Source organism: Streptomyces sp. NPDC002088 (assembly GCF_040296605.1).
GTDB lineage: Bacteria > Actinomycetota > Actinomycetes > Streptomycetales > Streptomycetaceae > Streptomyces.
On sequence record NZ_JBEOXO010000019.1, the window covers coordinates 1 to 113,164 of the forward strand.

Consider the following 113,164-nt stretch of genomic DNA (forward strand, 5'->3'; position numbering starts at 1 on the left):
TTTGCTACTCCATGCATATGCCCTTCGGTGGTTTGAGGCCATCGGAACGCCTCCGGTGGGCTGGCCGCCCGCTTCTCGTGGTCGGTCGGCCGGGGTCGGGCGCTCGGGCCGCCGGCACTGTGTCGGTGGCGTGGACCGTGGTGCGAGAACTTGCGCTGGTGGCAGGCCGGGCGCCGGGGCCGGGCGCCAGGTGTTTCGGGAGCGGCTCGCGGAGGGAGGGGGTGGGCGTCGGCGGGCGCAGGCGCCGGATGGCGGTGCCCCGTCGTGGCCGTCCGGCTTTGATCCGGGCGTACGTCTTGCGGCGAAAGCGTCTCGGACGGGTGCGAACGGGTTCATCATCGGGTCCGCTCGTCGAGGTTACAGGCGCTCGAATGGTCAACTTCTCCCTGACCCAGTGCGGTTGCGGCACGATGAGAGGCATGGGGCGAGCCTCTCGCTGACATGCAGAGCGACGCAACGCGCCGCGGAGCGAACGCGGCGCTGTGCCGCAGGAGCGGTACCTCATCCGCCCAGCCGCCCCGGACGATGGGACCGGGGTCCTGCACGCGCTCCTCGAACCGGTGGACTTCCTCGACCTGGCGATGCCGGCCGAGGTTGTCGACCGGCTGCGCACCGGCAGGTGGCTCCCGGCACAGTTCGGCATCGCGAGCCTGCTGGTCGCCGCCCAGGAGCCGCAGGGGCGGATCGTCGCGATCGCCCTGCGATCCCCCGGTGGAGTGGCTGCTGTCCATGGAGGGCTCCTGGGGCCACGGGCTGGGTCACCGACTCGCCGGCGACCTGGTCCGCTCCCACACCCGCCAGGGCTACCAAGCGGTGCTGGGCGGCATCCATGCCCGCAAGCCGTACCTGGCGCCCTGCTACGAGGCCGACGGCTTCAGGTTCTTGCCTCCCGGAGCCCCGCTTGACCCGCGCCTGCCCGTCGGCCGGCTGCGCTACCCGGCGGAGCCCTCGATGCGGCATCTGATGTGCCCGCTCAGCCCAGCGGTGTCGTACCGCGCCGGCGAGCTCCAGGGCCTGTCGGCCAGTCGGCTGTCCTGAGCCGGACCAGCGGCCTGCGCTGGGGAGTAGACGGATCCGGCCCCCTCCGACGTGATGTCGCGGGAGCCGGATGTTCGTAGCGGGGCGGAATTTGAACCACGCGACCTCTGGGTTACGAGCCCAGCGAGCTACCGAGCTGCTCCACCCCGCGTCGGTGTGCCCTGCCTACGTCATTCGCAAGGGCCGGCAGGGACTTATCGCAGCGGGCGCCGGAACTCCTTGTGCCGTACGACGTTGTCCCGCAACGCCAGCCGTCTCAACGGGTGCGCGCGGTGTGCGCGACGAGATCGGCGCGCAGTTACTGCCCCGGACCGTACGCGGACCGCTGCTGCAGTGCTTTGACCTCGTCGTCGGTTACGGCCTCGACTTCGCGGTGCGCTGCAGCTCCGGGACGTACCGCGGCGTCGGCTCGTCGTACTGACCGCAGATGCTGGTCCGGGTCGCGCCCGGGTGGATGAGTACGTACCTCAGCCCAGCACCGCCGCACCGCTCGGCGGAGACGACGCCCAGCAGGCCGTTGAGTTTCCCGTGCTGGCCGAGTGCCGCCCCGCCGCCGTAGCTCTCGCGGAACTCCAGGCCGGCACACACGAAGAACGCCCGCCCATGGGCGCCCGGTTGACGCGTCCGCCGCCGGAAGGCCTCGCCCTTGACGGCATCACGCCCGACGACGACCGCCGTGTCACCGAGCTCTGGATGCTCCGCGGCGAGCACCCGCCCGATGCCGTCCGTACCGCCGGTGACCACCACGGCCCTGCCGGGACCCGGCCCTGCCAGGGAGGCCCTCCACTTCGTGCTGCCGGGACGATGACGTCTCCCGCTCCAGGTGTCGTCGAACGCGGGGCGGCGTGCTCAGGCCCCGCCCCGCTCGCGAGGGATCTTCTGGCCGGCCTCGATCGCCACCGGGAGCCGGTTCTCCGCCGGCGGCAGCGGGCACGTGGCCAGGTCGGTGTAGGCGCACGGCAGGTTCGCCGCGCGGTTGAAGTCCAGGACGACCGTGCCGTCGGCGGCGGGCGCTTCCATGGTGAGGGCACGGTTGGCGGCGTAGGTGGTGATCCCCGAGGTCGCGTCGGTGAACAGCACCGTCAGCCGGCCCGGGCCGTGCCCGGGGAACGCGGTCAGGGACAAGGGGCGCCCGTCGAGTTCGAACTCGATCTGGCCCGGCGCGTCGTACACGTGCTCCAGGCCCTCGACCGCGGCACCGACGGTGGTCGGCCGCGGCTCAGCGAAGGCGCGGTACCGGCCCGTCACGACCCACCGCGGATGCGGTGCGTAGGCGGGCGTTCCGGTGAAGGCGGTACGCAGCGGCGCCTCCGGGTGCCGGGGACGCACGATGTCGTTGCCGCCACGCCTGGCCACCTCGATCACGGCGTCGCCCCAGACCGCGTTGACGCCACCGCGTTCGGGGAGCACGGCGAAGTGGTGCTCGCCCCGCACCGGCGTTCCCTCCACGACCAGTTCCTCGCCGTCGTCGAGGGCCACGGTGACCCCGTCGGCGCCGGTCCACCACGTGCCCGGGGCGTCCGGGAAGCGCTGCGGCCGGTCGTCGAGCCAGTGCAGGCCGGTGATCGCGAGGAACCCGTGCGGGTCGGCGAGCCGTTCCTCGTGCGCGCGGTACCAGTCCAGCCAGTCCTGGGTGAAGGCCTGGAGGTCCGCCGTCGTGACCTGAGTGGTCATGCGTACTCCTTCGTCTCGCGAGGTTCGCCTCGCGACGGTGTGCGGATCTTCTGTCGAGGGCGCCTGCTGCCGGTGTTCAATCACCCGGTCAGTTCGCCGAGGAGGGCCCAGGTGCGCCGCCGGTCCGCTTCTCCCGCGATCTCCGTGCCTGAGAAGACCACCTCCGTCGCCCCGGCGTCCCGGTAGCGCCGTACCTCGGCCGCGACCGTCTTCTCATCGCCGATCACGGCCACGTCGGACGCCCGTCGGCCGCCGGAGAGTTCGATGACCCGTGCGTAGGACGGTATCTGTTCGTAGAACGCGAGTTGTTCGGTGGCCTTCTCGCGTACGGAGTCGACGTCGTCCGTGACCACGCCGGACACCAGGGCCACGATCCGGGGCGCGGGACGCCCGGCAGCCTCCGCCGCAGCGGTGAGCGCCGGGACGATGTGTTCCTCCAGGGCGCGCGGGCCTGCCAGATAGGGCAGGATGCCGTCCGCCAGTTCACCGCTGGCGCGCAGGGCCTGCGGCCCCATCGCGGCGACCAGCAGGGGGACACCGCTTTCGGCGCCGGGTACGCGCGCGGAGATCGGCGTGACGGCGGTGAGCAGCTCGCCGTGGAAGTCGGCTGTACCGGTCTGCGTCAACTGCTGTAGCGCGGTGAGGAATTCACGCAGGCGGGCAATGGGCCGTTCGAAGGGCAGGCCGAAGCCGCTCTCGGTCAGGAGCCTGGTGCCCAGAGCCAGCCCGAGGTGGTAGCGGCCGTGCGTGGCAGCCTGGGCGGTCTGGGCCTGGCTGGAGACGAGCAGGGGGTGCCGGCCGAAGACGGGGATCGCGGAGGTGCCCACGTGGAGTCCGGGGACCTCGCGCCCGACGATTGCCGCGAGCTGGGGTGAATCCGCGCCGAAGGTCTGCCCGAACCAGGCCGAGCGCAGGCCGGCCGCCGCGGCCTCGCGGGCCAGCCGTACCGAGGCGTCGACCTGGTTCTCCGCCTCCGATGCGTTGAGCGCTACTCCTACAGTCATGACAGTCAGAACCGCCGACGTCCGATCCTGCATTCCGGTCCGTGTGTGACAGCTTCTTGTCAGTCGTGTGTACCGGGAGGGCTCTCACGCCGGGCCCCGCAGGGCGCCGGCGCGGGGTCGTTCCGCGCTGTCAGTGGCCCTCGTCGAGCTTGCCGGTGGCCACGTCGAGGACGAAGGCCCGGATACGGTCCTTGCGCACGATGAAGGAGTCCGCCTTGATCCACGCGAGCGACTGACGGACGTCCGCCTCGCCGTCGTCGCGGACGAGTGTCGCGTACACGTTCAGCTGAGCGTCCATGCAGGCCACCACGGCCAAATGCTGGGAAGGGGGTAGCGGGAACGGGTCTCCGCCGCCGCACGGCCGAGGGTGACCGACTCGACGTCCGGAGGAGCTACGAGACGGCGCTGAGCCGACCGTGCGAACGGCGGCGGAGACGGTCGACGGCCTCTACCGTCTCCTCGTCCGCAGGCAGATGCACGACCAACTGCTGTGCGTCCGAGGAGAGTTCCAACGTCTCACGCCGCAGGCGGAGCCGGAATCCGGCGGGATGATCGAGCCGGAGCACCCGATCGCGCGGCACGACGTGGCGGTTCACGCGCTCGGTGAAGTCGGGACCCACGGCGGCCGCGAGCTCCGCGGTGAACCAGGCGAAGTTCTCGACGGCCGGCCCGAGCCACAGGCCGAACGCCTGCTCGTCCGCGACGTCGTCCCAGTCGGTGAAGAACGCACGGGCGCGGGGGTCGGTGAAGACGTACCGGGTCAGGTTGGGACCGTCGACGTCGAGCAGACCGCTGTCGCCCAGCACCGCCTCGAACCCGCTGGTCCGGGCGAGGACGTCGCCCATCCGGTTGGTCACCATGGCGATGCCCGGTTCCAGCAGGCGCAGGGTCTGCAGGACGGACGGGCGAACGGCACGACTCGGTGGCGCGGGCCGGGTGTGGGCGGAACACTCGCCGCCGGTGATCTTCGCGAGGTGACGCAGATGGTCGCGCTCCGCGGCATCGAGGCCGAGTGCGTCGGCCAGCGCGTTCATCACCGCGATCGAGGGATTGCGGTCGCGGCCCTGCTCGATGCGGGTCAGGTACTCGACACTGATGCCGGCCCGCGTGGCGAGGTCCAGGCGCCGGAGCCCGGGCGACCGTCGACGGCCGCGCTCCGGCAGCCCGAGCGACTCGGGCTGGATGCTGTCGCGCTTGGCCCTGATGAAGTCTCCCAACGGCGTTCCCATACCCCGAGAGTAATGGGCGGGGCGCTCGATCGCGGAGCGCTCAGAGTGGCCCTGCGGGGGCCAGCCTGAGCGCGGTCTGGCTGCCGCCTGGGTGCTGCCCGATCGTGGTGGGCATGAAGAGCGAACACAATCTGGTGATCATCGTCGGCAGCGTCCGGGACGGGCGATTCGGACCGACCGTGGCCTCCTGGGTCGCCGAACAGGCAGACACGCACGGTGGATTCGACGTGCATGTCGTCGATCTGGCCGAGGTCGACATCCCTCTGGAGTTGCCCGCCGCGTCCCCGAAGTACGCGGGCGACGACTACCCCCGTCCGGCGGGAATGGCGCCGTTGACCTCGGCCCTGTCGGAAGCCGACGCGTTCATCGTCGTCACGCCTGAGTACAACCACAGCTACCCCGCCTCTCTGAAGGCGGCCATCGACTGGCACTTCACCCAGTGGACGGCCAAGCCCGTCGCCTTCGTCAGCTACGGTGGCGCGGCGGGCGGACGCCATGCCGTGCTCCATCTGGAGAACGTGCTGACCGAGCTGCACGCGGTGACGATCCGCGACGGTCTCGCCTTCCCGGACTACTTCACGGCCTGGCGGGACGGTCGCCCCCTCGCTCCGGAGGCGCCTGGGTACGCCAAGACGATGCTCGACCAGCTGGCCTGGTGGGCCGACGCACTTCGAACGGCCAGAGAGACCGCCCCCTACCCGGCATGACCCTCGATCCGACGGGCGCCACCGGCCCCGGCGCGGCCCCGTCGGCCGGGGCCGACCGCGTCCCGTCCGCCATGCGCACGCGGAGCATCCACCGCGGGCTCGCCGGCCAGGCCGGCCTTCAGGGCATCCCTCAGTAGGGTGAGCCGCGAAATCTCCGCTTCGAGCGCGGCGATGCGCTGCTCCACGACAGTCGACCCCACGATTCCAGGAGCCGGAGCGCCGAACTTCGTGGAACCGCAGTTCTGTGCAGGGCTCGCGGCCAGGCGGGGCAGCCGGTCCGCGATGCGGTGAAGGTCGTGGACGGTGAGCCCGAGAGCCAGGAGCTGCCTGATGACACGCAGCACGGCGAGTTCGTCGGAGCTGTAGTCCCGTTGCCCCGACACCGTACGGCGAGGCGGTGGCAGCAGCCCGCACTGTTCGTAGAAACGCAGCGCCCTGGGCGTCGCACCCACCGCCGCGGCGGCGTCTCCGATGCGCATGACACAAGCCTCCCGCTCTCCTCGGTAGCAATCGCTACCCACGGCCCGGCAGCTCCACGACGACAGTGCCGAAGTACCGGCCCTCGACCAGTCCCTGCAACGCCTGCGGGGCTCGATCGATGCCCGCGATCCGGGAGAGGGGAAACAGGATCTCGCCGGACCGCAGCCAGTGCGCGAACCTCGTCGTCCATTCCACCTCCACATCCGGATGGGCGAGGCCGAGATATCCCTTCAACGACACCCCCAGGAGAACGAGTCGGTAGGCGTCGATCTCCACGGGTGCCCGTTCCCCGGAACCTTCCGCGGCCAGTTGCCCGGACAGCGATCCGACCAGGGCGAAACGAGCGCCTCGCCGGGCGGCGTTCACCGCTGCGGTGAGCTGCGCGCCGCCCACGGTGTCGACCAGGACGTCGATCCCGTCCGGAGCAGCCTCGGCGAGCTGCCCGGCGAACTCCTCTCGCGCGGCCCTCGCATCGACCGAGCCCTCCACCCCGCGCCACGACGCCGCGGTGAGCACTGCGTCGTACCCCAACTCGGACACCAGACGCTCCGCCTTCCGCGGTGAGCCGGTGGTGCCGATCACCCGAGCCGCGCCCAGCAATCTGGCGATCTGCCCCGCCAGCGTCCCCAGCCCGCCGGCGGCACCGGTGATCAGGACGACATCGCCCTCGCGCACACCGGCAAGGCGGGTCAGGGCCCCGTAGGCGGCGGAACCGGACGAGAGATGGGCGACGGGGTCGGGCAGCGCCGGGTGGACGGCGGCGCACTCGGCCACCGGGACGAGGGCGTACTCGCGCCAACCGAGCATGTGCGTCACCAGGTCGCCGGAGCGCAGCGCACTGCCCGGCGGAGCGATGACGACCTCACCGACGGCCGGCCCGAACAGCGTGTCCCCGGGCCGCAGCCCAGGTACCGGAGTGTCCTTCGCGGCCCCGCCGGTCAGTGTGCGCAGGCCGGCGAAGACCAGGAACTGCCGGTTACGGATGAGGACTTGGTCGGACGCCGGTGCGGGCAGTGGGGACTCGACGACGGCGAGGTCCGCGGCCGAGGGCAGCCCTTCGGGCACGGTGGCAAGCCGAACTTCACGGTTGGTGAGGGGCGTCGATGTCGTCAAGATGGGCCTTCCTGGGCGAGGGGCGGACATCGCGGCTGTGCGGGCCGTGAGCACGGCGGCTCGCCACGTCATACGAAGTCCGTTCTGGGCGGAACCGGGCGCGCAGACGCTAACCCCTGACCCGTACGTCAAAAGCAAACGAGTCTCGATTGCCGCAGGGCACATGATGTGACTGAGCACCGTGATCGGCCGTGACCGCGTCTCCGTGAAGGATTCACTCCCAGACGTGAACGGAGCTCAGCAGACAGGGCCGCCTGGTCACTGCAGACGCCCTGTCGCCGCGCCGCGCCGTCGACGCGGTGGTGGAGCATCTGCGCCTGAAGGAGGGGGCCGGCGGTTACGAGACCCCGGCCCTGCGAGCCGACCGCCCCGGCCGCACCACCGTGCAGTACCCGGGCGGTCAGGTCCTCGAGCTCACGAAGGCACTGCGGGAGCGCCACGGCTCGGTGGACTGGCCCGAAAGCCGGGAGCCGGCCGTGTGACCGTACTGGGTCACCGGCTGCAACCTGCTCTTCCATCGTCAGGCCGCGCTGGACATCGGCCTGTTCCGTACCGATCTCGGTCGCCGTGGCCCCTGGAGTGGGATAGCTCCCAGGTCAGTGCCTGCTCTGACGGTGGTGCTTGAGCTGTCGCGGGCTGATGGTCGTTCCTCAGCGACAAACCTTTTCCAGAAGGAGTGGCTGACGATCAGGACGGCGGGCTCGACTTCGGGACCCGGTCGTCGAAGTGGTGGCTGGCTCCTTCGGGCCGCGACGGCGTGCCGCATGGCGGTCCGCCAAAGGGTCTCCTCTCTTCAGTGCTCTGTAATTTGTGTGGTGGAATCGGGCTGGCGTGACCCATGCCCTGCCTAATAGGACTCCGTTAAAGCGAACCTCAAATGGATCACCTGGGCTCGGCTGCGTGGCTGGGCCACTGCCCGCGGTCTTCCGGAGTGAGGAAGAAGAACCAGCCTGGGGTGACGTGGTAGGCACCTTCGCAGGTGGCGATGTTCGCGCCGTTGTGCACCGCCGTGCGGTAGGCGATGCCGCTTCCGAGGTAGTCCATGCTGTCCGCGCCCACAAGGAGAATGAGTGCCCCGGCCAGGTGAAGCATCGGACGCAGGGGACGGCGGGAGGGTGTTCTGATGGCCCAGACCGTTCCGGTGACGGACACGGCCGCGGCTGCGACGATGAGGAGGACCGATGCCAAGGAGAGCGCCTTCAGGGATCCTGGGCTTCGGCACAGGATGTAGAACTGGGGCGACGGAACCGCAGCGGGCGCGCGCTCATAGAGGGCGAGCCAGACGGCTGCCATCCCCGATGCGGGGATAAAGAGCCACAACCGACGGATCCTCGAGCGCCGTCCGACTATTGGTTCACGCTGCATGCATCTTCCTCATTCGGTACCAGGACCAGTCGGCGCCGACCTTCGTGCATGGTTCGGCGGCCATGTGATCGCGTCAACTTACGACCGGCCGGCAGACGTATCAATCGAGGCGCCGGGTAGTGGGCCGGTTGTCCCAGCGAAAGCGCTTGGTCGAGCACCGAATGAGCATGCGGAGCGTAACGAGCGTGGCGACGAGGTAGAGGTAGAAGTCCACGACCCTTCCGCTCCTCTGTGCAGCGTCGCAGCTGGCCGTAGTTGTTCATCCAGGAGTGTGTGCGCTCGACCAGCGAGCGCTTGCCAGCCTGGATCGGGGCTGGCACGCCCTTGCGTGCAATCTCGGCCGTGAACCCCAACTCGGCTATTACCGCACGTGACTTGGCATAGTCGGAACGCCGCAGGCATCTGAGGTGACCGAGCGTCTCAGTCCCCGCTTGCCCCGGCCTGGACGTGGAGTCCGTCGCCGGGCTGGTCCAGGAGCTGGTGGCCGGGCAGGCCGCCGTTGTGGGGAGCCTGCTGTGACAGCCGAGCTCGCCCTGGGCACCTACCGGTGCCGGTCCATCCCGGAGGCGGCCGCCAGCGCGGCCGCCTCCGGCGCTGGTATCAGAAGGTGTGCTCCGGCCCCCAGGAAGACGTCGCCTGCCACGTCGGCTGCGAGGTCTTCGGCAGCGCTGAGCAGCCCCCGCGCAGATCGGCGTACTGCTTCACGAAGCGCGGAAGGCGCTCCGAACGCAGGCCGGTCATGTCCTGCCACACCAGCACCTGCGCGTCGCAGCCAGCGCCGGCGCCGATGCCCACCGTGGGAATCGCCACGCTCTGCGTGATCTCGGCGGCAAGCTCGCCGGGCACCATCTCAAGGAGCAGAGCGAACGCCCCGGCCGCTTCGAGCGCCTTCGCCGAGGCGATCACGCGCTGGGCGTCCGTGCCGCGGCCTTGGACGCGGTAGCCACCGAGACCGTGCTCGTGCTGTGGGGTGAAGCCGATGTGCGCCGTTACCGGGATCCCTGACCGGGTCAGCAGCTCCACCTGCGGCACCATTTCCTCGCCGCCCTCCAGCTGCACCGCGTGCGCGCCCGCCTCCTTCATGAACCGCACCGCCGTGTGGAAGCACTGCTCGGGCGATGCCTGACGGGAACCGAACGGCACGTCCGCGATCACCAGCGCCCGGCGGGCGGAACGGGACACCGCCCGCACCAGCTGGATCATCTCGTCCAGGGTCACGGGCAATGACGTCGTGTTGCGGCACCACCGTCTGGAGCACCAACTGCGCCAAGGGCATCCCGGCCTTGTGGAGGTCAGGAACGTCGGCCCGGCCAGGCGCCCGGCCAGCCTGACGAAGCTTTTCCCGTCCTCGCGCACAGCAGCCCCTCATAGCCGCACGGACAGTCGGCTGACGACCTCTCGCCACATCGACCGCCCAGTCACGGCAGCACCGACACCGCCGATCCGCGCCTGACTCGCTCAGTCCCGTCCACGCAGGTCACGCGAGCAGCTCGACTGCGCGGTCCCGAGAGTGCCGTCGGAGCGCGGCGGGCGGTGCTGCCGCAGTGGGCGCCTGAGCTGGGCGGACCGTAGCGTGGAGGGACTGGGCGATGGAGGTACGGCCAAGGAGACGGTGACGATGCCGGGGATGGATTACGCGGGGCTGTTCGCTGCCACGCCGAGCCCGTATCTGGTACTGGATCCCGACCTGATGATCGTGGAGGTCAACCGGGCCTACCTGGAGGCGACCGGCCGGAGCAGGCAAGATCTGATCGGGCAGCACATCTTCGATGCCTTCCCGGACAATCCCGACGACCCCGAGGCCGACGGGGTGCGGAACCTGAACGCCTCGTTGCACCGGGTCCTGGCCTCTCGAGCGCCGGACACGATGGCGTTGCAGAAGTACGACATCCCTGTCATGGGGCGGTCCGGGGGGTTCGAGGAGCGGTGGTGGTCTCCGATCAACACGCCGATCCTCGGACCGGACGGGCGGGTGGTGTGGATCATCCACCGGGTGGAGGACGTGACCGCGTTCGTCCAAGCCCGTGCCGCCGGTGACCGGCCGCCGTCGAGGCAACTGACCGAGCGTGATGCCCTGGAGGCCGAGCTTTATGCGAGGGCGCGTGAGCTGCAGCGGCTCAACGAGGAGCTGCGGCAAGCCCACACACGCGAGCGGCAGGTGGCCGTCACACTGCAGGAGGCCATGCTCCAAGCGCCGGACCTGGCCCGGCACCCGAACATCGCGGTGCGCTACCTGCCCGCCACCGGATCGCTGAACGTGTGCGGCGACTGGTACGACATGGTCGACCTCTCGGACGGCCGTTACGCGGTGGCGGTCGGCGACGTCGTGGGTCACGGCCTGGAGGCCGCCGCCGTCATGGGGATGCTCCGTAGTGCGCTGAGCGCTGCCATCCGCGCACTGGAGCGGCCCGCCCAGGCGCTGGAGGTACTGGGTTTGTACGCCCGGTCGATCGAGGGGGCGCTGAACACCACCGCCGTCAAGGCGATGATCGACCCCCGCAGCCGCCTGATCATCTACAGCAACGCCGGCCACCCGCCACCGCTCCTGGTGCACCCGGACGGCACCTGCGAAAGGCTGGACCAGGCAACCGACCCACCGCTGGGCGCCCGGCCGCAGCACGTCCCCCGCCCCCAGGCGGGCCAGCCCTACCGCCCCGGGGACACGCTCGTGCTCTACACCGATGGACTCATCGAACGCCGCGGTGAAGACATCGAAGCCGGTCTGGACCGCCTGACCGATGTTCTCTGCCGCTACGGCACCGTCAGCCCGGAACGCCTGGCCGACGTCCTGCTGGCCCGTCTGGGCCTCACCGGCGGATCCCGCGACGACATCGCCCTGGTCATCGTCCGGCTATGACGCCGACACCCGCGGGCCACTCCTCGGGGGAGGCCCGCTGGGTCGAACGTCCCTCATCCGGCTCCCATGCGACCCAAGTTTGGCACCTTCCTCAGCCGACAGACTGGGAGCAGACCTCGGCCACCGCCGGGCATCGATCGGGAGGGCGACGGATGTTGGGCGTGGATTCGGACTCCAACGGCGACAGCGGCCCTTCGCGCCCGAGCGGGAGCGCGCCTGGTCGTCGAACGCGCGTCGTGGACAGCCTTCACGGCCACACCCACGCTCCGCCCAGCAACCGTGCACTGACTCTCAGGTCCCCACAGAGAACAGCCGGTGACCAGCGTCACCACTGCGCTGGTCGTCACCGCAGGCCTCGCCGGCTCGGGGGGTGGCGCCAAGCCGGCCGGGCGGGGAAAGCCGCGCCGGAGGTCGTGACCCCTCAGCTACCGTGCGGGACCGCTTCCTCGGCGCCATCCTCCTCGGAACCCCGCCGGACGGTCTCCTTGGCCCGCTCCGGCTCGGGGTGCACGTGGCGTTCCCGCAGGTCCGCGACCGCCAGCAGCAGTGCGATCATGCTGATCCCGACGGCGGTGAGCAGTCCGAGCTGAATGGCCGTGACGGGGCGCCCGTGGTTGGCCTGATGTGCGAAGTACACCGCGCCCACCACGGCGATCCCGGCCGCCGAGCCGATACGCTGCCCCGTCTGCAGGACCCCGCCGGCCGCACCGGCACGGTGCACGGGGACGCGGGTGAGAGTGAGCGTCGTGTTGGGAGAGACCGTGAGGCCGGAGCCGATCCCGCCGATGACCATGGGCACGGCCGTGGCCCACCCCACACTCTGCAGGGGCACCAGCTGCACCGCCACGACCACCCCGAGCAGCCCCACCACCACCCCGCTGAGGCCGATGACGACCAGCTTGCGCCCGTGGCGCATCACCAGCCGGCCCCCGATGGCGGCGCCGACCGCCGAGGCGGCCGCGAAGGGCAGCACCGAGACACCGGCCGCCAGCGCGCTGTATCCGACCGTGTTCTGCAGGAACAGGGAGTAGATGAAGAAGACCGTGGTGAAGCCCGCGAAGTAGGTCAGACTGATCAGGGAGCCGAGCGTGAAGGACCGCAGGGAGAACAGGTCCAGATCGACCAGGGGAGCCTGTCCGCGCCGTCCCTGGCGCCGCTCCCACGCCCAGAACGCGGCCAGCAGCAGCGCGGCCACCGGCAGCAGCGCCCACTTCAGCCGCCCGGTCCACTGCTGCTCCTGCACCAGCGGCAGCATGAGCGCGAGCACGGCGGCGCCGAGGAGCAGCACGCCGAACAGGTCGAACTCCTCCCGCTTGCCCGTCGACGCTGGGAAACGGGGCAGCAGCCGCAGTCCCGCGGCGAACGTGGCCACCCCGATGGGCAGGTTGACGAAGAACACCCAGCGCCAGCCGTCGTCGGTGCCGACGGCGTTGATCAGCAGACCGCCCGCCAGCGGGCCCACCGCCGTCGAGACCCCGATGACGCTGCCGAGCAGGCCGAAGGCCTTGGCCCGCTCGGCGCCCTGGAACATCTGCTGGATCAGCCCCGAGGTCTGCGGGGCGACCATGCCCGCCGCCGTGCCCTGGATCAGCCGGAACAGCACCAGCCAGGAGGCACTGGGGGCGAGGCCGCACGCCGCCGAGGCCAGCGTGAACACGGCGAGCCCCAACAGGAAGGCCTGGCGCCGCCCGCGCATGTCGCCCAGCCGGCCCGCCGGGACGAGCACCAGCCCGAAGGTCAGGGCATACCCGGAGACCACCCAGGACTGGGCGGCCTCCGAGGCGGCCAGCCCGTGCTCCATCGAGGGCAGCGCCACGTTCACGATCGAGGTGTCGAGCAGCGAGATGAAGCCCGCCGTCAGACAGACCGCGAGCGCCTTCCACCGCCGGTTGTCGGGGGTGGGCCGGGCCTGGACTGTGGTCATGGGGTCACGCTAAGCAGTCACCCGGCCCAACACGCGGAAGGAGCCCTTCCGCGCGCGTCGTAGCCGTCAGGCCCGATACGACGCCTTTGCGCCGTACGCAGCACCGCCGCACCGTCCTCCTGCCCGAGCGGTCCTTGCGCCACCCGCGCCGCCACGACGTCCCGGACGCGGGCGACCAGCGCGCCCTTGCTCCGGAGAGGCGGCCCCGCCCAGATCTCGTCGAGGAGCGTGGCCCCGTCCGGCCGAACGGGATTCGCGACGCCGGAGCCCAGGCCGCCGAACACCACCCGGGGCTCGGACCGGCGGACGTACGCGTGGGTCGGGTCCTCGGCGCCCTCGAAGAACGGGGCGAACTCGATGCCGTCCAAGGCGCAGCGCAGCGGGGCACCCGCGACCGGGCTCAGGGGAGGCAGCAGGTCGCCGGAGAGCGCCGCGTTCCGGTACAGGCCCAACTCCAGGTACTCCGTCGCGGGGGAGTCGACGGCGGACTTGCCGATCGAGGGAGAGACGCCAGGTGAGCGGGACGACGATCGGGTACGAGTCGGTGGAGGCGCATGGCGCGATGTCCCCGCGGAGGCCGTGGGCTGCTCCGGGGTGACGGCCTGGCGCCGGCTGCGGGACTGGACGGAGGCCGGCGTCTGGCCGCGTCTGCACGCCGCCGCGGTCCCGCCGACGCGGGGACTTCGAGGACGGCCCCGCTGCAAGCCCCGACGCGTGTATGCCGACCGGGGCCGGCAGAGGCAGAGGTGAACCGGCCTACGGCTCGGCGAGCACCGCCAGGGCGTCGGCCTAGACCCGGAACCTGGGTGCCGGCACGCTGCCCTGGGGCAGTGAACTGGCCTGGCCCGAGGCATCCGGGGGGACCTGGCCGGAGATCGCGATCACCGCACCCGAGCCACCATGGCGTGGCTGTGGCCGTTGGCCGAAGGCATGCCCTCGGGGCGGACAAGGTGGCGCACCGACACGTCCTACCGCTCCGGGTCCCAGGCCGTGAGCTGGTCGAAGAGACGTCGGTTGCCGTCGAGCTTCAGGGAGTCCAACGGAATACGGCCGTGGAGGGCGAGGACCAGCTCATTGGCCGTGCCTCGGGCGGAGGCGTCGGCCACGTCCAAGTCCTCGTCGGCGGCGGGCATTGTGCCGGCTGTGGGCAGGCGGGCGGCCCGGGCGCCGTCGTCGGAGACCCAGTTGCGCCAGGAGCGGCCCTCGGTGGCGTGGTAATCGACGGCAGCGGGCTCGTGCGGCCAGGCGACCGTCGTTGTGCAGATGGTGGACAGGAACTCCTCGACACCGTCGAGTGCCACCTCGTCCGGCAGTGGCTGCGAGGCGCCCAAGGTGAGCTGGGCGTCGTAGGTGTGCACCGCGATCTCGTGGAGCTGGCGCCGCGCGGCGGCACCGCAGGTCTGCGGCGACTGCGACTTACCCCACCACGTCCAGCAACCGCGATCCGGGCCGGCCTCCCGCAGTGCGTCCAGTAGCTCCTGCGTCGATGCGGTCGACCAGGCCAGCAGGACCTCGCGCTCCCGAGGCGCAGCCGGGGCCCCCTGTGGTGCGGACTTGGCCGTAGCGTCAGGCCCTGCGGCGATGGTGGCGGCCCAGGCGCGGCGCCCCTCGCCCAGGTGCTGCACCAGGTCGAACAGCGTCCAGTCGGGGCAGGTCGGCACCTGCACCTCGAGGCTGGGCGCGGCGGCGACCGCGGCGCGGAAGACGGTCGACCGTTCGTCGATCAGTCGCGGCATCAGCGAGCGGTTGTCGGGCACCGGAAAGGGGTCGGCGGTTCGCCGGGTCCGCGACGAGGGTGAAACGATGCGTTGGCTGGTCGTCGTCCTGCGGGCGGTGGGCGACGATCGCGTCGTGGAGGCGCCAGGCAGCCCGCCCTCGCCGGTCAGCTTGATCCCGACGGCCTGGGCCCGGTCGGCCGATTGACTGATCAGTTCATCGTCCAGAGCGTCCGGCTTCAGCCCTCTCAGGGCTGTACTTCCTCCACGGCCCCAGCCGATACGGTCACGTAGGGCATGTCGTTGTCGAACGGGTCAAGCCGGTCGGATCGCGACGGGTTGTGTGGGTGGGTGGCACAGTTGGCGACCAGCGCGGTCGCGGACATCCCTTTGGAGCCGTCCGAGTCACCACCCGGGCGACCCCGAAACACCAGGATCACCCAGGAAAACCAAGCCAATCTGAGACGCTGGTGCGTGGCTCGTGGACGGAGCCGAGCACATCAGACCGGGGGACAAGGACGCGGCATGGAGCACGGGGGGATCCGCCACCGGCGGCTGTGGCTGACCGTACTGACCCTTGGCTGGGTCTTCGTCCTCGGGGCGATCGTCTGGGCCGCGAGCGTCCTGGCCAAAGGCAGCCTCGAACCCCAGGACACCGCCGGGGTGATCGGGCTCGTCGTCGGAACGATGAGCCTGGTGGCGGCGGTCGCCGCACTGCGCCGTCGAGCGGGTCAGGAGGCTGACCCCGAGGCCGCCGCCGCGCGCCTGCGGCACCGTGTCCGCGTCGCCGAAGGCCGCCAGTGGCGCCAGCTCCTGGGCGGCGACAGGATCTTCATTGACCTGCGCTACGACGCCCGGCCGTCATCGGCACGCAGCGCCGGGCCGCCCGCCGGGTTCACGGGGCGGCTCTCCGAGGTCACCGCGGACTTCCTGGCCCTCGGCGACCGGAGGCTGGTCATCACGGGCGGCCCGGGAGCCGGCAAAACGGTCCTCGCGCTGGCGCTGATCCTGGGCCTGACTGAGGAGAACCGAACCGGTCTTCCCGTACCAGTACGGTTGTCGCTGTCCGGCTGGGACCCGCGGGTCGACTTCGAGGAGTGGCTGATCGAGCGGCTCGTCCAGGACTTTGACCGCGAACCGCAGGTCGCCCGCGACCTCGTCGAACAGCGGCGTGTGCTCCCCGTCCTTGATGGCCTGGACGAAATGGACGACATCGACGACCCCTGTGTCCAGGTGGAGACGTCGCGCGCCCGCGCCGCCGTCGAGCGGATCGACCAGTACCAGGACGGGGCGAAGGGTCTGCCGCTGGTAGTCACCTGCCGGACCGAGTGGTACGAACGGCTGGAGCGCATCGGCCAAGGGATACCCGATGCGCTGCGCGTCGAAATCCGGCCCGTTGCCGCCGACCAGGCACGCGCCTACCTTGCCGACCGGCTGCCCGAGGCCCAGGACCGCTGGAGCGGGGTCCTGCGCAGCCTCGGCGAAGCCACCGGATCAGGGCAGTTCCTCGCCCGTGCGATGTCCACCCCATGGCGGCTGACACTGGCGGTGACGGCCTTCGCGGAGCGGGGCGATCCCGGGGACCTCCTCCTCTACAACGACCCCGGAGCCCTGGACGAGGACCTGCTACGTCGCTACATCCCCGCCGCGACGCGCCTGCATCCCAGTCGGCGGTGCCGCTATCGAGCCGACGAGGTGCACCATTGGCTGCGCCAACTGGCCCTCTACGCCCACCGTCAGGAGTCTTCCGGCGCATCGCCTGGGCTGACTCCCCATCAGCTCTGGCCGCTCGCCGGGCGCCGTCGCGTGCGTGCCGTCGACGCCGGCCTGACCACCCTGGTCATCCTCGCCGGTGCCGCGGTGCTGCTCGTGAGGACCGGTGCCGGCCTGGACGAGAGGCATCTGCCGGCCGCCGCCGGGACCGCGGCGCTCGTGCTCGTGCTGCTGTTGCGGGCGAGCAACGACCGGGTGCCTGCCCCTCAGGGTGGCAAGCTTCGCCGTATCCGCACGCCCGATGGCAGAAGGCTGCTCGCGCACCGTCTGCGCGGCGCGGCGGTCCTCGTCCTTGCCATCATTGTGGTTCAGTGGGTCGCCTCGGGCTTGGTCGCCGTCATCATCGCGGTACTCGCCGCCGGCCTGGTGCTCAGCCTCGCCTCCGAGCTCGCCGCAGGTACGGGGGAGCGGCAGACGCACGGGTCGCACCCCCGCCAGCTGTTGCGCGACGACATCAACTCAGGGCTCAGCTTCTCGGCCCTGTTCAGTCTCTCCTTCGGTACCGTCGTCGGCTACAGCGGCGACTACATCGTAGGGGCGGGCGCCGGGGTGGTGGGCGGCCTGGCCTGCGGCATGGTGTGGTGGAGCGGCGCCGGGCGCCGGTACTTCGCGTTCCTGCTCTGCGCGTGGACGCGAAGGCTCGTACCGTGGCGGCTGGTGCGCTTCCTGGACTGGGCGTACGGGGCGGGACTGCTACGTGTGTCCGGCAGCGCCTACCAGTTCCGCCACCAGGAGCTCCATGCCTGGTTACTGCGGCATCCGGTGCCGCCCGGCGACTGAGGCAGTGCTCGCGTCACGGCGGCGGCCCGCAGCCGACGCTCCGCGGGGCTGTGCAGGTGGCGGGGCCGTTCGATGACGGATGTCTCCCGCCCGCTCTCCACGATCAGGGCAGGCGGCAGCTCCCAGCCTTGTTGGGCCTGGCCGGTGTCGATCTGCAGCCATGGCGTCACCTCCGGCAGGGCGGACAGCCCGTCACGCAGTTGAAAGCGGGCCCTCCAGACGTTCGACATCGCCTTCGAAGGACACTTCTCAGCAGCCCGCATCTGACCCACCAGCCAACCCAGTTACACCGTCGTCGCCCGGTTCCTTCTTGTGTGTGGTGCGGGTCAGGGTCAACAGGGGGGCTGCCGTGGGGTACACCCCTGACGTATGCGGGACGAGAGAACGGCACGGTCCTGAAACTCGCGGGCTGCTGGTTCGGTCGACGGCATCTGTCCATGGTCTTGTCAGTGGGTTGAGCAGGTCGAGTGGGTTTCACTGCCATGCCTGCTTGGCAGCTTCTCCCGGAAGCGCGCGTGCTGAGTCCGCGTAGCGGATGGCGGTCTTCTCGTCGATGCCGCAGACGAGGGCGAGGTGGAGCGGGTCGGCGCTGTGAGTGAGGGCCTCTTCGAGTCGGCGGTCGACGCGGAGCTGTTCGAGTGTGGCGGTGAGGTTGCGGGTGGCCCTGGTGGTTCAGTGGCGCGCGAACATCCCGGCGTCGAGACCGTATGCCGGGACGGATCGGCCACCTACGCCGAGGCGATCCGCCGGGCCCTGCCCAACGCGGTCCAGGTCAGCGACCGCTGGCACCTGTGGCGCAACCTGTGCGACAAGGTCCTGGCCGAGGCCCGCGCCCACGCGCGCTGCTGGGCCAGCGTCAACCCGCCCCGCCCCGGCGGAATCCGCGAGCAGACCACTTGCGAGCGATGGCACAAGGTCCACCAGCTCCTCGGCCAGGGCGTCGGCCTGCTCGACTGCTCCAGGCGACTCGGGCTGGCCCTGAACACCGTCGAACGTCACGCCCGCACCCCCGAGCCGACCGCCCAGCGCATCGCCCCGGCTTACCGGCCCACCCTGGTGGACTTCTACCGTGACCATCTGCGCCAGCGCCGGTCCGACACCCGGCCGTCCCCCTCACCCACCTCCTGCATGAGATCAGGGAACTGGGCTACACCGGCAGTGCGAACCTGCTGGTCCGCTACCTCAACCAGGGCCGCGCCGAGGGCGATCGCCCGGTGACCACTCCTCGCCGCGCCACCCGGCTCCTGCTCACCCGCCCCGGACACCTGCGCACCAAGGAGACCACTCTCCTCACCGCTCTCACCATCGCCTGCCGCGAGATGACCGAACTCGCAACTCGGGTCCACGAGTTCGCCGAACTACTGGCCCCGACCGAAGGCCCGAACAACGTGACCGCACCGCCGTGAACGCCGGCATCACCCTGCGCTACCACAACGGACGCGCCGAAGGCTTCAACACCCCTACCATTGTGTGGAATCTGTTTTGTCAAACGGGGCTCTGCGGGCCTGGCGTTAATGACTGGCTGTGTCCCTGGGGGTTCTGGAGAATCCGGTGTTGTGAGTATGGGCATCTCCTCGTGCAAGCAGGGCTCACGGGGAACGGGCCTTCGTGGTAGATCTGTGGCATGACCACCTGATCCCCGAAGCAGGGCGGCCGGCTCCAGTGCGCCATCCTGGCGCAGCCAGGCGCGCCCCTGGGCTACTTCAACAACAGAAGAACCGCAGATCGAAACCCCTCGAAAGAGGTCTTGACCTGCGGTTCTTCAAACTGTATATCAGTACTCTGAGTAGCCCCGACGGGGCACACGGCAGATGGATGCAGGATGCGCCCCTGGTCATCGAAGCCTTGTGTTCGCTGGACCGATCTGTCGTGTGAGAAGCGGTTCGCGGTTCGCTTCGGGCGAGGGTGAGTTTTGTCGACGAGGTCAGCGAGACAGTCCAGCTGGCCCGGACGTCGCGTCGCTTCTTCGATCCGCCCGACAGGGATCAGGCCGTCGAGGACGTCGACGACGAACTGGGACGCGGGGCATGGCTTCGAACTCGTCTCGTGAGTCGTCGTTCAGCACCGTGTGCGTATCAGGTGACGGATGCTCAGCGATGGCTGGGCCCGCCGGTCAGTCGATGCCTTCGATGATGCGAAAGTCGCGCTCGACGCCGTCGGGGAGGGCCACCAGCGCCTTCTGGTAGGCCTCGCTCTCGTATGCCGCGACGGCCTGTTCAAAGCTGTCGAACTCGATCAGAACGACGCGTTGCGTGATTCCGGCCTCGTGGGCGACGACTCGACCGCCACGGGACAGGAGGCGCCCGCCCCCAGCCTGGACAGCCGGACGGGCCAGCTTGTCGTAGGCAGTCAGCCTCTCAGGGTCGGAAATGGCGGGGTAGACACTGACCCAGTAGCCCTTAGCCATGGAAACCTCCTGTGTTGGGCCGGACACGTCCGACTTCGAATTGACACTCAGTTCGATCGATCCCGGCGACGGGTACTGCGGTCAGTTGAATCGCCATATGCGCAGGTTAGGGCTTGATGTGCGGTCGAGGGAAAGACTGGTACGGGATAGGCTCAGAACGGATCGTTATCAATCGGCAGGGAGGGCACGTGGCGCCGGATACGGTGAGCCTGCGGTACTTCCTGGTGCTGGCACAGGAGTTGAACTTCACCCGCGCGGCCGCACGGATCGGTATCGCACAGCCCGCACTCAGCGCCCGGATGCGCCGATTGGAGGCGGAACTCGGTACGGCGCTGCTGGTCCGCAATACGCGTAGCGTCGTATTGACCACGGCCGGTGCGGCTTTGGCGGAGTCCGCGCCGCCCGCGCTGGCGGCGCTGGACCGGGCATGGGACACCGCCCGGAGCGCGGCGGCCGGTGAACTGGGCACGCTGCGCATCGGATACAGCCTCAGCGCCGGGGCCGAGACGGCACCGGCCCTGGTGGACAGGCTGATTCGCGGCAACAGCGGACTCGAGGTCGACGCGGTCCCGATGGCGACACCGGAGATCTCCCCCGCGGTCGCCGACGGCCGCATCGATGCCGGGATCACCCGCGGTGAACAGCCGGGCCGTGGCGTGCGCCGGTTCCTGCTGCGGCGTGCGCGCATCGGGGTCCAGCTGGCGCAGCACCATCCGCTGGCCGAACACCCGGAGATCGAGATCGCCGACGCGGCCGCGTATCCGCTGCGACTCCCGGACCGTGCGGCCAACCCCGTGATCCACGATCAGCTGTCCGCACTGTTCCGAGACACCCGACCACACCCCCGATTCCACATGGCCGCAGTCTCTTTCGACATGTCTCAGCGCGACCTGCGCGACGGGGTCACCCTCGCCCCGGCCGGAGAAGCCGCGGCCACGGCACAACCGGCCGGTCTCACCTGGCGACCGCTGCGAGGCGCGCCCAGCCTGACGATCCACCTGGTCCTCCCACGCGAGCAGTCGCCGCTACACCGCCGCATCCGTGCCGTCGCCAAAACCCTGGCGCACGAGCTGCACTGGCTGCCGGACTGACGCGCAAGAGGTCAAGCGAGACGGACGCCTGCGGTGGCGAGGCCGAAGACCTTGCGCCCGGCGGACTTCGCTGGGCGGCGGAGGATCACAGAAGCCGAGCTCGGCAACCGCCCGCTGAGTGGCGTGCAGGGTGTAGCGCTGTGAGCTGGCCAGCATCTCCTCGCGGCGAACCCGGTCGAACAGCGTGCTGTCGAGATCCTCAAGATACGGGCTGCGGTTGAGGAGAAGCAGTTGGCAGACGACCATCGGCAGCAGAGTGTCGTCATCTCGGCCCAGTTGGTATCCCCAGGAGGCGAGAACCGCGCGGATGCGGGCGATCTCGCTGTTCACCCGGTCGCGTCCGAAGATCCGCCAGGACAGGGTGAGTCGTTGGATGCTGCCGAGTCGGTGGAACTCGTTGAAGGAACCCAACAGGTAGGCGTGCGCGGCGAGATAGGGCCGGACCTCGTCGCTGGCCCAACCCGGGACGTGCCGATGGAACTCGGCCTGGTTGCGGCCGAGCAGATGGATCCACTCCTGCGGAGTCCATCCCCAAAAGGTCCGGCCGGTCTCCACGCAACGTGTCAGCAGCACGGCGACCACGTCGAGCATGGCACGTCGCCGGTGTGGGGTGGGCGGCGAGTCCAGGGCGGCGTTGACTGCCTCCAGCGGACCCAGCAGGCGGCGGATCAGCCGCCACCCGGCGGCGGACCGATCGTGGTCCTTGAGCCGGCGCAGATTCTGCACCCCGAGTTCGCTCACGGCCACGGCCTCAGCGGGCCGGACCTCAACAGCGGTGTCGTATTGGTCCGGGATGATCGGCCAGGACCAGCGTTCGGACCCGTCCTCCGCGGGCAGGGCCAGCCGAGATGCAGTCACTGCGCCACCTCCGGCGACGTGACGTGTGGGGAGGTAAGTGCCTGTATGCGCCACGCGTGGATGTGTTCCATGCCGCGGGCGAGCTTGTCGGCCAGGTCCGGCCGGACAGATGGATGTACTGAAGCGTGGAGTCGGTGTGACGGTGGCCGGCGAAGGATGCGATCGCATGCAACTCCCAGCCCATCCGGGCCAGATCGGTCAGACACAGGTGCCGGGTGGTGTGCGTGGAGAACTGCGGCACGTCGGCCGCAACAGCGATCCGGCGTACCACCTTCGACCACGTCCACAGGCTCAGCGGCTGGCCGTAGTTGCGCCGTGATTCGGACAGGAACAGCGGACCTCTCGCCCGGCTGACCGTGGCCCGGTGGGTGAGGTAGGCCGACATCAGCACGCCGGTCGACGCCGAGTACGGCACCACCCGTTCCAGCCGGTTCTTCGTCGTCTCCGCGCGCACCCGCAACGTACGGTGAGCCGGATCCAGGTCGTCGGTCCGCAGCGAGCACAGCTCTTCGCGACGCAGCGCGGAATCGTAGGCCAAGGCCAGCATCACCCGGTTGCGGATCGGCTCCTCGCGCGCGACGTCCAAGATCGCCAACCACTGCTGTCCGCTCGGAATCCACGGCAGCTTCGTCAGCTGCGGCACCAGGCCGCGCTGGTGCCCGCCCCACCGGCGCCCCGGCGTATAGCGGCCCCGGCCCACCGGATTGGAATCCCGCAGTCCTTCTTCCATCAGGAAGTCGTAGAACAACCGCACCGGCACCAGCCGCTGCTGGATCGTGGCGTTCGCCAGCCCCGACCCCGAATCGATCGAGAGCACGTTCGCACCCCGACGGCTGGGCCGCTCAGTCAGCTCCCTTACGTAGACGGCAATATGAGCGCGACCGGCGACCAGCGGGTCGACACCCTCCCGTTCGCACACCGCCAGGTACTCGGCCAGCCCGCGGGCGTAGGCGTCGATCGTCCGAGGCGCACGACCAAGATCGCACCACACCTGCAGCCAGCCAGCCAGCTGCCTGCTCGTGGCGGCCCAGCACCGGCCACTTCTCCGTCACTCCCACAGCGGCGCTCAAGCCGTCTCCCAAGTTCGTGGCTACACCAGGGAGACATGATCACCCCGGCAGATTCCACGTAACTTTTAAGAGGATCATGCGACAGATGTACGGCCGAGCCGGATTCGACCTCCTCCGCCACCGCATCCTCCTCGCATGACAACGGAACGTCACCACCGACTACGGCACGGAGCCGTTCATTTGGCAGACCCACTCATCCGGCTGACGGTAAAGGACGACGCTGCTACCGGAGCGGAGCGGAGCAGAGCAGAGCACGAGTGCGGGCCATCGTTCGTCGGACTGCCCAGGTTAATTTCACGTACCAAATACTTGGCAGGGGCTGTCACATCTCTGTCGCCGCCCATACGGTCTGCAAGATCGTGTCGATCTTGCAGGAGGTGCGGGACTGGTGGGCATCACACGCCGGACGTTCGTCAAGCGAAGTGGGCACGCCGCGGCCGGGGCCGTATGGCTGGCTGGTGGTGCAGCAGGGCCGGCACGGGCGCAGACCGCCCAGCGAAGCAGCGTTGCTGCGGCGGAACAGGTCGCCATCACGGAAGCGACCAACGCATCGGCCGCTCTGTCTCCGGACGGGAAGACCATCGCCTTCGACCTGGTCAATCTCCTGTGGACCGTGCCCGCGTCCGGTGGCGACGCCACCCGCCTCACCGGAGTCGAACAGGAAGCGACCGAGCCGGACTTCTCGCCAGACGGCAGACGGATCGTCTTCGTCTCCTACGCCGACGGCAACTTCCACCTGTGGCTCATGAACACGGATGGGAGCGGGCTGCGCCAGCTCACGACCGGCTCGTCCGACCACCGCGAACCGAGGTTCTCCCCCGACGGAACCCGGATCGCCTGTGCTGTCGAGACCGGCAGCCGCTACGCCATCCACGTAGTGTCCCTGGACAGCAGCAAGAGCGAGGCCTGGACTCAGGGCACGGCTCAGGAGGCCCAGCCGGTCTGGACGCCGGACGGCTCGGCGATCGCCTTCACCACAGGTACGGGCAGCGCCCCCAGGGCCATCGACCTGGTCAGCGCCTCCGGCGAGCGACGCACCCTGGCCACCGTCTCCGACGGCTTCGTCGCCGGCCCGTCCTTCTCGCCCGACGGCAGCCGGCTTGCCTACGTCCACCTCACCAAAGAGGGCACCTCGCTCGTCGTGGACGGAAAGGTCGTCAGCGACGAGGGGGAGGACGTCTTCCCCTTCCCGGCCCGCTGGATCTCCGACGACGAGCTGCTGCACACGGCCGACGGAAAGCTGCGCCGCCGGATGATCGGCGGCAAGGCGGACGACATCGAGTTCACCGCCCGCGTGACCGTGCCCCGGATCGAAGAGCGGCCCAGCGCACGGGACTTCGACAGCACCGCGGCCCGGCAGGTCAAGGGCATCGTCAGCCCGGCGCTCTCGCCGGACGGCAGCCGGGTCGCCTTCGCCGCACTCGGTGACATCTGGGTCATGCGCCGAGGTGCGACACCCAAGGCCGTGGTCTCGGACGGCAACTACAACACGTCCCCCGCCTGGTCGCCGGACGGCCGCACTCTCGTGTACGTCAGCGACCGGACGGGGGCCGCCGAACTGTGGCTGTACGACCTCGCCCGCGGCGAGCAGCGTCAGCTCACCGCCCTCGGTGGCGGTGTGGACGGCCCCGCCTACAGTCCCGACGGTTCGACGATTGCGTTCATCGCCGACCAGGGCACCCTGTACACCGTCGACGTGGCCACCGGGGGCGTACGCAAGGTCGTCGGCCCGCTCAACTCCCCGGGCCGGCCGAGTTTCTCCGCCGACGGCAAGCGCCTCTCCAGCGCCGTCCTGGTGCCGGTCACGCCGCGCTTCCGCGAGGGCCACAACCAGATCCTCACGATCGAGCTGGCCACCGGTGCGACCGACTACAGCGAGCCGGTCGCCGGAGCGTCGCTCGGCAACCGGGTGGACAGCGGGCCTGTTTACTCGCCCGACGGCAAGCAGATCGCGTACGTCGTCGGCGGCACCCTGCGGATCAGTGCGGTGGACTCGGCCGGCCTGCCGACCGGCGCCGCCCGCAAGCTCAACGACGAGACCGCCGACGCCCCCAGCTGGAGCGGGGACTCGCGCTCGCTGCTCTATCTGTCCGACGGCCGGCTGCGCATCGCCGACGCCGCCGGCGGCCGGTCCCGTGCCGTCCCCGTCAAGCTGACGTGGCGCCAGGCCAAGCCGGCCGGCCGGACCGTGATCCAGGCCGGTGCCCTGTGGGACGGTATGGACTCCCGGCTGCGCCACGACGTCGACATACTCGTCGGGGGCAACCGGATCGTCGACATATCCCCGCGCGGCACCGGCCCCACCCGCAGCGGCGACCGGATCGTCGACGCCCGCCACCTGACCGCCATGCCCGGCCTGATCGCCGTGCACGAGCACGGGCCCTGGGAGCGCAACGACACCGGGCGGCTGTGGCTGTCCTTCGGCGTCACCGCCGTACGCTCCCCGGGCACCGCGAACTACTACGCGGTCGAGGCCAAGGAGGCCATCGACTCCGGACGCCGCACCGGACCCCGGGTGTTCGCAGCCGGAGACCTGATCGACGGATCGCGTGTCTACTATTCCTCCGGCCGCCCGGTGACCAGTGAAGACGAGCTGCAACGCGAACTCGACAAGACCCAGGCGCTCGGCCACGACCTGGTCAAGACGTACGTCCGGCTTCCCTACGCGCTCCAGCGCAAGGCCATCCAGGCGGGGCACCGCCTCGGCCTGCGCGCCACCTCGCACTACCTGTTCGGTCCGCTCGGCCTCGGTGGGGACGGCGCGGAGCACATCGGCGGCACCAGCCGCTACGGGCGCCGCCAGAAGGAAACCCACCTGGGCCACACCTACCAGGACGTGACCGGGCCGCTGGCCCGCTCCGGCATGTCCCTCACCCCGACGCTCGGCCTGTCCGGCCTCGGTCTGTCCACCGTACGGGCCGGGCTGTACCGCTACGGGTGGGTGATCCTCGCCTGACCGAGCTGATGTCCGCAGCCGAGTACGAGGAGTTCCGGGACGGTGTCGAAGCCGCACAGGCCGAGGAGCCCGCAGCGGAGATCGCCTTCGTGAAACGACACGGCGAAACCGTCCGCCGTCTGATCGACGACGGGGCGCATGTGATCGTCGGAACGGACAGTCCGTTGGTCCCCCCGGCCATCTACTACCACCTCAACCTGCAGGCCATGGTGCGATACGGCGTCAGCCCGTACGAGGCGCTGCGCTCCGCCACCGCCGAGGGCGCGCGTACCCTCGGGCTGAGCGGCGACCTCGGCTCAGTGGAGCCGGGCAAGCTCGCCGACCTGGTGCTGGTGGAGGGCAACCCGCTGGAGGACGTTGCTGCAGCCGCGGCGGTACGCCAGGTCGTCGTCGGCGGCGCCGTGCGCAGCGTGGACGACCTCGTCGCCGGGACGGAGGCGACTGCCGGCACCCCGGCGGCTGCCGCACGAGCGCGTACGGCCTCAACCGTCCGCAACACCGTGCTCCCCGACGTGCCCCAGGCCCCGGCCACCGAGCGCTACTGGTGGCACCGAGAGGAGCACGCGAACCACTCCTGCTGCTGAGCGCAAGCTCATATCCATGCGTGCGACTGATGCCCTGAATATGACATATGTGGCATGTGTGGCAGCATGGTATGCGTGGCATTTGGTGAGTGGCGAGAATTTCTTTGCCGAACCTCCGGCTGGGAGGGCTCACACAGGCGAGAGGAGTGCATCATGATCGCCAAGCTGCTCGGCAAGCTGTCCTTCACCCGCCACTACGGTGCGTACGGGGAAAAGGAATGGGATGCGTACGCCGGGGACGACGGGGTCTGACCGCACTATCGGCGGGCGCCCCGGGGCGCCCGTCGGCTCCCTGCCACGATGCCGACGATATCGGCCTGGACAGGTGCGAGCGTCGGGGACGATCTCATGGGCCGAATGAATGAGCCGCCGCGGTTGCCCGAAGCCGACTTCGCGGCCTGGAGCCGTGACCGGCTGGCGCTGGCGCGCCGTGGCGCTGACGAGTGCGGGGACGTCTGGCAGCTGGAGCCGGGTGTCTACGTGGCCGCTACGGCCGGGCCGTGTGAAGCAGTCCTGCACCGCGCGCAGGACTTCCCCAAGGCACCCTCGCCTCTCTTCCCGCCGTTGAAGCGGTCGAGCGGAGCACCGACGCCTGAGGAGCGTGCCCACGCGCACGCCGCCCGCATGCGCGGACTACGCGCGCAGGCGGTCGCAGCCCGGATCGGTGAGATTGCGCCCAGGACCGCTAGATTTGCTGACCAGTGGCCCACGGGCCAGGACGTCGAGATTCTGCCCCCGGTCCGGCACGCCCTGGCAGAGATCGGCGTGCGCTACCTCTTCTCCGAGGACGCTCCCACCCTGCTGCCCTTTGCCGCACAGCTCTTCCTGGCCCGGGAGGTGCTCGTACGCCCCTCGCGCTGGGTATGGCCGCGCTGGATCCCCACACCGGCACGGCGGTTCCGCACACGGCAGCAAGTCGCCTTCATCAACGCTTTGCGGCCCATCGTCCGTCGGCGCATTTCATCGGGCCGGCTCGGTGACGACGTGCTGGGACAGATGCTCCGGCCCTCCTCCCGTTATGGCCTACTGCCGGAAGAGGCCATCCTCGACACTCTCCCCGGAATCACCGTCGCCACCTTCGAGACACCTTCCCGGGCCGCCGGATGGATCCTGCTTTACCTGGCCCTGCACCCCCAGGCAGCGGGCCGCGTCGCGGCCGAAGCCGCCTTGCTGCCCGCGGACCCGGCCGCGACGACCAGCACCCACCTCGACAGCCTGCAATACACCCAGGCACTGGTACGCGAGGTCCTCCGACTGCACCCCCCGAGCTGGCTACTGACCCGGCGCGCCCCGCGACAGACTCAGCTCGCCGACTACACCATCGACGCCGGGTCCACCGTTCTCGTCTGCCCCTACACCGCCCACCGCGACGCACGGGAACACTCCGAGCCGGACCAGTTCCAGCCCGAGCGCTGGCTCGATGATTCGGGCTCGCCGGCGAAACCCGGGGTCTTCCTCTCCTTCGGTACCGGGCCGCACGGCTGCGAGGGAACCGCTCTGGCCATGGCGATGCTGACGCTCCTGACCGCGCAGACCGCCCGCCGCTACCACTTGAGCGAGCCGCCCGGACCGGAACCCAGCTACCAGGTCACCACCTTCGAAGGTCTCACAACTGTCGGCTTGCGCCTGCGTGCCACCGTGCGCAGCTGAGAGCAGTCCTGCTGTCAGTGACAGGCCGCCTCCACCCGCGAACAGCGAACGTTGATCAAGTTCGAGTGCCGTTCCGCACACGCATGGATGACCAGTTCATGGTTCGCTCATCGTGTGTCGCTGGTCGAACTCGTTGGCGAGCATGCCCATCATGACGAGGTCGTGGTGCCGGCCGGCGAAGAAAACGTGTTCCCGCAAGCGCCCCTCCTCGGTGAAGCCGAGCCGCCGCATAAGTGCCAGCGATGCCTCGTTGTGGGCGAAGATCGCTGCTAGGCATTTGTGATAGCGCCGCTCGGCAAACATGAAGCGCATCAGCAGCACCACGGCTTCTACGGCGTAGCCCTTGCGCCGGTGGTCAGCGCCGATCGTGACATCAAACTCGAACCAGCCTGAACGAGGGCCGGTGCGATGTGAGCCGATTGTGCCAACTAGCTCTCCCCTGGCCCTCGTTTCGACTGCCAACCAGAAGCGGTCGTCATCGCACTGGGCAACGGCTTGCTCCTTCGCCCAGGCACGGTAGCTCTCGGCGGACCGCGGTAGATCCAGCCGGCTCCCTCGCCGCCCGTCATCGTCGGCGAAGCGCGTGAACGCTGTCCAGTCGTCGGGCTCGATAGCGCGCAGGCGTACCCGTCTACCAGTCCAGGACGATGCCATGCCCTATGTGATCACACTGCAGTGCGCGCGAGGCTGAGAGGCACGCCGAGGCGGGTGTTGCCCGCCGTGCTCTGTCTCACCGCTGATCGTTGTCCTCTGTCGGCGGTCTCTGAACCTGGGTTCAAGGAACGGCGACATCCTCGTCCGGGGCAGCGGGGTCGCGCAGCGGGCGCAAATCCCCGTCAGCCGGGACGGTGACGCGGAGGCTTTGACTTGCTCTCCCTCCTGAAGGGAGGGAGATTCTGGCCTGCTCGCTCGGTGCGGTGCCGCTACGCGGCACGGGCATCGGGCGGGCTTCCGTGGCTTCCTGTTTCTTCACGCTGCGCCAGAACGGGTTCTGGTCTTACCGGCGCTCCGCAGGCTGTCACCGCCAGTCCGGCGGCCTTGATGTTCTTCGCGGCGTTGTGATCCCGGTCGTGGAAGGTGCCGCAGGCAACGCAGGTCCATTCCCGCACGTGCAGGGGTTTGGGTCCGTCGCGGTGGCCGCAGGTGGAACACACCTGGCTGGTGGGCTCGAACCGGCCGATCCTGACAAAGGTCCGGCCGTACCGCTTCGCCTTGTCCAGGGCGTCCCCCTGGCGGCGGACGCTCGCGTCCCAGTCCGCGTAGATCAACGCCTTATTCTTGAGCAGACCTGCACGACCTCCGGGTGCCGTGGAACTCCGGCGCAGCCGTAGCCGTAGCGACACGCGAAGGTCCCACCCGCGATCACGCGGAACAAACAGGGTGAATCGGCAGCCCGCTCATGCACTCACGGCGCTGAAGAATCGAGGCTGAAGAAGCCGTGGATGACGTCGGCGACGCTCGAGTCCGACACGGAGTTCAGCGCCGAGGACAGCGAGCCCATCGCCGCACCGAGGACGCCGGCCACGAGCAGACCGGAAAACACCACGAGCAGCCCGTGCGACCAGATCCTTGACCTCGGGCTGTCACGAGGGACGCCGTTCGGTAGGCGATCGAGAACGTAGAAAGTGCCTCTGAGCTGCAACGCTAGGACGTTCTGAGGGTCCTGTACGTGGTAGCGGAAGAGGCACTTCCCAGGTGGTCATCAACTGCTTGGCGTTGCTTAAGCGCTGTCCCGTAAGTGATCTTGATGTGCGATGGTCTTGGACTGTGGCTGGTGTAATCACGGCGTCAGAGCCGTCTTGGATAGCCCCGTTCACCGGGCTGAGCCCACGCACCTTCGGCAAGTTGGTGACTCAACTGCGCCGCGAGGGCGCCGGCGCGCCGGGCCGTGACCGGCCTTGGAAGCTCCCGCTTCAGGACCGGGTGCTGCTGGTGGCCGCGTACTGGCGCACCAACCTGACGCTGAGGCAACTGGCGCCCCTGTTCGGGGTGTCGAAGTCGGCGGCGGACCGGGTCATCGACCACCTCGGACCGAAGCTCGCGCTCCCGCCGCGGCGCCGCTTCCGCAAGGACGCCGTGCTCATCGTGGACGGCACTGTGCGCCACGAGGCGCTTGATGACCGGGCGGGGGTGAAAGGACTCCGCCATCGGACTGTCGCAGCAGTCCGGTTGACGCTGAGGGCAGCCTGATCTGGGGGACGCCAGTGAGGGTGGGAAGCGGCCCTGACAACGCCGGGACGTGCTGGCACTGCCAGACGGTGCGGGTCCGGCAAGCGAGACGAGAAGGTGTACGCGAGGAACCAGTGGCAAAGCTCCGTAAGCGACGAACCGGCTCCAATCTGGTGGATATGGGCCGGGATGCAGTGCGTGACCACTCTGGTGGTCAACTCCGAAGCCGCGTAGTGCCGTCGGTGGGGAGGCCACGATGAAGGACTGCGGCGTAGTCGTGGCGATGCTGCCGGAGCAAGAGCTGGGCACCTCCCTCGTCGACCGGTCATCGAGTGAACGTGGGAACCATCCCCGGTCGCCCTCCGGGCCAGGCAGCCGGCCTGGTCCAGGGCAGGCCCGTCGTCGGCCGAGGGCCGCGGGATGGGGCGGAGGTCCCGTAGTAGTCCGAGCGTGCGAGAGGCGCGCACATGGCGAAGGGGGCCAGCAAGTCAGCAGGGAGGAGAATGAAATGCCAGGAGGATTTCGCCGGTGAATACCGACGAACTGGAATCGGCCCTTTACTGGGGCGAACGCCGGGTACCGGGGATTCAGACCAAGCTGCACCAGTGGGCCAGCGGTGATCCTCACCGCCGGTTCGACGACCTGTTCAACCTCGTGACCGATCCCGCCTTCCTTCTGGTCGCGTGGGCTCGGGTGCGGGGTAACAAGGGTGCTCGCACCGCCGGAGTGGACGGACGAACTGCCCACTACGTTGAGGCTGTGCGAGGAGTCGAGGTCTTCCTCGACGAACTGCGGTCTGAGTTGAAGGACCGTAGTTTCCGCCCGTTGCCGGTGCGTGAGCGGCTCATTCCCAAGGCGAACGGCAAGCTCCGTCGCCTCGGGATCGCGACCGTCACCGACCGGGTGGTCCAGGCATCCTTGAAGCTGGTGTTGGAGCCGATCTTCGAGACGGATTTTCACCCACAGAGTTACGGGTTCCGTCCGAAGCGCCGAGCCCATGACGCGGTGGCGGAAGTACGTCACCTGACCTCCCGCTCGTATGAGTGGATCGTGGAAGGTGACATTGCTGCCTGTTTCGATGAAATTTCGCACCCTGCCTTGATGGAAAGGGTGCGAAGACGCGTCGGAGACAAACGCGTTCTGGCCCTGGTGAAGGCGTTCCTCAAGGCGGGCATCCTCGGCGAGGACAAGGTCTTGAGGTCGACCGATGCCGGTACCCCGCAAGGATCGATCCTCTCGCCGTTGCTGAGCAACGTGGCCCTGTCCGTGCTGGACGAGTACATCGCCCAGGCGCCGGGCGGACCTCGTGCCAAGCAATATCAGCAGGCCAAGCGTCGCCGGAATGGTCTGCCCAACTACCGGTTGATCCGGTACGCGGACGACTGGTGCCTGGCGGTATCGGGCACCCGAGCTGACGCAGAGGGCCTGCGTGAGGAGATCGCGATCGTGCTTTCTGCGATGGGCTTGCGTCTGTCGCGAGAGAAGACACTGATCACCCATATCGAGGATGGTCTCGACTTTCTAGGCTGGCGCATCCAACGTCACCGGAAGCGAGGCACCAGCAAACACTTCGTCTACCTCTATCCGGCCAAGAAGGCGCTCCGCTCCATCATGGCCAAGGTGAAGACGTTGTGCTGGCAGGATGTGAACCTGCCGCTCGATGCCCTGCTGCACCGGCTCAATCAGGTGCTGCGGGGCTGGACCGCCTACTTCAAGCACGGTTCGTCGAAGGCGACCTTCAACTACCTGCGGGCCTACACCTGGAAGCAGGTATTTGGATGGCTTCGTCGCAAGCACCGGCGAACCAACTGGAAGGAAATCCGGTGCAAGAACACCAGCGACGGATGGTGGCCCGCCACTAGCGAGGTGACTCTCTTTAACCCCGGGGCAGTAAAGATCGTCTATTACTCCTACCGGGGAAAGAAGATCCCCTCTCCTTGGCCGAGCACAGCATGAGGAAAACCATTTGAACCACCGGGACTTGTGGAGCGCCCGTTGCGTGGAGACGCGCACGGCGGGTGCGGGAGGCGGCCCGGGGAAACCCACCGACGGAAACGTCGGCAGGGCGCCCCGGGCCGACCTCACCTGGTGCCGACCCGCGATCACACCGTGGCTGAGCAGTCGAAGAACTATCGGTACTCGACGAACCATCAGGTGGTCGTCGACGCCGACACCCGGCTGGTGGTCGTGCTCGGCCGGCCACTGCCGGGCAACCGCAATGACTGCCGGGCCTGGGCCGAGTCCGGCGCGAAGGACGCCGTCGGGAAGACCGTAACGATCGCCGACGGCGGCTACCGCGGAACGGGACTGGTCATCCCTCACCGCCGTCGCAGCGCGGACGAAGAACTCCCCGACTGGAAGCAGGCGCACAACAAGAGCCACAGGCAGGTCCGGGCCCGCGTCGAGCACGTCTTTGCCCGCATGAAGACCTGGAAGATCTTGCGCGACTGCCGCCTCCGCGGCGACGGTGTGCACCACGCGATGCGCGGCATAGCCCGCCTGCACAACCTCAACCTCGCCGGATAGGCGCCGGCCACCTGGCGGCCGCTGACATGAGCTGCTGGTGAACGAGCCGACCCACGCCAGTCCCGAGGTCATTTCGTCTGCGGGCGGGCCTGCTTCACCTCGCGGTCGATAGCCCAGGCGTCAGCGACCGGCCCGAGGTGGCCGAGCTTGTCGGGGTTGATCACCGAGCGGATGGTCTGGATCTGCCCATCGAGCACCTCGAGGGCCAAGGTGTGGAGCACCTTGCCGTCCCGGTCGCGGAAGATCGCTCCGGGCTGGCCGTTGACCTCGTGCGGCTCGAAGGTCACGTCGATCCGGGCCATCCGGGGGAAGACGGAGGCGAGCAGCCGGGCCACGTTCTCGGCGCCGATGACGGCCCTGGCCAGCTGCGGTGCCTTGCCGCCGCCGTCCCCGACCATCGACACGTCGGCGGCGAGTAGATCCCGCAGGCCGACGACATCGCCTTCGCGGAGTGCGTCGAAGAATCGCGTCGCCAGTTCCTGCCGCTCCTGACGGTCCGCTTCGAACCGTGGCCGTCCGGCCTGCATGTGCCGCCGCGCCCGTACCAGCAGCTGCCGGCACGCCGCTTCCGACCGCTCCACCGCCGCGGCGACCTCGTCGAAGCCGAAGCCGAACACCTCCCGCAGCACGAACACCGACCGCTCCCGCGGGCTGAGCCGCTCCAGGAGCAGCAGCGCCGCCATCGACACAGAGTCGGCCAGTTCCGCTGAGCGTGCCGGATCCTGATAGGGATCGGTGAGCAGCGGCTCGGGGAACCACGGCCCGACGTACTCCTCCCGCCTCACCCGTGCGGAGCGCAGCACGTCGATCGAGATCCGCGTCACAGTGGCGGACAAGAAGGCCTTGGTCGACGTGGGCCGGGTCGCCGAGCCGTCGAAGCGCAGCCAGGTCTCCTGTACCGCGTCCTCGGCCTCTCCCACGCTGCCCAGAATCCGGTAGGCGATCGAGAACAGCAGCGGCCGCAGCTCCTCGAACTCCTCGACCTTGCTCACGCCGACTCCCCCTTGCAGTCCTCCCGCCCGGCCGTACTCGTCGGCGCGGGCATCTTCTGGTGATCATCCGGTCCACCGGCGGCGCAGAGCAAGGCCCCCACGGTCCCGGAGCCCAGAGCCCGGGCCCGGGCCCGGGCCGGTTGCCGACGACCGTTCAGTGGAACTGCCCCACCTCGTAGTCGCCGGCCGGCTGCTGGGTGATGATGTTCAGCCGGTTCACCGTGTTCATGAAGGACACCAGGATCACCAGGGCGGTGAGCTGCTCCTCGTCGTAGTGCTCGGCAGCACGCGCCCAGACCTCGTCGCTGACCCCGCCGGCCGCGTCCGCGACCCGGGTCCCCTGCTCCGCCAGCTCCAGCGCGACGCGTTCGGCCTCGGTGAAGACCGTGGCCTCCCGCCACGCCGCCACCAGGTTCAGCCGCACCGGGGCCTCCCCGGCAGCGGCGGCCTCCTTTGTGTGCATGTCGATGCAGACGGCGCAGCCGTTGATCTGGCTCACGCGCAGCGCCACCAACTCCTGCGTCGCGGCCGGCAGCGGGGATTCCTTGAGCGCCCTGCCCGCCGACATGAAGTACTTGAGGGCCTTGCCGGGGTTCGGGCTGGCGAAGTAGTTCAGTCGCGCGTCCATCGTGTGCTCCTCCGTGGTCGTCAGTGGCTACACCCCCTGAGACGAGGTAGCCCCAAGCCCTGTGACGCGGACGCGTGTGACCCACGTCTCCCTGCTGCCGGGGTGTTCGGAGATGCACAGGCGGGGTTGCTGTCTCGTCACAGGGGTGCGGGCAATCCTCGATCAAGGAGCCGATGATGAACCTCACGCTGTGGATCACTGCTGGCCGCTGTCTGACTGGCCAGCAGTGCCAAGACGTTCGTGCCCAAGGAGAAGACGGCCGGCATGGGCACCGCCACCCGATGGGTCGAGGACTTCAGCCCCGGCGCCCTCCAGGCCATCGGCGCCCTTGAACTCCTGGCCACGGCGGGCCTGGTCCTGCCCGCCATGCCAGACATCGCACCGGTTCTGGTGCCGCTGGCCGCCACCGGCCTGGTGTTGCTGTTCGTCGGCGCGGTGATCACGCGCCTCCGCCATGGCGAGAAGCTGACGATCGCGGGCGACGTGGTCTATCTCGCCCTGGCCGCCTTCGTGGCATGGGGCCGCTTCGGCCCCGAGTCCTTCACCGGCTGACCACTCAGCTCAGGGCGAGCCGGTTGCCGAAGGCGCCCGGGCTCAGCCCGGTGTATGGACTCCGGAACGGCTCCGGCGCCGTAATCATGCCAGCCACGACCCATGTTCACCGCACCTCAAGATCACTTGCGGGACAGCCCTTAGCCGGCAGCTACGGATGGGGCTTCTCGGTGTGGTCGGTCAAGGCAGGATCTCGACGTACCCGTCGGTTCCGTGCACGCGGATCCGCTGCCCGTCCCGAATCAGCCGGGTGGCCTGCTCCACGCCCACGACGGCCGGCAAGCCGTACTCCCGGGCGATCACCGCGCCATGAGTCATCAGGCCGCCCACCTCCGTCACCAGGCCCGCGATTCCGACGAACAGCGGCGACCAGCTAGGGTCCGTGAAGGTCGTGACCAGGATGTCGCCCGCTTCGAGATCTGCCTCCGCCATGTCAAGGATGACGCGGGCCCTTCCCTCGATGGTCCCGGTGGAAACCGGCAGGCCGATCAGGGCGCCGGCCGGCACGTCGTCGCGCCGGTACGCCCCGGTGACGGCCTCACCATCCGATGTGAGCACCCGGGGCGGTGTGAGCGCGTGGTACGACCGGAAGGCGTCCTTGCGCTGCTGGATGAGCTGGTCATCCACCTGGTTCGAGCGCACGACGTCGTGGAGTTCTTGGAACGTGAGGTAGAAGATGTCCTCCTTCTCAGGAAACACGTTGGCTTGCACGAGGCGCTCGGCCTCCTCCAGCAGGGCCTGCTTGTAGACGAAGTAGCGGCTGACGATGCCGTACTTCGGGTACTCCCGGTACCCGATGAAGGTTCTGACCCGGTCGATCATCCCCTTGGCCTCGTCGGCTTTCTGGTCCCCGTCCGGCAGGGCCCGCAAGCGGGACAGCACGTCCTGTTCCTTCTTCTGCGCCTTCTGCCGCCCTTGTTCGAAGCGCCGCTCGGCGGCGCCCGGTTCGAAGTTCCTGACGTTGTCGAGGATCACGGGCACGAGCGTGGTGGGGCGCTCGCGCCAACGCGGCCTCGTGATGTCGATCTCGCCGACGCAGCGCATGCCGTACCGATCGAGGTAGGCCTCTATGGCGTCGCGCGCTTCGGTCCCGCCCGCGAGCTTCGCCAGCTCGTCCAGGAAGCCCTCGTCCTCGACGCCCTGCAGGAACGCCACCACCTCCGGCTGCGGGCGGATCACGTCCGCGACGTCGAGCAACGCCAGTCCCATCTCCGACGTGACGTTGTCGGGGGCGGACAGCGTCAGCGTGTCAGCCGCGTTCTTCTCGCCCAGCCACTCCTGCAGCTTGTCGTTGAGCCACCACGTGGCCTCCATCCCCGCCATGATCGCCTGCATGCTCAGCGGATCACTGAGGACTCGCTTGTGCTCCTCGAAGGCCTCCAGCAGGAAGTCGAACAGCGCCGGTCCGGTCTTCGTCCGGATGTCGCGCTCCAGGGCGGCGATGGACACCCGGCTGCGCTCGATCAGCTCGGTCACGATGGCCGGATCGGTCTCGATCGTGGCGGACGCACCGGCCGGCGGCCCGCCGGGACCCGCGTCCGGGAGCGACGGGACGAAATCGTCGTGGTCGAGGACGGTCTCCAGAGCGTCCCTGATCAGCGGGTCGCCTCTCCCCATGACGTCCAGGAGGCCGGCGCGGCTCGCGGGCGAGGCCAGGCGCCGGGTGACGTCGACGAACAGTCTCCCGCCGGCCTCGCGCATCGGCACCATGGCCGTCAGCTGCCACATGGAGAGCCCCAGGGGCTTCATGGGGTCGGTCATCATCTGTCCATGACCGACGGAGACGTAGACGTGATTCTCCTGGTCGCCGGTCTCGGGGATGGGGAACAGCGTCGTGATCGGCCGGCTCTGAACGATCTGGAAGCCATCGTCGACCAGGCACCATTCGATGTCCTGCGGGCGGCCGAAGTGCGCTTCGATCCGCCGCCCGAGCTGTACGAGCCGCACGACCTGCGCATCCGTCAGCGCCGGCTGCTCCTGCCGCTGCGAGTCGATCGCCACTTCCTGCGTACCGCCGGCCGGCAGGGCGTGAACGGCACGCTGTTTGGCGGCGATCGCTTTGGCGACGACTTCGCCGTGTCGCACCTTGAAGACGTCCGGGTTCACCAGGCCGGAGACCAGGGCCTCGCCGAGGCCGAAGCCGGCGTCCACGGTGGCGACCTTCCGATTGCCCGTGACGGGGTCGGCCGTGAACAGGATGCCGGCCGCGTGCGGGAAGACCATCTGCTGCACGACCACGGCCATGTGGACCGTGCGGTGGTCGATGCCGTTCCGCTGGCGGTAGGTCACGGCCCGCTCGGTGAACAGCGAGGCCCAACACCGGCTGACGTGCTGGAGGATCGCCGTCGGCCCCACGACGTTCAGGTACGTGTCCTGCTGGCCGGCGAAGGAGGCCGTCGGCAGGTCTTCTGCCGTCGCGCTGGATCGGACGGCGTAGGCGGCTCGCTCGCCGAGCCGGCCGAGCGCGCGGGTGATCGCAGCCGCGAGATCGCCCGGGATGGCAATCCCTTCGATGATTCGACGAATCCGCGCGCTGAGGGTGCGGATCGCCTCCCGGTCGTCCGGGTTCAAGCGTGACAACTGATCGAGCCGATCGTCGATCGACGGTGCTTCCGCCATGATCCGCCGGAAGGCGTCCGTCGTCACGCAGAAGCCGGCCGGCACGCGGATGCCGTCGATCCGCGACAGGCCACCCAAGTGCGCGCCCTTACCGCCAACAACCGCGATCTGCGTCGCGTCGACCTCTTGAAGGTCCAACACGTACTGCTCACTCATTGCTGTACCTCCGAGGCAGCCGTGCTCCGTCGCACTGCGGTGGCCGATCGAATCACCGGCGCCTCCCACTCTGTCGACCCTCTTGTCGAGCACGTCCTCATCCCTGCTTGCCTTTCCTCTGACGAGTCGGCCGGCCGCTCCGCCCGGTCGGGCGGCGCGCACCCCCGCGCCTCCGCGCCGAGCACCCGAAACTGCAACTCCGCTGCCGGTCCCACCGCTGGTTCGACGTCACCGCGCCCCTCATACGTCGACAACAACACACGCACGTCGTACCCCCACCTCCGCAGGTTGGGGCATCGGCCGACGATTCTGCGCCGTGACCCGGGTCTTGCGGCAAGCCCCCCAGTGCGCTATACGTTGAGAGTGGCAAGGAGAGAGTTCTCCTTGCCTTTGCGTTTGTCTTTCTGCACTGCCCAGGTCCTCCTCCTGCACGCCACTTGGTCTCACGCTTTCGCCAGGCTTGGTGTCCGGCACCTGGGCAGGTAAACGAAAAGCGCCTCTGACTCCGGGAAACAAGACGCCACCGCGACCAACGCGGCTCGCAAGGGTCTGCCCTGGAGACCGCCCGCTGGAAGACCTGATCCTGTTGACCGCCGCGCACCGGCACACGAATCTCACCCTCGCCCCCTCGCGCCGCTCAGCACCCGAACAATGACCAGACCAACGGGCCAGGTGATCTGCGACATCACGATCTCGGCTGACGGGTACTCGGCCGGGCTCAACCAGACCGAGGAACGCCCGTTCGGCGACGACGGCGGCGACGGCTCGGGCGACAAACTCCACGCCTGGATGTTCGACGCTCCCGACGAGAACCGGGCCGAGATCGACCAACTGGCCGCCGCCAAAGCATTCATCATGGGTCGCAACATGTTCGGCCCAGTGCGTGGCGAGTGGGATCGGCAGTGGAACGGCTGGTGGGGCGACGATCCGCCGTTCCACGCGCCGGTGTTCGTGCTCACCCACCACGCGCGCGAGCCGCAGCCGATGGACGGCGGCACCACGTACTACATGTGCAATCACAGTTCGTCGATCAGGCCGGCGGCGAGGTACTGGTTGATGGTGATCGCGCCGCCATGGATCGAGACAACGCTGCTGTCCTGAACCGGAGGACTTGTCGCACAGCCACCGATGGCAGTACCGGGGACGGTCAGGCCGTGCTGCCGCTGGCGGTGTGGCTGGGGTCCGCTGCCCAGGACGCCGGCAGGCGCAGGCTGTCGTGGGTCGGGGTGCCGGATTCGGCAGTCCAGACGATGATCTGCGGGTCGGGGTCGACCGCCCACGAGCGGAGTTCCGCCGCGTCGGAGGAGACCGCCGCCTCGTCGCGCGGGGAGCCGGCCGCGGCCGTTGACGGTCGACGATCACATGGTTCTCGGAGCCGAGGTGGGCTCGGTCAACGGGTGAGGGGCCGACGTGATCGCCCCCACGTGAACCATGCCCGCAGGTGCCGTCCGGACCGCGACGGCTACAGCTCACCCGGCCTGCTGTCCTGTCGCCGGACGACCCGCACGAGCGGGGCCAGGTCGGGCTCCGACGCGGCGGCGTCGAGTGCCTCGCGCAGCGCCTCGTTGTTGGTCGGGCGGGCCGCCTCCAAGAGGGCGAGGCCCGCTTCGGAGACATTGGTGTAGATGCCCCGCCGGTCGGTCGGGCACAGATAGCGGGAGAGCAGGCCTCGGTCCTCCAGGCGCGTGACGAGCCGGGTGGTGGCGCTCTGGCTGAGGACGACGGCGTCGGCGACCTGCTTCATCTGTAGGTGGCCGCCCTCTCCGTCGTGCTGGCGGCTGAGGACGTCGAGCAGGAAGTACTCGCGCACGCTCAGGCCGTGCTCGGCCTGTAGTACGCGCTCGAGGTGCGACTCGATTCTGCCGTGGAGCAGGGACAACGCGCACCAGCCCTGAGCGAGGGAGGTGAGCGCGGGGTCGGTGGCGGTCATGTGGCAGGCGTCCTTCCGTGAGGGCCCTCGGAGCCCTTCGAGAGTCTCTCCAGAGCCGTACAAGGCATACGCCACTATACCGCGTTTGCATTAGCGCGCGCATGCAATTATTGTGGTCGCTCGTAAGGAGCTGCCACAACGTCCCTTCGGAAGGTTACTTCCATGCCTCTCGCGCTCCTGGCCCTCGCCATCGGGGCCTTCGGCATCGGCACCACCGAATTCGTCATCATGGGCCTGCTGCCCGACGTCGCCGCCGACTTCGGCGTCTCGGTGCCCACCGCAGGATTCCTCGTCACCGGATACGCACTCGGCGTCATGTTCGGCGCCCCGCTCATGACGGTCCTCGGCACCAAAATCTCCCGCAAGAACATGCTCATGCTGCTCATGGGCCTGTTCATCGTGGGCAACGTCATCTCGGCAGTCGCCCCGGTCTTCGCCGTCATGCTCATCGGCCGCGTGGTCGCCTCACTGGCCCACGGTGCGTTCTTCGGCATCGGCTCCGTCGTCGCCGCCGAACTGGTCGCCCCCGAGAAGAAGGCCGGCGCCATCTCCATGATGTTCACCGGTCTGACCGTCGCCAATGTCGTCGGCGTGCCGCTCGGCACGTTCGTCGGGCAGAGTGCCGGCTGGCGCACCACCTTCTTCATCGTCGCCGCGCTCGGCGTCGTCGGTCTCGCCGGCATCGCCAAGCTCGTCCCGGACATGCCCAAGCCGGAGGGCGTACGTCTGCGTCACGAGGTGGCCGCGTTCAAGAACGTCCAGGTGCTGCTCGCCATGGCGATGACGGTGCTCGGCTTCGGCGGTGTCTTCGCGGCCATCACCTACATCGCGCCGATGATGACCGACGTCGCCGGTTACGCGGAGTCGTCCGTGACCTGGCTGCTCGTCCTGTTCGGCCTCGGCATGGTGGCCGGCAACCTGACCGGCGGAAAGTTTGCCGACCGCAAGCTCATGCCGATGCTCTTCACCGCGCTCGGCGGCCTGGCCGTGGTCCTGGCTCTGTTCACCGCCGGTGCGCACAACAAGGTCACGGCAGCCGTCGCCGTGTTCTTCATCGGGGCCCTGGGCTTCGCCACGGTGCCGCCGCTCCAGAAGCGGGTACTGGACTACGCACACGGAGCACCGACCCTCGCCTCCGCCGTCAACATCGGCGCCTTCAACCTCGGCAACGCGCTGTCCGCCTGGCTCGGCGGCATCGTCATCGCCGCCGGCTTCGGCTACACCTCGCCCAACTGGGTCGGTGCGGTCCTCGCCGCCGCGGCCCTGGTCCTCGCCGTCGTCTCCAGCACCCTGGAGCGCCGCGCCCCCGAACGCCACTCGCCCGTCACCGCGCCGCCCCGGGCTCCAGCCGCGGCGGAGCGGCCCGTAGCCGCGGACCGCTGACCGTGCAACCGCTCACCGCGCGCCACTGACCGCGCGCCGACCGCGCACAGCACAGACCATCGACTACGTACCCAGGGACCATCCCCCCATCGCCCCCATCACCATCGGCGACAGCAAGATCGACAAGGACAAGGGAGAACATCGTGACCTCCATCCCCACCGTCACCCTCAACAACGGCGTCACCATGCCGCAGCTCGGCTTCGGTGTCTTCCAGGTCCCCGACGAGGAGACCACCACCGCCGTCGCCACCGCCCTGCGGGCCGGCTACCGCAGCATCGACACCGCCGCGATCTACGGCAACGAGCGCGGCGTGGGCCAGGCACTCGCCGACTCGGGCATCGCCCGCGACGAGCTGTTCATCACCACCAAGCTGTGGAACGCCGACCAGGGCTACGAAGCCACGCTCGCCGCGTTCGACGCCTCCCTGGACAAGCTCGGCCTGGACCACGTCGACCTGTACCTCATCCACTGGCCGACCCCGGCCCGTGACCTGTACCTCGACACGTGGCGTGCGCTGGAGAAGCTGTACACCGACGGGCGCACCCGCGCCATCGGCGTCTCCAACTTCCAGCCCGCACACCTGGAGCGCCTGCTCGGTGCCGCCTCGGTCGTCCCGGCCGTGAACCAGATCGAGCTCCACCCGGGGCTCCAGCAGGCCGAACTGCGCGAGTTCCACGCCGGCCACGGCATCGCCACCGAGGCGTGGAGCCCGCTCGCCCAGGGTGCCGTCCTCAAGGACGACGCGGTCACCACGATCGCGGCCGCGCACGGCAAGAGCCCGGCCCAGGTAGTCCTGCGCTGGCACCTGCAGATCGGCAACGTGGTCATTCCCAAGTCGGTCACCGAAAGCCGTATCCGCGAGAACTTCGACGTCTTCGACTTCGAGCTCAGCCCGCAGGAGATCGACGCGCTGACCGCGCTCGACCGCGGCATGCGTACGGGCCCGGACCCCGACACCCTCAACTAGCCGACCACCAGGGCCCACGCCCGACCGAGAACGACTCCTCCTTCGTACCCCCCCACACGCAGTAACACAGATTGAGGCACCACCATGAGCATCCGCTCCCTCCTGCCGGGCCGCATCGGCTTCGGCACCGCACCGCTCGGCAACATGTTCCGCGCCATCCCCGACGAAGAGGCTGCCGCCACCGTGCAGGCCGCCTGGGACCAGGGCATCCGCTACTTCGACACCGCCCCCCTGTACGGTGCGGGCCTGGCGGAGATCCGGCTCGGCGACGTCCTCGCCGGCAAGCCGCGCGACGAGTACGTCCTGTCCACCAAGGTAGGCCGGGTCATCCTCGACGAGATCGAGGACCCTGCGAGCCGTGAACTCGGCGAGAAGGGCGCCCTGTTCGAGCACGGCCGCCCCAACAAGATGGTCAACGACTACAGCGCCGACGCGACGCTGCGCTCCGTCGAGGACAGTCTCAAGCGCCTCCGGACCGACCGCCTCGACATCGTCTGGGTACACGACATCGCCCAGGACTTCTACGGCGACGACTGGGTCGGCGTGTACGAGAGCGCCCGCACCGGTGCGTTCCGCGCCCTGACCCGGCTGCGCGACGAGGGCGTCATCAAGGCCTGGGGCCTCGGCGTCAACAAGGTCGAGCCGCTGGAGATGACGCTGGACCTGGACGAGCCGCGCCCCGACGCGTTCCTGCTGGCCGGCCGCTACACGCTGCTCGACCACTCCCGCGCCCTCCAGCGCCTGCTGCCCGCCGCGGCCGAGCAGGACGTCGACATCGTCGTCGGCGGCCCCTACAGCTCCGGCATCCTCGCCGGCGGCAGCCACTTCGAGTACGCCGAGGCGCCCGCCCACATCGTCGACAAGGTCGGCCGGATCAAGGCGCTCGCGCAGGAGCACGGCATCGGCATCAAGTCCGCCGCCCTCCAGTTCGTGCTGGCCCACCCGGCCGTCGCCGCGGTCATCCCCGGCGCCACCCGGCCCAGCCGAATCGCCGAGGACCTCTCCGCGCTCGCCGAGGACGTCCCGTACAGCTTCTGGAAGTCCCTGCGCGAGCAGAAGATCATCGCGCACGACGCGCCGGTCCCCGTGAAGGACGCGTCGTGACCGCCGCCCGCGTCACCCTCGACGTGCCGCAGCCCGCCGACCGGGTCTGGCAGCTCATCGGCGGCTTCGGCTCCCTGCCCGACTGGTTGCCGTACATCACGGAGAGCCTGCTGGGCGAGGGCGGTCGGCTGCGTACGCTGACGAATGCCGAGGGCGGCGTCATCGTCGAACGCCTCGAAGCCTTCGACGAGACGGCCCGCGGTTACACCTACTCGATCGCGCAGGCCCCCTTCCCCGTCACGGGCTACCGCTCCACGCTCCAGGTCGTCGACCTCGGCGTCGACGGATCCCGGGTTGAGTGGTCGGGCACGTTCACCCCGGATGGTGTCACCGACGCCGAGGCGACCGCACTCTTCGAGGGCATCTACCGGGACGGCCTGGCCGCCCTGGCGGAGAAGCTCGCCGCCTGACCGGGACGGGTGACAGCCGACGAGGGGGTCGGGATCCCAGCGATCCCGCCCCCCTCGGTCACGCAAGCCCACCTCGCGAGCCCGGTGAGGACACGTCATGAACCCTGCTTCCGAAGCGCCGACCCCGCTCATGCTCGGTCGTGGGGGGTTGAAGGCTCATGTGTCGGGGTGTCGTCAAGGCCCCGCGTCAGGACGGGGCGAGGACGCGGAACTCGTTGCCCTCCGGGTCGGCGAGGACCGTCCACGGCACCTGGCCCTGACCCACGTGGGCGGGCGTCGCCCCGAGAGTCTTCAGACGCGCGACCAACTCAGCCTGACGGGCCGCAGAGGTGGTGGCGAGGTCGAGGTGCACACGGTTCTTTGTCGTCGTTTTGGGTTCCGGGACGGGAACGACGTCGATGCCTACGACGACCGGGTCCGGCCAGACGAAGCCACCGACGGGTCCGACGTAGGTGGTCACGCCGGGGCTGTAAGCACTCCAGCCGAGCGCCTCCGCCCAGAACCGGCCGACCGCCGAGGCGTCAAGAGCCTTGATGATCACGTGAACAGGCCGCAGCGCCATGCCGGCGATCCTATGCGCCCGCTCTGCTACGACAGCCGCACCGTCGCCGAACAGAGATCACCCGCAGGCCCACCGGCCGTACCGCTCCACCAGAAACTCGGTGACCGGATCCAGCGAGCACCAACGGTTCTCCTCCACGGCATCTGCGCCGGGCAGCAGGGGCGCGGCACTCTCGGCCAACGCCCTCGCCGCACCCTCGTCCAGCTCGAACGGATGCCGCGACGGATCCACTTCGGCCCAGGTCAGGGAATGCGCCCACAGCTCAGTCACCGTGCCACTCTGCCGTGTGCAGCCACGCGAACACCAATGCAATATCGACCGTTCCGCTGCCACGACCGGGCCAGGACAAGAGTGTCGCAGCGCGCCCGTGGGCCGAGGCCGAACGCCTCACGGGCGTCTCCGCCGAGTGCTGGGCATACGGTCGGGACCCATGAAGTGCGGTCCTGCCGGACCAAAGGCGTGACGGCGACGACCTGGCGCATTCACCACCGCCGACGACGCGGACCCACACGGCGCGGGCGGCTTCAGTCGTCGCGCCCGGCACCGCGATCGGGTGCGCTCATGTCACCCGTCCCGGGCGTGCCGTCGGCGAGCCCGTAGCGCAGGTACACGGTGCCCTTCGGACCGGCCACCGGCGGTTCGAGGAGGGTGACGTTCGTGGGCACCGCGCCACCGTCGAACACCTTCTTCCCGACGCCGAGCACGATCGGGTGCACCCAGAGGTCGAGACGGTCGAAGAGTTTCTCGCGCAGGAGGGTCTGCACCAGGTTCAGGCTCCCGACGACCTTCACGTGCTCGTGCCGGTCACGGATCTCGCGCACCGCGCCGGCCAGATCCGGGCCGAGCTGCGTGGACCCGGCCCACGAGAGGTCGGGCCTGCCGCGGGAGGCCACGTACTTGGGGACGGTGTTGAAGAGCGTGGCGGTCTCGTTGTCCTGGCCGCCCTCCTGGTGCGGCCAGTAGGCGGCGAAGATGTCATACGTCCGCCGGCCGAGCAGAAGGGCGTCCGTGCCCTCGTACGCGGCGCCGCCGCGTGCTCAGCGGCAGGTCGCGATCCGGCTTGACCCTGACGTGGCTGGAACCTGGAGGATCGCGCCGTACGGCACCCCACGATTCCTATCGGAGGCATGCGACATGCTGCGCGGCAAGGGCATCCACTACGACACTGGCACCTTTCCCAACGGCGACACCTCACGTCCCGTCTTCGACTCCCGGGACGCCGCACGGGACATGCGGGTCGTCGCGCAGGACCTGCACTGCACCGCGGTCCGCATCACGGGCGGCGACGTGGACCGGATCGAGACCACAGCGCGGTACGCGGCGGAGGAGGGGATGGAGGTCTGGCTCTCGCCGTTCCCCTGCGAGCTGACGAACGCCGAGATGCTGCCGCTGTTCGCCGACTGCGCCGAACGGGCGGAACGGCTGAGCCGCGACGGCGCCGCGGTCGCCCTCGTCACCGGCTGCGAACTCAGCCTGTTCGCCCGCGGATACCTGCCCGGCGACACCTTCAACGAACGCGTCCCCGTCCTGGCAGGCCCCGGCCGAGAAGCCGCGCTTCAGGGCATACCCAACAAGGTCAACACCTTCCTGGGCGAGGTCATCGACACCGTACGGCCCCTCTTCGGCGGTCGCGTGAGCTACGCCTCCTGTCCTTTGGACGGCGTGGACTGGACCCCGTTCGACATCGTGGGCCTGGACGCCTTCCGGGGCCTGCGCAACGCCGCCACCTACCGCGACGACCTGCGCAAAGAATTCGCCCACGGCAAGCCCGTCGCCGTCATGGAGGCCGGCTGCTGCACCTACCGGGGCGCGGGGGACTACGGCGGCGCCGGCTGGTACATGGCCAAGGAGGCGGACGGCGTCACCCTCAAGCCCGACCTGGTACGCGATGAGAGCGAGCAGGTCCGCTACCTCAACGACCTCATGACCGTCTTCGAAGAGGAGGGCATCGACTCCGTCTTCTGGTTCAGCTTCGCCGGCTTCGCCACACCCCACCGACTGTCTGGACCTGACGAGGACCTCGCCTCCTACGGCGTCGTCAAAATCCTCGACGAGCACGGCGGCTACCCCGCCGAGAGCCGCACCTACCCAGACATGCCCTGGGAACCGAAGGAAGCGTTCCACGCACTCGCCCGCCGCTACTGGGCACCCGCGAAGTAGGGCTCCGAACAGCAACCAACAAGACGGTTCTGCGGAGCCTCTGCGCAGGTCTGACGGGATGGCCGACTGCGACACTCAGAGGCGCCAGATGAAGCGCTCGGTGACCCCCGGCCATCGGCCGCGGCAAGAGCCCGCTGCTCGACGCCGACCACGACGCCGTCCGCATCGCCGACACGCTGCGCAACAGCCCGCACATCCTCAGCGCCGACGCCGAACCGGGCGACGACACCGTCCCCTTCACCAGCGCGGCGGGCCTCACCTGCATCCTCAGCATGCAGGACGCCGAACCCACCGACGACGACCTCATGCCCGAGCCCGTGCTGCCCGAGGCCGTCGCCGCGGCGATCCTCAACCACCCGGACTTCGTGGTCGCCACGCCGGACTTCCCGCGCGAGGACACCATCACCGTCCAGACCCGGAGCGAGATCCGCCACCTCCTGCTCCTGGACGTCGACCGCGACGCCGACGGCGGCCAGGCGCTCTCCACCCCGGCCGACACCAGGTACTGCGTAGCCGCACAGCTGGACGAATGCGCTGTGGTCAGCAGCGCCACGTCGGCGACGTGCCGTACGGCGAGCGGGCCTTCGAAATCCAACGGCAAGTTCAGATGCCGGTACAGATAGTCACCCAGAGCTCGGGCTGTCGCGGTGCGGAAACCATGGACACTCCTCACAACTGTGTTCGTTCTGCGACAGCCTCTCCACATCAAGGAGTACATCGAGAACCAGAAACGACCTGGCTGAGGTCAACAGGGCAGACTCGTGAGCACCTGCGGGTCAGAGCGATCCAGAGAAGCGCTTCCTCCCGGGCGTGAACGCCCGGGTTCCGCGCTAGATCAAGCTGAAGTCCCGCTCATGGCGGCTGTTCAGCGATTCCTCTTCCTCGTACGGGTGACTTGGCATGTGCCTTTGGAGAGATGCGGGCAAAGGAGAAGCGACCGATCTGCCCGGCCCGTACCTGCGGGCAGGGTGGTGACCAACCCGCTGAAGGAGCAGCCATGGAAGACCAGGCATGGGAAGTTGCGTCGGCTCTGGGCAGCCGAGAGCTGGAATCGAACGGCACACCGGTGGTAGGACAAATCCTGGGCAACGGCGGCGGCCTGCTGGGTGGCCTGGCGGGCTCCCTTGTGGATGGGCGTGGCGCGTCCGTATTCGTGGGCAGCCTGGCCGAGGCGGACACCCTGTTGTCAGAACTCGTGAGCTGAGAGCTGCTCACGATGCTGTACACGGCAGGTCTGGCCACGCTGCTTGCGGCATGGCTGGGCCTGTCGTGCCTCGCTCAGCTGGATGTGGTGTCCTCGCGTGTCCGCAAGCTGCTGCGCATCGAGGCAGTCGGCATCTGGCTGCCGTGGTACCACTTCTTCGCGCCGGAACCGGGAGCCGCTGATGTGCATCTGCTGTACCGGATCACCAGCGTCGGCGACGGGCCGTGGCACGAGGTCACGCTGTGCCCGGCCCGCACGTGGACGCATGCGGTCTGGAACCCCCATCGGCGGCACCTGAAAATGCTGTGGGACATCAGCAACAGTCTTGCGGTGCACCACCCTGTTGCGACCGGTCTGCCGCCCGGCTACATGCTGCTGCTGCATTACGTGGCCCGGCACGTACGCACCGCGCACCCTGACACCACGAACCTGAGCATCCAGTTCGCGCTGGCCGGCACCGGCCTGCGGCATCCCAGGGAAGATCCTCAGATTCTGTTTGTCTCCCACCAGCACCGTGTGCCTGACAATCTGGCCAGGAGCGGCAGATGAGCCTGACCCTCCACCTGGTCTTCCGGCTGACGACCGGCCTTGTCGGCACCGCGATGGCCTTGTCCTCGCTCGAGCTGGCCCTCACACCCCTGCTGCATGACCACGGCCTGTTCAGCTGGCCGGTCCTGCGCCTGCGTGGCAGACACCTCACCGGCCTGGATGCCGCTGCCCGCTATCCCGTGATCCGTGCCGTGATGGCCGTACGTGCCCTCGCGGCCGCGACGGCGACGGCATGCGCGGTCCTTGACGCCTCGGCACTGGCGCCCTTGTGCGTGATGCTGTGCACCACGGTGGTGCTGATGCTGCGGGGCTGGCCGGGCACCGAAGGAGCAGATCACGTCATACTGATCGTCACGGTGACACTGCTGCTGGTATCGGTGAGCCCGTCACAGACCAACATGCTGATCGGGGCGTGGTTCCTCGCCCTGCAGGCCGCTGTCGCCTACTTCTCGTCCGGCATCTACAAAGCCGTCACCCGCTCCTGGCGTGATGGAAGCGGCCTCACCGCCATCCTGAGCGCGTACTCCTTCGGCCACCCAGCCCTCGGACGACTCGCCCGCACACACCCGCGCCTGCCGACCCTGAACTCCTGGCTCGTCATCAGCTTCGAGACGCTGTTCCCGTGTGCCCTCCTCCACCCGGCGGCTGCGCCTCTCTTCCTCGTCACGGGTGCGTTCTTCCATATCGCGTGCGCGTTCGTGATGGGGCTGAACGTCTTCCCCTGGGCCTTCTGCTCCCTCTACCCCAGCGTCCTCTACATCGCGTGGCACTGAGCCCGGATCCACAGGCGTCAAGCCGGTGGATCCGGGCTCAGCCGTGGAAGCAAGCTGTAGCGTTCTGCCAGGAACATCAGGTTTCATGACAGTCCGTCAAGGCGAGGTGCGGCGGTCCATGCAGACCGCCGGTCCAGCGCGGCCGCCCGGGCGCGATGGGGGCCCGGCGCGGCTGGCTCGGACGGCACCGGTGGTGCTGGCCCAGCCCGCGACGTTGTGCAACCTGGACTGCACGTACTGCTACCTGCCGGACCGGGCGGTGGCCCACCGTATGACGGCGGAGGTCGCCGATGCGGTCGCGGCGGGAGTGGCGTGCAGTCGCTGCAGACCGAGATGGTCACGATCGTGGTGCCGGGGTCATCCGGAAGCACCAGCTCTCTGGGACGTTGCAACTTGTCCTGTCCGCTCTTCGGCGGGTACTGGGGGAGCGTGGCTGATGGCTGCCGACAACCAACGTCGCGCGCAGAGAGAGCCGATCGCGCCCTTGGAAGCCCGTAGGCGGGTGCGTGGTCGTACCGTGGTGGCCCTATGGCCGAAGCTCACCTTGACCGAAACACAGCCGGAGTGATCCGGAACCGTATTGCGATACGGGCCGAAGTATTCGGACGGGTGGTGGTCGTGCGCCTGGTCACCGTCTCGCCGGTGGCCCGCAGCTCTAGGCTCGTGCGTTCGGTGAACGCGCCGGCGCCGAATCCGGTGAACATCTCGTAGGCGGTCCGCAATTGGTCGCGGGCATCGCCGCGACGGTTCTCGCGGCGCAGCCATTCTCCGTACAGCAGGTGGGCCCGGGCGAGTTCGACGCGGGTGCCGTGGATCCGCCTCCGTGACGGAATTGCCGGCTCACGGCTGCTGACCGGTGGCCTTGGGGGCGGGCGATGGGCGTTGCGCCGGTCGCGGTGCGGTCATGTCGAGGAGGAGCAGAGCATCGTGGTCGGGGCTGCCGGGTTCGGCGGTGTAGACGCCGATGCGCTGGCCGGGGGTGCCTTCCACGTGCAGGGACTGGGATGTGAGGGTGAGCGTGCCGACCTGGGGGTGGTGGAACGTCTTGTGCGCGGGCTTGCGTCCGGTCACTTCGTAGCGCTCCCAGAGTCCGGCGAAGTCGGGGCTCTTGAGGAGGAGTTCGCCGACGAGGTTGGTCAGGTCGGGGGCGTCGGGGGCGGTGCCGGCGACAGCGCGCAGGCGGGCGACGCACGCGGTGATCTGCCGGTCCCAGTCTTGAAAGAGGTCGCGGGCTGAGGGGTGCAGGAAAAGGTAGCGGGCCAGGTTGCGGTGCTTGACCGGCCAGTCGTCCAGGCCCGCGTACAGGGCGAGGCCGCCGGGGTTCCAGGCCAGCATGTCCATGCTGCGGCTGATGACGTACGCCGGGTTCGGGCGGAGCGATTCCAGCAGCAGCTTGAGGTGGGGGCGCACCGTGCGGCTGGGAGCGGGCGGCGGTTCAGCGGTGTAACGGGCAGCGCGGGCGGCGAGCTCGCGCAGGTGCTGGTGCTCCTGGTCGTCCATGTTCAGGGCGCGGGCGAGCGAGTCGAGGACGGAGGGACTGGGGCGAGTCTCCTTGCCGCGCTCCAGGCGCACGTAGTAGTCGATGCTGATGCCGGCGAGGGTGGCCAGCTCCTCGCGACGCAGCCCGGGGGTACGGCGGATACCGGCGCCGACGGTAAGGCCGACGTGATCGGGGCTGGTCTGGGTGCGGCGGGCACGCAGGTAACGGCCCAGCTCGGCGCCCTCGCTGTGCGCGCTCTCGGATGCCATGCCTCCAGTCTCGCCCGCCGAGCACCTGCAGTGCAGGTGAGAGGGGGGCCCTGTCATTACCCCCGAAGAGCCCGCCCTGCCACACCGGCGCAGTCCGGGCGAAGGTGAATGAGCAAGGCGCCGGCACCCCGGCCCCCGCCCCAGCCACCGCAGGCACGACCTGCCGGGCCGGGCGAGAGTGAGGGTGCCGGGCGACGCCACGAACCGGAGAGGGCGAAATGCGCTACGTCAAGCTGCGTGACCTGGAGGTTTCCCGGATCGGCCTCGGCGCGATGGGCATGTCGCACGGCTACACCGGCTCCGGTACCGACGAGGCGGAGTCGATCAGGACCGTGCACCGGGCGCTGGAACTGGGTGTCACCCTCATCGACACCGCCGAGATCTACGGCCCGTACACCAATGAGGAGCTGCTGGGCCGGGCGCTGAAGGGGCGCCGGGACCAGGTGGTGCTGGCCACGAAGTTCGGCCTGGTCTCCCATGCCGGCGACGGCGCGTGGAACCTGGACTCCAGCCCGGCCAACATCCGCACGGCCGTCGAGGGCTCCCTGAAGCGGCTGGGCACCGATCACATCGACCTGTACTACCAGCACCGGGTGGATCCGAACACGTCGATCGAGGAGACCGCCGGCGCGGTTGCGGAGCTGATCGCCGAGGGCAAGGTGCGTGCCTTCGGCCTCTCGGAGGCCGGCCCGGAGACGATACGCCGCGCGCACGCCGTCCAGCCGGTCACCGCGGTGCAGTCGGAGTACTCCCTGTGGACGCGGGGCATCGAGGAGCGCGTCCTGCCGGTCCTGCGGGAGCTGAACATCGGCCTGGTGCCGTTCTCCCCGCTGGGCCGCGGCTTCCTGACGGGTACCGTCCGTTCCACCGATCAGTTCGACGCCTCCGACTTCCGTCGGGACAACCCGCGCTTCACCGGCGAGAACTTCCAACGCAACCTGGCGATCGCCGACGAGGTGCAGGCCCTGGCCGCCCAGGTCGGCGCCACGCCCGCGCAGGTGGCGCTGGCCTGGCTGCTCGCCCAGGGCGACGACATCGCCCCGATCCCCGGCACCAAGCGGGTCGGCCGCGTGGAGGAGAACACCGCCGCCGACTCCATCACCCTTACCCGTGAGCAGCTCGACAAGCTCAGCAGCCTGCCGCCCGCCGCCGGTGACACCCACACCGAGGCCCAGGCGCAGATGCTCGAACGCTGATCATCAGCGCCGCTCAGCACGACCCCCCGTTTGGAGTAGTACCTCTTATGCGTGCAGCAGTGATGTACGGAGCCGGAGACGTCCGCGTCGAAGACCGGCCTGACCCGAAGATCGTCAAGCCGACCGACGCGGTGGTGCGCACGGTGGCCGCCTGCGTGTGCGGCAGCGACCTGTGGCCCTATCAGTCGATGCCCGCCACCGACACCGGCCGCCCCATGGGGCATGAGTTCCTCGGCGTCATCGAGGAGACCGGCGCGGACGTGACCGGTCTGAAGACCGGTGACCTGGTCGTCGCCCCGTTCACCTACAGCGACAACACCTGCGACTACTGCGCCAAGGGCCTGCACATCTCGTGCCGCAACGGCGGCCGGTACGGCTTCGACGGCGTGGACGGTGGTCAGGGCGAAGCCGTCCGCGTCCCGCATGCGGACGGCACCCTGGTCAAGCTGCCGGTGGCCGCCGACTCCGCGCTGCTGCCGTCCCTGCTGGCCTTGTCGGACGTGATGACCACTGGCCACCACGGCGCGGTCACCGCCGGTGTCGGCCGCGGCGATGCGGTGCTGGTCGTCGGGGACGGCGCGGTCGGCCTGTGTGCGGTGATCGCTGCCAGGCGACTCGGCGCCGAGCGGATCGTGCTCGCCGGCCACCACGAAGCGCGCACCGGCCTTGGCCGCGAGTTCGGCGCCACCGATGCCGTCGCCGAGCGCGGCGAAGAGGGCATCGCCCGCATCCGCGAGCTGACCGGCGGCGTGGACAAGGTGATCGAGGCCGTCGGAACCCGCCAGGCCCTCGACACCGCCCTCGGCGCCGTCCGGGACGGCGGCACCATCAGCCGTCTCGGTGTGCCCCAGTACGAGCAGGGGCCGATCGGGCCGGCCGCCTTCATGCGCAACATCACCCTGACCGGCGGGGCCAGCCCGGCCCGCGCCTACATCGAGCAACTGCTGCCCGACGTCCTGGACGGCACCATCATTCCCGGCCGCGTCTTCGACCAGACCTTCTGCCTGGACCGGACGCCGGACGCCTACCGGGCCATGGCCGACCGCCAGGTCCTCAAGTCCCTCATCACCCCCTGACCACCCCCACCTTCAGCAAAGGAACATCCCCCATGCAGTACGTGACCTTGAACAACGGCGTAGAGATGCCGCTCCTCGGCTTCGGCGTCTACCAGATCCCCGCCGACGACACCGAACGCGCCGTCTCCGCCGCGCTGGCCGTCGGCTACCGCCTGCTGGACACCGCCGCCGCCTACGGCAACGAAGAAGCCGTCGGCCGCGCCATCAAGTCCAGCGGCATCCCGCGCGAAGAACTGTTCGTCACCACCAAGCTGTGGGTCCAAGACGCCCCGGCCGAGGACAACACCCGCCGCGCCTTCGAGACCTCGCTCGACAAGCTGGGCCTGGACCACCTCGACCTGTACTTGATGCACCAGCCCTTCGGTGACGTCTACGGCCAGTGGCGCGCCATGGAGGCCCTCAACCGCGAGGGTCTGGCCAAGGCGATCGGTGTCGCCAACTTCTACCCCGACCGCCTGGTCGACCTGATCGTCAACAACGAGATCACCCCGGCGGTCAACCAGATCGAGACCCACCCGTTCTTCCAGCGCGCCGACTACCAGGCCCTGATGCGCGAGCACGGGGTGCAGATCCAGTCCTGGGGCGGCTTCGCCGAGGGCAAGAACGACCTGTTCGCCAACCCGCTGCTGGCAGAGATCGGCAAGGAGTACGGCAAGTCGGTCGCGCAGGTGGTTCTGCGCTGGCTCACCCAGCGCGGCGTCATCGCCATCCCCAAGTCCGTGCGACCCGAACGGATGGCGGAGAACATCGACGTCTTCGACTTCGGACTCACCGACGAGCAGATGGCGCAGATCGCCACCCTGGACACCGGCAGCTCGCTGTTCTTCGACCACCACGACCCGGAGATCGTCACCTGGCTCGCCAAGCGCCGCCTCGACGCATGACCGCCGCGCCACGACGACGCGCCCTCCTGCGAGCCACCGTGATGACCGGACTCGGCGCCGCGACCGGAGCCCCCCTCACCGGCTGTTCCTCGCCTGCGGGGCAGGAGAGTGAGCGTCAGACGGCGTCCCCGGGATCGTCCGCGACGACCCCGGGCAGGGGGACGGTGTTGCTGGCCTACTTCTCGCGTACGGGCGAGAACTACTACTACGGCGGACGCACCACCCTGCAGGTCGGCAACACCGAGGTCCTGGCGCGCAAGATCAGCGGTCTTATCCGGTGCGACGTACACCGCATCGAGGCCGCCGATCCCTACCCGCGGGACTACGACGAGACCGTCCGACGCAACGTTCGCGAACAGGACGATGACGCGCGCCCGACTATCAAGGTCCGACTGCCCTCACTCGACGGCTACGACACGGTTCTCCTTGGCAGCCCCATCTGGAACGTCCGGGCGCCCATGATCATGACCACGTTCTCCGAACAGCTCGACTTCCGCGGCAAGACCGTCGTCCCGTTCACCACGCACGCCATGAGCGGCCTGGGCACCACCGCTCGCGACTACGCGCGCTCCTGCCGCGGCGCGACGATCGCCCCCGGCCTCGCAGTGCGCGGCGAAGAAGTCGCTGACGCCGACACCGACGTCAAGACCTGGCTCCGCGACCGCGGACTCACCCGCTCGTAACAAAGCGGCGCGGCCCGCACCATCGACATGGGTCTGCTGCAGTGTGACCAGATCCCTGCCGCGGATTCCCACAAGCTGTCTTCGGCCGCGCCACCGTGTCCGCGGAAGCTAACCGTCGCCTCCATACCCACCCCCGAGTTGGACCTGCCCTCGACAAGCACGATGCTCCCGCCGGCACAGCGACGGGAGTACACCCGCACCGCTTCGGCTCGAACGAGGTACGGCGGCGACCTGCATGTCTCAGCGAAAGACCTGCATCCGCAAGATGTTCGTCGAGCAGGTGCCGGGACTGTCCGAGCGGCACCGACGTTCGAGCATCGGTCGCCGGACGACCCGGATGCCGGCTACGGTCCGGCCGGATGTTCGGCCGCGAGGGATGGCCGACCCCGCTGGGGCAGGGCCATGGTGGAGTCCGTTCGGTGAAGGGCGGCTTCGGGTGCACGGCTCGGAACCGGCGAGGAGGGCGTGTGATGGGCGGGCAGGGGGCCGGTCCCGGTGCACCAGGACCGGCCCCCTGGGAGTGAATGCGGCGGTCAGTCGGCGAGGGCGTCGGCGGGAGTGGGCTCGCCCACCTCGGGGGCCGCAGGGGCGGGGGTGCGGCCAACGGTGAGGGACAGGGCGAGGCCGACGAGGCAGATCACCGCGCAGCTGGTCCAGACGGTGGTGTAGCCGTGGATGTCGGAGAGTTCGACGCCGGGGATGGGCAGCTTGAGCAGGTGCTGATTGAGGACGGAGGCGAAGACGGCGCCGGAGACGGAGCCGGCCAGAGCCTTGAGGGTGTTGTAGATGCCGGTGCCGATGCCGGTCTGGTCGGCGGGCAGGTGGCCCATGATCTGGACGGGGAGGGCGCCGACGACGAGGCCGAGGCCCAGGCCGCCGAGGATGCCGGAGACCACGAACTGCCAGGGGGCGTCGTGGATGAGGGCGATCAAGGCGTAGGAGGCGGTGAAGGAGGCGAAGCCTAGGGCCAGGGCGGTGCGGGCGCCGACGGCACGGCTGATCCGGTCTGCGAGTCCGGCCGAGGCGAAGGCGGCGAGGGTGGTGGGCAGGGCCATGAGGGACAGGGAGAGGGTGTCGTAGCCGAACCCGAGGCCGAACTGCTTGGGGGTGGCCATGAAGGTGCTGGTGGCGGTCTGGGAGCCGTACATGGCGATGCCGATCAGGAAACTGAGTGCGTACAGCGGGGCGAGGCAGCGTCCGCCGACGAGGCGGACATCGATCAGCGGCTGTGCGGCGCGGAGTTCGGCGAGGACGAACACGGCCAGGGAGACGACGGCGACCAGGGCGAGTGCGAGGACGGTGCCGCTCGTCCATCCCCATTCCCCTCCGCGGCCCAGGGCCAGCAGTCCGGTGCCCAGGCCGGCGCTGAGCAGGAGGGCACCGGTCCAGTCGATGCGGCTGCGGTGGCGGGTGACGGACTCGGGGATGAGGAAGAGGACGACGGGCAGGCACAGGAGGATGGCTCCGGCCGGGAACCACAGCATGGCCTTGGCGGTCGCGACGTGTTCGGACAACAGACCGGTGCCGAGGGCGCCGAGGGTACCGCCGAGGGTGACGGCGCCGACGAGCAGGCCGATGGCGGCGCCGGCCTGCTTGCCCTGGACGCGGTCGCGGACGATGGCGAAGTCGAGGGGGAGCCAGGCGGCGTACAGGCCCTGGAGGGCGCGGCCGACGAGGAGGACGGCGAAGGAGTCGGTGGTGGCCGCGAGAAGGGAGCCCACGGCGACGGCGGTCATGGTGATCAGGATCATGCGCCGGTGGCCGTACATATCGCCGAGCTTGGAAGCGAGCGGCACCGAGATGCCGGAGACCAGCAGCGGGAGGGTGTTGACCCAGCTGAGATCGCCGGAGCTGATGTGCATCTGCCGGCCGATGAGCGGGACCAGGGTGGGGATCGATCCCTGGAGGATGCCGCTGCACAGTTCGACGAAGACGAGGAAGCTGACGACGGCAAGGGCGGAACGGGCAGCCGGGGACGGTCCGGCCGTGTTTTCGGGCATGGGGAACTCCACAGGAGGCGGTCGCGTGGACCGCGGAGAAAGGAAGTGACGGAAAGGCCCCGAAAGATGTGCCGGGCTGGGGAGCGGCGTTCTGGCCTGACGTGCGGTCAGACGAGGCGGGGGACGCTCCCGGCGAGGGCCATGTCGACGAGCTGTTCGATGAGGTGGTCGGTGACCTCGATGCCGCGCACGCTCTGCCGGTAGACGGCGAAGCCGCTCCACAGGTCGAGCAGGGCGTCGACGTCGGTGTCCTCGGGAAGGTCACCGCGGGCGATCACCCGTTCCACGGCTTCGCGGGCCAGGGCGCGCCGGGGACGGACGATGTGGTCGATGTAGCTGCGGCTGAGAGCTTGTTGGTCGGGTGCGGGCTGCTGGGCGACGGTGCCCAGGGGGAGCTCGTCCGTGAGGGCGTAGTGGCGCGCGTTGCGTGCCACGGAGAGCAGTTCGGCGCGCGAGTCCGTCTGTTCGGGCAGCGGCAGGACAACCGCCTGCTGGGCCAAGGCTTCGGCGACGACGGCTGCCTTGTTGGGCCACCAGCGGTAGAGCGACTTCTTCGACACGCCCGCGCGCCGTACCAGCAGGTCCATGGTGAGGCCCGCGTAGCCGGACTCGCGGAGGATCTCGCCGGCCAAGTCGAGGGCTCGCCGTCTGGCGTCGAGGTCCGGCGGGCGGCCGCGGCGCGCGGGCTGGCGCTCCTCGGTCATGACCGCCGTCCTCCGTCCCTGGTCCCGTGCCCTGATGGCCGGACCAGAATACGGTCAGGTCCGGTCGAGCCATGCCAGGGCCGCCACGGTCATCAGTTCCACGCCGTTGGTCAGCGTCGGTTCTACGACGGGGGCGTAGGCGGGGTGATGGTTGGTGACCAGGCGTCCGGCGGCGAGGTCGGCGGTGAACGCGGCGGGGTCGGAGCCACCCCAGAACCAGTACACGGTGGGTGCGCCGACGGCGTCGCCGAAGACGCCGACGTCCTCGCTGGACGAAAGGGGCCCGAAGGCCATCAGCTTGTCCTCGCCCAGGTGGGAGCGGAGGGTGCCCAGGGTCGTCGCGGTGGCGTCCGGGTCGCTGACCAGGACCGGTGTGCCGTGGGTCCACTGGAGTTCCGGGTCCTTCGGCGCCCCGGAGGCGGTGGCCTCGGCGCGGATCACGCGGTCGACGGCTGCTTTGAGGCGTTCGCGGATCTCCGGGTCGTAGGAGCGCAGGTTGATGCCGAGTTCGGCGGTGTCGGGGATGACGTTGTCCTTGGTTCCGGCCTGGAGGCGGCCGACGGTGACCACGCCCTTGTCCTGCATGCCGATCTCACGGGAGACGATGCCCTGCAACCGCATCACCACGGCGGCGGCCATCAGGACGGGGTCGAGGGCGTTCTCGGGGGAGGAGCCGTGGCCCCCCTTGCCGTGCAGGGTGACCTGGAGGGAGTCGCTCGCCGCCATCAGCGGCCCGGACGCGTACCCGATCATGCCCACGGGCAGCGGCGTGACGTGCTGGGCCAGGACCACCGCCGGTACGGGCACGTGGTCGAAGAGACCGTCGCGGACCATGGCAGCGGCCCCGCTGACGGTCTCCTCGGCCGGCTGGAACACCGCCACCACCGTGCCCGACCACTTCTCCCGTGCGGCGGTGAGCAGTTCCACGGCACCGAGCAGGCATGCGGTGTGCATGTCGTGCCCGCAGGCGTGCATCACGGGCACCTCCTGACCGGCCCCGTCCACCGCGCGCGCGGTGGAGGCGTAGGGCAGACCCGTCTCCTCCGCCACCGGCAGCGCGTCCATGTCCGCACGCAGCATCACCACCGGGCCCGCACCGTTCTCCAGGACGGCGGCCACACCCGTGCCGCCGATGCCGGTCTGCACGTCCCAGCCGAGCACCGACAGGGACGTCGCCACCTTCCCGGCGGTCCGGTGTTCCTGGAAGGAGAGCTCGGGATTGCGGTGCAGGTCCCGGTACAGCTCTCCGAGCCGTTCGACGCGTTCGTCGGTCAAGTGCTTGAGCACGGCGTTCATAGGGGTCTCTCCTCGTCTCGCGGGTGCCGCTCCCCCAGGGCACGCCGGCGGACGCACGGTCCGCGGGGAATGCCGGTACGGCCTGGGGGGCAGCCCGCCGAGGGCTGCGCGGCGCGCTCATACTGGCCAGCGCCACCCAGGCAAGTCAATAGGGAAACTAACGGTCTCTAAATCTGTAACGGGAGAGAAACCGCACCGGCGCGCCACGACACATGGAGGGAACGAACCGGCCGCCCCGTGGGGCGGGTGCGCGTCTGGCCGGTTGGCTGGGCGAGCCGAAACGAAGCTGGGCCGCCATCGGCGCATACGGCACCGGTCGGGCCGACGCCGGTGCCGGGCGGGGACGCGGGAACGACGCCCAGGCCGGCACCTCGTGCCCCTGGGCGTCGTTTTGAGCTGCGTCTGACCGACGTCGGTGAGGGAGAGCCTTCGAGAAAGCGCACCGCAGCCGGGACCGTCTGACCCAGCCGCGCGCCTACATCTACAAGATCATTTCTCGCGAGGTGGCGGAGCTTGCGGCCCGGCCTCGCCGGGCCCAACTGCATGCCTTTGTGGACAGGCCCGTATCAGCTGCGGATTGCAGCGAGACCGTCGCGGAGATCTGCGACGTGCGGTGAGGCCTTCCCCGGTGCCGTGATGGTGGCCGGGCCTCGGACCGCGTCAAGGGCTGCCGATAGCTTTCAGCGAAAATACAACGCCAAGCGGTTGACCTTGGAGGACCGCGCGTCAGGGAGAGACGGCCCTTGAGGATCAACGGCCGGAATTCTGGTGCTAAGCCGGTGTTCGCAGGTTAACGTCCTGCCCGTTGTAGGCCGTGTAGGCCCTCGACAAAAGTTCTTCCTTGGCGCTCACGACGACCCCTGGTCCTCGAATCGCCGGCCCGGCTCGTTTGCGGCTGCCGTCACAGGCTCAGCAGCAGGTCCCGGACCGCGGCGGGCTGGGACAGGAACGGGTGGTGGCCTGCGTCGAGTTCGACGACGCTGCCGGCCCGGCGGGCGAACTCGCGCTGTAGGCGCGGCGGGGTGCCGCGGTCCTGGGCGCAGATGAGGTACGTCGAGGGCACCTGCTGCCATGCGGCCGCCCCGACCGGCTGCCCGGTCACCTGCACGCTCTGCCGGGCGAGGCGGTCCGCCGCCTGCGCCTGGACCTCGGGGTCGCAGTCCTGCAGGAACGTGTCCACGAGCAGCTCGGGGCGAACCCCGAAGGTGCCGGCGTCGGGGTCGACGTCGAGGAACGGGGCGGGGCTGCCGTCCCCGAACTCCGACAGGCTCTGCCCGACCTCGGGCAGGTAGCTGGAGACCATCACCAGGTGGCGTACCGACCTGACGCCCGCGGCGGCTTCCGCGGTGATGATGCCGCCGTAGCTGTGGGCGACCACAATGGTCGGCTCGCCGCTGTCCAGCAGCGCCTGCCGCACCGCCGCGACGTCCTCGGACAGCCCCGGACCGCCGGCGCCTCCGGGCAGGCCCGCCTCGCCGCAGCTCGGCAGCGCCGGGGCCACGCTCAGCACCCCTCGTTCCTGCAGCAGCTCGGCGGTGCGGTGCCACCACCACGACCCGTCCCGCACGCACGCCCCATGCACGAACACGACCCTCATCGCTACCTCCACGTCTGCCTCGGCTGCCTTTCGATCAACGGTATTCGTAGCTGCCGTTACCGTCCCCGGGCGTGTGTCCCTCCCAGTCCAGGGAGCCCGCTGGCGGCTGAGGCGAGAGCAGCTCGTACGTGCACGTCCACGGGCTGCTGCCACTGCCCCCCACCATCCGGCTCGCTGCCGCTCTCCGCGCCCGTGTCGCCGGTCTGGCGGGGCGTCGGCCTCGACCTCGCAGATGTAGATGTCGCAGTCCACGTCGCCGCCGGCCCGTCCGTCGCGGCGGCGGTGGGCGTCGCGCCGAGGACGGCCAGGACGGCGGCCGCGGCGGCCGCCGTCCGAACTCCGGTCAGCACTTCTTGCCCTGGGGTTCGTCCCGGATGACCCACCAGCCCTGCCGCCACTTCTCCAGCGTGGTCGCCACCAGTACTTCATGAGCCGGTCGGCGGGCAGGGAGACGGGCTTGCGGGTGTCGGCGACGACCGGCTGCCACTTCGAGACGTCCAGGTAACTGGACAGCTTGATGTTGGGGACCTGCCGGTCGAGGTCGGTGGCGGTGACCGTCGGCTGGGAGAGGGCGACGTCGCCGATATGGATCCGGCCCGGGCGTGCGCACGCTGGGGAGAGCTCTCTGCGGCCTCCAGAACCGCGGAGGCGGCGTACTGCTTCAGGCCACCGCCCCCGCGTCGTCGGCGCCGGCGGACCCAGAGGCCGAGGTGAAGGAGACCGCGCTCACGGTCTACCGGGGCTACTGGCGGGAGATGGAGGCCCTCTACGCCGACCGCGACGGCGTGGCGGACTCCTCCGAAGCGGCATCGTCCCCGCCGCTGCACCCGGCCACGGCCGCGGTCGCGCAGACTACGGCCAGTCCGACGAGATGCGTGTCCACACCGAAGCGGCGGCGCACGACCTCGGCGATCCTGCCAGAGTCCAGCACTGGTCGCTCCAGCCCGCGGCGGCCGGGCCGACATCCAACACCGCGTCCAACACACGCAGTTGACCCGAATCGAGCTTGCAGCGGGCACCGCCGGGCCCCTTGGAGACCAGGGCCTGTCGGCCGCCCGAAGCCAACGCCCGCCGCCAGCGGTTCGCCGACATCAGGGTCACCCTGAACCGCCGGGCCACCTCCCGGTCACTGGCCCCCGCCTCGATCAGATCGGCGGCCGCCAACCGGACCCGCTCACGCTGACCCCTCTCCTCAGCCGTCAGCCCTCCGCCATCGGGATACCTCATCCCTCCGGCACAGCGCAGCCCACGACAGCCGTCACGACCCCACGTAACCCACACCCTTAAAGATCTTTAGCCGTTTGAAGACCACGCCTTCCATGCCGACGGTTGTCCAGGTCAGCCACTCGTGCACGGTGGTGGGGTCGGTGGTCGACGGGCACAGTGCCCACGGCGCGGTGAGTCGGCGGGCGGTGAACACGGACTCGAGTGCGGCGCGGCGGCGCCGGTACGGCCATCCCGTCGTGTCTGTGCCGGACAGGCGCAGGAGGTCGAAGGCAACGAAGTGGACCGGCCATGCGTCAGCTGCCCGGGCCGCGCCGGCGCCGCGACGCTGCAGCGGAGTCTGGTGACCATGTGGTCGGCCCAGGTGGCCGGGATCAGACTGACAGACGGCGGATCGCGACTACGGCCGCGTCGTCGTTGAGGTGTCCGTCGACGTGGGCCAGCAGGTCGTCCTGGAGATGACGCAGCAGTTCGTCGGGGTCGTCCTTGGTCCACTCTGGCGCCCGTTCGGTGAAGGGGTAGAAGAGTCCGTCGGCATCGCGTGCTTCGATGACGCCGTCTGTGTAGAGGAGCAGCAGGTCGCCGACCTCGAAGGGGAACGTCTGGACGTCGTAGGCGGCGATGCCGAAGGCTCCGCCGAATCCGATCGGGAGGTGGCTCGCCTCGGGCATGAGCGGGGTGAGCTGATTCCCCCGCAGGAGAAGCGGCGGTGGGTGGCCGCAGCTGATGAGGTGGACGACCGGATCGTGGTCGGGGATGTCGAGCAGCATGGCAGTGGCGAAGTCCTCGTCGGTGTCCTGCTCTGCCTGTGATCGCCACTGGCTGGCGTCCCAGCGGAACGCGGCGTCCAGGTGGACGGCGAGGCGGGGGAGGGTGGCCTGCCGATGGGCGGCTGCGCGGAAGGCGCCGAGCAGCAGGGCGGCGTTGTTGATCGCGGCCAGGCCACTGCCGCGTACGTCGCCGATGAGGAGCCGGGTGCTGTGGTGGGCGGTCCGTGCGGCCGCGTACAGGTCTCCGCCCAGGTCGGCTTCTTCCTCGGCCGGGATGTACATGCCGGCGATCCGCAGCGGGCCGCTGTGTGTGGGCAGTGGCTGCAACAGCACACTTTGCGCTGCCTCGGCCACCGACCGCACCCGGTGCAACTGCCGCTCGCGCCGGTCCCGCACCACGCAGACGGTGACACAGACGATGGAGACGACGATCAGGGCAGCGATCTGGGCCTGAATGTTGGCGGTGGGCAGGACCCCTCTGAGTACGCCGACCAGCACCTGGGCCGCCACCGCGAGAGCCCCCATGAGCGCCGTCAAGCGGGCGCCGGCGAACGCCACCGTGATCGCGGGTGCCGCCACGAGCAGTGGACCGAGGTGGATGTGCGGCGGAGAGAGCACATCGACCACACAGACCGTGACGATCAGCCCCAGTGGGATCACGACCAGCGCGGGTGCGTGCCCCGGCCGCCAGGAACGCCGCAAGTCCAGCCATGGTCGAAGGGCCATGCCCCAAGCCTTCCACTCGGCTCCGCATACGGGGATGCGCCGCTCCGGGGACCGGGGCAGTGGAGCGGTCATCGCGTCTGCCCAGCTGCCGGGCCTGCTGCGAGCCGAGGGGGCTCAGCGCAGTCGGCGCACGCGCAGCACCAGGTCGTCGTGATGGTGCGCGCCGGCGCCACCGTCCGGTGCCACACGTGGCCGTTGCTCGTCCACCTCTACCTCCCAGTCGTCGTCGAGTAGATCGGCGACCATCGAGGGCCAGACGTAGTCAGCCGGGTCGAAGCCGCTGTCGTGCGCCTGCCGGGTGTCCATCCCCGCGTGGTGTACGAGCAGCAGCACGCCGCCGGGCGCGACGGCCGCGAGCAGCGCTCGCTCGGCCGCGGCGTCGGGGGTGCGCAGCAAGGCCGGGTACTGCGCGGAAACCAGGTCGAAGGAGGCTGGCGGGAGCACCGCCTCGGTGAGTGCGGCGTGTACCCAGTGAACGGCGAGGCCGGCGTCCCGCGCGTGCCCGGCCGCCCGCTCCAGCGCCACGCCCGAGACCTCGAGCGCGGTCACGTCCCAGCCGCCGCGCGCGAGCCAGACGGCGTCCGCGCCCTCACCGCAGCCGACGTCGAGCACTCGCCCGGGTGCGAGCCCGGCGACCTCGGCCACGAGCGCACCGTTGGGCTGGCCGCTCCACAACTGTTGTCGGTCGGCGTACCGGTTGTCCCACTCCGCCCGCACCGCAGGGTCTCCGACGTATCCGTCGGCGGGCGAGGGGATGCCGGTCGCGGGCGATTCTGCTGCGATGTTGTCGGTCACGGGCCCACCGTCGCCCACCGCGTCCCGGTCTGCCACTCCTGTTGCCGGTCCGGCAAAACGGCGTCCAAGGACGTCGCACTGGAGGTCATCCAGCAGACTGGCCGCAACCTCCGACCTGCGCAGTCAAACCGTCGTCGGTCAATCTTCGATGGCAATCGGTCAAGGGCCGATGGCACGGGATATTCGATTGCATGTTCGATTGTGTGGGGAGTGGGTCTTCGCAGGCCCGGACGACGTCGCCGAGGCGGCCGAGCGGCTGGTGCGTGACTGGCGTACCCCCACAGGCGAGTACGGCGCGGAGTGGGACCAGGCGCCGCAAGTGTGTGCCGCAATCGAGACCTTCCGGCAGCACACCGTCGGTTAGGCCTCGGCGGGGTTCCTGTCCCGTCCCACATGTTGATCAGCCAATGGGCGAGGAGGGTCGGACGGATGTGGGTGACGGCCACCGGAAGCGGTCCAGCACACGCTCGGCGACCCAGTGCTGGCGTGCTGCGTTGCTGGCGGATTCACGGCGGGCGGAGACTTGCGACATGTTCACGATCGCCTGCACCCCGTTCTCCTCCGCCGTCAGGGCCACGTTCGCCGTGGCGTCCATCAGGCCGGGAAGGATCGGGTAGGTGGAGTACAGGGCGTCGATCCCCTTCGTCGCCTCCGCCAGGGAGTTGAGGTCCTGGACGTCGCCTTCCACGATCTGCGCCCCGAGGCCGGCAAGCCTCTCGGAGCATTCATCGACTCGGCGGACGAGCGCGCGGACGTGGTGGCCGCGCTGAAGCAGCAGTTCGGTCGTGTGGCCACCGGTCTGGCCGGTCGCCCCGATCACCAGAAGATCGCGTTTAGCCGCTCCTGCCCGCCGGGTGCGTGTCGCGGCAGGAGCGGCAGGGCGGTCAGCTTCGTCCGAACAGCGCCGATAGCAGGGAGTCACGTAGTTCGTCGAGTCCGGTGTTGTCGTCGGTGTTCTGGGACACGTTGCGCCACAGGCCGAGCTGGCCATGCAGGCTGCTCCACAGGAGCTTGGCGATCTGGTCGGTGCTGCCGGTGCCGCGGCCGGTGGTGGCCAGGTAGGGGGTGACGGCCTCGCACCAGGCGTCGAGGATCTGGGTCATGGGGTGGCGGGGCAGGTGATCGGGCGGCGGCAGGCCGGGGCCGATGCGGAAGAGCAGGTCGTAGCGGTGCGGTGCGTCGGTGGCCAGCCGGCAGTAGGTGTCGACCGCGGCGCGCAGGCCCGCCCATGAGTCGTCGGCGGGTGCCGCTTGCTGGGCGGTGCGCATCCTTTCGGCCAGGGTGGCGTAGACGGTGTCGAGCAGCGTCCACATCAGCTCGCTCTTGTCTTTGAAGTGCTTGTAGATCGCCGGGGCGGTCACTCCTGCCTCGCGCGCGATCGCTCGCAGGGAGATTGTCTCGGGGTTTTCCGTTTCCGCCAGCAGCCGGCCGGCCGCGTCCAGGATCTCCTGGCGGAGCCGCTGCCCCTCGCCCCAGCGGTTCGGTACCCGCTTCGCGGTGCCCTGTACGGCGCTCATCGACACATCACCCTTCCTGCCTGTGCGGCCCTGGACAGTGTCCGGGAGCGGCGCCGCCTTGTCCAAAAGATGATCAAGGCCGCCAGCACGCGTTTTGCCTTCCACTCCTAATGGTATACGGTGTTCATCAAGTCGGTAAACATCGTTTACCAATGCCCCCCACCCGCGAACGGAGCTGTGGACATGCCCCAGAGCACGGGCACGCAGAACCAGGACACGGACCAGCAACAGGGCCCTGGCATGCGCATCGACGACGAGACGCGCGCCCTCATCCGCCGACTGTCGGGCGGATCGGAGCGTCTGACCTTTCCGATGACGCGCTCGGTGCCCTTCGACCCGCCGCCGGAGTACGGCGCGCTGCGGTCGCGCTGCCCTGTCGCGCCGGCCAATCTGTTCGGTCACGACGCGTGGCTGATCACCAAGTACGACGACGTCCGCGAGGCGCTGCTCAGCGACGCGCTGAGCGCCGACCGCACACGTGCCGACTACCCGCAGAGCCCGGCTGGCAAGGCGAATCAGGCGATGGCCAGCTCCGGGCTGCCGTCCTTCCTGCGCATGGACCCGCCCGCCCACGACGAGCTGCGCCGTCTGGTCACTCGCGACTTCATGATCAAGCGGGTGGAGGCCCTGCGGCCACGGATCCAGCAGGTCGTCGACGATCTGGTCGACGCCATGCTCGCCGGCCCCCGGCCCGCCGACCTGTTCGAAGCCATCGCCTCACCGATGCCGAACACCGTCATCAGCTGGCTGCTCGGCATCCCGAAGAGCGATCACGCCTTCTTCCAGGACCGCACCACCTACCTGTTCAGGCGCGACGTCGCCGATGACGAGCGTGCCGCCCGGCTCAGCGAGCTCAATGACTACATCTACACACTCATCGACTCCCGCGACGCCGACCCCTCTCTGGACCCCGAGGCCGACATTGTCAGCCGCCTTGTCCACGACCAGCTGTGCACCGGCAAGCTGGACCGCCGCACGGTGCAGGGCATGGTGTTCATCCTCCTGGTCGCCGGACATGAGACGACCGGCAACATGACTGCGCTCGGCGCGCTCGCCCTGATCCAGCACCCCGAGCAGTACCGGGCGCTGGGCGAGGACCCGTCACTTGCGCCCCTCGCGGTCGAGGAACTCCTGCGCTACCTCACCATCCTCAACGAGCCGAACTGGCGGGTTGCCAAGGAGGACACCGTCGTCGCCGGCCGCACCATCAAGGCCGGCGAGGCCGTGGTGCCACTGACCTTCTCCGCCAACCGTGACGAGGGGCACTACGACAACCCCGACACCCTCGACATCCGGCGCGGCGCCCGCGACCACCTGGCCTTCGGCTACGGCATCCACCAGTGCCTGGGCCAGCCGCTGGCCCGGGTCGAACTCCAGGTCGTCTTCGCCACTTTGGCCCGCCGGATCCCGACACTGCAGCTAGCGGTGCCGCTGGAGGAGGTCCCCTTCAAGACCGACGTCGACATCTACGGCGTCCACGCCCTGCCCGTCACCTGGTGACCGCAGCCGCAGGCCCGCCGCACCGCATAAGGGCGCGGACATGACCACGAAGGCTTCCTGTCCCGACGCCGTCGACAGCGGCACGGCCAGCCTCGGCAACAAACCCCGGGACAGTGCCTCACCACGTGACCGACCCGAGAACTCCTGCACCAGACCGGCGTCCCGTTTCTCCCCGGCAGCCGCTGCCTCGCGCAACACAGGTCGCCCCGGCACACGAAACGACGACGCCAACTCCGGCACCGGGCTGCCGCCTGGCGCCCCGGACAACACCCCCACCTATGGAAATCGGAGAACCCTCATGAAGGTAGAAGTCGACGTTCCCAAGTGCGTGGCCTCGGGCCAGTGCGTGCTGATCGCCCCGGAGGTCTTCGACCAGCGGGACGAGGACGGCATGGTCGTCCTGCTCGACGAGTACCCCGCGCCCGAACTCCACGACGGTGTGCGCGAGTCCGCTGCCGTCTGCCCGGCCGCGGCCATCCGGCTGGAGGAGAAGTGAGCGACCGCATCGTGGTCGTCGGCGCCTCCGCGGGCGGGCTGGCGGCCGCTGAGGCTCTGCGCCGGTTTGGCTTCGACGGGATCCTCACTGTCATCGGCGACGAGCCCCATCTGCCCTACGACCGGCCCCCGCTGTCCAAACAGATCCTCAGCGGCGAATGGCAGCCCGACCGGCTCCCGTTGCGCTCGGAGGCCGACCTCAAGGCCCTCGACGTGGAGTGGAGGCTGGGCGAGGCGGCGACCGCGGCCAGCATGACGGACCACAGCGTGACCCTGGCCGACGGCATCCAGGTCGGCTACGACCACCTGGTCGTCGCCACTGGGGTCCGCCCGCGCCGCCTGCCCGGCGACACGGGCCACACCCCCGGGCTTCACACACTGCGCACGCTGGAGGACGCGCTTACGCTGCGCTCCCGGCTCACCGCGGGGCGGCGGTTGGTGGTGGTCGGCGCCGGATTCATCGGTGCTGAGGCCGCTGCCGTGGCTCGCGGGCTGGGTATCGAGGTGACCATGCTGGAGCCCGCCCCGGTCCCCCTCGCCCATGCCGTCGGCGAGGACGTCGGACGCACCCTCACGCAGGCGCACCTCGACCACGGAGTCGACCTGCGGACCGGCACCACCGTCACCGAAGTTCTCACCGACGATACCGGCCGCGTTGCCGGGGTCGTACTCGACGACGGCAGCACCGTCGAGGCGCCGGACGTCGTGGTGGGCATCGGTTCCCTGCCCAACACCGAATGGCTTGAGGGCAGTGGGCTGACGATCGGCAACGGCCTGGTGTGCGACGAGTACAGCGCGGCGGCCGACGGCGTGTGGGGGGTGGGCGACGTGGCCCGCTTCCACAACTCGCTCTTCGGTGAGTCGATGCGGATCGAGCACCGCACGCACGCCGCCGAACAGGGGTTGGCCGTGGCCCGCAACATCCTCAGCCCCCAGGCCAAGAGGCCCTTCGCCCCAGTGCCCTACTTCTGGTCCGACCAGTACGACCTGAAGATCCAGGCATACGGGTATCTGCGCGGCCACCACGAAGTCGCCGTCGTCGAAGGCGACCTGGCCTCGAAGCGCTTCATCGCCGCCTACCGCACCGGCGACCGGCTCACCGGAGCACTGGCTGTGGGCATGCCGCCCAGGGCGGTCCGCCCCTGGCGGGCCGCCCTTGCCACGGGCCGCACTTGGGACGAGGCCATACATGCCTTCACCGCCGCCTAGCGACGGCTGCCCACGCCCCGTCCCATCCCACCGGCACCCCACACGAGTCGTCCCGGATCGTGCCGGCACTCCCTTCTCGAAGGACACCCCATGACTGAAACCCTCCCGCCCGGCTTCACCCTCGACCGCCCGGCCAGGGCCCCCCTGGACCCGCCACCCTCCCATCTCCAGTTCCGCACTGACCAGCGCCTGGCCCGGGTCTCCATCTACGACGGCCGACTCCAGCCCTATCTCGTCACCTGCTACGAAGACGCACGCGCGGTGCTGGGCAGCGACGCCTTCAGCACCGACCCCACCCCCCGTCCGGGCATGCCGGAGTTCCCCAGCTGGCGGGAGGGACAGCCGCAGGGTCCACGCGGCTTCTTCAAGAGCTACGACGAACCAGTGCACTCCCAGATGCGCAAGGCACTCACCCGGGAGTTCATGGTCAAGCGCATCAACGCGCTCCGGCCCGGGATCGAGCGCCTCACGGACCAGCTCCTCAACGAGATGACGGCGAAGGGATCACCGGCCGACCTGGTGGAGCAGTTCGCCCTGCCCCTGCCTTCGCTGGTCATCTGCGACCTGCTCGGCGTCCCGTACTCCGACCACGACTTCTTCCAGCAGCGCGCCAAGGTCTTCGTGGACTTCTCCGCCACCCCCGACCAGGTCGTGCAGGCCCAGAAGGAACTCGGTGAGTACCTCGACGGCCTCGTGGCACGCAAGCGCGCCGAACCCGGCGACGACGTGGTGACCCGTCTGGCCGAGCAGGTCGACGCCGGGGCCATCACCGCCCGAGACGCCGCGGACTTGGCCGCCTTCGTCCTCTTCGCCGGGCACGAGACCACAGCGAACATGATCGCGCTCAGCGTCGTCGCCCTCCTGCACAACCCGGACCAGATCCCCACCCTGCTGGCCGGCCCCAAGGAGGCCGCCAACGCCACCGAGGAACTCCTGCGCTACCTCACCATCGTCCACGGCGGGGTCCGCCGCTACACCGTCAGGGAAGTGGAGATCGCCGGAGTCACCCTCCAGCCCGGAGACGGCGTGATCGTGCCCCTTGGCCTGGCCAACCGCGACCCGGAGGTCTTCGGCGACCCCGACCGCCTGGACCTGCAGCGCGCCAACGCCCGCCAGCACGTGGCCTTCAGCTACGGCATCCACCAGTGCCTGGGCCAGCCCCTGGCCCGGGCCGAGATGCAGATCGTCCTACCGGAGATCTTCCGGCGGCTGCCCGGCCTGCGGATCACCGTCCCCCTGGACGAGATCGACTTCAAGCAGAACACCTTCGTCTACGGCCTCAACTCCCTCCCGATCACCTGGTAGGTCACCCATGACTTCTTCCCTACCCGGCCTCGAAGGCCGCACCGCCGTCATCACCGGCGCCGCCTCCGGTATAGGCCGCGCCACCGCCCGCCTGTTCGCCGACGCCGGAGCCGCCGTCGTCGTCGCCGACCTCAACGCCGAAGGCGCCGAACAGACCGCCACCGACATCGGCAAGCAGGGCGGGACCGCCCTGGCCGTCGCCGGCGACCTCAGCGACCCCGCCGTCATCACCCGTCTGGTCGCCGAGACCAACGGCCGCTTCGGCGGCACCGACATCCTCGTCAACAACGCCGGGGTCACCGACAGCAAGACCCCGCCCGCCCGGGTCAGCGACCAGGAATGGGAACGCGTCGTCAGGATCAACCTCACCGCGCCGTTCCTGCTCACCCGCGCCGTCCTCCCGCACATGCTCCAGCAACAGCACGGCGTGATCGTCAACATCGCCTCCGAAGCGGGCCTGCGCGGCGGCGCCGGAGGCATCGCCTACACCGCCGCCAAGCACGGCATCGTCGGCATGACCAAGAGCCTGGCAGCCGCCTACCGCCTCGCCGGGATCCGCGCCAACGCGATCGCACCCGGACCCGTCCGTACCGGGATCTCCGCCACCGCCGCACCCGTCGATCCGGAAGGACGCGACCTGCTCGCCCCCGTCCTGGAGATGGGCATCACCATCGGCGTGGCCGAGGCCGAACAGATCGCCTCCGTCGCCCGGTTCCTCGCCTCCGACGCCGCCGACAACCTCAACGGCGCCATCATCCCCGCCGACGGCGGCTGGGCAGCGCTCTGAACCCGGCCAACTCCGCCCACCCTGCCCCGGCCCGGTGACAGTGCGGTCACCCGGGCCGAGGCGAGCACCAGCCACGGTCCCCGGCCCAGTGCCCGGGGACCGTGTGCTGTGCACCACCGACAGCCCTGCGCGCAACATGCGAGCACGCCTCCCGCAGCACACCCGCTTTCCGCCCTCACACAGGCCGTACCGCTGACGGCCGGCGCATTACCGGCGTTCCGGCAGCACCGCGCGCGGTCGAAGACCCATTCAACGGCACAGACGAAAGGTCGATATGTCCACCGTGTCCCAGTCCCTCCCGCACCCCGGCGATTCGGACGTGCCACGCCGGTCGTCGGCACGAGGGGTCCCGCCTACCCCCAGATCCGGCGCCGTCGTCGCAGTGCTGGCCCTTGCGGGCATCGTGGTCTCGACCACGCAGACCCTCGTCGTCCCCATCGTGCCCGACCTGCCCCGGCTGCTGAACGCCTCGGCGTCCAACACGGCCTGGACCGTCACCGCCACCCTGGTCGCCGCCGCCATCGCCACACCCGTGGTGGGCCGCCTCGGCGACATGTACGGCAAACGGCGCATGCTCCTGGTCAGCCTGGCCCTCATGGTGGCGGGCTCCTTCACCGCGGCGCTCAGCGACTCTCTGCTGCCGATGCTTATCGGCCGTGTCCTGCAGGGACTGTCGGCCGGCATCGTTCCCCTGGGCATCAGCATTCTGCGGGACGAGCTGCCACCCGAGAAGCTCACCACCTCCAGCGCGGTCATGAGCGCCTCCCTCGGGATTGGCGCCGCGCTGGGCCTGCCGGCCGCGGCTCTGATCGCCGACAACTTCGACTGGCACGTCCTGTTCTGGGCGTCCGGCATCCTCAGCGCCGTCGCGGCGCTCCTCGTGTGGGCTCTCATTCCCGCCTCCACCGTCCGCACGGGCGGACGCTTCGACCTCCCCGGGGCCATCGGGCTCTCCACCGGCCTGGTATGCCTACTGCTCGCCGTCTCCAAGGGCGCCGACTGGGGCTGGACCAGCGGCCCCACCCTCACACTGTTCGCCGCGGCCGTGGTCGTCCTGCTGCTGTGGGGAAGGTTCGAACTGCGCACCGAACGGCCGCTGGTCGATCTGCGTACCTCCGCCCGCCGCCAGGTCCTCTTCACCAACTTCGCGACCGTAGCCGTGGGCTTCTCAATGTTCGCCGTCTCCCTGGTCGTTCCCCAGCTGCTGCAACTGCCCGAACAGACCGGATACGGCCTGGGCGGGTCACTGCTCACCGCCGGCCTGGTAATGGCGCCCCAGGGTGTCGTCATGATGCTCATCGCCCCCGTCTCCGCGCTCCTCAGCAAGACCAGGGGGCCGAAGACCACTTTGATGCTCGGCGCCGCCGTCGTCGCGTGCGGCTACGCCCTCAACATCGCGCTGATGGCCGAGGTCTGGCACTTCGTCCTCGTCTCCTGCATCATCGGCGCCGGTGTCGGACTGGCCTACGGAGCCCTGCCCGCCCTCATCATGAGCGCCGTACCCGCCTCGGAGACCGCGGCCGCGAACAGCTTCAACACGCTGATGCGGTCCCTGGGCGCGTCCTTCTCCAGCGCCGTCATCGGCGTCCTCCTCGCCCAGATGACCACCACCTCCGGCTCCCTCTCCGTCCCCTCGGAGAACGGCTTCCGCACCGTGATGGCCGTCGGCGCCGGCGCCGCGGTACTCGCTCTCCTGCTCGCCTTCTTCCTGCCCCGCCACCGCCCCGCCGGCAGCGCGGAGGAAACGGCCGCCAAGCGGTCGCCCGGCCAGGAGGTGAGGAATGCATCCGGCATCCCCGGAAGCGCGCCGACGCAGGCGTGACGGCCCACAGGAGCGGGTGTCCCAGCACTGCGAAGATCATGATGGCCTGCGGGGACTCCTGCCGGACTCCGGCGCGGCCTGGGCACTGGCCAGCGGCGGCCCGTGCTGGTCGACGCCGAAACCCACGAGCGGATCGACGTGCTGCCCGACCGTACGGCCGACACCCTGGACTCTACGGCTGCAGACCGAGCGCCTGCGGTCGATTCAACAAGTCAGACACTCCCGCTGCTCGCTGTCACCGCCGGCATGGCACCCGGCCGACATTCGGCTCAACCGACTGCCCCACGGAGCCGCGCGGGCACACGGTGCGCGCAGTCGCACCTCATCGTTCCGTCATGTCGCGGGCGGTAGGTGGAGCGTGCTCCAGACGATCTCCGTCAGGGCGTCGGCCAGTCGTCGCGCTCCGGACCACCACACCATCTGTCGGACGGTACGCTCGACCATCCAGGTCAGTGTGCTGGCGGTCTCCCGGCTGGGCATCGGCCGGGGACGGCCCCGTCGACCTTGCCGCGCTCGATAACATGTCAGCGCTGGGCGGGCCCACCGGCCGCAGCTCGTCGACCAGGCCCCAGCTCAAGGCGTGGTCGGCGGGCAGCGAGCAGCCGCTGAGCACGAGGTAGCAGGTGCGCCAGCGGCCGATCCGCCGCAGAATGCTGACTGTGCCGCCCGCGCCGGGGATCAGGCCCGTGCTTAGAGGCCGCCGGATAGGCGTGTACTCATGGACGGCGGTGCGGGCGTTCGTCCCAGCGGTGGGTTGTCCATGCCTGGCGGATCAGGCTACGTAGGGTGATGACGGTGTCGGCGAGGTCGAAGAAGGCGTCGATGACAGTGGCCCGGCGCTCGTAGCAGCGGGCGAGGCGGTGGAAGGCGTTCTGCCAGGCATGGGTCCGTTCGACGTGCCATCTCTGGCTTGCCTGGATCGGTGCCTTCTCGCCTTTGTGTGCGATGCGGCCGTGCAGGCCGCGTTCGTCGAGCAGGGTGCGGGTTTTGTCCGAGTCGTAGCCGGCGTCCAGGTGGATGGTGATGTCGTCGGGCAGCGGTCCGAGGTCGTCCAGGCGGGCCAGGGTCGGGGCGAGCAGCGGGGAGTCGTGGCGGTTGGCTCCGGCCAGGACGCGGCCCAGCGGAATGCCATAACCGTCCGTCATGCCCGAGCGTTTCAGCCCTTGTTTGCCACGGTCGACCGGGGAGCGCCCGGCTGCCTCGCCGCCGCCGGCGCCTTGGTGATGGAGCCGTCAACAGCGATCTGGTCGAGGACGAGGCCGACGATCCGGTCGTAGGAGGCCAGCGCGATCTGCTTGAGCCGGGCGAAGACGCCGAGGGCGATCCACTCGTCGCGACGGCTGCGGATCGTGGTGGCCGAGCAGGTCGTGTCGGCGATCGCCTGGTAGGAACAGCCGAAGCGCAGGAGCTGCAGCATCTTGTCGAAGACGATCCGATCGCTGATCCGCGGGCGGTGGCAGCCCAGCGGATGGTCCGGGTGGTACTCCGGCCGCTCGGGCAGCAACGTGGCGAATTGGCTCCAGAGTGGTTCGGTCAGCCATGATGGCAGTACAGGCACAGGTCTCCCCGGTGATCACAGAGCGTCGCAACTCCATGATCGTCAAGACCTGTGCCTGTCTTGCTGCCGGGGCACCACCACCGCGCCTATCCGCGCGGCCTCTTAGTGAGAGGTCGTGCGATGTCCGTCGGGCAGGCGGAACAGTTCGAAGAACAGCCGGGCGGTGTCAGGCTCGCCGTCCACGACGAGTCGCCCTGAGGCCACCGCGTCATCGACGGTGACCTGCCCCTTCGCGAGGGCGTAGAACGTTTCCTTGTCGCAGATCAGGCGCAGATTGGGCTTCACCGGCGCCGGGCCGGTCTCCACCCGTACCCGCTCGCCGTCGCCCTGCAGCCACAGCGTCTCCTCGCCGACCACCACCTCTGTGAGCGTGTCGAAGCGCGCCGCCTCTCCCGGAGCTGTAAGGCGCATCGCCACCACGGACCAGGCGGCGCGATCGGTGTAGCTGGGCGGCGGGTCTTCCAGGCCTGCGCCCCACTCGGCGAGGCCGGCGAGGACCGGCATCAACGCCTCGCCCCGGCCGGTCAGTTCATAGGCGGCGACGCGGCCCGGACCCGGCAGCGTGGTGCGACGCAGCACGTCATGTTGCTCGAGGTGCTTGAGACGTGCGGCCAAAAGGCTGGTCCCCATGCCCGGCAGGGCCGACAGGAGGTCCCCGTAGCGGCGGGGTCCCAGGGCAAGCTCCCGCACGATGAGCAGCGTCCATCTTTCACCCAGCACGTCAAGCGAGCGGGCGATGAAACAGGTCTGTTCGTAGGAGCGGCTCATCGTGCCACCTCGGCCGGCGACATCACCGAGTATGCGGAGGGCGTCGGCATCGCGGCGGGTACAGGAGCGGACAGCCTGACATTGCCCAGCAGGTCAGGGATGACTCGCTGCACTTGCACCCGCTGTACGTCGAGTTCGCCGCCGCGTCCGCCCGCTGGCCCGGACTCGGACTCGGCCATCCGGGCGGCAGCGCGGCGTGCTTCGGCGCTGTCTGCTACGCCGTCCACCAGATAGAAGTGCTCAATGATCACTCCCACCGCAGAGCGGCGGCGGAATCCGACCATCCACTTATTGTCGCTCACGGACCTACTCCTTTCTGGTCGCTCTCATGCCTGGAAGCAGCGACCGCTGCACTACTTCGAAAACATGTAGTTGTTACTACTTGTTTTAGAACTATCAGACCGGCCAGAACCTTCCCGCTATGGCAGAAAAATTTCGGCGCGCCACAGGGCAAGCGGAAGCGAGGGGGTTTGCGGCGCTGGCGGACCCTCTCGCGGGAGATGCGCCGCGCCAGCAGGGCCGCTCAGGTCGACCCAGGATGTCCCTGCAGACCTCGACGCTGGGGAGGCTCCGCTCGGCCTGGTGTCGGGAGATGGGGCCCTCTCATCAATGCGGTCCACGCGAATGCAGCCAGCCGGTGCGGCCACGTCCCGCACCCCCACGGTTCGGGCGGCCCCGGTTCCCCGGCCTGCACCAGGCCCTCATTGCGCCGGCCTGGACCCACCAAGCGTGGTCGAATCCCGTGAGCGTGGGCTGGGCTGTGAGGGCTACGGGCGCAGCCACGCCGATGGCGCTGCCGATTTGCCGGCTCATGTTGAGTACGGCGCTGCCGGTGGTGGTGCGTTCGGGTGCGAGGGTGTCGGCGGCGGCGAACAGCGGCGCCTGGGCCAGACCGCCGGCCAGGCCCACCAGGAGCAGGCCCGGGAACATGCCGCGGCGGGTCCGCCGTCCCAAACCGAGGTCAGCTCCACGGCACTGCCCACCAGACGCAGGTGGTGGCCTCACCGGCAGGGCGCGTCCATCCTTGGCCGCCAGGTCGGCGAACTCCTGTGGCCCGAATGCCTCGACGCCGCACGCCAAGACGAGGAAGCGCGTAGGCGAGCGCGCCTTCGCCGCACTCTTTCGGCAGAGCAGAAGCCCCGCCGCCCAGAGGGCGGAGTCTGGGCCCGAGCCTGGATCGACGACAACCGCACCAGCGTCGTCGCGTTCGGCGGCCTAGACATGGCCCGCATCGTCGTCGCCGTCGACCCCGCCGGCGGAGAAACGCCGTGTCCGACGAGACCGGAATCGTCGGCGCAGCCCGTGGCTACGACGGCCGCCTCCATGTCCTCGACGACCGCTCCGGCTCCATGGGCGCGAACGTCGTCCAGGGAACGGGTGGGCAGCACGGAGTCGCTCTGGTGGCGGACCTGATCACCATGACCATCCCGTACCGCAAGGCGGCCGAGCACGCCGTCGCGGTGGAGAGCACGGGGGAGGCGGAAGCCGTCGAGGAGCAGGCGGGCGCCGCGAAGCCCTGACCACCGTCCGGCTCCTACAGGCTTCGCCCCCTCATCGCGAGGGGGCGAAGGCTTTCTCCGCCTCATGTGAACTGGTGCTTGATGTACTTCGCCGACCAGGCCATCAGGTCGGAGGGCACGTAGTAGCCCGACTCGTCGTTGATCTGCTCCCAGTTCGCGGCGACGTCCTCCACGGTCGGTGTGTCCTGGCTCGGCGGATGCGCGTATCCCTGGGTCGAGGCGAGGAAGACCCGAGTGAAGCGGCCGGCACCGGCCGCGTAGATTTCCCCGTTGACGGGACAGCTCTCGTGGGCGAGATAGGCGACCATGGGGGCCACCGCCGCCGGGGGCAGGAAGGGCTGTCCGGGGACGGGTTTGGCGTCGTCGCCGATCTCGCCGCCGCTCATCCGGGTCTGGGCCATCGGGGCGATCAGGTTGACCTTGATCCCGTGCGGCTCGCCGGCGAGGGCCGTGCTGCGGGCCAGGCCGATGACACCGCCTTTGGCGGCCGCGTGCGACAGGTTGTTGTCGAGGCCGAACACTCCGCTCGACGTCGTCAGGACGACCCGCCCGTACCCCTGCTCGACGAAATGCGGCCAGGCCGCCTGAAGTGTGGTGAACGAGCCGACGAGGTCGACGTCGAGGTGGTGCTCCAGATTGTTCAGGGTGACGTCCTGCAGGCCGCCCCATCGTACGATGCCCGCGTTGTTGATGAGGATGTCCACACGGCCGAAGTGGTCGAGTGCGGTGTCGATGATTGCTTGGCCGCCCTCCGGCGTGGACACGTCGTGGGTGTTCGCCACGGCGGTGCCGCCGTCCGCCGCTATCTCCTTGGCCACCGTCTGGGCCGGTCCGGCGTCGGCGTCCTCGCCGTCCATCGATCCGCCGAGGTCGTTGACGACGACCTGCGCTCCGCGCTGCGCAAGCAGGCGGGCATGGGCCCGGCCGATCCCGCGGCCCGCGCCGGTGACAACGGCGACCCGCCCATGGAAGCTGAACTCGCTCATGTCTGACTCCTGTTCGTACGGGGGGTTCGTCGATCGCTACCAGGTCACCGGCAGCTCGCGGATGCCGTAGGCGAGCGAGTCGCCCTTGAACTCGAGCTCGGCGGGGTCGACCGCCAGACGCGGGGAGGGGATGCGGGGATCTCTCCGATCCAGTGGGCGGGAGCGGGTACACCGACGAGCGCGTCGACCACCTCCTGGCGGCGATTCCCGCACCGAGCACTCCGTCGCCCACGACCGTCAGGCGCGCACCGGCTGGATCCCGCTGACCGGCGAGCGTCCGTGGCCGCAGCCCCGTGGCGATCACGATCGCGTGGGCGGCGATGCCCCGGGTCACCAAGGAAGGGCCCCGTCAGATCCACCCGCATCATGCGGTCCCAGGATGCTTCGGTGATGTCCGTGCAGGGCTCGTACGCGGTGATCCCCGTGTTGTTGACGAGGATCGTGACGGGTCCGAGTTCCTCAGCTCGTGAACCCGGCCGGGCGCTGGAAGCTTCAGGAACTGATCGCGAGGTCACCGCGGCCGGCTTCGCCCCGTTCGGCTTCGCGCCGCGCGACTGAACGGGGTGTCCCAGGTGGCCGGATGCGCGCAGCCCGGAGCGGGTCAGGGCAGCAACGTCGTGATCCGGCGCTGGAAGCGCCAACTGCCCTTGTAGAGGCGGAGGATGTCGTCGTAGCGGCCGACGAGCTGGACCGCCCAGCCCGACTCGCCGCGCTGAAAGAAGGCCAGATCGCTGACGGCTGTCGCCTCGTCGGCAGTCCACGAAGTGATGACCGTGTTGCCGGCCAGGTGCAGTTGGGGCTGTTGCGGGACGAAGCCGGCGTATCCCGCGCGGAGCGCGTCGTGGCCCTTGAAGGTGGCCATACCGGCTATCTCCGAGACGCCGTCGGGGGTGAACAGTTCGACGAGATCGTCCACGCGGCCGGCGTCCAGCGCCTGCGCGTAGGCCGCGATGGCGGCATGGACGCCGGCCGAGACCGAGGGCTCGAGGTCGGGGGAAGTGGTCATGCGGGTCTCTCCAGGATGAGGGAGGCGGTGGGGATGGGGCGTCAGACCTGGAACGTCGTGATCCGACGCTGGAAGCGCCAGGCTCCGTCGATGCGGCGGAGCGTGTCGTCGTAGTGGCCGACGACCTGCACCGTCCGACCCGACTCGCCGCGCTGTAGGAACACCACGTCGCTGACCGCCCTCGCCTCTTCCGGTGTGCGGGCGGTGACGACGGTGTTGGTCAGGAGGTGGAGCTGGGGCTGCGTCGGCGTCCATCCCCTGAAGGTCTCGCGCAGCGCGGACTGTCCCTGGACGGGCTCGGCGCCGGGCAGTTCGAGCACACCGTCCGGTGCGTACAGGGCGGCAACGTCATCGGCGCGGCCCGCGTCCTGGGCCTGCGTGTGGGCGCCGATCAGAGCGCGTACACCGGCCGCGACCGACGCGGCAAAGGATTCGGTCATCGTGTCTCCAATGCGAATGGGACGTGCGTCTCACGAGCTTCGGGTGCGGCACTTCTTCAGATTTCGACCAACCGGTCTATTGCCGTACGACAGAGAGAGGCCGTCGTCCACTGGCGCACAGCCCACGCTGGTGTGTCCTGCCCGGAGCTGCATGCGGACGGGGCAGCCGCCGGTACTCTTCCGAACACCAGGGCTGTCGCCTGATCGCCCAGCTCGACGAGTTGGCAGTGGACGTCACCACCCAACTCTCCGAACCCTGAACGCCACCCCGCCCCCAGGACCGTCGCTGATGACGGGCGATGACGAAGCCGAGATGCCCAGCACGTACGAAGGAAGACACGTCTCGTCGATCGCACGCGGATGGTTGACCCGGCTCTCGGCGTCCGCGGACCGGGATTCAGTCCTGGAGCGAGAGGGTTCGTCCGGGACAGACATTCACGGCCTCCTTGGCCCGGGCGATCTCCAAGGCGCTCTGAGGATGCGGCCGCAGCACGATGACGGTCCCGTCCTGGTCGTTCTGATCGAACGCCTCGGGGGCGACCAGGACGCACTGCCCGGCCCCGACGCACCGCTCGAGGTTGGCGCTAATCTGCATGCTCACCACGCGACCTTCAGTTCGTAGACACCGTAGTTGGGACCCTTCACCTTGAAGGGGATGTCCTCGAAGGGCACAGCCAGGCGAAGCGTCGGAATGCGGCGCAGCAGGGTGGCCAGGACGATCTCGAGTTCGATACGGGCGAGGTTCTGCCCCAGGCACTGATGCGGCCCGAACCCGAAGGCGAGGTGATTGCGCGCCATGCGCGTGAAGTCCAGCTCGTCGGGGTCGTCGAACACCGAGGGGTCCCGGTTGGCCGTGTTCGTCAGGCCGAGCACGCCCTGGCCGGCGCGGATCAGCACTCCGCCGATCTCGATGTCCTCGGTGGCGAGGCGAGCCGCGCCGATCTCCGCGATCGTGAAGTACCGCAGCAGCTCCTCGACCGCACCCATGGTCAGCTTCGGGTCGTCGCGCAGCTCTGACAGGCGCTCCCGCTTGTCGAGCAGGGTGGCTACGCACAGCGAGATCATGTTCGCGGTCGTCTCGTGGCCGGCGACCAGCAGCAGGAAGCCCAGTGCCCCGACCTCCTCCGGGTCCGCGCCGGCGGCGAGTTGACGGCTGAGCAGGTCCTCGCCCGGAGACTTCTCCTTCTCCTGGACGAGGCCGGCGATGTACGACTTGAGGCGGCCTGCCGCCGCCCCCTTCTCTTCCGGAGTGGTGTCGGCACGCACGAAGTCGGCGCTGTTGTCCTGGAAGAAGCCGTGCTCGGAGTACGGCACTCCGAGCAACTCCGATATGACGGTGGACGGAACCGGGAGGGCGAGTGCCTCGACGAGGTCCGCCTCGGGCGGCCCGGCGAGCATCTCGTCGATGGCTTTGTCGGTGATCTCCTGGATCCTGGGGCGCAAGGCGGCCAGTCGGTGCACCGTGAATTCGCCGATCACCGAGCGTCGCAGCCGGGTGTGGTCGGGTGGGTCCATCTCGATCAGCTGCGGGCGGTGGTCAGGGCCGATATAGGGCATGTGACTCGGGTGGCGGGGGTCCCGGCGGTCCGAACTGAACCGCGGGTCCCCGAGCATCGTCCTGACATCCTCGTGCCGCGTCAGGACCCAGAGCTGACGCCCGTCCGCCAGCTCGACCCAGCTGATCGGAGCATCCTCCCGCAGCCGTACGTGTTCCGAGGGTGGGTTGTACGGATCGGTGCGGTCGAGCGAAATCGTAGGCGTTGCCATGTGTACTCCTGCGTAGCGATCGCCGCGAGCGGACGATCGTCCTCCGACTGTTCGGGTGTCGAGCCGGCCTCGCGGCTCCCGTTCACGACGTTGCTCAAGTTGCTGGGTACCGAGGGGTGTTACTGCTGTGCGGGGGTTGTGCTGCAGGTGGTGGGGAAGGCCGGGAAGCCCCCAGGTGAGACGGAGGCTTCCCGAGATATGGCGGAGCCGTTCAGTGTTCCGTTCAGTCGAACGGGCGGTCTGTTCAACGGCTTTTAGTGTTGTGGGCGCCGTACGCGGTGTCAAGCACTCGGAAGCCGGTACAGGTGGCTCTCCGGTCGCTGCGGCAGCGCTTGGAGCTCCGAAGAGAATGGGTGCCCATTCTCTTCGGAGCTCCAAGGGGCGTCTTCCCGGTGACCGTGCCGGCGGTACGTCTCGGCCTCCACCAGGCCCGGGCCGCGCGCCCGGGGGTTCAGCGGGCGGCCCAGCTGATGCTCTGGGTCTGCAGGTACTCGTCGAGCCCGAACTCGCCCCACTCCCGGCCGAGCCCGCTCTGCTTGTACCCACCGAACGGAGCGCGCGGGTTCACCCCGGAGCCACCCCCGTTGAGAGTGACCCCGCCGGTACGGATGCGCGTCGCGATCTCGTAGGCGCCCGCGACATCACGGCTCCAGACCCCTCCGGACAGTCCGTACGGGCTGTCGTTGGCGATACGGACCGCCTCGTCCTTTGTACGGAACGGGATGACGACGCCGACCGGGCCGAAGAACTCCGTCCGGGCGATCGTCATCGAGCTGTCCACGTCCACGAAGAGCGTCGGCTCGACGAAATAGCCCCGGTCGAGTCCGGCCGGACGTCCGCCGCCGGTGACGATGCGCGCGCCTTCCTCCGTGCCGGTGCGGATCAGCTTCTCGACCTTGGCGCGTTGCGCCTCGCTGATCAGCGGGCCCATGGTGGTGGTCTCGTCACTGGGGTCGCCGACCCGGACGTGGGCGAGACCCGCCAGGATCCGCTCGACCAGCTCGTCGTGCACGGACTCGTGGACGATCGTGCGGGTCAGCAGCGAACAGCCCTGCCCGGCATGAGTGGTCATGCCCGACAGGGCTGCCCGCGCCGCGCCGTCGAGGTCGGCGTCGGCGCAGACGATGCTCGCGGACTTGCCGCCGAGTTCCAGGACGACCTTCTTCAGGGAGCCCGCCGCCTGCGCGTACACCTGTCGCCCGACCGCGTCGGACCCGGTGAAACTGACCAGGTCCACCATGGGGTTGGTGGTCAGCTCGTGACCGGCCTCCACATCACCGGTCACGATGTTCAGCACGCCCGGTGGCAGCCCGGCCGCCTCGGCGAAGTCACTGATCAGCAGGGAGTCCAGCGGGGTGGCGGGGGCGGGCTTGAGGACCACGGTGCAGCCTGCCGCGAGGGCGGGCGCCAGCTTCATCATGCTGAGGAAGAACGGGAAGTTGTACGCCGGGATCAGGGCACAGACCCCGAACGCCTCGCGGCGCAGCAGCCCCTGCGCGATGCCCGTGCCGGGCGTGATCGTGGGATCCAGCGGGCGCTCCCACGCGAAGGACGGCATCACCCGCTCGGCCATGTCGCGCAGATGCGCCACCGGGATCCCGGTCTGGATGCTCTCCGCGATCCAGCGCGCCGACCCCGCCTCGGCCATGTTCACCGCGACCAGTTCGGGCAGGCGGCGCTCCATCTCCTCGGCCATGCGCAGCAGCACGGCGGCCCGTTCGGCGGGGCGCATCCGGGGCCACGGTCCCTCGTCGAAGGCGGTACGGGCGGCGGTGATCGCGCGCCGCACGTCGGCGAGCGAGGCCAGGGGGACCTGGGCGATCGTTTCCTCGGTGGCCGGATTGCGTACGACGAGCCGCCCGTCCCCGTCCCCGTCGCCCTCCGTGTGGCGCCCGCCGATGTAGAGCTGGGTGGAGAAGGGGTGGGACGGGCGGGACGGGCGGGACGGGTACGTGGGTTCAGGCATCGGAGCGCACCGCCTCGATCAGCGCGAGGCTGGAGTGGGCGTAGCCGGCCCGTCGGCGGCGACTCACGAGATAGGTGGGTGTCGCGAAGTAGCCCACATCCCGGGGGAGTTGACCCTTGCGGCGGGACAGAGCTTCCTTGGCCTCGGCGGTGGTGCCGCAGACCGCGATGGCGGCGACCATGTCATCGGTGACGGCGGCGGCCATGGCGTCGTTGTCACCCGCCTGGAAGGCCGTGCGTACCTTCGCGACGTGGCTCTCCCAGCCGTGGTGCGCGACGAACGGGTCGTACGTCTTCACGGTGAGATAGAAGGCGATCATCCGCCGGGCGTCGGCGATCGCGCGCTCGGGGGCGGCGTCGTCGACCGCGGTGATGATCCAGCCGTGCTCGGTGGGCCGTTCGCTGCGGGCGGCCTCCGTCGTGCCCTTCTCGACCGCCGGGCGTACGACGTCGTTCCACCAGTCCCCGGTGAACAGGCCGTGTCCGATGACGCCGTCGGCGACCCGGCCCGAGACCTTGGCCATCCGCTTGTTGAACGCGGCCAGCAGCACCGGGATGTCGAGGCGGCCGAGGACCGGGGCGCGGACATCGGCGTCGATGGTGTGGAACTCGCCGCTGTGGCGCACAGGTTGACCGTTCTCCGCGTGCAGCCACGCGCGGACGGCGTCGACGGTCTCCGCTATCCGCTCCACCGGACGGTCCGGGGGAACATCGAGCCAGTCACGGTTGATGCGGTACGCGCCCGCGCCCAGGCCGACGAACAGTCTGCCCGGCGCCTTCGCGTGCAACTGGCGCAGCGCGGTCGCGTGGGCGTACGGGGTACGGGAGAACGCGTAGGCGATCGCGGGGCCGACCAGGGCACGCTCGGTGCCCGCGACCATCTCCGCGAGCGAGGTGTACGCGTCGTGGTCGGCGAACTCGCCCGTGCAGAACGCCTCGACGCCGGCCGCCTCGGCCTCGCGGGCCACGTCGGCGCCGGGCCAGGGCATACCGAACCGCATGGAGCCTCCCCATTCGTGGAGTGTCACAGCATGGAACAGTCATGGAGCAATCATGGAGCGTCACGCAAAAGCGGATACTCTTTTCGGGTTTCTTCGGGGAGGGTACGGGAGCGTCAGCGCAGCGTCCACCGTCGGTGCGATACCGACGAACGGTCCACTTCGGCCTTGCCGATCGGGTTGCCGATCTCCGTGTAGGAGAGTCCGGTCCGCAGGGCGTGCGTGCGGGTCGAGTCGAGCGACTCCCAGATCGCGCGGACGGTGCCCTGGATCGCTGCCGGCGGCTTGGCCGCGATGACATGGGCGATGTCGTCGGCGCGCTGCCACAGTTCCGTGGCCGGGAGGACCTCGCTGACCAGCCCGATCTGCATCGCCCGCGTCGCGGACAGGCGCTCGTCCAGTCCCAGCAGGGCGATCCGCAGGGTCTCGCCGAGCGGGATGCGGCGGGCCAGCCCGATGGGTTCGAGCGCGGCGGTGAGGCCGTAGCTGACATGCGGGTCGAAGAAGGTGGCGTCGTCGGAGCAGATGACGATGTCGGCCTCGTTGATCCAGTAGAACGCGCCGCCCGCCGCCATCCCCTGCACCGCGCAGACCAGCGGTTTCCACACGTGGTTGAGCTTGGGGGACAGGTACTCGCCCGGGTCGGTGCGGCTCCAGACGTTGGATTCGCGGTCGATGCCCTCCTTGACGTCCATGCCGGTGCAGAAGGCGCGCTCGCCCGCCGCGCGCAGCACCATGACGTGCACGTCGTCGTCCGCCTTGACGGTGCGCCAGATGAGGGCGAAGTCCTCCAGCGTCGCCTGGTTGAAGCTGTTCATGGCCTCCGGCCGGTTCAGGGTGATCGTCGCGACGTGATCGGCCACGTCGTACAGGACGGTCTTCAGGTCCATCGGGTCCATCGGGTCCATGGGGTCCATTCGGCAAGTCCTCCTCTTTCGGGCGGCGCTGAAAAAGAGTACAACGAATTACATGACTGAAGCTGTTGTGTTGTCCGCCTGCCGTACCGCCATCGGAACGGCCCGCAAGGGTTCACTGCGTGAGGTGAGCGCCTTCGATCTCGCCACGGTGGTGGTCCGTGAGGCCGTTCAACGGGCGGGCCTGCCACCTGAGTTGTTCGACGACGTGATCCTGGGGGAGTCACTGGCCGGTGGCGGGGACATCGCCCGCTACGCCGCCCTGGAAGCGGGACTGAGCCATGTGCCCGGCCTGGCGCAGAACCGGCACTGCGCGTCCGGGCTCGCCGGCGTGGCCACGGCCGCGGCGGGCATCCGGGCCGGGATGGACCGGGCGGTCGTCGCGGGCGGAACCCAGTCGACCTCCACCGCGCCGGTGTCCCGGTGGCGGATCCCGGGCACCGACGACTGGCTGGAGCCCTGGAACTCGCCGTCCCACGTGTCCACCCCACAGGCGCCTCACAACGACATGTCGATCCTCGTCGGATGGAACACCGCCCGCCTGGCCGGCGTGGAGCGACAGGAGATGGACGCGTGGGCGCTGCGCTCGCACGAGCGCGCCCTGCGGGCCATCGACGCGGGATGGTTCGCCGATGAGACGGTCCCGGTCAAGGTGACCGACCGGGACGGGGCGGCATCGGTGTTCGAGGTCGACGAACACCCGCGGCGTGGCACCAGCATGGAGAAGCTGGCGGCACTCAAGGTGCTGCACCCCGAGATCGAGGGCTTCTCCATCACGGCCGGCAACTCCAGCGGGGTGAACGACGGTTCGGCCGCGCTCGTCGTCGCCGATGCCGCGATCGCCGCCGACCATGGCATTGCGCCCCTGGCGACGATCCGCTCCTGGGCGTCCGTGGGCGTCGACCCGGTCGAGACGGGCCTCGCCCCGATCGCCGCGATCCGTAAGGCACTTGACCGTGCGGGGATCGGCATCGGCGACGTCGACCTGTGGGAGATCAACGAGGCGTTCGCCTCGGTCGCCGTGGCCGCCACGCGGGAGCTGGGACTCGACCCGGAACGGGTCAACCCCTTCGGCAGCGGCTGCAGCCTCGGACACCCGATTGCCACGACCGGGGCCCGCATGGTCACCACGCTCGCCCACGCACTGCGCCGCCGGGGCGGCGGAACGGCGGTCGCGGCGATGTGCGCCGGTGGCGGCATGGGCTCGGCCCTGGTGCTGACGGCCTGAGCGCGGCCGGTGCGGGTGATGAGGAGACGGTTCGGTATCGGCAGTGACCCAGGAGGATGGATGGACGGCATCGACGTGGCACGGTACGGGCTGCGCGTGGTGGTTGGCGGCACGTTGATCGCGCATGGCCTGCGCCACGGCCGCACGTTCGACGGCACCACGCAATGGTTCCGTTCCGTGGGGTTCCGCGGGGCGCGGCTGCAGGCCGCGGCGAGCGCGGCCGTCGAGGTGGGCGCGGGCACCGCCCTGCTGGCCGGGGCGGCGACCCCGCTGGCGGCCTCAGCCGTCGTGGGCACGATGGGTGTCGCCGCCCGCTCGGTGCACCTGCCGCACGGATTCTTCGTGACGGACGAGGGCTACGAGTACGTCCTCAACCTCGGCGCGGCGGCCGTGGCGCTCGCCGCTCTCGGGCCCGGACGGCTCAGCGTGGACCGGGCGTTGGGGCTCGACGGCAGGCTCGGTGGCCTCCGCGGGGCCGCGATCGCGGCAGGAGTCGGGCTCGCCGCGGCGGCCGCGCAACTGGGTGTCTTCTGGCGGCGGCCGCGACCGCAGGCGGATGCCCTCGACCCGGCCGATGGCCCCGCGCCGACCTCGGCCTGAACCCCGTGCTGTGCCGGCCGTGCCCCCGGCCGGTACGGCACGGGGGCACGGCCGGGGGCCGAGCTTCAGGTCAGTGCGAGGTCAGCGCTCATCGGGGCGATGGCCCTCCTGATCACGCTCCGACAGCGGCGTCGGGGCGCAGATGGGTCTTCGAGGTGCTGCTCACGTCCCATCCCTGAGCCTTGGCGCGCAGCGCTCCGACAGTGGCCTGTTCACGCGGGATGTGCGTGAACGGGTCGAACTGGTAGTGCTTCAGGGCGTTGAGGTGGGTGATCTTGTTGATCTCGTCGTCGCTCACGCCGCCGAGGTAGCGCATCACCGCCTCCGGAGCCTTCGGCCAGGTCGTGTCGGAGTGCGGGTAGTCGCATTCCCAGGAGACGTTGTCGATGTTCATCCGGTGCCGGTTCTCGACGCCGACCTCGTCGTCGATGAAGCAGAGCAGGACGTTCTCGCTGAACAGCTCGGACGGCAGGCGGTCGCCCAGGTTCATGCCGCTCCAGTGCTGGGTGTGCTGGTAGAGGTAGTCGATCCGCTCCAGGAAGTACGGGATCCAGCCGATCCCGCCTTCGGACAGGGCTACCTTCAGGTGGGGGAACTTCAGGAACAGCCGGCTCCACACCAGGTCGCTCGCCGCCTCGATCGACCCGATCGGCGACAGCGAGTAGATGAGTTCCACCGGCGCGTCCGGGGAGGTCGACGGCGCCTTCGAGTTGGACCCGATGTGCATGCACACGACGGTGCCCTCGTCCTCGCAGGCCTTCCAGAACGGATCCCAGTGGTCCTGGTAGATGCTCGGGAGTCCCAGGTCGTACGGGTTGGAGGTGAAGGTCACCGCGTGGCAGCCCTTCTTCGCGACCCGCCGCACCTCGGCGGCCGCGAGCTCCGGGTCCCACAGGATCGGGATCGCCAGGGGGATGATCCGGCCGGGGTAGGTTCCGGCCCACTCGTCGATGTGCCAGTCGTTGTACGCGCGGACCATCGCGGCCGACTGGTCGCGGTCGCCGTTCTCCAGGAACAGCGCACCGGAGAAGCGCACGAACGACGGGAAGCACATGGACCCCAGCATGCCGTTGGCGTCCATGTCCTTGATGCGGGTGTGGATGTCCCAGCAGCCGGGCCGCATCTCCTCCAGACAGACCGGGTCCATGCCCCACTCGGACTTGGGGCGGCCCACCACGGCCTGCACGGCCGGGTTGGGGTTGACGGTGTCCTCGTACAGCCACGCTATGGTCCCGTCGGCGCGGGTGACGAAGCGGGGGGCGGCGTCGGCGTACTTCGCCGGAACGCGTCCCTCGAAGAGGTGAGGAGGCTCGATCACGTGGTCGTCGACGCTCACGAGGATCAGATCGTCGATGTTCACAGGGGTGCCAGCCTTTCGTTGACGAGGTGCTTTCTTTTCGCGGGGCACGGGTGCCGGTACGGGAACAGCCGCCGGCACCCGTGCCTAGGAAGCGGGTTCGGGGGATATTCCTCCGGTCGCGGGCTTGCGGCCGTGCTTCATCAGAAGGGCGGCGCAGAGGGCGAGTACGAAGACACCGGCGCAGATGCCGTATGCCACCCGGAAGCCCACTTGCCGGAAGAAGACATAGGTGCCGTTCGCGGTGATCGCCTTCTCGACGAACTTGTCGGGCACGGCCCCGACCGCCGCGGTGGCGATGCCCGCCAAGATTCCCTGGACGGTGTAGCTGAAGCCCGCCGCCACACCCTGGACCTCGGGCGAGACGGCCTCGATGAGCAGGTTGGCGGCGCCCGAGACGGAGCACCCCATCCCCAGGCCCATGACCACACCGGCCACCGAGACCATGGCGGGCTTGTCCACCAGGTGCGTGGCGATCACGGCGGTGGCGACGCAGCCCAGCACGGCCGCCGCGACGACGGCCGACCGAGGCCCGATACGGCGGCTCAGCCAGCCGGAACCGAAGCCGCCGACCATCGCCATGACGCCGTAGGGCACGCCCCAGTACCAGGAGAGTTCGGTGCCGGTGAACGCCAGCCCGGGGTCGGTACTGCCCTGCACGGTGGGGGAGCGGAACATCTCCGGGATGAGCACGCCGTTGAGGCCGCCGTAGGTGAAGGCGAGGAGGCCGGCCACGATCAGCGTGGTGTAGACCGTTGGTCGCCGCAGCAGTTCGAGCGGAATCATCGGGTGCCGACGCCTTGAGATGGTGACGAAGAAGCCGACGAACGCGAGCACTCCGAAGATCGCGAGGTACACGAACCGTCCGCCCTCGAAGGACAGGGCGAGCAGGCCGGCCCCGACCCCGAGCAGGAGCGCGCTGAGCAGGTCGAATTGTTGTGGGGTGCGCACGTCCGACTCGGGCACGAGGGCGAGGATCACCGCACCCACGACGGCGGCGTAGACGATCAGGAACCAGAAGGTCGAGCGGAACCCATAAGCGTCGAGGAGGTGCCCGCCGATGACGGGACCGACGATGGCGCCGAATCCGGTGCCGACCCCGACGCCGCCGACAGCCAGCGGTACCAGGTTCTTCGGCAGCAGGTCGCGTATGAGGCCGTAGACGATCACGGCCGCGCCGATACTGCCCGCCTGCAGCCCTCGGCCCACAAGGAGCATCGGGAAGTGGGAGGTGGTCGCGCAGATGAGGGAGCCGACGAGGAAGGCCGCGATGACGCCTAGCAGGACGCGCTTCTTGCCGACGATGTCCGCCAGCTTGCCCAGAAGGGGCACGACAGCCGCTGCTACCAGGAGCGGAGTGGTGAACACCCAGGTGACGTTCGTCGTGCGGAAGGCGGTGGCCATTTCCGGGATTCCGGGGGAGACCACGATGAACTCGAAGGCCGCCAGCTCGGTGATCAGGGTGAGCATCGCGACGATGAACAAGTAGTAGCCATTGGAGCGGCGGGAGGAGGCGCCGGCCAGTTCAGCTGGTTCGGATTGTGCGGGCCGCACCCGGAACTGTTCTGACATTCGAATTCCCATCTGCCAGCGGTCCTGGCGGTTCGGTTGCTGAACCGCCGGAAAAGGCCAAGGGAGCGCGCGATGTTCGTTCTGTCGTTCGGGGTGTCATTGCTTCGACCTGACGCGGCGGTCGGATGCCGGTGGCGTCTCAAAGCTTGGACAAACCCCGATGGTTAATTAAGGCCCCTCTTCTAGGGCCGTCTCAGCATCGCACCGCGCCCGGTGGGCGGCAACCCCTGTGCAGTGGGTAATGCAGTGCCCTGATAAGGCCGACTCCTGGTCGCGTCCCTGCCGCGACGCGCCTGTTGCCCCCGTGGCCGGCTCGGGCTGCCCGTGGGGCCTTGGTGTCCCTCCGGTGATTGGCCAAGAACAGAGCACTCTTATGGAGTCCCTGCCCGCCTTCTGGGCTGAAGGGGCTGCGTGTTCGCCGATAAGCGTATACTCTTTTGCCTTCTGGTGTTCCGGGACACGACTCCGCGAAGGATGCTGTGATGAAGCCGCGTGTGGGACAGACACTTGTCAGCACCGTCGACACGACGACCGTGATAGTCGTCCGTTGGCCGGACAGAGAGCTGGAGGTCACTTGCGGCGGGGCGCCGATGGTCGAGGCGCGCGATCCGGGTGCCGGTGCCGGTGCCGGTTCCGATGCCGGTGGTACGGCCGATCCCGCGCAGATGGGCGGCTCGCAGCTCGGCAAGCGCTACGCGGACGACGAGCACGGAGTGGAGCTGCTGTGCGCCAAGCCCGGACCGGGCACGCTCGCGGTGGAGGGCACCCCGTTGCCTCTCAAGTCCGCCAAGCCGCTGCCGGCCTCCGACTGACACTGCACTGAACTGAACCGACCTGACACCGACTCGACGCAGATCGGATACGGACACAACTCATGGGCACAGGAGGAGGGGCGGGGTGTCGATGAACATCGCGATGCTGCTGGACATGGCCGCCGAGGGATTCGGCGAGCGGATCGTGATCGGGCCCGAACGGGATGGCCATTCGGCCGCACGACTGAGCGAACTGGCCGACGGCGGAGCCGAGTTGATCCGCACTGCGGGCGCTGACGCGCTGGTGTACCTCGCGGTCAACGGTCCGGCCTTCCCCGTGGCGCTGTTCGCCGCGGCCCGCGCCGGAGTGCCGCTCGTGCCCGTCAACTACCGCCTGGGCGGCGAGCAACTGGACGCGCTCCTCGCCAACCACCCGCGCGCTCTGGGCATCGCGGGCCCGTCGCAGTCCGAGGCGCTGCGCCGCGCCGGGCTGCCGGTCCGCAGCCCGCAGGAGTGGCTGGCGGACGCGGCTGCCGCGGCCGTCGAAACGAAGACGACCGAGCCCGACAACCCCGACGCCCCCGCCGTACTGATCTACACGAGCGGTACGACATCCGCCCCGAAGGGCGTGGTCCTCAGCCACCACAACCTGGTCTCCTATGTGCTGGGCACCGTGGAGTTCGCGGCGGCGCAGGCGCAGGAGGCGGCGCTGGTGAGCGTGCCCCCGTACCACATTGCGGCCGTCTCCAACGTCCTCACGAACCTGTACGCGGGGCGCCGCGCCCTCACCCTGGAACACTTCACGCCCGACGGCTGGCTCGCACTCGTACGCGAGCAGCGGGTCACCCACGCGATGGTCGTGCCGACGATGCTCGCCCGCATCATGGACGGCGAGGACCTCGACCGGTCGGTGCCCTCGCTGCGGGCACTCGCCTATGGCGGGGCGAAGATGCCGGTGCGGGTGATCGAGACCGCCCTGGGTGCCTGGCCGGACGTGGACTTCGTCAACGCCTACGGGCTGACCGAGACGTCCTCCACCATCGCGGTCCTGGGGCCCGAGGAACACCGGGCCGCCGTCACGAGCGGCGATCCGCAGGTCCGGGCGCGGCTCGGCTCCGCCGGGCGGCCCGTTCCCACGATCGAGCTGGAGATCCGGAACCCGGGCGGCGACCCGGTGGCGGCAGGCGAGGACGGACAGATCTGGGTGCGCGGTGAACAGGTCTCCGCCCGATACGCGGGGCAGGGATCCACCGTCGACGAGAGCGGCTTCTTCCACACCCGCGACCAGGGCTTCCTCGACGCCGACGGCTACCTCTACGTCCGGGGCCGGCTCGACGACACCATCATCCGCGGCGCCGAGAACATCGCCCCCGCGGAGATCGAGGACGTTCTGCTGCGCCACCCCGAGGTGCTCGACGCCGTCGTGGTCGGCGTGCCCGACGAGGAGTGGGGCGAGCGGATCGAGGCCGTGGTGGTGCTCCGCGCCGGGGGCGAGGTCGACACAGAGCAGCTGAGGGACATGATCCGCAGGGCGCTGCGCGGATCCAAGACCCCCGACCGTATCGCCTGTTGGCCCGAGCTGCCGAGGACACCGACCGGCAAACTCCTGCGCCGTGACGTCGTGGCCGGGCTGACCGCCCCGGAGCACGCACAGCGCTCGTGAGCGGCGCGGCCGACATCCCCACCGCCCCGTCCGGGGCCCGACCTAAGGACACGGCTGTGCCGCTGCCTGCTGACCGACCGCTTCCGCTGCGGCTGCGCCGCGTACTGGACACCGCGCCGGAGGCGACCGCGCTGACCTTCGAGGACCGCGCCTTCCCGTGGGCGTACCTGCGGCGCGGAGTCGACGATCTCGACCGGCTGCTCGCCGCGGCCGGTGCCCCCGACGCCCATCGCATCGGGATCGTGCTGCGTAACCGGCCCGGGCCGCTGGCCGCGCTGGTCGCGACCGTCGCCACCGGGCGCGAGGTCGTGGTGCTGAGCCCCTTCCACGGCGATGTCGCGCTCGCGGAGGACATCGCCGCGCTCGCGCCGCAGGTCGTGGTGGCCGACGTCGAGGACTGGGACCGGGACGGGGTGGCCGACGCGGTCGCCCGGATCGCGGCGGTTCCCGTGGAAGCGGGGGAGGGGCAGCGGCCACTGACCCCGCGCCAGGCTGACTGGACACCCGCTCCGGTTCCCGCGGAGCGCGGGGACGTCGCCGTTCTCATGCAGACCAGCGGTACGACGGGCAGGCCCAAGCGGGTCGAACTGACCTACGCCAAACTCACCGCGGCCTTCGAGGCCTCGGGCACGCCGGTCTCCTCCGCCGAGGTGCGGCTGCGCGCCCACCCCTCCATCGTGTGGACGTCGCTGGTCCACATCGGCGGGCTCTACTTCGTGCTCGCGAACGTCGCGGCCGGACTGCGGACCGCCCTCCTGGAGCGTTTCGACGTGCACCAGTGGGCCGATCTCGTGCGGCGGACCAGGCCACGGCGGATCCGTCTCGCGCCCGCCGCGCTGCGCATGGTGCTCCAGTCCGACCTGCCGGACGACCTGTTCGACGGGGTCGAGTCGGTGTCCTCCGGGACGGCCCCGCTCCCCCCCGAGGACGCCGAACGGTTCACCGAGCGGTTCGGGGTCCCGGTCCTGTCGGTCTACGGCGCCACGGAGTTCGCCGGCGCGATCGTGGGCTGGGACCTGCCGTTGCACCGCGCGTGGGGCAAGACGAAGCGGGGGAGTGTCGGACGGCCCTTTCGCGGGGTGACAGTGCGCGTCATCGACCGGGCGACGGGCGAGCCGCTTCCGGCCGACGCCGTGGGCATCCTCGAAGCCAGCGGAGCGCAGCTGCCCGGCGACAGCTGGGTGCGCACCACCGACCTCGCCAGCGTCGACGAGGACGGATTCCTCTACATCCACGGGCGGGTGGACGACGCGATCAACCGCGGCGGGTTCACGATCGTCCCGACCGTGATCGAGGACGCCCTGCGCGCGCACCCCGCCGTGCGGGACGCGTCCGCGGTCGGCATGCCCGACGAGCGGCTCGGCGAGGTGCCCGTCGTGGCCGTGACGATGCGCCATGGGGAGCTTCGCCCGGACGCCGAGCAGTTGCGGACATGGCTGGCGCAGCGGCTCGCCCGCTATCACCTGCCCACCGAGATCAAGATTGTCGACGAGCTGCCCCGCACGCCGTCGATGAAGGTCAGCCGCCCCGACGTGCAGGCCCTGTTCGAACCGGCCCGACACACCTCCGCCTGACGGGAGTCGAACGCATCATGAGCACCGCGACCGGCAGCCAGGAGCTGCTGCGGGAACTGACCGAGCGCACCAAGGCCGCGGTCCGGGGCTGGGCCCCGCAGGCCCGGGTCGAGGGCGTCGAACCCCTCAGCGGCGGCACCTCGAGCCTCACCTACGTGGCCACCCTGTCCGGTGCGCCGACCGGGCACGAGCGGGTCGTGCTCAAGGTGGCCCCGCCGGGTCTCGAACCGGTACGCAACCGGGACGTGCTGCGGCAGGCACGGCTGATGCAGACCCTGGCCGGGCGGCGCGGCGTGCGCGTGCCGGCCGTCCTGTTCGCCGACGAGGGCGAACCGCCGGCGGTTCCGCCCTTCGTGGCCATGGAGCTGGTGCCGGGGGAGTGCGTCGAGCCGGTGCTCATCCCGCGCGGGACCGTCCCGGCCGGCCAGGTCCGCGCCCGCGCCCTGGACGCCGTACGGATGCTCGCGGACCTGCACCGCGTCGACCCGCGGAGTACGGTGCTCGCGGCGGAGCCGGTGGTGTCGCTCAGCGCGGAGATCGACCGCTGGACCCGGGCCTTTACGACCGTCGCCGAGGACCTGCGCACCGGACACGAGACGGTCGCGCGGCGCCTGCACGCGACCCGACCGACCGCCATGGCACCGGTGTTCACGCACGGCGACTACCGCCTGGGCAACACCCTGTGCGAGTCGGACCGGGTCACCTCGATCATCGACTGGGAGATCTGGTCGCTCGGCGATCCACGGGTGGACGTGACCTGGCTGACCTTCTTCACCGACGAGGCCCGGCACCCGGCGTCCGTCTCGGACGAGCCCACCGGCATGCCGGGCAAGGCGGAGCTGGTCGACGCCTACCAGGAAGCGCGCGGGGAGCCGCTGCGGGACCTGGCCTGGTTCGAGGCGCTGACCAAGTACAAGGAGTCCGCCGCGACCGCGCTGCTCATCAAACGCGGCCGCAAAGCAGGGAAGTTGAACGCGATGCACCGGCGCATGCTGCCCGCACTGCCGGTGCTCCTGGACGAGGCGATGGAGTTGCTGGGCTGAGCGCCTGGGCGTGCCCCCGGCCGGGCGCGCACGCTCACCGTGTCGTCGAAGGGCCCTCGTAGCTGTGCTACGAGGGCCCTTCGACGCCTTGCGATCGCATCACGCACCAGACGCCGCGCGCTGGTCCGGCCGGGGACACGCCCTAGTAGTGCTTGGTCAGGTCGGTATCGGGGTGGGTATGTCGCGGTGGCAGGTGGGGCAGGCGCCGGTCCAGAGGGTGAGCAAGGTCTTAGCTCGCGGACCACTTGGTAGAGGCTCAGGCCGCCGCCGCGTCTTTTGGGGCCCGGGCCAGTCGCTGCAGGGTGCAGAAGGCGTGCGCGACGGAGATGAGGGTGACGTGGTGGTGCCGGCCGGTGAAGGTGCGGCCCTCGAAGTGGGCCAGGCCCAGAGCCTGTTTCATCTCGTGGTAGTCGTGCTCGATGCGCCGCGGGCCCCCAGGACGGGCCCCCAGGACCGGCTGCGAGGCGTCCGCTGCCCATTCGCCCATCGCGATGAGGGAGGGGCGCCGGTCAGGACTGTGGCGGCAACCGCGCACAACAGCGGGAGTATGGGATACCTCCGTCCCCGCAGACCGTGTGGATCGGGTACCCGGAACAGGAAGCGACGCAGGTCGGGCGTCCTGCTGGGTACGCGGAGGTTCGGGAGGGCCAGTTGTCCCAGGCCGACGGGCATGGGCGATGATGTTCGGGCAGGCACGGTCTCGCTCGGTTCGCATGGGTCTCGACAACCACATGATCGCCAGCACCGCGCCTGCACTGCTTTCTCGGAACATCCCACCCCGCACTTGGGCATGACGTCACGTCATACGTGAGACCGACGAACCGGACCGATCTCGAACACGCAATGCCCCTGGGCAGGAGCCTCCGTGGACGAGTCTTCTTCACGCATCGCGCACCGCGGACGGATCGCCGACATTCACGCGGCGGTAGGCGACGGCTCGCTCTCCGGCGCCGGCGAACTCCACCAACTCAGCGCGCACGCGTTGGCCGATAGCTACTCCCGGTCCCTGCTCGTCGAGCAGGATCCCCGGCAGGCGCGGACCCTCGTCGAACTCCACGAGGGCGAGGACGTAGGGAACAAGAGCCGCGAACGCCGGCACACTGCGGTGACGCACCACTATGAAGCTGTAGATGGTGCCGGCGCCAGTGACATCGGTGAACGACGTCGGTCCACCGCAGCGGTTGCAGCGTTCGAGCGGCCGTGCCAGCCAGGCGCCGCAGTCGGAGCAGCGACACAGCGCGATGCGTCCCTCACGCGTCGCCTCCCAGAAGCCGACGCTGTCCGCGTCGATCAGCGGCCTCGGCGGCGGCGGGATGGGCTCGACCCGGCTCATCGCGAAGCCTCGTAGATCAGGGCGCCGCCCGCCGGGCCGGCCCCAGCGGTGACGAGAACGTGGCGGGCGTCGGGCACCTGCCGGTCGCCGGCGTCGCCGCGCAACTGGAGGACCGCCTCGTAGTGATGGTTGAGACCATGCAGATATCCCTCCGACAGCAGACCACCGTGCGGGTTGACGACGACGTCGCCACCGTACGTGGCCCGGCCCTCGCCGAAGAACGCGCCGACCTCGCCCTTCGGGCACAGCCCGAAGTCCTCGATCGTCGCCATCACGGTGCCTGTGAAGCAGTCATACATGCACGCGACGTCCAGGTCCGCGGGACGCAGGTCGGTGGTCGCCCAGAGGCGCTTCGAAGCGTAGGCAGAGTACATCTCGGACAGATCGGGGAAGTTCGTCCAGGAACCGCCGTGTGTGTGGGCTTCGCCGAAGCCCACGATGCGGATCGGGTCGTGTCGGAGAAACCTGGCTCGCTCCAGTGTCGTTACCACGAGGGCCACCGCGCCGTCGGTCTCCAGACAGCAGTCATACAGGCGGAACGGCTCACATATCCAGCGGGCGGACAGGTAGTCGTCCATGTCGATCACCTGTCGTTGCATGGCGTGAGGATTGGCCGAGGCGTGCTTGCGGGTGGTGATGGCGATGTTCCCGAAGTCCTCGTCGCGGGTGCCGTACACGTGCTTGTGACGCTGGGCGAACATGGCGATCCACATCGGCGGGACGACGAACCCGTTCAGCGCGGCGAACTGCATCTCGCCTCTCATCGGCAACGCGGGCGTCTCCCCCCGGCCGTAGCGGTTGCCGGATCGGCCCTGCAGCGAACGGAAGATGACCGCCACCTCGCAGACACCGGCTTGGACTGCGGCGAACGCTTGACCCACGACGGTGACCGCGACGTTGCCCCCACCGTGCACGTCCAGCGCCAGCCCAAGATCGAAGGCGCCGATGGCCCGCGCGACATCCGCCGCCGATGCCGAGTCGTTGGTGTGGAAGTCAACGACGCCGTCCACCTCGCATGGCTGCAGCCCAGCGTCGTCAAGTGCCGCCCGGGCGGCTTCGGCGGCCATTGTCAACGGGGTCCGGCCCGAGGATTTACTGAACGCCGTCCGACCGATCCCCACGATCGCCGCCTCGCGCGTCTTCATTCGACCTCCATACCCACCGCAGGCTGACTATCTAATGTGAATAGGTGATACCTTTTTATCCTTGCTCGGCACTGTTGGCTAGTCCTTGACAACGGTGGGTCGCGGCGTCGTGTGCGTTCAGTGGCTGCCTTTGGGCGGGTCAGGATCTGCCGCGACGACAGCCGTCAATGCAACCGAGAAAGGTGAGCCTGTGGGCAGCATCTACCGGAGCTCGGAGCTTGCTGTGTCGGCCGATGTGGCTTGGGACTTCATCGAGCGATACACCAGGTCAGAGGTGCATGTGTTCTCCTTGTGCCTGGCCGAGCGGCAAGAAGGGGAGTGTCGCGTCGTCACCTTGGCCGACGGCCGGGAGATTTGCGAGCGGAACGTGACGGTTGACCCGGTGCATCGCCGGGCGACCTACACGGTCCCGGGCCTCAACGGGGCTGAGCATCACCAGGCCGAGATGCGCATCGAGGCAGACCTTCACGCCAGGGCACGTCTGGTTTGGGTCACTGATTACCTCCCGCACGAGATCGCCGAAGAGCGGGCCTCAAGTTACGACGCCCTGTTCGCCGAGCTTGTGGTCGCTGTCAATTCCCATGGCGGGGTCGCTGTCACGTCGTCCTGACGAGACGAGCCCGGTCTGGTAGGTGACGACGACGAGTTGGGCGCGGTCGCGGATGTGGATGCCCGGCCCAGCTCAGCTCGACCATCCCGGCCCGCATCACCACATCCCGGGGCGTCTTACGGGCCCGCGACAACCGACGCACCATCGCCCGCTCATCCTCATCACGGCCTGGGCCGTGCCCGTAACATCACCGCCCAGCACCCGCCCCCGAGCACCCGAACCACCCCGCCACCAGTACATATACCCAACAAATGAGGAATCCAGCACTAGGCCCTGATCCCGCGGGGCGCGTCCGTCAGCGCGGCGCCATCCTGATCGCGCCGTCGAGGCGGACGGTCTGGCCGTTCAGATACGGGTTCTCCAGCATGTCGACGGCGAGCCGGGCGAAGTCGTCCGGCGCGCCGAGCCGCTTGGGGTGCGGCACCGTCGCGGCCAGGCCGTCACGGATGTCGGCGCGCAGCCGGCCCAGCATCGGGGTGTCCATGATGCCGGGGGCGATGGTGTTCACCCGGATCTGCCAGCTCGCCAGGTCGCGGGCGGCGACCAGCGTCATGCCGTGCACCCCTGCCTTGGCCGCGGTGTACGAGGTCTGGCCGATCTGTCCGTCGAACGCGGCGACCGACGCGGTGAGCACGATCGCGCCGCGGTCACCGTCGTCCAGGACGTCGTTCTCCGCGATGCGGGAGGCGGCCAGGCGCAGCACGTTGTACGTGCCGACCAGGTTGACCCGGACGACCTCGGCGAACGTGGCGAGTTCACCGGGGGTCCGGTCCTTGCCGATGATCCGCGTACGGTCCCCGCCGCGGCCGGCGCAGTGCACCACGCACCGCAGCGGGCCGCGCTCCCGCGCCGCGTCGACGGCGGCCGTGACCTCGGCCTCGTCGGTGACGTCCGCGCGCACGAACCGCGCCGCGTCGCCGAGGTCGGCGACGGCTTTGGCGCCCTGCTCCTCGGAGATGTCGGCGATGACCACCCGCCCGCCGCCGTCGATGATCCGGCGCGCGGTGGCCAGGCCGAGCCCTGAGGCACCGCCGGTGACGAGGGCGGAGGAACCGTCGATGCGCATGCGTGAAACTCCTTACAGTCCGAGGGACTTGCTGATGATGGTCTTCATGACCTCGCTGGTACCGCCGTAGATGCGGCTCACCCGGGCGTCGGCGTACAGCCGGGCTATCGGGTACTCGAGGATGTAGCCGTACCCGCCGTGCAGTTGCAGGCAGCGGTCGACGACGCGCCCCTGTGTCTCGGTGCAGAACAACTTTGTCCGTGCCGCGTCGACGCCGCTCAGTTCATGTTCGACGAGCGCCGTGATCGACGCGTCGAGCAGGGCCTGGGCGGCCTCCAACTCCGCTGACATCGCGGCGAGTTCGAACTTCGTGTTCTGGAAGTGGGCGACCGGTTCGCCGAACACCTTCCGGTCGCGTACGTAGGTGATGGTCATGTCGATGGCCGCGCGGGTCTGGGCCACCGCGCCGACCGCGATGGCGAGTCGCTCCTGTGCGAGGTTGCGGCCGAGGAGGGAGAACGCGGTGCCCTCCTCGCCGAGCAGGTTCGCGGCGGGAACCCGGACGTCGGCGAAGGACAGCTCGACGGTGTCCTGGGTGGTCAGCCCGATCTTCTCCAGCTTGCGGCCCACGGTGAAGCCGGGCATGCCCTTCTCCACCACGAGCAGCGACAGGCCGCCGCGCCGGTTGTCAGGATCGGTGGAGGTGCGGGCCACGACGATCACCAGGTCGGCGTGGTGGCCGCCGGTGATGAAGGTCTTGGAGCCGTTCAGGACGTAGTGGTCGCCGTCACGGACCGCCGTCGTGGCGACGCCGGCGAGGTCGGAGCCCGTGCCCGGCTCGCTCATCGCGATCGCCGTGTACAGCTCGCCGGACGCCAGCCCCGGGAACCAGCGGGCCCGCTGCTCGGCGCCTGCGAAAGCGGTGAAGTACGGCAGCACCACGTCCAGGTGCGTGCGCAGACCGCCCAGGGTCACGCTCGCGCGGGCGCACTCCTCCTGGATGACCACGTTGTAGCGGTAGTCGTCCTGGCCACCGCCGCCGTACTCCTCGGGCAGCGACGTGCCGATGATGCCGAGCTTGCCGAGCGAGGTGAACAGCTCGCGCGGGACGAGTCCGGCGTGCCGCCATTCCTCGTAGCGGGGCACGACCTCGCGTGCGAGGAAGTCGCGTACCAGGAGGCGGAAGTCCTCGTGGTCCTGGGTGAACAGCGTGCGGTGCAAGGGGAGTTCCTCCGTGGATCGATGGACGGGTGGATGCGGCCCGGGCCGGTTTCCGGGAAGGTGCCCTCCGTCGATGTTCACTCGGATCTTGGATCCCGGTCACCTTGGTGACCTTGATGACGCCGTTAAGAAGAGTAGCATTTATTGCATTCCTTGAACCCGGCGATGCGGGTTAGAGTCCTTGATGAGTCCGGGTATCGACGGGGGCGCTTCGCCTCTGGTCGTCAAATGAGGAGACTGATTGATGACTTCCGGAGGTACGGGTCCGCTGGCGGGCTGCCGGGTGGTCGAGCTGGGCGGCATCGGCCCCGGGCCGTTCGCCGGGATGTTCCTCGCCGACCTGGGCGCCGAGGTGGTGCGCGTCGACCGGCCCGAGTCGGTGGGCGAGGAGGGCCGGGGCGGGGCCGCGGACGTCCTCAACCGGGGCAAGCGGTCGGTGGCGATCGACCTCAAGCATCCCGACGGCAGAGAGGCTCTCCTCGAACTCGTGGAACGCGCCGACGTGTTGATCGAGGGCTACCGACCCGGCGTCACCGAACGCCTCGGCGTCGGCCCCGACGTGTGCCGGGCCCGCAACCCCCGGCTGGTGTACGGGCGGATGACCGGCTGGGGCCAGGACGGACCGCTGTCGGCCGCGGCGGGACACGACATCACCTACATCGCCCTCACCGGGGCCCTCGGTGCGATCGGTGCCGCCGGCGGGCCGCCGCAGATCCCGCTCAACCTCCTGGGCGACTTCGGTGGCGGCGGCTGCTATCTGGTGATCGGCATCCTGGCGGCGTTGCGCGTGGCCGAACGCACCGGCGTGGGGCAGGTGGTCGACGCGGCCATCGTCGACGGCACCGTGCACCTGCTCGCGAGCACCTTCGCCAAGCTCGCCCGCGGCGCCTGGAGCGACGAGCGCGGCGTCAACCACCTGGACGGCGGGGCGCCGTTCTACTCCGTCTACGCGACGAAGGACGGCCGGTACGTCGCCGTTGGCGCGCTGGAGCCCAAGTTCTACCGGCGCCTGCTGGGCCTGCTCGAACTCGACGTCGACCCGGACCGGCAGCAGGACCGCACCACTTGGCCCACGCTGCGTGAGCTCCTGGCGGAGCGGTTCGCGCAGCGCACGCGCGACGAGTGGGCGGCGCTGTTCGAGGGGACCGACGCCTGCGTGGCGCCCGTCCTCGGCCTCACCGAGGCCGCCTCGCACGCACACCTGGCGGCGCGCGGAACCGTTCTCGCCCAGGGCGGTGTCGTGCAGCCGGCCCCGGCGCCGCGCTTCTCGACGACCCCGCCGGTCGCCGGCGGACCGGCTTCGGCCGTGGGTGCCGACACCCGTGCCGTACTGAGCGACTGGGGCGTCGACGGCATCGAAGAGCTCTTCGAGCGCGGTGCCGTCGGAACCGGCCCGACGGGCCCGCCCGCACCGCCGCATCACGACCACCGGGCCGCCGTGCAGCGCGGCGGACCCGAGGCCCCGAGCGAGAGGAACCGTTCATGAGGGACGCCGTCATCGTCGACGCCGTACGCACCCCGATCGGCAAGCGCAACGGCTCACTGGCGGGCATCCACGCCGCAGACCTGTCCGCCCTGGTACTCAACGCGCTGGTCCAGCGCACCGGGGTGGACCCCGCCACCGTCGACGACGTGATGTGGGGGTGTGTGACCCAGATCGGCGACCAGTCGAGCAACATCGGCCGCTTCGCCGTCCTCGCGGCCGGCTGGCCCGAGCACGTACCCGGCGTGACGATCAACCGGGCCTGCGGCTCCAGCCAGCAGGCCGTCGACTCGGCGGCCCACGCCGTGATGGCCGGACAGTACGACCTGGTCGTCGCGGGCGGTGTGGAGACCATGACCCGGGTGCCGCTCGGCTCGCACCGCACGACCGGCCAGCCGTACGGGCCCAAGGTGCTGGCCCGCTACGAGGGAGCCGAGCTCAACCAGGGCGTCGGGGCCGAACTCATCGCCGAGCGCTGGGGGCTGAGCAGGCAGCGGCTCGACGAGTACGCGGCCGCCTCCCACGCGAAGGCCGCGGCGGCCATCGACGACGGCGTCTTCGACGACCACGTCGTGCCCGTCGACGTCGACGGCGACAAGTTCACCGTCGACGAGGGACTGCGGCGCGGCACGTCGCCCGAGACCCTGTCCGCTCTCAAGCCGCCGTTCAAGCCCGACGGCGTGATCCACGCGGGCAACGCCTCCCAGATCTCCGACGGCGCGGCGGCCCTGCTCATCACGACGCGGGAGCGGGCCCGCGCACTGGGACTCACCCCGATCGCCCGCTACCACTCGGGCGCGGTGAGCGGAGCGGACCCGGTCACGATGCTGACCGGCCCGATCCCCGCGACGGCGAAGGTGCTGAAGCGGGCCGGGCTGAGCATCGACGACATCGGTGCCTTCGAGGTCAACGAGGCCTTCGCGCCGGTCCCGCTGGCCTGGCTGGCCGACACCGGAGCCGACCCGGAGCGCCTCAACCCGCTGGGCGGGGCGATCGCGGTCGGACACCCGCTCGGCGCCTCCGGCGCCATCTTGATGACGCGGCTGCTCGCCCGGATGCGCAGCCGGAACCTGCGTTACGGGCTGCAGACGATGTGCGAGGGCGGCGGGACCGCGAACGCGACCGTCATCGAGCTGCTGAGCTGACGCGGACACGCCGAAAGGCCGGTGGGTGAGACAGGGACTCCGTCTCACCCACCGGCCTTTCGGTATGCGGCGCGATCAGCCGCGATCAGAACTGCGGCTGCTGCGGCCGCCGTTGCACGATCGCCCCCGCGTCCACCCGCAGCTGCTGCCCGGTGATGTACCGGGACGCGTCGGAGACGAGGAACAGCACCGCCTCGGCGATGTCCTGCGGTTCGACGTAGGGCAGGCCCATCGCTGTCATCACGTGGAAGGCGGGCAGGGCGTCCTCGCGGGTCGGGTTCTCCAGGTCCGGGCGGAACTCCCGGTACATGGGTGTGCTGTTCAGCATGTCGGTGTTGGTGTTCGTCGGGTGCACCGCGTTCGCCCGGATCCTGCGCGGGGCGAGCGCCACGGCGAGGTCGTTGACGAACGCGGCCGCCGTGCGCTTGGAGAACGAGTAGCCGAGCTTGCCGAAGTCAGGCCTGTCGGCCATGTCGGCGGACGGCATCAGCGCCGCGGTCGAGCCGGTCACCACGACCGCACCGCCGTCGGGCAGATGCGGCAGCGCCGCCTGCACCGCGTGCACCACGCCGTGGAAATTGACGGTGATCGCGTCGATGAAGGCGCCTGCCTCGGCGCGGCGGAGCGGGGCGATACCGGCCTGGGCCACCACGGCGTCGAGCCGGCCCAGCCGCTGCACGCCCCCGTCGACCGCCGCCTTCAGCGCCGCAGCGTCCCGCACGTCGGCGGTCACCGCCACGATCTTGCGGCCCAGCTTCTCCACCAGCCGTACGGTCTCGTCCAGGTCGGCGCGGCTGCCCAGGGGGTAGTCGACGCTGTCGATGTCCTCGCAGATGTCGACCGCGATGATGTCCGCGCCCTCCTCGGCCAGGCGCACCGCGTGGGCGCGGCCCTGCCCACGAGCCGCGCCGGTGATGAAGACGACTTTGTCCTGTACCTGGCCCATCAGGGACCCCTTTCACACGTTCACGCGTTTCACAGGTTCAGATCGAGCTGCGGTCGCTACCAGCCGACGAGTTGGTCGAGGAGCAGCGACGTGGTCGAGAAGTAGTCGCCGTAGCCGCCCTTGAAGAACAACAGCGGGGTCTTCGCCGACGCGACGTGCAGGTCCTTGACCCGCCCGACGACCAGGTCGTGGTCGCCGATCGTGACGACGTCCTCAATGGCGCAGTCCACCCAGGCGACGACCCCGTCGAGAACGGGATTTCCCGACGGGGACGTCTCCCAGGCCACGCCGGTGAACCGGTCGGTCCCCCTGGCCGCCAGCTTTCGGCTGAGGTTCTCCTGGTCGGCCGCGAGCGCGTTCGCGCAGTAGCGCCCGGCGGCCTTGATCTTCGGCAGCGTTCCGGACGAGCGGTCCGCGAGGAACGACACCAGGGGCGGGTCGAGGGAGACGGACGTGAAGGAGCCCACGACCATCCCCTCCGGACGGCCCTCGGGCCCCGTCGCGGTGATGGCGACGACGCTCGTGGGGAAGTGGCCCAGCACGTCTCGGAAGCGCCGGCCGTCGTTGCCCGTGCTCACGTCCGTCCCCATCTCAGATCAGCGCCTGCATCGGCGCCGGCACCTCAAGTCCCATCTGTGCAAGGGAGTTGGCGTGATAGGTGGCACCCGGTACATGGATCATGTGCTGCAGGCCCACGTGCGCGTCGCGCCACAGCCGCTGGATGGGGTTGTCGCGCCGGATGACGTTCCCGCCGGAGCGCGCGAAGATCTCGTCCAGCGCCGCGACCGCCCGCCACGCGCAGCGGACCTGGTTGCGCCGGATCGTCGTGCGGTCCTCGACGCTCACCGTCTCGCCCGCGTCGAGACGGTCGTACAACCGGCTGACACCGTCGATGAGTTGGACCCGGGAGGCCGCGATCTCCGCGGCGGCCTCGCCGGTGGCGTAGAGCGCGTACGGATCGTCACGCACCTGGACCCCGGTCACCGCGACACGGTCGCGCTGGAGGTCGAGGTGAGCGGCGAGCGCGCCTTCGCAGATACCGATCACGGCCGCCGTGATGCCGAGCGGGAACATCGTCGTGAACGGCAGCTTGTGCACGGTCTCGGTGGCGCCGTTGCGCTCGGCCGCCGTCCCGGTCTTGATGTCCTCCTGGTCGACCGTCCGGTAATCAGGGATGAAGGCATTGGTGACGACGACGTCCTTGCTGCCCGTGCCCGACAGGCCGATGACGTCCCAGGAGCCGTCGATGATCTCGTAGTCCGAGCGGGGCAGGACCACGTGCAGGACCTTCACCGGCGCGGCCGGCTTGCCCTTGCCGTCGCCGGCCAGCGCTCCGAGGAAGACCCAGTCGCAGTGGTCGGTCCCGGACGAGAACGGCCAACGCCCGTTGAGTATGTAGCCGCCCTCGACCGGTTCGGCGATCCCGTTCGGCATGTACGGGGAGGCGATCCAGGTGTCCTGGTTCTCGCCCCAGATCTCCTGCGCGAGCCGCGGGTCCATCTGCCCGACCTCCCACGGATGGACCCCGACGACACCGGCCACCCAGCCCGCGGCGCCGTCGTGCCGCGCCAGGGCCATCACCGCCTCCGCGAAGTCCCGCGGATGGACCGAGTACCCGCCGAACTTCGCCGGCTGCAGCAGACGCATGACGCCCGCCGAGCGCATCAGGCCCACGGTCTGTTCGCTCAGCTTGCCGAGGCGTTCATTCTCCTCGGCGAGTCCCGCCAGCTGCGGGCCCAACTCCTCGATCCGTTCGATCACTTCATGCGCCATGACGCGCACCTCCTGCTTCTTCCGTCTTACGGGTGAGGAACTCGAGGGCGACGCGTTCGAACTCGTCCTTCCGCTCGATCTGCACCCAGTGCCCGCACCGCGCGAACGTGTGCAGCTCGACCTCGGGGAGCCAGCGGGTCGCGAAGTGGGCCTGGTCGTAGGGGAGCATGCGATCGTCGCGGCCCCACAGCAGCAGCGTCGGTGTGGTGACCGTCGCCGCCCGCGTCCACAACGGCGTGTACTTCGCCTGAAGTTGAGGTGCGAACATCGAACCGAGGATCGCCCTGGTCCGGTCGATCACCCCGTCCGCGGTGGCGTTGCGCATGCGTTCGTCGAGGAGCTCGTCGGTGATCCGGCCCTGGTCGTGGACCATCGTGCGCACCCATCCCCGCATACGCTCACGGGTGGGGTCGTCGAGGAACTCGAACAGGCGCAGGAAGCCCTCGCTGGGCTCGGGCGCGAACGTGCCGACCGACAGGCCGCCCGAGCCCATCAGAGCCATCCTGCGCACCCGCTCGGGGTACTGGACGGCCAGCTCCGCGGCGACGGCCCCGCCCATCGAGTTCCCGACGAACACCGCGGACTCGATGCCGAGTTCGTCCATGAAGCGGGCCACCAGGCGTGCCGCGACCACCGGATAGACCTCGTCCAGCTTGGGCAGGTCGCTGCCGCCGAAGCCCGGCAGGTCGGGCATGACCGTGCGGAAGTGCCCGGCGAACACCGGAAGGTTGTGGCGGAAGTTGGACCAGGCGGTGACCCCGGGACCCGATCCGTGGAGCATGAGCAGCGGCTCGCCCTCGCCCGCCTCGTGGTAGGCGAAGGTGAGTCCGTCGACGTCCCTGGTCGACCGCGTCGCTTCATAGGTGGTGGCATCTGTCGTGTCTGTCGTGCTGGTTGAGCTTGTGGTGCTTGTCATGCGCGGCCCTCTCGGCTCGGGTTTGTTCACAGGCATTGAGCTGCGCGGCCTCAGGACCCGCCGCCGCGCAGAGTGAGGGCGATGTCGGTGAGCATGTCCTCCTGCCCGCCCACGAGCCGGCGCCGTCCGGCCTCGACGAGGATGTCCCGGGTGTCGACGCCGTAGAGCAGGGCCGCCTGCTCCGCGTGGCGCAGGAAGCTGCCGTACACGCCCGCGTAGCCGATCGTGAGTGTCTCGCGGTCGACGCGCACCGGGCGGTCCTGCAGGGGACGGGCGAGGTCGTCCGCCGCGTCCTGCAAGGCGAACAGGTCGCAACCGGTCTCCCACTCGCGGAGGTTGGCGACCGCGACAAAGGGCTCGATCGGCACGTTGCCCGCCGCCGCGCCCTGCCCGGCGAGCGAGGCGTCGACGCGGACGGCGCCCTCCTCCACCGCGGCGAGGGAGTTGGCGACCGAGAGGGAGAGGTTCTCGTGGGCGTGGATGCCGATCTGGGTCTCGGGGGCGAGGACGTCGCGGTAGGCACGGACCCGTGCCCTGACGTCCTCGACCGTCAGCCGTCCGGCGGAGTCGGTGATGTACACGCAGTGCGCACCGTAGGACTCCATGAGGCGTGCCTGGGCGGCGAGTTCGGCCGGGTCGACCATGTGGCTCATCATCAGGAAGCCCGCCACGTCCATCCCGAGCTCACGCGCCTCGGCGATGTGCTGCGCCGCGACGTCCGCCTCGGTGCAGTGCGTGGCGACCCGGACCGAGCGCACCCCGAGCTCGTAGGCCTTGCGCAGCTCGGTGACCGTGCCGACGCCGGGGAGCAGGAGCGTGGTGATGGTCGCGCGCTTGCAGTTCGCGACCGCGGCCTCGATCCACTCCCAGTCGGTGTTGCTGCCGGGCCCGTAGTTCAGGCTCGCCCCGGCCAGGCCGTCGCCGTGACTGACCTCGATGGCCGCGACGCCGGCCGCGTCGAGCGCGGCGACGATCCGGCCGACCTGCTCGGGGGTGATCCGGTGCCGGATGGCGTGCATGCCGTCCCGGAGCGTGACGTCCTGGACGTAGATCCGCTTCTTCACGGTCGTCATGCCGCCCTCCGCGTCACGCGCTCGGCGATCTTCTCCGCGACCCGCTGGGCGGCGGACGTCATGATGTCGAGGTTCCCGGCGTACGCGGGCAGATAGTGCGCCGCGCCCTCGACCTCCAGGAACACGGACACCTTGGTGTCCACGGGCCCGGGCCGGTCCGGCAGCAGCGTCGTGACCTCGCCCGCCTCGACAGGCGTGAACTGCACGTCCTGTACGAGCCGGTAGCCGGGCACGTAGGCCGCCACCTCGGCGACCATCCGCTCGATCGAGGCCCGCACCTTGTCGTGGTCGGCCCCGCCGATCAGGCAGAGCACCGTGTCCCGCATGATCAGCGGCGGCTCGGCCGGATTGAGGATGATGATCGCCTTGCCGCGCCGGGCGCCGCCCACGCTCTCGATCGCGCGGGCCGTGGTCTCGGTGAACTCGTCGATGTTGGCCCGGGTGCCCGGACCCGCCGAGCGTGACGCCACCGAGGCGACGATCTCCGCGTATGGCACGTCGGTCACCTGCGAGATCGCCGCGACGATCGGGATGGTGGCCTGACCGCCGCAGGTGACCATGTTGATGTTCGGGGCGTCGAGGTGCTCCTCCAGGTTCACCGGGGGGATCACATACGGCCCGAGCGCCGCGGGGGTCAGGTCCACGAGCCGCCTGCCATGGGGCGTGAGCAGCCGCGCGTTGGCCTCGTGAGCGGCCGCGCTGGTGGCGTCGAGCACGATCTGTACGTCCTTGAACTGATCCATCTCGATCAGCCCCGCCACCCCGTCCGACGTCGTCGCGACCTTCATCCGGGAGGCGCGGGCGAGGCCGTCGGAGGCGGGGTCGATCCCCACCATTGCGAGCACCTCGAGGTTCGGTGAGGTTCGTTTGATCTTGATGAGCAGGTCGGTCCCGATATTGCCGGAGCCGACGATCGCCACTCCCACGCGATCTGTCATCCGTCGTCCTTTCCTGCCCGCCCTGCGGGTCCTGGGTTGTCCGAGAAGTGCGCGGTGACCGTGCCCAGCGGCTCGATGGACACCTCGAAGACATCGCCCGGCCCGGCCGTCACCATCGGTCCGAGGGCGCCCGAGAGCACCAAGTCACCTGAGCGCAAGGGGGATCCGAACTCGATGGCGGTCCGCGCAAGCCAGGTCAGGGCATGCAGCGGATCGCCGAGGCAGTCCTGGCCGCTGCCCTTGGAGACCACCTCGCCGTCCCGCCGCATCACCATCCGGACCCGCGCCGGCTCGAACTCGTCCAGGGGACGGCCGTGGTCACCGATGACGAAGACCCCGGAGGAGGCGTTGTCGGCGACGGTGTCCGTGATGCCGATCCGCCAGTTCTCGATCCGGCTGTCTACGATCTCCACAGCGGGATAGGCCAGGTGGACCGCCGCGCGCACCTCGGTGGGGTTGGACGCGTCGAGGATGTCGCGCCCGAGGAGGAAGGCGACCTCGCCCTCCGCCTTGGGCTGCAACAGACGCTGGTAGGGGACGAGCTCGCCGTCCGCGTACCGCATGTCGTCAAAGAGTGCACCGAAATCGGGTCGGTCGACTCCGATCTGCGCTTGTACCGCCGCGGAGGTCAGCCCGATCTTGCGGCCGATGAGCCGGGCTCCGGCGGTCAGCCGGCGCTCTGTCGTGACCTGCTGGACCGCGTACGCGAGAGCGATGTCGCTCGGGCCGATCAGGTCGGCCACCGGGCGGCAGGCCACGCCCGAACTGCTGGCCCGCGCCAAGCGGTTGGCCGCGGCGGTCACCGACGGCGCCGCGGCGGCTTCGTCCGTCTTCATGGCCCTCATGATGCTCTTCGATTCGAAAAATGAGTACCCCTAATAGGCATTGACAGTGGTCTCGGGTGCGGCCACCATCCGTGCAAGTGCTCGTTGGCGGTCAATGGCGTCGCTCTGGGGCGGAGCGTGAGACGTCGTCGTTTCGGTGCGCCGGGTGTGCGGAGTGCGCCCGCGGGGCCGGCCGCCGTCAACTCGCGGTGCAGTGAGGCCGTTTCACGCATGCGTCGGTGAAGTCCACTCATTGGTGGTGGCGACGTGTCCCTGGGAGTCCTCTGCCGCCCTGCCGCACACCAACGAGGAGGTCAGTGATGACGCTCAGTGACGCACACGAGGACAACGGGACGAACGACGGGACGGACAGTGAGACCTACGACGTCATCGTCGTGGGTTCGGGCGGCGGCCTGGTCGGCGCCTACGCGGCCGCGTCGCGCGGGCTGCGCACGCTCGTCATCGAGAAGACCGGCCGGGTCGGCGGCACGGTCGCCTACTCCGGTGGCGGCCTGTGGTTCCCGGGCTCGGCCCCGCTGCGCAGGGCGGGCGTCGAGGACGGTGTCGACCAGGCCAGGACCTATCTGCGCGACGTCGTCGCCGACGGGGCTCGCGAGCACCTGCAGGACGCGTACCTGCAGGCCGGGCCTCGGCTCATCGAGGAGCTGGAGCGCAGCGAGTGGTTCGAGCCGTTCGTGCACGGGCCCGTGCCGGACTACTTCTCGTGGCGCCCCGGCGGGACGACCTCGGGGCGCACGGTCTTTCCGCAGGACATGCCCGCCGCACAGCTCGGCGACCGCGCCGGCCTGGTCCGCGACTCCCTCTACACGGAGCGGTGGTGGAAGACGGACCCGGGAACCGCCCTGACCGGCGGCCGCGCGCTCATCGGCCGGGCGCTCGGCGCGTTCCTGGACACGGGGAACGGCACGCTCAAGCTGAACACCGCGCTGACCGGCCTGGTCGTGGAGGGAGGCCGGGTCGTCGGCGTCGACGCGGTCAGCGAGGGGAGGACGGTCCGCTTCCGTGCCGGGCGGGGCGTGATCCTCGCGGCGGGCGGCTTCGAACGCGACCGTGAACTGCGCGAGAAGCACCAGCCTGCGGCGCACGGCGGCCGGTGGTCCAACGGCGCCCCCGCCAACACCGGCGACGCCCTGAAGGCGGGCATCGCGATCGGCGCCGACACCGACCTGCTGGACGAGGCCTGGTACGTGCCCGGGCTCGTCCAGCCCGACGGCCTGCCCTTCTTCCACACCGGCACCCGGGGCGGGATCTGGGTCAACGGCGCGGGCGAGCGCTTCGTCAACGAGACGCGCCCCTACGACCAGGCCGGACACGAGATCGCCCGCCTCCACACCACCACCGGCGTCCGGCACACCCCCTGCCACTGGATCCTCGACCAGCGCCAGATCGACCGGGACAGCTTCGCGGGACCGCCCGACCAGCCGATCGGCCAGGAGTGGCTCGACTCGGGCGCTCTGCGGAAGGTGGACACCCTCGAAGAGGTGGCGAAGATCGTCGACGTACCGGTCGAGGCGCTGCGGCAGACGATCGAGCGGTACAACGCGTTCGCGCAGACCGGTGTCGACGAGGACTTCCACCGCGGCGAGACACCGTGGGACCAGATGTTCCACCACACCATCGGTTTCCCGGCCGGGCCGAACTATCTGGCATCGCCCACCTCCGACTGGCCGAACCCGATGCTTCAGCCGCTCGACACCCCGCCGTACTACGTCGCCACGGTCGCCCTGGCCGACATCGGCACCAAGGGCGGCCTGAAGACCGACGAGCACGCGCGCGTCCTGCGCCCGGACGGCACCGCCATCCCGGGCCTGTACGCGAGCGGCAACACCGCGGCCCCGATGTCGGGACGCGTCTACCCGGGCGCCGGAACGCCGATCGGTTCGAGCATCGCCTTCGCGTACCTGGCGGTCCTCGACCTCGCCGGCGAGCCGGTATGACCCGAAGCACCCGCAACCACGCACGCGATCAAGGGAGATCCGTCATGGAACACGCCCGGTACATGCGACTGCAACGCGGCTCCGCGTGGTGCGGATTCGTGCTGTTCGTGGGATTTCTGGCCGCCTACTCCGTCGGCAACCTGCTCAGCCCCATGGACCCGACGATGACCGCGAAGGACGCCGTCGACTTCCTCACCGACAACCAGACGGGGATCCTCACCGCCGTCGCGATCATGGTGCTGATGGTCCCGTTCGAGTACCCCTTCGTCGTCGTGACGAGCCTGCAGATGCGCAGGATCGAGGGAGGCTGGGGCCTGCTGTCGATGACGCAGGTGCTGACCGGTGTCGTCGCGCCGATCGGGTTCTTCTTCCCGCTGGCGATCCTGTCCGCCGCCGCCTACCGGCCCGAGGCCCACTCGCCCGACGTGCTGCTCGCGATGACCGACACGTTCAACCTCATGTACGTCGGCAACGCGTGCATCTTCGTGCTGCAGGTGTGGTCGATCGGGTACGCGGCGCTCATCGACCGCCGGGCGAAGCCGATCTTCCCCCGCTGGTTCGGCTGGCTGAACATCGTGCTCGGGATCGTCCTCATCCCGGGGGCGTTCGTCTACCTCAACAAGACCGGCCCGTTCGCCTGGAACGGGGCGTTCGCGTACATGCTTCCCTCGGTCGCGTACTTCATCTGGAAGGTGGCCACCCCGACCCTGCTGCTGCGCGCGATCAAGCACGAGGAGGCGGAGACCGCCGGGCAGCGGGCCGGGCAGGAGGAGACCCAACTCGCCACCCCATAGCGGTGGGTGAGCGCTACGCCCGGCGCAGCAGCATCGCCCCGGACGGCACCCCTCCCCCCGAGGTCACGACGGCGACACGGGCGTCCTGCACCTGGCGCCCGTGGGCCGCGCCGCGCAGCTGCAGCATGGCCTCGCGGACGAATCCGTACCCGTGCAGGCGGCCGGCCGAGAGCTGGCCGCCATGCGGGTTGAGGGGGAGGTCGCCGTCCAGGGCGATCGTCTTGCCCCCGGCGATGAAGTCGGTCGCCTCGCCGGGGCCGCAGAAGCCGAGGCCCTCCATCCAGGACAGGGCGTTGAACGTGAAGCCGTCGTAGAGCAGGGCGACGTCGACATCGGCCGGGGTGAGGTCGGTGCGGGTCCACACATGGGCGGAGGGGCCGAACGCCTGGGGGGTGTGGGTCAGCGTGTCCTGGTCCCAGCTCAGCCGCTCCAGGATCGCCGAGCCCACCGCCTCGACCAGGACGGGAGGCTGGGGCCGGTCCGCCGCGGTCTCGCGCGCGGAGACAATGACGGCCACGGCGCCGTCGCACGGTACGTCGCAGTCGTACAGGCCGAACGGCGTGGTGACCGTGCGGGCCGCGAAGTAGTCGTCCAGCGTGAGCGGTTCGCGGTACAGGGCCTCGGGGTTGCGTACCGCTCCCGCTCGCGCCATGACGGCGATGGCGCCCAGGGCCTCCCGCCCCACGCCGTAACGGTGCATGTAGTGCGAGGCGTTGCAGCCGATCCACTGCGCGGCCGACATCGCCCCGAAGGGCGCCCGCCACTCGTACATGCCGGTGGCCCGGCCGCCGTCCGTCTGCCACTGGCCGGAGCGCACCAGGGCGGTGTGCGAGGACTCCCAGACCGTACGGAAACACAGCACGTGCCGGCAGAGTCCGGAGGCGACGGCGAGCATCCCCGCGGTGATCGATCCGATCTGTCCGGGCACCTCGCTGCCTCCGTTGACCCAGGTGGGCCGCAGCTGAAGGGCCTCGCACAGTGCCGTGATCCCGCCTTCGCTGAGACCGCTCGGGGACACGGCGGGGTACGTGGACAGGCCGTCGATCTCGTCCAGTTCGAGCCCTGCGTCCGCCACCGCGGCCAGGCACGCGTCCACGGTCAGTGACACCGGGTCGACCATGAGCCGCCGGCCCACGCGGGACTGCCCGACCCCGGTGAGGGCGACCGCGTCCTCGTACTTGCGCTCCGTGGCCATGGGCCGCAGGGCGGTGCGGACGGCGCGGGGCTCGGGCAGCGGACCCGGTCCTTCGGCGGCCTCCGCCTCCCGGTCCGGCTCGAACAGCGGCACGTACAGATCGTCGTGCTGCTCGAAGCGCACCCGTACCCGCATCCCGATGTGCACCTCGTCCGGCTCGCACCCGACGATGTTCGTCGTCAGGCGGGCCCGGTCGTCCTCGGCGAGCGCGACGACGGCCACCACGTACGGCGGCGGGAACGACGGCAGCCAGGCCTGTTCGTTGACGCTGAACCCGACCACGACCGCCTTGCCGGAGGTGGGCGCGAGCCCCACCGAGCGGCTCCGGCACGACGGGCAGACGGGCAGCGGTGGGTGGAAGTACCGCGCGCAGTCCGCGCACCGGGAGATGCGCAGGACGCCGTCGGCGCCGGAGCGCCAGAACTCGGAGCTGGAGAGCGTCGGTTGAGGCAGAGGGCGGGGTCCTTGAGTCTCGGGCATGTGGTGTCCTCTCATGTAGATAGGTGGCCGTAATAGGTGCCTGTGTTGGTCGGGCTGCGGTCAGTTCACGTGAGTCGCGCATAAAAGGTATACGCAATTAAGGGCCTGTTGTAGAGTCCGGACCCGGCGCATCTCTCCAAGGAAGGGGCGCGACAATGCCGTTGCAGCCATGGATGAAACTGCTGTCGACCGACGACCATCTGATCGAGCCGCCACGGTTGTGGTCGGACCGTCTGCCGGCGAGGTTCCGGGAGGCGGGGCCACGCATCGTGGAGCAGCCACGGGGCGAGGGGCAGACACCCGCCGAGGTGTGGGTCT

General features: G+C 69.6%; 102 protein-coding genes, 1 tRNA gene and 13 pseudogenes (1 of these 116 cut by a window edge). 48 read left to right on the forward strand and 68 right to left on the reverse strand.

Going from position 1 to position 113,164, the window contains the following annotated elements; all coding sequences use genetic code 11:
* Positions 1-335: 335 nt before the first annotated feature.
* Positions 336-731 (reverse strand): hypothetical protein, encoded by a 396-nt coding sequence (locus ABT114_RS32800; protein WP_351146549.1) that lies wholly within the window; start codon positions 729-731, stop codon positions 336-338.
* On the opposite strand from ABT114_RS32800, the gene ABT114_RS32805 reads away from it, so the two are divergent.
* Positions 712-1,038, forward strand: a complete 327-nt coding sequence (locus ABT114_RS32805) for a hypothetical protein (protein ID WP_351146550.1) — start codon at positions 712-714, stop codon at positions 1,036-1,038. The genes ABT114_RS32800 and ABT114_RS32805 overlap by 20 nt on opposite strands.
* A 77-nt stretch (positions 1,039-1,115) precedes the next feature.
* Here ABT114_RS32805 and ABT114_RS32810 read toward each other — a convergent pair.
* The 6 genes from ABT114_RS32810 to ABT114_RS32835 form a co-directional block, all read right to left on the reverse strand.
* Positions 1,116-1,189 (reverse strand) — tRNA-Thr (locus ABT114_RS32810).
* A gap of 203 nt (positions 1,190-1,392) precedes the next feature.
* Positions 1,393-1,785: an SDR family oxidoreductase gene (locus tag ABT114_RS32815; protein ID WP_351146551.1), complete on the reverse strand. Its 393-nt coding sequence runs from the start codon at positions 1,783-1,785 to the stop codon at positions 1,393-1,395.
* Positions 1,786-1,887: 102 nt separating this feature from the next.
* Positions 1,888-2,712 carry a DUF1684 domain-containing protein gene (locus ABT114_RS32820; protein ID WP_351146552.1) on the reverse strand — a complete coding sequence of 275 codons (825 nt, stop codon included), beginning with the start codon at positions 2,710-2,712 and terminating at the stop codon, positions 1,888-1,890.
* Positions 2,713-2,792: 80 nt separating this feature from the next.
* Positions 2,793-3,716 carry an LLM class F420-dependent oxidoreductase gene (locus tag ABT114_RS32825; RefSeq protein WP_351146553.1) on the reverse strand — a complete coding sequence of 308 codons (924 nt, stop codon included), beginning with the start codon at positions 3,714-3,716 and terminating at the stop codon, positions 2,793-2,795.
* A 130-nt stretch (positions 3,717-3,846) separates the two neighbouring features.
* The gene (locus tag ABT114_RS32830; protein ID WP_351146554.1) at positions 3,847-4,014 is read right to left on the reverse strand and encodes a carbonic anhydrase; all 168 of its coding nucleotides are present in this window, start codon (positions 4,012-4,014) and stop codon (positions 3,847-3,849) included.
* A 94-nt stretch (positions 4,015-4,108) separates the two neighbouring features.
* On the reverse strand, positions 4,109-4,945 hold the full coding sequence (locus tag ABT114_RS32835) for a helix-turn-helix domain-containing protein (protein WP_351146555.1): 837 nt from the start codon (positions 4,943-4,945) through the stop codon (positions 4,109-4,111).
* Positions 4,946-5,058: 113 nt separating this feature from the next.
* Between ABT114_RS32835 and ABT114_RS32840 the strand changes: the two genes are divergently transcribed.
* On the forward strand, positions 5,059-5,652 hold the full coding sequence (locus ABT114_RS32840; protein WP_351146556.1) for an NADPH-dependent FMN reductase: 594 nt from the start codon (positions 5,059-5,061) through the stop codon (positions 5,650-5,652).
* On the opposite strand, the gene ABT114_RS32845 is transcribed toward ABT114_RS32840, so the two are convergent.
* Positions 5,640-6,131, reverse strand: a complete 492-nt coding sequence (locus ABT114_RS32845) for a MerR family transcriptional regulator (protein ID WP_351146557.1) — start codon at positions 6,129-6,131, stop codon at positions 5,640-5,642. The two genes, ABT114_RS32840 and ABT114_RS32845, sit on opposite strands and share 13 nt — an antisense overlap.
* A gap of 34 nt (positions 6,132-6,165) precedes the next feature.
* A complete protein-coding gene (locus ABT114_RS32850; protein ID WP_351146558.1) occupies positions 6,166-7,245 on the reverse strand; it encodes an MDR family NADP-dependent oxidoreductase in 1,080 nt (359 codons plus the stop codon).
* A 299-nt stretch (positions 7,246-7,544) separates the two neighbouring features.
* Here ABT114_RS32850 and ABT114_RS32855 point away from each other — a divergent pair, with 299 nt between their 5' ends.
* Positions 7,545-7,727: a hypothetical protein gene (locus tag ABT114_RS32855; RefSeq protein ID WP_351146559.1), complete on the forward strand. Its 183-nt coding sequence runs from the start codon at positions 7,545-7,547 to the stop codon at positions 7,725-7,727.
* A gap of 400 nt (positions 7,728-8,127) precedes the next feature.
* Here ABT114_RS32855 and ABT114_RS32860 read toward each other — a convergent pair whose 3' ends face one another.
* The 3 genes and pseudogenes from ABT114_RS32860 to panB all read right to left on the reverse strand — a co-directional run bounded on the left by ABT114_RS32860 (position 8,128) and on the right by panB (position 9,966).
* Entirely contained in the window at positions 8,128-8,538 is a 411-nt protein-coding gene (locus ABT114_RS32860) for a hypothetical protein (RefSeq protein ID WP_351146560.1), read from the reverse strand.
* Positions 8,539-8,710: 172 nt separating this feature from the next.
* Positions 8,711-8,972, reverse strand: a pseudogene (locus ABT114_RS32865) (IS5/IS1182 family transposase); the annotation flags it as partial.
* A 238-nt stretch (positions 8,973-9,210) separates the two neighbouring features.
* Entirely contained in the window at positions 9,211-9,966 is a 756-nt protein-coding gene (gene panB / locus ABT114_RS32870) for a 3-methyl-2-oxobutanoate hydroxymethyltransferase (RefSeq protein WP_502988428.1), read from the reverse strand.
* Between the two features lie 262 nt (positions 9,967-10,228).
* Between panB and ABT114_RS32875 the strand changes: the two genes are divergently transcribed.
* Complete coding sequence (locus ABT114_RS32875; protein ID WP_351146562.1) at positions 10,229-11,467, forward strand: PP2C family protein-serine/threonine phosphatase; 1,239 nt, start codon at positions 10,229-10,231, stop codon at positions 11,465-11,467.
* A gap of 421 nt (positions 11,468-11,888) precedes the next feature.
* Here ABT114_RS32875 and ABT114_RS32880 read toward each other — a convergent pair whose 3' ends face one another.
* Complete coding sequence (locus ABT114_RS32880; protein WP_351146563.1) at positions 11,889-13,391, reverse strand: MFS transporter; 1,503 nt, start codon at positions 13,389-13,391, stop codon at positions 11,889-11,891.
* 17 nt (positions 13,392-13,408) lie between these two features.
* Positions 13,409-13,861, reverse strand: a pseudogene (locus ABT114_RS32885) (hypothetical protein); the annotation flags it as partial.
* Positions 13,862-13,937: 76 nt separating this feature from the next.
* On the opposite strand from ABT114_RS32885, the pseudogene ABT114_RS50695 reads away from it, so the two are divergent.
* Positions 13,938-14,138: pseudogene (locus tag ABT114_RS50695) on the forward strand (hypothetical protein); the annotation flags it as partial.
* Between the two features lie 221 nt (positions 14,139-14,359).
* On the opposite strand, the gene ABT114_RS32890 reads toward ABT114_RS50695, so the two are convergent.
* A complete protein-coding gene (locus ABT114_RS32890; protein ID WP_351146722.1) occupies positions 14,360-15,127 on the reverse strand; it encodes a maleylpyruvate isomerase N-terminal domain-containing protein in 768 nt (255 codons plus the stop codon).
* Positions 15,128-15,631: 504 nt separating this feature from the next.
* Here ABT114_RS32890 and ABT114_RS32895 point away from each other — a divergent pair.
* Positions 15,632-17,659 (forward strand): NACHT domain-containing protein, encoded by a 2,028-nt coding sequence (locus ABT114_RS32895; protein ID WP_351146564.1) that lies wholly within the window; start codon positions 15,632-15,634, stop codon positions 17,657-17,659.
* 684 nt (positions 17,660-18,343) lie between these two features.
* A pseudogene (locus ABT114_RS32900) lies at positions 18,344-19,124 on the forward strand (transposase); the annotation flags it as partial.
* A 648-nt stretch (positions 19,125-19,772) separates the two neighbouring features.
* Here ABT114_RS32900 and ABT114_RS32905 read toward each other — a convergent pair.
* Positions 19,773-20,066: a DUF1330 domain-containing protein gene (locus tag ABT114_RS32905; RefSeq protein ID WP_336203725.1), complete on the reverse strand. Its 294-nt coding sequence runs from the start codon at positions 20,064-20,066 to the stop codon at positions 19,773-19,775.
* Between the two features lie 188 nt (positions 20,067-20,254).
* On the opposite strand from ABT114_RS32905, the gene ABT114_RS32910 reads away from it, so the two are divergent.
* The gene (locus ABT114_RS32910; protein ID WP_351146565.1) at positions 20,255-21,157 is read left to right on the forward strand and encodes a LysR family transcriptional regulator; all 903 of its coding nucleotides are present in this window, start codon (positions 20,255-20,257) and stop codon (positions 21,155-21,157) included.
* On the opposite strand, the gene ABT114_RS32915 is transcribed toward ABT114_RS32910, so the two are convergent.
* Together ABT114_RS32915 and ABT114_RS32920 are read right to left on the reverse strand one after the other, a co-directional pair.
* Positions 21,092-21,898, reverse strand: a complete 807-nt coding sequence (locus ABT114_RS32915; RefSeq protein ID WP_351146566.1) for a hypothetical protein — start codon at positions 21,896-21,898, stop codon at positions 21,092-21,094. The two genes, ABT114_RS32910 and ABT114_RS32915, sit on opposite strands and share 66 nt — an antisense overlap.
* A gap of 25 nt (positions 21,899-21,923) precedes the next feature.
* Complete coding sequence (locus ABT114_RS32920; RefSeq protein ID WP_351146567.1) at positions 21,924-22,934, reverse strand: tyrosine-type recombinase/integrase; 1,011 nt, start codon at positions 22,932-22,934, stop codon at positions 21,924-21,926.
* Between the two features lie 539 nt (positions 22,935-23,473).
* Between ABT114_RS32920 and ABT114_RS32925 the strand changes: the two genes are divergently transcribed.
* The 3 genes from ABT114_RS32925 to ABT114_RS32935 all read left to right on the forward strand — a co-directional run bounded on the left by ABT114_RS32925 (position 23,474) and on the right by ABT114_RS32935 (position 28,275).
* Positions 23,474-26,041, forward strand: a complete 2,568-nt coding sequence (locus tag ABT114_RS32925) for an amidohydrolase (RefSeq protein WP_351146568.1) — start codon at positions 23,474-23,476, stop codon at positions 26,039-26,041.
* 8 nt (positions 26,042-26,049) lie between these two features.
* A complete protein-coding gene (locus ABT114_RS32930) occupies positions 26,050-26,625 on the forward strand; it encodes an amidohydrolase family protein (RefSeq protein ID WP_351146569.1) in 576 nt (191 codons plus the stop codon).
* A gap of 357 nt (positions 26,626-26,982) precedes the next feature.
* Entirely contained in the window at positions 26,983-28,275 is a 1,293-nt protein-coding gene (locus ABT114_RS32935; protein ID WP_351146570.1) for a cytochrome P450, read from the forward strand.
* 96 nt (positions 28,276-28,371) lie between these two features.
* Here the strand turns inward: ABT114_RS32935 and ABT114_RS32940 are convergent, their stop codons facing one another.
* From ABT114_RS32940 to ABT114_RS32950, 3 genes are all read right to left on the reverse strand, one after another.
* On the reverse strand, positions 28,372-28,929 hold the full coding sequence (locus ABT114_RS32940) for a GNAT family N-acetyltransferase (protein WP_351146571.1): 558 nt from the start codon (positions 28,927-28,929) through the stop codon (positions 28,372-28,374).
* A gap of 269 nt (positions 28,930-29,198) precedes the next feature.
* The gene (locus ABT114_RS32945; RefSeq protein ID WP_502988429.1) at positions 29,199-29,543 is read right to left on the reverse strand and encodes a zinc ribbon domain-containing protein; all 345 of its coding nucleotides are present in this window, start codon (positions 29,541-29,543) and stop codon (positions 29,199-29,201) included.
* Between the two features lie 137 nt (positions 29,544-29,680).
* A complete protein-coding gene (locus ABT114_RS32950) occupies positions 29,681-29,821 on the reverse strand; it encodes a hypothetical protein (RefSeq protein ID WP_351146728.1) in 141 nt (46 codons plus the stop codon).
* A 221-nt stretch (positions 29,822-30,042) separates the two neighbouring features.
* Here ABT114_RS32950 and ABT114_RS32955 point away from each other — a divergent pair.
* From ABT114_RS32955 to ABT114_RS32965, 3 genes and pseudogenes are all read left to right on the forward strand, one after another.
* Positions 30,043-30,375: pseudogene (locus ABT114_RS32955) on the forward strand (helix-turn-helix domain-containing protein); the annotation flags it as partial.
* 597 nt (positions 30,376-30,972) lie between these two features.
* Positions 30,973-32,400, forward strand: a complete 1,428-nt coding sequence (gene ltrA / locus ABT114_RS32960; RefSeq protein ID WP_351146572.1) for a group II intron reverse transcriptase/maturase — start codon at positions 30,973-30,975, stop codon at positions 32,398-32,400.
* A 129-nt stretch (positions 32,401-32,529) separates the two neighbouring features.
* A pseudogene (locus ABT114_RS32965) lies at positions 32,530-32,970 on the forward strand (transposase); the annotation flags it as partial.
* A gap of 68 nt (positions 32,971-33,038) precedes the next feature.
* Here ABT114_RS32965 and ABT114_RS32970 read toward each other — a convergent pair.
* Both ABT114_RS32970 and ABT114_RS32975 read right to left on the reverse strand, forming a co-directional pair.
* Positions 33,039-33,962, reverse strand: a complete 924-nt coding sequence (locus tag ABT114_RS32970) for an RNA polymerase sigma-70 factor (RefSeq protein ID WP_351146573.1) — start codon at positions 33,960-33,962, stop codon at positions 33,039-33,041.
* A gap of 154 nt (positions 33,963-34,116) precedes the next feature.
* Positions 34,117-34,590 (reverse strand): carboxymuconolactone decarboxylase family protein, encoded by a 474-nt coding sequence (locus ABT114_RS32975; RefSeq protein ID WP_351146574.1) that lies wholly within the window; start codon positions 34,588-34,590, stop codon positions 34,117-34,119.
* Positions 34,591-34,854: 264 nt separating this feature from the next.
* On the opposite strand from ABT114_RS32975, the gene ABT114_RS32980 reads away from it, so the two are divergent.
* Positions 34,855-35,142, forward strand: coding sequence for a DoxX family protein (locus tag ABT114_RS32980; protein WP_351146575.1), 288 nt, complete (start codon positions 34,855-34,857; stop codon positions 35,140-35,142).
* A gap of 180 nt (positions 35,143-35,322) precedes the next feature.
* On the opposite strand, the gene rph is transcribed toward ABT114_RS32980, so the two are convergent.
* Entirely contained in the window at positions 35,323-37,917 is a 2,595-nt protein-coding gene (gene rph / locus ABT114_RS32985; RefSeq protein WP_351146576.1) for a rifamycin-inactivating phosphotransferase, read from the reverse strand.
* Positions 37,918-38,568: 651 nt separating this feature from the next.
* On the opposite strand from rph, the pseudogene ABT114_RS32990 reads away from it, so the two are divergent.
* Positions 38,569-38,925, forward strand: a pseudogene (locus ABT114_RS32990) (dihydrofolate reductase family protein); the annotation flags it as partial.
* A 454-nt stretch (positions 38,926-39,379) separates the two neighbouring features.
* Here the strand turns inward: ABT114_RS32990 and ABT114_RS33005 are convergent.
* Complete coding sequence (locus ABT114_RS33005) at positions 39,380-39,847, reverse strand: MarR family winged helix-turn-helix transcriptional regulator (protein WP_351146577.1); 468 nt, start codon at positions 39,845-39,847, stop codon at positions 39,380-39,382.
* A 162-nt stretch (positions 39,848-40,009) separates the two neighbouring features.
* Between ABT114_RS33005 and ABT114_RS33010 the strand changes: the two genes are divergently transcribed.
* From ABT114_RS33010 to ABT114_RS33025, 4 genes are all read left to right on the forward strand, one after another.
* Positions 40,010-41,230, forward strand: coding sequence for an MFS transporter (locus ABT114_RS33010; protein ID WP_351146578.1), 1,221 nt, complete (start codon positions 40,010-40,012; stop codon positions 41,228-41,230).
* A 185-nt stretch (positions 41,231-41,415) separates the two neighbouring features.
* Positions 41,416-42,198, forward strand: coding sequence for an aldo/keto reductase (locus ABT114_RS33015; RefSeq protein WP_502988433.1), 783 nt, complete (start codon positions 41,416-41,418; stop codon positions 42,196-42,198).
* 84 nt (positions 42,199-42,282) lie between these two features.
* Positions 42,283-43,302 (forward strand): aldo/keto reductase, encoded by a 1,020-nt coding sequence (locus ABT114_RS33020; RefSeq protein ID WP_351146580.1) that lies wholly within the window; start codon positions 42,283-42,285, stop codon positions 43,300-43,302.
* Positions 43,299-43,712: an SRPBCC family protein gene (locus ABT114_RS33025; RefSeq protein ID WP_351146581.1), complete on the forward strand. Its 414-nt coding sequence runs from the start codon at positions 43,299-43,301 to the stop codon at positions 43,710-43,712. Before ABT114_RS33020 ends, ABT114_RS33025 begins: the two co-directional genes overlap by 4 nt.
* A 193-nt stretch (positions 43,713-43,905) precedes the next feature.
* Here ABT114_RS33025 and ABT114_RS33030 read toward each other — a convergent pair.
* The 3 genes and pseudogenes from ABT114_RS33030 to ABT114_RS33040 form a co-directional block, all read right to left on the reverse strand.
* Positions 43,906-44,274 (reverse strand): annotated as a pseudogene (locus ABT114_RS33030) (VOC family protein); the annotation flags it as partial.
* A 57-nt stretch (positions 44,275-44,331) separates the two neighbouring features.
* Positions 44,332-44,544, reverse strand: a complete 213-nt coding sequence (locus tag ABT114_RS33035) for a hypothetical protein (protein WP_351146582.1) — start codon at positions 44,542-44,544, stop codon at positions 44,332-44,334.
* Between the two features lie 254 nt (positions 44,545-44,798).
* A pseudogene (locus ABT114_RS33040) lies at positions 44,799-45,311 on the reverse strand (dihydrofolate reductase family protein); the annotation flags it as partial.
* 97 nt (positions 45,312-45,408) lie between these two features.
* Here ABT114_RS33040 and ABT114_RS33045 point away from each other — a divergent pair.
* From ABT114_RS33045 to ABT114_RS33065, 5 genes are all read left to right on the forward strand, one after another.
* On the forward strand, positions 45,409-46,434 hold the full coding sequence (locus ABT114_RS33045; RefSeq protein ID WP_351146583.1) for a glycoside hydrolase family 113 protein: 1,026 nt from the start codon (positions 45,409-45,411) through the stop codon (positions 46,432-46,434).
* 272 nt (positions 46,435-46,706) lie between these two features.
* Entirely contained in the window at positions 46,707-47,057 is a 351-nt protein-coding gene (locus ABT114_RS33050) for a hypothetical protein (protein ID WP_351146584.1), read from the forward strand.
* A 374-nt stretch (positions 47,058-47,431) separates the two neighbouring features.
* A complete protein-coding gene (locus ABT114_RS33055; protein ID WP_351146585.1) occupies positions 47,432-47,638 on the forward strand; it encodes a hypothetical protein in 207 nt (68 codons plus the stop codon).
* A gap of 12 nt (positions 47,639-47,650) precedes the next feature.
* The gene (locus ABT114_RS33060; protein WP_351146586.1) at positions 47,651-48,187 is read left to right on the forward strand and encodes a hypothetical protein; all 537 of its coding nucleotides are present in this window, start codon (positions 47,651-47,653) and stop codon (positions 48,185-48,187) included.
* Positions 48,184-48,960, forward strand: a complete 777-nt coding sequence (locus tag ABT114_RS33065; protein ID WP_351146587.1) for an HTTM domain-containing protein — start codon at positions 48,184-48,186, stop codon at positions 48,958-48,960. The genes ABT114_RS33060 and ABT114_RS33065 overlap by 4 nt, the downstream gene beginning before the upstream one ends.
* Positions 48,961-49,577: 617 nt before the next feature.
* Here ABT114_RS33065 and ABT114_RS50700 read toward each other — a convergent pair.
* A pseudogene (locus ABT114_RS50700) lies at positions 49,578-49,763 on the reverse strand (hypothetical protein); the annotation flags it as partial.
* Positions 49,764-49,800: 37 nt separating this feature from the next.
* Complete coding sequence (locus tag ABT114_RS33070) at positions 49,801-50,709, reverse strand: helix-turn-helix transcriptional regulator (protein ID WP_351146588.1); 909 nt, start codon at positions 50,707-50,709, stop codon at positions 49,801-49,803.
* A 218-nt stretch (positions 50,710-50,927) separates the two neighbouring features.
* On the opposite strand from ABT114_RS33070, the gene ABT114_RS33075 reads away from it, so the two are divergent.
* The 4 genes from ABT114_RS33075 to ABT114_RS33090 are packed head-to-tail and all read left to right on the forward strand — an operon-like array spanning position 50,928 to position 54,548.
* Positions 50,928-51,905, forward strand: coding sequence for an aldo/keto reductase (locus tag ABT114_RS33075; RefSeq protein WP_351146589.1), 978 nt, complete (start codon positions 50,928-50,930; stop codon positions 51,903-51,905).
* Positions 51,906-51,952: 47 nt separating this feature from the next.
* On the forward strand, positions 51,953-52,981 hold the full coding sequence (locus ABT114_RS33080; RefSeq protein WP_351146590.1) for a zinc-binding dehydrogenase: 1,029 nt from the start codon (positions 51,953-51,955) through the stop codon (positions 52,979-52,981).
* A 32-nt stretch (positions 52,982-53,013) separates the two neighbouring features.
* Positions 53,014-53,865 carry an aldo/keto reductase gene (locus ABT114_RS33085; RefSeq protein ID WP_351146591.1) on the forward strand — a complete coding sequence of 284 codons (852 nt, stop codon included), beginning with the start codon at positions 53,014-53,016 and terminating at the stop codon, positions 53,863-53,865.
* A complete protein-coding gene (locus tag ABT114_RS33090) occupies positions 53,862-54,548 on the forward strand; it encodes a flavodoxin (RefSeq protein WP_351146592.1) in 687 nt (228 codons plus the stop codon). Before ABT114_RS33085 ends, ABT114_RS33090 begins: the two co-directional genes overlap by 4 nt.
* 533 nt (positions 54,549-55,081) lie before the next feature.
* On the opposite strand, the gene ABT114_RS33095 is transcribed toward ABT114_RS33090, so the two are convergent.
* From ABT114_RS33095 to ABT114_RS33145, 10 genes and pseudogenes are all read right to left on the reverse strand, one after another.
* The gene (locus ABT114_RS33095; RefSeq protein ID WP_351146593.1) at positions 55,082-56,548 is read right to left on the reverse strand and encodes an MFS transporter; all 1,467 of its coding nucleotides are present in this window, start codon (positions 56,546-56,548) and stop codon (positions 55,082-55,084) included.
* Between the two features lie 107 nt (positions 56,549-56,655).
* Positions 56,656-57,252: a TetR/AcrR family transcriptional regulator gene (locus tag ABT114_RS33100; protein WP_351146594.1), complete on the reverse strand. Its 597-nt coding sequence runs from the start codon at positions 57,250-57,252 to the stop codon at positions 56,656-56,658.
* Positions 57,253-57,306: 54 nt separating this feature from the next.
* Positions 57,307-58,548 (reverse strand): amidohydrolase, encoded by a 1,242-nt coding sequence (locus tag ABT114_RS33105; RefSeq protein WP_351146596.1) that lies wholly within the window; start codon positions 58,546-58,548, stop codon positions 57,307-57,309.
* 901 nt (positions 58,549-59,449) lie between these two features.
* Positions 59,450-60,145 (reverse strand): alpha/beta fold hydrolase, encoded by a 696-nt coding sequence (locus ABT114_RS33110; RefSeq protein WP_351146597.1) that lies wholly within the window; start codon positions 60,143-60,145, stop codon positions 59,450-59,452.
* Between the two features lie 859 nt (positions 60,146-61,004).
* A pseudogene (locus ABT114_RS33120) lies at positions 61,005-61,372 on the reverse strand (helix-turn-helix domain-containing protein); the annotation flags it as partial.
* Between the two features lie 31 nt (positions 61,373-61,403).
* Complete coding sequence (locus ABT114_RS33125; RefSeq protein WP_351146723.1) at positions 61,404-61,733, reverse strand: ATP-dependent DNA ligase; 330 nt, start codon at positions 61,731-61,733, stop codon at positions 61,404-61,406.
* Between the two features lie 10 nt (positions 61,734-61,743).
* Positions 61,744-62,865, reverse strand: coding sequence for a PP2C family protein-serine/threonine phosphatase (locus ABT114_RS33130; RefSeq protein ID WP_351146599.1), 1,122 nt, complete (start codon positions 62,863-62,865; stop codon positions 61,744-61,746).
* A 114-nt stretch (positions 62,866-62,979) separates the two neighbouring features.
* The gene (locus ABT114_RS33135; RefSeq protein WP_351146600.1) at positions 62,980-63,660 is read right to left on the reverse strand and encodes a class I SAM-dependent methyltransferase; all 681 of its coding nucleotides are present in this window, start codon (positions 63,658-63,660) and stop codon (positions 62,980-62,982) included.
* A 400-nt stretch (positions 63,661-64,060) separates the two neighbouring features.
* Positions 64,061-64,480 carry an SDR family oxidoreductase gene (locus ABT114_RS33140; RefSeq protein ID WP_351146602.1) on the reverse strand — a complete coding sequence of 140 codons (420 nt, stop codon included), beginning with the start codon at positions 64,478-64,480 and terminating at the stop codon, positions 64,061-64,063.
* A 64-nt stretch (positions 64,481-64,544) separates the two neighbouring features.
* A complete protein-coding gene (locus ABT114_RS33145; RefSeq protein ID WP_351146603.1) occupies positions 64,545-65,177 on the reverse strand; it encodes a TetR/AcrR family transcriptional regulator in 633 nt (210 codons plus the stop codon).
* Between the two features lie 183 nt (positions 65,178-65,360).
* Between ABT114_RS33145 and ABT114_RS33150 the strand changes: the two genes are divergently transcribed.
* The 6 genes from ABT114_RS33150 to ABT114_RS33175 all read left to right on the forward strand — a co-directional run bounded on the left by ABT114_RS33150 (position 65,361) and on the right by ABT114_RS33175 (position 72,295).
* Positions 65,361-66,677: a cytochrome P450 gene (locus tag ABT114_RS33150; RefSeq protein WP_351146604.1), complete on the forward strand. Its 1,317-nt coding sequence runs from the start codon at positions 65,361-65,363 to the stop codon at positions 66,675-66,677.
* 298 nt (positions 66,678-66,975) lie between these two features.
* A complete protein-coding gene (locus tag ABT114_RS33155) occupies positions 66,976-67,173 on the forward strand; it encodes a ferredoxin (RefSeq protein WP_351146605.1) in 198 nt (65 codons plus the stop codon).
* Positions 67,170-68,381: an NAD(P)/FAD-dependent oxidoreductase gene (locus tag ABT114_RS33160; protein WP_351146606.1), complete on the forward strand. Its 1,212-nt coding sequence runs from the start codon at positions 67,170-67,172 to the stop codon at positions 68,379-68,381. Before ABT114_RS33155 ends, ABT114_RS33160 begins: the two co-directional genes overlap by 4 nt.
* A 90-nt stretch (positions 68,382-68,471) precedes the next feature.
* Positions 68,472-69,686: a cytochrome P450 gene (locus ABT114_RS33165; RefSeq protein ID WP_351146607.1), complete on the forward strand. Its 1,215-nt coding sequence runs from the start codon at positions 68,472-68,474 to the stop codon at positions 69,684-69,686.
* Between the two features lie 7 nt (positions 69,687-69,693).
* Entirely contained in the window at positions 69,694-70,473 is a 780-nt protein-coding gene (locus tag ABT114_RS33170; protein ID WP_351146608.1) for an SDR family NAD(P)-dependent oxidoreductase, read from the forward strand.
* Between the two features lie 274 nt (positions 70,474-70,747).
* On the forward strand, positions 70,748-72,295 hold the full coding sequence (locus ABT114_RS33175; RefSeq protein ID WP_351146609.1) for an MFS transporter: 1,548 nt from the start codon (positions 70,748-70,750) through the stop codon (positions 72,293-72,295).
* A 716-nt stretch (positions 72,296-73,011) separates the two neighbouring features.
* On the opposite strand, the pseudogene ABT114_RS33180 reads toward ABT114_RS33175, so the two are convergent.
* The 4 genes and pseudogenes from ABT114_RS33180 to ABT114_RS33195 all read right to left on the reverse strand — a co-directional run bounded on the left by ABT114_RS33180 (position 73,012) and on the right by ABT114_RS33195 (position 75,575).
* A pseudogene (locus tag ABT114_RS33180) lies at positions 73,012-73,853 on the reverse strand (IS5 family transposase).
* Between the two features lie 102 nt (positions 73,854-73,955).
* A complete protein-coding gene (locus ABT114_RS33185) occupies positions 73,956-74,621 on the reverse strand; it encodes a winged helix-turn-helix transcriptional regulator (RefSeq protein ID WP_351146610.1) in 666 nt (221 codons plus the stop codon).
* The gene (locus tag ABT114_RS33190; RefSeq protein WP_351146611.1) at positions 74,618-74,923 is read right to left on the reverse strand and encodes a hypothetical protein; all 306 of its coding nucleotides are present in this window, start codon (positions 74,921-74,923) and stop codon (positions 74,618-74,620) included. The genes ABT114_RS33185 and ABT114_RS33190 overlap by 4 nt, the downstream gene beginning before the upstream one ends.
* A gap of 304 nt (positions 74,924-75,227) precedes the next feature.
* Positions 75,228-75,575 carry a hypothetical protein gene (locus tag ABT114_RS33195; RefSeq protein ID WP_351146612.1) on the reverse strand — a complete coding sequence of 116 codons (348 nt, stop codon included), beginning with the start codon at positions 75,573-75,575 and terminating at the stop codon, positions 75,228-75,230.
* 314 nt (positions 75,576-75,889) lie between these two features.
* Here ABT114_RS33195 and ABT114_RS33200 point away from each other — a divergent pair, with 314 nt between their 5' ends.
* Positions 75,890-76,141 (forward strand): hypothetical protein, encoded by a 252-nt coding sequence (locus ABT114_RS33200; RefSeq protein ID WP_351146613.1) that lies wholly within the window; start codon positions 75,890-75,892, stop codon positions 76,139-76,141.
* Positions 76,142-76,203: 62 nt separating this feature from the next.
* On the opposite strand, the gene ABT114_RS33205 is transcribed toward ABT114_RS33200, so the two are convergent.
* The 9 genes from ABT114_RS33205 to ABT114_RS33245 all read right to left on the reverse strand — a co-directional run bounded on the left by ABT114_RS33205 (position 76,204) and on the right by ABT114_RS33245 (position 84,220).
* On the reverse strand, positions 76,204-77,127 hold the full coding sequence (locus ABT114_RS33205; protein ID WP_351146614.1) for an SDR family NAD(P)-dependent oxidoreductase: 924 nt from the start codon (positions 77,125-77,127) through the stop codon (positions 76,204-76,206).
* Positions 77,128-77,171: 44 nt separating this feature from the next.
* On the reverse strand, positions 77,172-77,642 hold the full coding sequence (locus ABT114_RS33210) for an SDR family NAD(P)-dependent oxidoreductase (RefSeq protein ID WP_351146615.1): 471 nt from the start codon (positions 77,640-77,642) through the stop codon (positions 77,172-77,174).
* A gap of 86 nt (positions 77,643-77,728) precedes the next feature.
* On the reverse strand, positions 77,729-78,133 hold the full coding sequence (locus ABT114_RS33215) for a nuclear transport factor 2 family protein (RefSeq protein ID WP_351146617.1): 405 nt from the start codon (positions 78,131-78,133) through the stop codon (positions 77,729-77,731).
* A gap of 41 nt (positions 78,134-78,174) precedes the next feature.
* Positions 78,175-78,573, reverse strand: coding sequence for a nuclear transport factor 2 family protein (locus ABT114_RS33220; RefSeq protein WP_351146618.1), 399 nt, complete (start codon positions 78,571-78,573; stop codon positions 78,175-78,177).
* Between the two features lie 397 nt (positions 78,574-78,970).
* The gene (locus ABT114_RS33225) at positions 78,971-79,168 is read right to left on the reverse strand and encodes a ferredoxin (RefSeq protein WP_351146724.1); all 198 of its coding nucleotides are present in this window, start codon (positions 79,166-79,168) and stop codon (positions 78,971-78,973) included.
* A gap of 2 nt (positions 79,169-79,170) precedes the next feature.
* A complete protein-coding gene (locus ABT114_RS33230; RefSeq protein ID WP_351146619.1) occupies positions 79,171-80,340 on the reverse strand; it encodes a cytochrome P450 in 1,170 nt (389 codons plus the stop codon).
* Between the two features lie 451 nt (positions 80,341-80,791).
* A complete protein-coding gene (locus tag ABT114_RS33235; RefSeq protein WP_351146620.1) occupies positions 80,792-82,306 on the reverse strand; it encodes an aldehyde dehydrogenase family protein in 1,515 nt (504 codons plus the stop codon).
* Entirely contained in the window at positions 82,299-83,306 is a 1,008-nt protein-coding gene (locus ABT114_RS33240; protein ID WP_351146621.1) for an LLM class flavin-dependent oxidoreductase, read from the reverse strand. Before ABT114_RS33240 ends, ABT114_RS33235 begins: the two co-directional genes overlap by 8 nt.
* 113 nt (positions 83,307-83,419) lie before the next feature.
* Complete coding sequence (locus ABT114_RS33245; protein ID WP_351146622.1) at positions 83,420-84,220, reverse strand: enoyl-CoA hydratase/isomerase family protein; 801 nt, start codon at positions 84,218-84,220, stop codon at positions 83,420-83,422.
* Between the two features lie 52 nt (positions 84,221-84,272).
* Here ABT114_RS33245 and ABT114_RS33250 point away from each other — a divergent pair, with 52 nt between their 5' ends.
* Together ABT114_RS33250 and ABT114_RS33255 are read left to right on the forward strand one after the other, a co-directional pair.
* Entirely contained in the window at positions 84,273-85,445 is a 1,173-nt protein-coding gene (locus tag ABT114_RS33250) for a thiolase family protein (RefSeq protein ID WP_351146623.1), read from the forward strand.
* Positions 85,446-85,505: 60 nt separating this feature from the next.
* Complete coding sequence (locus ABT114_RS33255) at positions 85,506-86,045, forward strand: DoxX family protein (protein ID WP_351146624.1); 540 nt, start codon at positions 85,506-85,508, stop codon at positions 86,043-86,045.
* Between the two features lie 112 nt (positions 86,046-86,157).
* Here the strand turns inward: ABT114_RS33255 and ABT114_RS33260 are convergent, their stop codons facing one another.
* Both ABT114_RS33260 and ABT114_RS33265 read right to left on the reverse strand, forming a co-directional pair.
* Positions 86,158-87,405: an amidohydrolase family protein gene (locus ABT114_RS33260; protein WP_351146625.1), complete on the reverse strand. Its 1,248-nt coding sequence runs from the start codon at positions 87,403-87,405 to the stop codon at positions 86,158-86,160.
* A gap of 84 nt (positions 87,406-87,489) precedes the next feature.
* Entirely contained in the window at positions 87,490-88,974 is a 1,485-nt protein-coding gene (locus ABT114_RS33265; RefSeq protein ID WP_351146626.1) for an MFS transporter, read from the reverse strand.
* A gap of 482 nt (positions 88,975-89,456) precedes the next feature.
* On the opposite strand from ABT114_RS33265, the gene ABT114_RS33270 reads away from it, so the two are divergent.
* From ABT114_RS33270 to ABT114_RS33285, 4 genes are all read left to right on the forward strand, one after another.
* Positions 89,457-89,786 (forward strand): hypothetical protein, encoded by a 330-nt coding sequence (locus tag ABT114_RS33270; protein WP_351146627.1) that lies wholly within the window; start codon positions 89,457-89,459, stop codon positions 89,784-89,786.
* Between the two features lie 91 nt (positions 89,787-89,877).
* On the forward strand, positions 89,878-91,389 hold the full coding sequence (locus ABT114_RS33275; protein WP_351146725.1) for a class I adenylate-forming enzyme family protein: 1,512 nt from the start codon (positions 89,878-89,880) through the stop codon (positions 91,387-91,389).
* A gap of 56 nt (positions 91,390-91,445) precedes the next feature.
* Entirely contained in the window at positions 91,446-92,963 is a 1,518-nt protein-coding gene (locus ABT114_RS33280; RefSeq protein ID WP_351146628.1) for a class I adenylate-forming enzyme family protein, read from the forward strand.
* A 17-nt stretch (positions 92,964-92,980) separates the two neighbouring features.
* Positions 92,981-94,006 (forward strand): phosphotransferase family protein, encoded by a 1,026-nt coding sequence (locus ABT114_RS33285; protein WP_351146629.1) that lies wholly within the window; start codon positions 92,981-92,983, stop codon positions 94,004-94,006.
* A gap of 256 nt (positions 94,007-94,262) precedes the next feature.
* On the opposite strand, the pseudogene ABT114_RS33290 reads toward ABT114_RS33285, so the two are convergent.
* The 3 genes and pseudogenes from ABT114_RS33290 to ABT114_RS33300 form a co-directional block, all read right to left on the reverse strand.
* Positions 94,263-94,430, reverse strand: a pseudogene (locus ABT114_RS33290) (IS701 family transposase); the annotation flags it as partial.
* Between the two features lie 456 nt (positions 94,431-94,886).
* The gene (locus tag ABT114_RS33295; RefSeq protein WP_351146630.1) at positions 94,887-95,339 is read right to left on the reverse strand and encodes a Zn-ribbon domain-containing OB-fold protein; all 453 of its coding nucleotides are present in this window, start codon (positions 95,337-95,339) and stop codon (positions 94,887-94,889) included.
* Positions 95,336-96,349 carry a thiolase C-terminal domain-containing protein gene (locus ABT114_RS33300; RefSeq protein ID WP_351146631.1) on the reverse strand — a complete coding sequence of 338 codons (1,014 nt, stop codon included), beginning with the start codon at positions 96,347-96,349 and terminating at the stop codon, positions 95,336-95,338. Before ABT114_RS33300 ends, ABT114_RS33295 begins: the two co-directional genes overlap by 4 nt.
* Before the next feature lie 325 nt (positions 96,350-96,674).
* On the opposite strand from ABT114_RS33300, the gene ABT114_RS33305 reads away from it, so the two are divergent.
* Positions 96,675-97,094 (forward strand): SRPBCC family protein, encoded by a 420-nt coding sequence (locus ABT114_RS33305; RefSeq protein WP_351146632.1) that lies wholly within the window; start codon positions 96,675-96,677, stop codon positions 97,092-97,094.
* A 295-nt stretch (positions 97,095-97,389) separates the two neighbouring features.
* Here ABT114_RS33305 and ABT114_RS33310 read toward each other — a convergent pair whose 3' ends face one another.
* Both ABT114_RS33310 and ABT114_RS33315 read right to left on the reverse strand, forming a co-directional pair.
* Positions 97,390-98,160, reverse strand: coding sequence for an SDR family NAD(P)-dependent oxidoreductase (locus tag ABT114_RS33310; RefSeq protein ID WP_351146633.1), 771 nt, complete (start codon positions 98,158-98,160; stop codon positions 97,390-97,392).
* Between the two features lie 12 nt (positions 98,161-98,172).
* Positions 98,173-99,321: an acyl-CoA dehydrogenase family protein gene (locus tag ABT114_RS33315; protein WP_351146634.1), complete on the reverse strand. Its 1,149-nt coding sequence runs from the start codon at positions 99,319-99,321 to the stop codon at positions 98,173-98,175.
* 244 nt (positions 99,322-99,565) lie between these two features.
* Here ABT114_RS33315 and ABT114_RS33320 point away from each other — a divergent pair, with 244 nt between their 5' ends.
* Entirely contained in the window at positions 99,566-100,807 is a 1,242-nt protein-coding gene (locus tag ABT114_RS33320; protein WP_351146635.1) for a CaiB/BaiF CoA transferase family protein, read from the forward strand.
* Complete coding sequence (locus ABT114_RS33325; RefSeq protein ID WP_351146636.1) at positions 100,804-101,949, forward strand: thiolase family protein; 1,146 nt, start codon at positions 100,804-100,806, stop codon at positions 101,947-101,949. The genes ABT114_RS33320 and ABT114_RS33325 overlap by 4 nt, the downstream gene beginning before the upstream one ends.
* An 85-nt stretch (positions 101,950-102,034) precedes the next feature.
* Here the strand turns inward: ABT114_RS33325 and ABT114_RS33330 are convergent, their stop codons facing one another.
* From ABT114_RS33330 to ABT114_RS33360, 7 genes are read right to left on the reverse strand one after another with little or no spacing between them, the layout of a single operon-like run.
* A complete protein-coding gene (locus tag ABT114_RS33330; RefSeq protein ID WP_351146637.1) occupies positions 102,035-102,895 on the reverse strand; it encodes a mycofactocin-coupled SDR family oxidoreductase in 861 nt (286 codons plus the stop codon).
* A gap of 56 nt (positions 102,896-102,951) precedes the next feature.
* Positions 102,952-103,473, reverse strand: a complete 522-nt coding sequence (locus ABT114_RS33335) for a flavin reductase family protein (protein ID WP_351146638.1) — start codon at positions 103,471-103,473, stop codon at positions 102,952-102,954.
* Between the two features lie 13 nt (positions 103,474-103,486).
* Complete coding sequence (locus tag ABT114_RS33340) at positions 103,487-104,668, reverse strand: acyl-CoA dehydrogenase family protein (protein ID WP_351146639.1); 1,182 nt, start codon at positions 104,666-104,668, stop codon at positions 103,487-103,489.
* Positions 104,658-105,584 carry an alpha/beta fold hydrolase gene (locus tag ABT114_RS33345; RefSeq protein WP_351146640.1) on the reverse strand — a complete coding sequence of 309 codons (927 nt, stop codon included), beginning with the start codon at positions 105,582-105,584 and terminating at the stop codon, positions 104,658-104,660. The genes ABT114_RS33340 and ABT114_RS33345 overlap by 11 nt, the downstream gene beginning before the upstream one ends.
* 50 nt (positions 105,585-105,634) lie before the next feature.
* Positions 105,635-106,657 (reverse strand): 4-hydroxy-2-oxovalerate aldolase, encoded by a 1,023-nt coding sequence (gene dmpG / locus ABT114_RS33350; RefSeq protein ID WP_502988430.1) that lies wholly within the window; start codon positions 106,655-106,657, stop codon positions 105,635-105,637.
* Positions 106,654-107,595, reverse strand: coding sequence for an acetaldehyde dehydrogenase (acetylating) (locus ABT114_RS33355; protein WP_351146641.1), 942 nt, complete (start codon positions 107,593-107,595; stop codon positions 106,654-106,656). The genes dmpG and ABT114_RS33355 overlap by 4 nt, the downstream gene beginning before the upstream one ends.
* The gene (locus ABT114_RS33360) at positions 107,592-108,440 is read right to left on the reverse strand and encodes a 2-keto-4-pentenoate hydratase (RefSeq protein WP_502988431.1); all 849 of its coding nucleotides are present in this window, start codon (positions 108,438-108,440) and stop codon (positions 107,592-107,594) included. The genes ABT114_RS33355 and ABT114_RS33360 overlap by 4 nt, the downstream gene beginning before the upstream one ends.
* A 299-nt stretch (positions 108,441-108,739) precedes the next feature.
* On the opposite strand from ABT114_RS33360, the gene ABT114_RS33365 reads away from it, so the two are divergent.
* Entirely contained in the window at positions 108,740-110,377 is a 1,638-nt protein-coding gene (locus ABT114_RS33365) for an FAD-binding protein (RefSeq protein ID WP_351146643.1), read from the forward strand.
* Positions 110,378-110,421: 44 nt separating this feature from the next.
* A complete protein-coding gene (locus tag ABT114_RS33370; protein ID WP_351146644.1) occupies positions 110,422-111,171 on the forward strand; it encodes a hypothetical protein in 750 nt (249 codons plus the stop codon).
* 13 nt (positions 111,172-111,184) lie between these two features.
* Here the strand turns inward: ABT114_RS33370 and ABT114_RS33375 are convergent, their stop codons facing one another.
* Positions 111,185-112,846 (reverse strand): thiolase C-terminal domain-containing protein, encoded by a 1,662-nt coding sequence (locus ABT114_RS33375; protein ID WP_351146645.1) that lies wholly within the window; start codon positions 112,844-112,846, stop codon positions 111,185-111,187.
* 155 nt (positions 112,847-113,001) lie between these two features.
* Between ABT114_RS33375 and ABT114_RS33380 the strand changes: the two genes are divergently transcribed.
* Positions 113,002-113,164 carry the beginning of an amidohydrolase family protein gene (locus tag ABT114_RS33380; protein WP_351146646.1) on the forward strand. It continues 983 nt past the right edge of the window, so only the first 163 of its 1,146 coding nucleotides appear in the window; the start codon lies at positions 113,002-113,004; the stop codon falls past the right edge of the window.

Excerpts from the sequence above, each read along its gene's own strand:
- ABT114_RS33045 (WP_351146583.1), top strand. The coding sequence starts at position 45,409 with ATGCTGCGCGGCAAGGGCATCCACTACGACACTGGCACCTTTCCCAAC.
- ABT114_RS32980 (WP_351146575.1), top strand. The coding sequence starts at position 34,855 with ATGGGCACCGCCACCCGATGGGTCGAGGACTTCAGCCCCGGCGCCCTC.
- ABT114_RS33240 (WP_351146621.1), bottom strand. The coding sequence starts at position 83,306 with ATGCGGTTCGGTATGCCCTGGCCCGGCGCCGACGTGGCCCGCGAGGCC.
- ABT114_RS33150 (WP_351146604.1), top strand. The coding sequence starts at position 65,361 with ATGCCCCAGAGCACGGGCACGCAGAACCAGGACACGGACCAGCAACAG.
- ABT114_RS33005 (WP_351146577.1), bottom strand. The coding sequence starts at position 39,847 with ATGACCGCCACCGACCCCGCGCTCACCTCCCTCGCTCAGGGCTGGTGC.
- ABT114_RS32975 (WP_351146574.1), bottom strand. The coding sequence starts at position 34,590 with ATGGACGCGCGACTGAACTACTTCGCCAGCCCGAACCCCGGCAAGGCC.
- ABT114_RS32930 (WP_351146569.1), top strand. The coding sequence starts at position 26,050 with ATGTCCGCAGCCGAGTACGAGGAGTTCCGGGACGGTGTCGAAGCCGCA.
- ABT114_RS33310 (WP_351146633.1), bottom strand. The coding sequence starts at position 98,160 with ATGCGCATCGACGGTTCCTCCGCCCTCGTCACCGGCGGTGCCTCAGGG.
- ABT114_RS33080 (WP_351146590.1), top strand. The coding sequence starts at position 51,953 with ATGCGTGCAGCAGTGATGTACGGAGCCGGAGACGTCCGCGTCGAAGAC.
- ABT114_RS33295 (WP_351146630.1), bottom strand. The coding sequence starts at position 95,339 with ATGAGCCGGGTCGAGCCCATCCCGCCGCCGCCGAGGCCGCTGATCGAC.
- ABT114_RS33250 (WP_351146623.1), top strand. The coding sequence starts at position 84,273 with ATGACTGAAGCTGTTGTGTTGTCCGCCTGCCGTACCGCCATCGGAACG.
- ABT114_RS32800 (WP_351146549.1), bottom strand. The coding sequence starts at position 731 with ATGGACAGCAGCCACTCCACCGGGGGATCGCAGGGCGATCGCGACGAT.
- ABT114_RS33175 (WP_351146609.1), top strand. The coding sequence starts at position 70,748 with ATGTCCACCGTGTCCCAGTCCCTCCCGCACCCCGGCGATTCGGACGTG.
- ABT114_RS33060 (WP_351146586.1), top strand. The coding sequence starts at position 47,651 with ATGCTGTACACGGCAGGTCTGGCCACGCTGCTTGCGGCATGGCTGGGC.
- ABT114_RS32835 (WP_351146555.1), bottom strand. The coding sequence starts at position 4,945 with ATGGGAACGCCGTTGGGAGACTTCATCAGGGCCAAGCGCGACAGCATC.
- ABT114_RS33070 (WP_351146588.1), bottom strand. The coding sequence starts at position 50,709 with ATGGCATCCGAGAGCGCGCACAGCGAGGGCGCCGAGCTGGGCCGTTAC.
- ABT114_RS32845 (WP_351146557.1), bottom strand. The coding sequence starts at position 6,131 with ATGCGCATCGGAGACGCCGCCGCGGCGGTGGGTGCGACGCCCAGGGCG.
- ABT114_RS33170 (WP_351146608.1), top strand. The coding sequence starts at position 69,694 with ATGACTTCTTCCCTACCCGGCCTCGAAGGCCGCACCGCCGTCATCACC.
- ABT114_RS33095 (WP_351146593.1), bottom strand. The coding sequence starts at position 56,548 with ATGCCCGAAAACACGGCCGGACCGTCCCCGGCTGCCCGTTCCGCCCTT.
- ABT114_RS33275 (WP_351146725.1), top strand. The coding sequence starts at position 89,878 with ATGAACATCGCGATGCTGCTGGACATGGCCGCCGAGGGATTCGGCGAG.
- ABT114_RS32875 (WP_351146562.1), top strand. The coding sequence starts at position 10,229 with ATGCCGGGGATGGATTACGCGGGGCTGTTCGCTGCCACGCCGAGCCCG.
- ABT114_RS33085 (WP_351146591.1), top strand. The coding sequence starts at position 53,014 with ATGCAGTACGTGACCTTGAACAACGGCGTAGAGATGCCGCTCCTCGGC.
- ABT114_RS33325 (WP_351146636.1), top strand. The coding sequence starts at position 100,804 with ATGAGGGACGCCGTCATCGTCGACGCCGTACGCACCCCGATCGGCAAG.
- ABT114_RS33355 (WP_351146641.1), bottom strand. The coding sequence starts at position 107,595 with ATGACAGATCGCGTGGGAGTGGCGATCGTCGGCTCCGGCAATATCGGG.
- ABT114_RS33340 (WP_351146639.1), bottom strand. The coding sequence starts at position 104,668 with ATGGCGCATGAAGTGATCGAACGGATCGAGGAGTTGGGCCCGCAGCTG.
- rph (WP_351146576.1), bottom strand. The coding sequence starts at position 37,917 with ATGAGTGAGCAGTACGTGTTGGACCTTCAAGAGGTCGACGCGACGCAG.
- ABT114_RS33220 (WP_351146618.1), bottom strand. The coding sequence starts at position 78,573 with ATGACCGAATCCTTTGCCGCGTCGGTCGCGGCCGGTGTACGCGCTCTG.
- ABT114_RS33235 (WP_351146620.1), bottom strand. The coding sequence starts at position 82,306 with ATGCCTGAACCCACGTACCCGTCCCGCCCGTCCCGCCCGTCCCACCCC.
- ABT114_RS33360 (WP_502988431.1), bottom strand. The coding sequence starts at position 108,440 with ATGAGGGCCATGAAGACGGACGAAGCCGCCGCGGCGCCGTCGGTGACC.
- ABT114_RS33165 (WP_351146607.1), top strand. The coding sequence starts at position 68,472 with ATGACTGAAACCCTCCCGCCCGGCTTCACCCTCGACCGCCCGGCCAGG.
- ABT114_RS32935 (WP_351146570.1), top strand. The coding sequence starts at position 26,983 with ATGAATGAGCCGCCGCGGTTGCCCGAAGCCGACTTCGCGGCCTGGAGC.
- ABT114_RS33065 (WP_351146587.1), top strand. The coding sequence starts at position 48,184 with ATGAGCCTGACCCTCCACCTGGTCTTCCGGCTGACGACCGGCCTTGTC.
- ABT114_RS32860 (WP_351146560.1), bottom strand. The coding sequence starts at position 8,538 with ATGGCAGCCGTCTGGCTCGCCCTCTATGAGCGCGCGCCCGCTGCGGTT.
- ABT114_RS33370 (WP_351146644.1), top strand. The coding sequence starts at position 110,422 with ATGGAACACGCCCGGTACATGCGACTGCAACGCGGCTCCGCGTGGTGC.
- ABT114_RS33270 (WP_351146627.1), top strand. The coding sequence starts at position 89,457 with ATGAAGCCGCGTGTGGGACAGACACTTGTCAGCACCGTCGACACGACG.
- ABT114_RS32830 (WP_351146554.1), bottom strand. The coding sequence starts at position 4,014 with ATGGACGCTCAGCTGAACGTGTACGCGACACTCGTCCGCGACGACGGC.
- ABT114_RS32940 (WP_351146571.1), bottom strand. The coding sequence starts at position 28,929 with ATGGCATCGTCCTGGACTGGTAGACGGGTACGCCTGCGCGCTATCGAG.
- ABT114_RS32840 (WP_351146556.1), top strand. The coding sequence starts at position 5,059 with ATGAAGAGCGAACACAATCTGGTGATCATCGTCGGCAGCGTCCGGGAC.
- ABT114_RS33010 (WP_351146578.1), top strand. The coding sequence starts at position 40,010 with ATGCCTCTCGCGCTCCTGGCCCTCGCCATCGGGGCCTTCGGCATCGGC.
- ABT114_RS33265 (WP_351146626.1), bottom strand. The coding sequence starts at position 88,974 with ATGTCAGAACAGTTCCGGGTGCGGCCCGCACAATCCGAACCAGCTGAA.
- ABT114_RS33225 (WP_351146724.1), bottom strand. The coding sequence starts at position 79,168 with ATGCAGATTAGCGCCAACCTCGAGCGGTGCGTCGGGGCCGGGCAGTGC.
- ABT114_RS33320 (WP_351146635.1), top strand. The coding sequence starts at position 99,566 with ATGACTTCCGGAGGTACGGGTCCGCTGGCGGGCTGCCGGGTGGTCGAG.
- ABT114_RS32895 (WP_351146564.1), top strand. The coding sequence starts at position 15,632 with ATGGAGCACGGGGGGATCCGCCACCGGCGGCTGTGGCTGACCGTACTG.
- ABT114_RS33255 (WP_351146624.1), top strand. The coding sequence starts at position 85,506 with ATGGACGGCATCGACGTGGCACGGTACGGGCTGCGCGTGGTGGTTGGC.
- ABT114_RS33375 (WP_351146645.1), bottom strand. The coding sequence starts at position 112,846 with ATGCCCGAGACTCAAGGACCCCGCCCTCTGCCTCAACCGACGCTCTCC.
- ABT114_RS33155 (WP_351146605.1), top strand. The coding sequence starts at position 66,976 with ATGAAGGTAGAAGTCGACGTTCCCAAGTGCGTGGCCTCGGGCCAGTGC.
- ABT114_RS33230 (WP_351146619.1), bottom strand. The coding sequence starts at position 80,340 with ATGGCAACGCCTACGATTTCGCTCGACCGCACCGATCCGTACAACCCA.
- ABT114_RS33330 (WP_351146637.1), bottom strand. The coding sequence starts at position 102,895 with ATGGGCCAGGTACAGGACAAAGTCGTCTTCATCACCGGCGCGGCTCGT.
- ABT114_RS33185 (WP_351146610.1), bottom strand. The coding sequence starts at position 74,621 with ATGAGCCGCTCCTACGAACAGACCTGTTTCATCGCCCGCTCGCTTGAC.
- ABT114_RS33130 (WP_351146599.1), bottom strand. The coding sequence starts at position 62,865 with ATGGCCCTTCGACCATGGCTGGACTTGCGGCGTTCCTGGCGGCCGGGG.
- ABT114_RS33345 (WP_351146640.1), bottom strand. The coding sequence starts at position 105,584 with ATGACAAGCACCACAAGCTCAACCAGCACGACAGACACGACAGATGCC.
- ABT114_RS32890 (WP_351146722.1), bottom strand. The coding sequence starts at position 15,127 with ATGCCGCGACTGATCGACGAACGGTCGACCGTCTTCCGCGCCGCGGTC.
- ABT114_RS33145 (WP_351146603.1), bottom strand. The coding sequence starts at position 65,177 with ATGAGCGCCGTACAGGGCACCGCGAAGCGGGTACCGAACCGCTGGGGC.
- ABT114_RS33075 (WP_351146589.1), top strand. The coding sequence starts at position 50,928 with ATGCGCTACGTCAAGCTGCGTGACCTGGAGGTTTCCCGGATCGGCCTC.
- ABT114_RS33365 (WP_351146643.1), top strand. The coding sequence starts at position 108,740 with ATGACGCTCAGTGACGCACACGAGGACAACGGGACGAACGACGGGACG.
- ABT114_RS33105 (WP_351146596.1), bottom strand. The coding sequence starts at position 58,548 with ATGAACGCCGTGCTCAAGCACTTGACCGACGAACGCGTCGAACGGCTC.
- ABT114_RS33110 (WP_351146597.1), bottom strand. The coding sequence starts at position 60,145 with ATGAGGGTCGTGTTCGTGCATGGGGCGTGCGTGCGGGACGGGTCGTGG.
- ABT114_RS32825 (WP_351146553.1), bottom strand. The coding sequence starts at position 3,716 with ATGACTGTAGGAGTAGCGCTCAACGCATCGGAGGCGGAGAACCAGGTC.
- ABT114_RS33015 (WP_502988433.1), top strand. The coding sequence starts at position 41,416 with ATGCCGCAGCTCGGCTTCGGTGTCTTCCAGGTCCCCGACGAGGAGACC.
- dmpG (WP_502988430.1), bottom strand. The coding sequence starts at position 106,657 with ATGACGACCGTGAAGAAGCGGATCTACGTCCAGGACGTCACGCTCCGG.
- ABT114_RS33090 (WP_351146592.1), top strand. The coding sequence starts at position 53,862 with ATGACCGCCGCGCCACGACGACGCGCCCTCCTGCGAGCCACCGTGATG.
- ABT114_RS32880 (WP_351146563.1), bottom strand. The coding sequence starts at position 13,391 with ATGACCACAGTCCAGGCCCGGCCCACCCCCGACAACCGGCGGTGGAAG.
- ABT114_RS33215 (WP_351146617.1), bottom strand. The coding sequence starts at position 78,133 with ATGACCACTTCCCCCGACCTCGAGCCCTCGGTCTCGGCCGGCGTCCAT.
- ABT114_RS33055 (WP_351146585.1), top strand. The coding sequence starts at position 47,432 with ATGGAAGACCAGGCATGGGAAGTTGCGTCGGCTCTGGGCAGCCGAGAG.
- ABT114_RS33100 (WP_351146594.1), bottom strand. The coding sequence starts at position 57,252 with ATGACCGAGGAGCGCCAGCCCGCGCGCCGCGGCCGCCCGCCGGACCTC.
- ABT114_RS33205 (WP_351146614.1), bottom strand. The coding sequence starts at position 77,127 with ATGAGCGAGTTCAGCTTCCATGGGCGGGTCGCCGTTGTCACCGGCGCG.
- ABT114_RS33245 (WP_351146622.1), bottom strand. The coding sequence starts at position 84,220 with ATGGACCCCATGGACCCGATGGACCCGATGGACCTGAAGACCGTCCTG.
- ABT114_RS33050 (WP_351146584.1), top strand. The coding sequence starts at position 46,707 with ATGCAGGACGCCGAACCCACCGACGACGACCTCATGCCCGAGCCCGTG.
- ABT114_RS32820 (WP_351146552.1), bottom strand. The coding sequence starts at position 2,712 with ATGACCACTCAGGTCACGACGGCGGACCTCCAGGCCTTCACCCAGGAC.
- ABT114_RS32905 (WP_336203725.1), bottom strand. The coding sequence starts at position 20,066 with ATGGCTAAGGGCTACTGGGTCAGTGTCTACCCCGCCATTTCCGACCCT.
- ABT114_RS33020 (WP_351146580.1), top strand. The coding sequence starts at position 42,283 with ATGAGCATCCGCTCCCTCCTGCCGGGCCGCATCGGCTTCGGCACCGCA.
- ABT114_RS33285 (WP_351146629.1), top strand. The coding sequence starts at position 92,981 with ATGAGCACCGCGACCGGCAGCCAGGAGCTGCTGCGGGAACTGACCGAG.